This window comes from Amycolatopsis sp. NPDC050768 (assembly GCF_040654155.1).
Classification (GTDB): domain Bacteria; phylum Actinomycetota; class Actinomycetes; order Mycobacteriales; family Pseudonocardiaceae; genus Amycolatopsis.
In genome coordinates, this window is sequence record NZ_JBFAHL010000001.1 from 1,174,232 (window position 1) to 1,287,021 (window position 112,790).

General features: G+C 70.5%; 112 protein-coding genes and 1 tRNA gene (1 of these 113 cut by a window edge). 29 read left to right on the forward strand and 84 right to left on the reverse strand.

The window, feature by feature from the left end:
- Nucleotides 1-352 carry the start of a hypothetical protein gene (locus AB0H62_RS06000; protein WP_360584383.1) on the reverse strand. The gene continues 629 nt to the left of window position 1, outside the view, so the window shows 352 of its 981 coding nt (coding positions 1-352); its start codon is at nt 350-352; its stop codon lies off the left edge, out of view.
- A 9-nt stretch (nt 353-361) separates the two neighbouring features.
- Nucleotides 362-1,174, reverse strand: coding sequence for a hypothetical protein (locus AB0H62_RS06005; RefSeq protein ID WP_360584384.1), 813 nt, complete (start codon nt 1,172-1,174; stop codon nt 362-364).
- Between the two features lie 121 nt (nt 1,175-1,295).
- Here AB0H62_RS06005 and AB0H62_RS06010 point away from each other — a divergent pair, with 121 nt between their 5' ends.
- A complete protein-coding gene (locus AB0H62_RS06010; RefSeq protein ID WP_360584386.1) occupies nt 1,296-2,096 on the forward strand; it encodes a DUF2470 domain-containing protein in 801 nt (266 codons plus the stop codon).
- Nucleotides 2,097-2,340: 244 nt separating this feature from the next.
- On the opposite strand, the gene AB0H62_RS06015 is transcribed toward AB0H62_RS06010, so the two are convergent.
- Nucleotides 2,341-2,808, reverse strand: a complete 468-nt coding sequence (locus tag AB0H62_RS06015) for a PPOX class F420-dependent oxidoreductase (RefSeq protein WP_220245549.1) — start codon at nt 2,806-2,808, stop codon at nt 2,341-2,343.
- 22 nt (nt 2,809-2,830) lie between these two features.
- On the opposite strand from AB0H62_RS06015, the gene AB0H62_RS06020 reads away from it, so the two are divergent.
- The 3 genes from AB0H62_RS06020 to AB0H62_RS06030 all read left to right on the forward strand — a co-directional run bounded on the left by AB0H62_RS06020 (nt 2,831) and on the right by AB0H62_RS06030 (nt 5,594).
- Nucleotides 2,831-3,655 carry a CPBP family intramembrane glutamic endopeptidase gene (locus AB0H62_RS06020; protein WP_220245548.1) on the forward strand — a complete coding sequence of 275 codons (825 nt, stop codon included), beginning with the start codon at nt 2,831-2,833 and terminating at the stop codon, nt 3,653-3,655.
- A 51-nt stretch (nt 3,656-3,706) separates the two neighbouring features.
- Entirely contained in the window at nt 3,707-4,891 is a 1,185-nt protein-coding gene (locus AB0H62_RS06025) for an arginine deiminase (protein ID WP_220247281.1), read from the forward strand.
- Nucleotides 4,892-5,042: 151 nt separating this feature from the next.
- Complete coding sequence (locus AB0H62_RS06030) at nt 5,043-5,594, forward strand: ferritin (protein WP_360584389.1); 552 nt, start codon at nt 5,043-5,045, stop codon at nt 5,592-5,594.
- Nucleotides 5,595-6,006: 412 nt separating this feature from the next.
- Here AB0H62_RS06030 and AB0H62_RS06035 read toward each other — a convergent pair whose 3' ends face one another.
- The 4 genes from AB0H62_RS06035 to AB0H62_RS06050 form a co-directional block, all read right to left on the reverse strand.
- Nucleotides 6,007-6,834, reverse strand: a complete 828-nt coding sequence (locus tag AB0H62_RS06035; RefSeq protein WP_220245546.1) for a hypothetical protein — start codon at nt 6,832-6,834, stop codon at nt 6,007-6,009.
- Complete coding sequence (locus AB0H62_RS06040; protein ID WP_220245545.1) at nt 6,831-7,463, reverse strand: SigE family RNA polymerase sigma factor; 633 nt, start codon at nt 7,461-7,463, stop codon at nt 6,831-6,833. Before AB0H62_RS06040 ends, AB0H62_RS06035 begins: the two co-directional genes overlap by 4 nt.
- 58 nt (nt 7,464-7,521) lie before the next feature.
- Nucleotides 7,522-7,875, reverse strand: a complete 354-nt coding sequence (locus AB0H62_RS06045) for a DUF952 domain-containing protein (protein WP_220247280.1) — start codon at nt 7,873-7,875, stop codon at nt 7,522-7,524.
- A 122-nt stretch (nt 7,876-7,997) separates the two neighbouring features.
- Nucleotides 7,998-8,873 carry a DUF5926 family protein gene (locus tag AB0H62_RS06050; RefSeq protein ID WP_220245544.1) on the reverse strand — a complete coding sequence of 292 codons (876 nt, stop codon included), beginning with the start codon at nt 8,871-8,873 and terminating at the stop codon, nt 7,998-8,000.
- 178 nt (nt 8,874-9,051) lie between these two features.
- Here AB0H62_RS06050 and AB0H62_RS06055 point away from each other — a divergent pair, with 178 nt between their 5' ends.
- Complete coding sequence (locus AB0H62_RS06055; protein WP_220245543.1) at nt 9,052-10,206, forward strand: cytochrome P450; 1,155 nt, start codon at nt 9,052-9,054, stop codon at nt 10,204-10,206.
- 43 nt (nt 10,207-10,249) lie between these two features.
- Here AB0H62_RS06055 and mca read toward each other — a convergent pair whose 3' ends face one another.
- On the reverse strand, nt 10,250-11,047 hold the full coding sequence (gene mca / locus AB0H62_RS06060; RefSeq protein ID WP_360584392.1) for a mycothiol conjugate amidase Mca: 798 nt from the start codon (nt 11,045-11,047) through the stop codon (nt 10,250-10,252).
- Nucleotides 11,048-11,146: 99 nt separating this feature from the next.
- Between mca and AB0H62_RS06065 the strand changes: the two genes are divergently transcribed.
- Nucleotides 11,147-11,740 (forward strand): TetR/AcrR family transcriptional regulator, encoded by a 594-nt coding sequence (locus tag AB0H62_RS06065; RefSeq protein ID WP_360584394.1) that lies wholly within the window; start codon nt 11,147-11,149, stop codon nt 11,738-11,740.
- Between the two features lie 96 nt (nt 11,741-11,836).
- Here AB0H62_RS06065 and AB0H62_RS06070 read toward each other — a convergent pair whose 3' ends face one another.
- From AB0H62_RS06070 to AB0H62_RS06120, 11 genes are all read right to left on the reverse strand, one after another.
- A complete protein-coding gene (locus AB0H62_RS06070; RefSeq protein ID WP_360584396.1) occupies nt 11,837-12,934 on the reverse strand; it encodes a DUF4328 domain-containing protein in 1,098 nt (365 codons plus the stop codon).
- 285 nt (nt 12,935-13,219) lie between these two features.
- Nucleotides 13,220-13,570: a rhodanese-like domain-containing protein gene (locus tag AB0H62_RS06075; protein ID WP_360584398.1), complete on the reverse strand. Its 351-nt coding sequence runs from the start codon at nt 13,568-13,570 to the stop codon at nt 13,220-13,222.
- A gap of 50 nt (nt 13,571-13,620) precedes the next feature.
- Nucleotides 13,621-13,938 (reverse strand): DUF485 domain-containing protein, encoded by a 318-nt coding sequence (locus AB0H62_RS06080; protein WP_360584400.1) that lies wholly within the window; start codon nt 13,936-13,938, stop codon nt 13,621-13,623.
- A 119-nt stretch (nt 13,939-14,057) separates the two neighbouring features.
- Nucleotides 14,058-15,845, reverse strand: a complete 1,788-nt coding sequence (locus AB0H62_RS06085) for a cation acetate symporter (protein ID WP_220245538.1) — start codon at nt 15,843-15,845, stop codon at nt 14,058-14,060.
- Between the two features lie 69 nt (nt 15,846-15,914).
- Entirely contained in the window at nt 15,915-16,415 is a 501-nt protein-coding gene (locus AB0H62_RS06090) for a hypothetical protein (protein ID WP_220245537.1), read from the reverse strand.
- A 10-nt stretch (nt 16,416-16,425) separates the two neighbouring features.
- A complete protein-coding gene (locus tag AB0H62_RS06095) occupies nt 16,426-17,259 on the reverse strand; it encodes a LytTR family DNA-binding domain-containing protein (protein WP_220245536.1) in 834 nt (277 codons plus the stop codon).
- Between the two features lie 162 nt (nt 17,260-17,421).
- Complete coding sequence (locus AB0H62_RS06100; RefSeq protein ID WP_360584403.1) at nt 17,422-18,267, reverse strand: S49 family peptidase; 846 nt, start codon at nt 18,265-18,267, stop codon at nt 17,422-17,424.
- 18 nt (nt 18,268-18,285) lie between these two features.
- Nucleotides 18,286-19,587, reverse strand: coding sequence for a histidine kinase (locus tag AB0H62_RS06105; RefSeq protein ID WP_220245534.1), 1,302 nt, complete (start codon nt 19,585-19,587; stop codon nt 18,286-18,288).
- Between the two features lie 212 nt (nt 19,588-19,799).
- On the reverse strand, nt 19,800-20,660 hold the full coding sequence (locus tag AB0H62_RS06110; protein WP_220245533.1) for a DNA-formamidopyrimidine glycosylase family protein: 861 nt from the start codon (nt 20,658-20,660) through the stop codon (nt 19,800-19,802).
- Between the two features lie 68 nt (nt 20,661-20,728).
- Entirely contained in the window at nt 20,729-21,169 is a 441-nt protein-coding gene (locus tag AB0H62_RS06115) for a DUF983 domain-containing protein (protein ID WP_220245532.1), read from the reverse strand.
- 108 nt (nt 21,170-21,277) lie between these two features.
- On the reverse strand, nt 21,278-22,888 hold the full coding sequence (locus AB0H62_RS06120; protein WP_360584405.1) for a sigma-70 family RNA polymerase sigma factor: 1,611 nt from the start codon (nt 22,886-22,888) through the stop codon (nt 21,278-21,280).
- 219 nt (nt 22,889-23,107) lie between these two features.
- Here AB0H62_RS06120 and AB0H62_RS06125 point away from each other — a divergent pair.
- Nucleotides 23,108-23,180 (forward strand) — tRNA-Gly (locus tag AB0H62_RS06125).
- A 1,147-nt stretch (nt 23,181-24,327) separates the two neighbouring features.
- Nucleotides 24,328-25,800 carry a phosphocholine-specific phospholipase C gene (locus AB0H62_RS06130; protein ID WP_220245530.1) on the forward strand — a complete coding sequence of 491 codons (1,473 nt, stop codon included), beginning with the start codon at nt 24,328-24,330 and terminating at the stop codon, nt 25,798-25,800.
- An 89-nt stretch (nt 25,801-25,889) separates the two neighbouring features.
- Here the strand turns inward: AB0H62_RS06130 and AB0H62_RS06135 are convergent, their stop codons facing one another.
- The 4 genes from AB0H62_RS06135 to AB0H62_RS06150 form a co-directional block, all read right to left on the reverse strand.
- A complete protein-coding gene (locus AB0H62_RS06135) occupies nt 25,890-26,291 on the reverse strand; it encodes an immunity 7 family protein (RefSeq protein WP_220245529.1) in 402 nt (133 codons plus the stop codon).
- 85 nt (nt 26,292-26,376) lie between these two features.
- Complete coding sequence (locus AB0H62_RS06140; RefSeq protein WP_360584408.1) at nt 26,377-26,886, reverse strand: DUF2716 domain-containing protein; 510 nt, start codon at nt 26,884-26,886, stop codon at nt 26,377-26,379.
- 213 nt (nt 26,887-27,099) lie between these two features.
- Entirely contained in the window at nt 27,100-27,705 is a 606-nt protein-coding gene (locus AB0H62_RS06145) for a hypothetical protein (RefSeq protein ID WP_360584410.1), read from the reverse strand.
- Between the two features lie 111 nt (nt 27,706-27,816).
- Nucleotides 27,817-28,116, reverse strand: a complete 300-nt coding sequence (locus tag AB0H62_RS06150; protein ID WP_360584412.1) for a hypothetical protein — start codon at nt 28,114-28,116, stop codon at nt 27,817-27,819.
- 114 nt (nt 28,117-28,230) lie between these two features.
- Here AB0H62_RS06150 and AB0H62_RS06155 point away from each other — a divergent pair, with 114 nt between their 5' ends.
- The 3 genes from AB0H62_RS06155 to AB0H62_RS06165 all read left to right on the forward strand — a co-directional run bounded on the left by AB0H62_RS06155 (nt 28,231) and on the right by AB0H62_RS06165 (nt 34,570).
- Nucleotides 28,231-29,541, forward strand: a complete 1,311-nt coding sequence (locus tag AB0H62_RS06155; protein WP_360584414.1) for a hypothetical protein — start codon at nt 28,231-28,233, stop codon at nt 29,539-29,541.
- A 135-nt stretch (nt 29,542-29,676) separates the two neighbouring features.
- Nucleotides 29,677-30,879, forward strand: a complete 1,203-nt coding sequence (locus AB0H62_RS06160) for a hypothetical protein (RefSeq protein WP_360584416.1) — start codon at nt 29,677-29,679, stop codon at nt 30,877-30,879.
- Nucleotides 30,872-34,570, forward strand: coding sequence for an FkbM family methyltransferase (locus AB0H62_RS06165; protein WP_360584418.1), 3,699 nt, complete (start codon nt 30,872-30,874; stop codon nt 34,568-34,570). Before AB0H62_RS06160 ends, AB0H62_RS06165 begins: the two co-directional genes overlap by 8 nt.
- Nucleotides 34,571-34,577: 7 nt before the next feature.
- On the opposite strand, the gene AB0H62_RS06170 is transcribed toward AB0H62_RS06165, so the two are convergent.
- On the reverse strand, nt 34,578-35,729 hold the full coding sequence (locus tag AB0H62_RS06170) for a hypothetical protein (RefSeq protein ID WP_360584420.1): 1,152 nt from the start codon (nt 35,727-35,729) through the stop codon (nt 34,578-34,580).
- Between the two features lie 191 nt (nt 35,730-35,920).
- Between AB0H62_RS06170 and AB0H62_RS06175 the strand changes: the two genes are divergently transcribed.
- Nucleotides 35,921-37,498 (forward strand): acyltransferase, encoded by a 1,578-nt coding sequence (locus AB0H62_RS06175; RefSeq protein ID WP_360584422.1) that lies wholly within the window; start codon nt 35,921-35,923, stop codon nt 37,496-37,498.
- Nucleotides 37,499-37,575: 77 nt separating this feature from the next.
- On the opposite strand, the gene AB0H62_RS06180 is transcribed toward AB0H62_RS06175, so the two are convergent.
- The 3 genes from AB0H62_RS06180 to AB0H62_RS06190 all read right to left on the reverse strand — a co-directional run bounded on the left by AB0H62_RS06180 (nt 37,576) and on the right by AB0H62_RS06190 (nt 40,281).
- A complete protein-coding gene (locus AB0H62_RS06180) occupies nt 37,576-38,244 on the reverse strand; it encodes a response regulator transcription factor (RefSeq protein ID WP_220245520.1) in 669 nt (222 codons plus the stop codon).
- A complete protein-coding gene (locus AB0H62_RS06185) occupies nt 38,244-39,371 on the reverse strand; it encodes a sensor histidine kinase (protein WP_360584424.1) in 1,128 nt (375 codons plus the stop codon). Before AB0H62_RS06185 ends, AB0H62_RS06180 begins: the two co-directional genes overlap by 1 nt.
- Before the next feature lie 76 nt (nt 39,372-39,447).
- Complete coding sequence (locus tag AB0H62_RS06190; protein ID WP_220245518.1) at nt 39,448-40,281, reverse strand: helix-turn-helix transcriptional regulator; 834 nt, start codon at nt 40,279-40,281, stop codon at nt 39,448-39,450.
- Between the two features lie 102 nt (nt 40,282-40,383).
- On the opposite strand from AB0H62_RS06190, the gene AB0H62_RS06195 reads away from it, so the two are divergent.
- On the forward strand, nt 40,384-41,814 hold the full coding sequence (locus tag AB0H62_RS06195) for an MFS transporter (RefSeq protein WP_360584426.1): 1,431 nt from the start codon (nt 40,384-40,386) through the stop codon (nt 41,812-41,814).
- A gap of 4 nt (nt 41,815-41,818) precedes the next feature.
- Here AB0H62_RS06195 and AB0H62_RS06200 read toward each other — a convergent pair whose 3' ends face one another.
- Genes AB0H62_RS06200 through AB0H62_RS06210 form a run of 3 tightly spaced genes read right to left on the reverse strand, consistent with a single transcriptional unit; the run spans nt 41,819 to nt 43,665 of the window.
- Entirely contained in the window at nt 41,819-42,214 is a 396-nt protein-coding gene (locus tag AB0H62_RS06200) for a hypothetical protein (protein WP_360584428.1), read from the reverse strand.
- Between the two features lie 52 nt (nt 42,215-42,266).
- A complete protein-coding gene (locus tag AB0H62_RS06205) occupies nt 42,267-43,154 on the reverse strand; it encodes a VOC family protein (RefSeq protein ID WP_360584430.1) in 888 nt (295 codons plus the stop codon).
- A complete protein-coding gene (locus AB0H62_RS06210) occupies nt 43,147-43,665 on the reverse strand; it encodes a sigma-70 family RNA polymerase sigma factor (RefSeq protein WP_220245514.1) in 519 nt (172 codons plus the stop codon). The genes AB0H62_RS06205 and AB0H62_RS06210 overlap by 8 nt, the downstream gene beginning before the upstream one ends.
- Before the next feature lie 100 nt (nt 43,666-43,765).
- On the opposite strand from AB0H62_RS06210, the gene AB0H62_RS06215 reads away from it, so the two are divergent.
- On the forward strand, nt 43,766-44,707 hold the full coding sequence (locus tag AB0H62_RS06215) for an EamA family transporter (protein WP_360584432.1): 942 nt from the start codon (nt 43,766-43,768) through the stop codon (nt 44,705-44,707).
- On the opposite strand, the gene AB0H62_RS06220 is transcribed toward AB0H62_RS06215, so the two are convergent.
- Nucleotides 44,697-45,107 (reverse strand): VOC family protein, encoded by a 411-nt coding sequence (locus AB0H62_RS06220; protein WP_360584434.1) that lies wholly within the window; start codon nt 45,105-45,107, stop codon nt 44,697-44,699. The two genes, AB0H62_RS06215 and AB0H62_RS06220, sit on opposite strands and share 11 nt — an antisense overlap.
- A gap of 92 nt (nt 45,108-45,199) precedes the next feature.
- The gene (locus tag AB0H62_RS06225; protein WP_220245512.1) at nt 45,200-46,510 is read right to left on the reverse strand and encodes a UDP-glucose/GDP-mannose dehydrogenase family protein; all 1,311 of its coding nucleotides are present in this window, start codon (nt 46,508-46,510) and stop codon (nt 45,200-45,202) included.
- Between the two features lie 181 nt (nt 46,511-46,691).
- Here AB0H62_RS06225 and AB0H62_RS06230 point away from each other — a divergent pair, with 181 nt between their 5' ends.
- Entirely contained in the window at nt 46,692-47,450 is a 759-nt protein-coding gene (locus AB0H62_RS06230; protein ID WP_354865845.1) for an SDR family NAD(P)-dependent oxidoreductase, read from the forward strand.
- A gap of 45 nt (nt 47,451-47,495) precedes the next feature.
- On the opposite strand, the gene AB0H62_RS06235 is transcribed toward AB0H62_RS06230, so the two are convergent.
- The 6 genes from AB0H62_RS06235 to AB0H62_RS06260 form a co-directional block, all read right to left on the reverse strand.
- The gene (locus AB0H62_RS06235) at nt 47,496-48,173 is read right to left on the reverse strand and encodes a class I SAM-dependent methyltransferase (protein WP_360584436.1); all 678 of its coding nucleotides are present in this window, start codon (nt 48,171-48,173) and stop codon (nt 47,496-47,498) included.
- Nucleotides 48,174-48,334: 161 nt separating this feature from the next.
- The gene (locus AB0H62_RS06240; RefSeq protein ID WP_360584438.1) at nt 48,335-48,979 is read right to left on the reverse strand and encodes a PadR family transcriptional regulator; all 645 of its coding nucleotides are present in this window, start codon (nt 48,977-48,979) and stop codon (nt 48,335-48,337) included.
- Between the two features lie 63 nt (nt 48,980-49,042).
- Nucleotides 49,043-50,170 carry a hypothetical protein gene (locus AB0H62_RS06245; protein ID WP_360584440.1) on the reverse strand — a complete coding sequence of 376 codons (1,128 nt, stop codon included), beginning with the start codon at nt 50,168-50,170 and terminating at the stop codon, nt 49,043-49,045.
- Complete coding sequence (locus AB0H62_RS06250; protein ID WP_360584442.1) at nt 50,167-50,679, reverse strand: sigma-70 family RNA polymerase sigma factor; 513 nt, start codon at nt 50,677-50,679, stop codon at nt 50,167-50,169. Before AB0H62_RS06250 ends, AB0H62_RS06245 begins: the two co-directional genes overlap by 4 nt.
- 86 nt (nt 50,680-50,765) lie before the next feature.
- Nucleotides 50,766-51,611, reverse strand: coding sequence for a GNAT family N-acetyltransferase (locus AB0H62_RS06255; protein ID WP_360584444.1), 846 nt, complete (start codon nt 51,609-51,611; stop codon nt 50,766-50,768).
- A 31-nt stretch (nt 51,612-51,642) separates the two neighbouring features.
- Nucleotides 51,643-53,331 (reverse strand): TM0106 family RecB-like putative nuclease, encoded by a 1,689-nt coding sequence (locus tag AB0H62_RS06260; RefSeq protein ID WP_360584446.1) that lies wholly within the window; start codon nt 53,329-53,331, stop codon nt 51,643-51,645.
- Nucleotides 53,332-53,446: 115 nt separating this feature from the next.
- Here AB0H62_RS06260 and AB0H62_RS06265 point away from each other — a divergent pair, with 115 nt between their 5' ends.
- Nucleotides 53,447-53,911 carry a DUF6474 family protein gene (locus tag AB0H62_RS06265; RefSeq protein WP_220245505.1) on the forward strand — a complete coding sequence of 155 codons (465 nt, stop codon included), beginning with the start codon at nt 53,447-53,449 and terminating at the stop codon, nt 53,909-53,911.
- Between the two features lie 76 nt (nt 53,912-53,987).
- Here the strand turns inward: AB0H62_RS06265 and AB0H62_RS06270 are convergent, their stop codons facing one another.
- From AB0H62_RS06270 to AB0H62_RS06295, 6 genes are all read right to left on the reverse strand, one after another.
- Nucleotides 53,988-54,356, reverse strand: coding sequence for a helix-turn-helix domain-containing protein (locus AB0H62_RS06270; RefSeq protein ID WP_220245504.1), 369 nt, complete (start codon nt 54,354-54,356; stop codon nt 53,988-53,990).
- A 22-nt stretch (nt 54,357-54,378) separates the two neighbouring features.
- On the reverse strand, nt 54,379-54,948 hold the full coding sequence (locus AB0H62_RS06275; RefSeq protein ID WP_220245503.1) for an NAD(P)H-dependent oxidoreductase: 570 nt from the start codon (nt 54,946-54,948) through the stop codon (nt 54,379-54,381).
- Between the two features lie 98 nt (nt 54,949-55,046).
- Complete coding sequence (locus AB0H62_RS06280; protein ID WP_220245502.1) at nt 55,047-56,018, reverse strand: glycine betaine ABC transporter substrate-binding protein; 972 nt, start codon at nt 56,016-56,018, stop codon at nt 55,047-55,049.
- Nucleotides 56,018-56,797, reverse strand: coding sequence for an ABC transporter permease (locus AB0H62_RS06285; protein WP_220245501.1), 780 nt, complete (start codon nt 56,795-56,797; stop codon nt 56,018-56,020). The genes AB0H62_RS06280 and AB0H62_RS06285 overlap by 1 nt, the downstream gene beginning before the upstream one ends.
- A complete protein-coding gene (locus AB0H62_RS06290) occupies nt 56,794-57,981 on the reverse strand; it encodes an ABC transporter ATP-binding protein (RefSeq protein WP_360584449.1) in 1,188 nt (395 codons plus the stop codon). The genes AB0H62_RS06285 and AB0H62_RS06290 overlap by 4 nt, the downstream gene beginning before the upstream one ends.
- A complete protein-coding gene (locus AB0H62_RS06295) occupies nt 57,974-58,621 on the reverse strand; it encodes an ABC transporter permease (RefSeq protein ID WP_220245499.1) in 648 nt (215 codons plus the stop codon). The genes AB0H62_RS06290 and AB0H62_RS06295 overlap by 8 nt, the downstream gene beginning before the upstream one ends.
- 345 nt (nt 58,622-58,966) lie before the next feature.
- Here AB0H62_RS06295 and AB0H62_RS06300 point away from each other — a divergent pair, with 345 nt between their 5' ends.
- The 4 genes from AB0H62_RS06300 to AB0H62_RS06315 all read left to right on the forward strand — a co-directional run bounded on the left by AB0H62_RS06300 (nt 58,967) and on the right by AB0H62_RS06315 (nt 61,884).
- Complete coding sequence (locus AB0H62_RS06300; RefSeq protein WP_220247276.1) at nt 58,967-59,470, forward strand: hypothetical protein; 504 nt, start codon at nt 58,967-58,969, stop codon at nt 59,468-59,470.
- A gap of 78 nt (nt 59,471-59,548) precedes the next feature.
- Nucleotides 59,549-60,289, forward strand: coding sequence for a YcnI family protein (locus AB0H62_RS06305; RefSeq protein ID WP_220245498.1), 741 nt, complete (start codon nt 59,549-59,551; stop codon nt 60,287-60,289).
- Nucleotides 60,290-60,859, forward strand: a complete 570-nt coding sequence (locus AB0H62_RS06310) for a copper resistance CopC family protein (RefSeq protein WP_360584451.1) — start codon at nt 60,290-60,292, stop codon at nt 60,857-60,859.
- On the forward strand, nt 60,856-61,884 hold the full coding sequence (locus AB0H62_RS06315; RefSeq protein ID WP_220245496.1) for a CopD family protein: 1,029 nt from the start codon (nt 60,856-60,858) through the stop codon (nt 61,882-61,884). The genes AB0H62_RS06310 and AB0H62_RS06315 overlap by 4 nt, the downstream gene beginning before the upstream one ends.
- 238 nt (nt 61,885-62,122) lie before the next feature.
- On the opposite strand, the gene AB0H62_RS06320 is transcribed toward AB0H62_RS06315, so the two are convergent.
- Both AB0H62_RS06320 and AB0H62_RS06325 read right to left on the reverse strand, forming a co-directional pair.
- On the reverse strand, nt 62,123-63,052 hold the full coding sequence (locus tag AB0H62_RS06320; protein ID WP_220245495.1) for an aminoglycoside phosphotransferase family protein: 930 nt from the start codon (nt 63,050-63,052) through the stop codon (nt 62,123-62,125).
- Nucleotides 63,012-64,400 carry a helix-turn-helix transcriptional regulator gene (locus tag AB0H62_RS06325; RefSeq protein WP_220245494.1) on the reverse strand — a complete coding sequence of 463 codons (1,389 nt, stop codon included), beginning with the start codon at nt 64,398-64,400 and terminating at the stop codon, nt 63,012-63,014. The genes AB0H62_RS06320 and AB0H62_RS06325 overlap by 41 nt, the downstream gene beginning before the upstream one ends.
- 318 nt (nt 64,401-64,718) lie before the next feature.
- Between AB0H62_RS06325 and AB0H62_RS06330 the strand changes: the two genes are divergently transcribed.
- Together AB0H62_RS06330 and AB0H62_RS06335 are read left to right on the forward strand one after the other, a co-directional pair.
- Nucleotides 64,719-65,063 (forward strand): hypothetical protein, encoded by a 345-nt coding sequence (locus AB0H62_RS06330; RefSeq protein WP_360584454.1) that lies wholly within the window; start codon nt 64,719-64,721, stop codon nt 65,061-65,063.
- A gap of 13 nt (nt 65,064-65,076) precedes the next feature.
- Nucleotides 65,077-65,481 carry a hypothetical protein gene (locus tag AB0H62_RS06335; RefSeq protein WP_220245492.1) on the forward strand — a complete coding sequence of 135 codons (405 nt, stop codon included), beginning with the start codon at nt 65,077-65,079 and terminating at the stop codon, nt 65,479-65,481.
- 346 nt (nt 65,482-65,827) lie between these two features.
- Here AB0H62_RS06335 and AB0H62_RS06340 read toward each other — a convergent pair whose 3' ends face one another.
- Nucleotides 65,828-67,093 (reverse strand): MFS transporter, encoded by a 1,266-nt coding sequence (locus AB0H62_RS06340; RefSeq protein WP_360584456.1) that lies wholly within the window; start codon nt 67,091-67,093, stop codon nt 65,828-65,830.
- On the reverse strand, nt 67,086-68,408 hold the full coding sequence (locus tag AB0H62_RS06345) for a GH1 family beta-glucosidase (RefSeq protein WP_220245490.1): 1,323 nt from the start codon (nt 68,406-68,408) through the stop codon (nt 67,086-67,088). The genes AB0H62_RS06340 and AB0H62_RS06345 overlap by 8 nt, the downstream gene beginning before the upstream one ends.
- A gap of 186 nt (nt 68,409-68,594) precedes the next feature.
- On the opposite strand from AB0H62_RS06345, the gene AB0H62_RS06350 reads away from it, so the two are divergent.
- The gene (locus AB0H62_RS06350) at nt 68,595-69,221 is read left to right on the forward strand and encodes a TetR family transcriptional regulator (RefSeq protein ID WP_220245489.1); all 627 of its coding nucleotides are present in this window, start codon (nt 68,595-68,597) and stop codon (nt 69,219-69,221) included.
- On the opposite strand, the gene AB0H62_RS06355 is transcribed toward AB0H62_RS06350, so the two are convergent.
- Both AB0H62_RS06355 and AB0H62_RS06360 read right to left on the reverse strand, forming a co-directional pair.
- Nucleotides 69,194-70,063 carry a MerR family transcriptional regulator gene (locus AB0H62_RS06355; protein WP_360584459.1) on the reverse strand — a complete coding sequence of 290 codons (870 nt, stop codon included), beginning with the start codon at nt 70,061-70,063 and terminating at the stop codon, nt 69,194-69,196. The two genes, AB0H62_RS06350 and AB0H62_RS06355, sit on opposite strands and share 28 nt — an antisense overlap.
- A gap of 149 nt (nt 70,064-70,212) precedes the next feature.
- The gene (locus AB0H62_RS06360; protein WP_360584461.1) at nt 70,213-71,400 is read right to left on the reverse strand and encodes an amino acid deaminase/aldolase; all 1,188 of its coding nucleotides are present in this window, start codon (nt 71,398-71,400) and stop codon (nt 70,213-70,215) included.
- A gap of 102 nt (nt 71,401-71,502) precedes the next feature.
- Between AB0H62_RS06360 and AB0H62_RS06365 the strand changes: the two genes are divergently transcribed.
- Nucleotides 71,503-72,807 (forward strand): D-arabinono-1,4-lactone oxidase, encoded by a 1,305-nt coding sequence (locus AB0H62_RS06365; RefSeq protein ID WP_220245487.1) that lies wholly within the window; start codon nt 71,503-71,505, stop codon nt 72,805-72,807.
- Between the two features lie 29 nt (nt 72,808-72,836).
- Here the strand turns inward: AB0H62_RS06365 and AB0H62_RS06370 are convergent, their stop codons facing one another.
- Genes AB0H62_RS06370 through AB0H62_RS06380 form a run of 3 tightly spaced genes read right to left on the reverse strand, consistent with a single transcriptional unit; the run spans nt 72,837 to nt 75,185 of the window.
- Nucleotides 72,837-73,796, reverse strand: coding sequence for a ribose-phosphate pyrophosphokinase (locus AB0H62_RS06370; protein WP_220245486.1), 960 nt, complete (start codon nt 73,794-73,796; stop codon nt 72,837-72,839).
- A gap of 43 nt (nt 73,797-73,839) precedes the next feature.
- A complete protein-coding gene (locus AB0H62_RS06375; RefSeq protein WP_220245485.1) occupies nt 73,840-74,490 on the reverse strand; it encodes an NAD(P)H-binding protein in 651 nt (216 codons plus the stop codon).
- 41 nt (nt 74,491-74,531) lie between these two features.
- The gene (locus AB0H62_RS06380; RefSeq protein ID WP_220245484.1) at nt 74,532-75,185 is read right to left on the reverse strand and encodes a hypothetical protein; all 654 of its coding nucleotides are present in this window, start codon (nt 75,183-75,185) and stop codon (nt 74,532-74,534) included.
- A gap of 434 nt (nt 75,186-75,619) precedes the next feature.
- Here AB0H62_RS06380 and AB0H62_RS06385 point away from each other — a divergent pair, with 434 nt between their 5' ends.
- Nucleotides 75,620-76,477 (forward strand): CoA ester lyase, encoded by an 858-nt coding sequence (locus AB0H62_RS06385; protein WP_220245483.1) that lies wholly within the window; start codon nt 75,620-75,622, stop codon nt 76,475-76,477.
- 22 nt (nt 76,478-76,499) lie between these two features.
- Here AB0H62_RS06385 and AB0H62_RS06390 read toward each other — a convergent pair whose 3' ends face one another.
- The 8 genes from AB0H62_RS06390 to AB0H62_RS06425 are packed head-to-tail and all read right to left on the reverse strand — an operon-like array spanning nt 76,500 to nt 84,851.
- Entirely contained in the window at nt 76,500-77,882 is a 1,383-nt protein-coding gene (locus AB0H62_RS06390) for an amidase (protein WP_360584465.1), read from the reverse strand.
- 13 nt (nt 77,883-77,895) lie between these two features.
- Nucleotides 77,896-78,654, reverse strand: coding sequence for an SDR family NAD(P)-dependent oxidoreductase (locus AB0H62_RS06395; protein ID WP_220245481.1), 759 nt, complete (start codon nt 78,652-78,654; stop codon nt 77,896-77,898).
- Nucleotides 78,651-80,075 carry an aldehyde dehydrogenase family protein gene (locus AB0H62_RS06400; RefSeq protein WP_220245480.1) on the reverse strand — a complete coding sequence of 475 codons (1,425 nt, stop codon included), beginning with the start codon at nt 80,073-80,075 and terminating at the stop codon, nt 78,651-78,653. The genes AB0H62_RS06395 and AB0H62_RS06400 overlap by 4 nt, the downstream gene beginning before the upstream one ends.
- Nucleotides 80,068-80,853, reverse strand: coding sequence for an ATP-binding cassette domain-containing protein (locus tag AB0H62_RS06405; RefSeq protein ID WP_220245479.1), 786 nt, complete (start codon nt 80,851-80,853; stop codon nt 80,068-80,070). Before AB0H62_RS06405 ends, AB0H62_RS06400 begins: the two co-directional genes overlap by 8 nt.
- Nucleotides 80,854-80,858: 5 nt before the next feature.
- Entirely contained in the window at nt 80,859-81,593 is a 735-nt protein-coding gene (locus AB0H62_RS06410; RefSeq protein ID WP_360584468.1) for an ABC transporter ATP-binding protein, read from the reverse strand.
- Complete coding sequence (locus AB0H62_RS06415) at nt 81,590-82,402, reverse strand: ABC transporter permease (RefSeq protein ID WP_255638577.1); 813 nt, start codon at nt 82,400-82,402, stop codon at nt 81,590-81,592. Before AB0H62_RS06415 ends, AB0H62_RS06410 begins: the two co-directional genes overlap by 4 nt.
- Before the next feature lie 17 nt (nt 82,403-82,419).
- Complete coding sequence (locus AB0H62_RS06420) at nt 82,420-83,364, reverse strand: ABC transporter permease (protein ID WP_360584470.1); 945 nt, start codon at nt 83,362-83,364, stop codon at nt 82,420-82,422.
- The gene (locus tag AB0H62_RS06425) at nt 83,361-84,851 is read right to left on the reverse strand and encodes an ABC transporter substrate-binding protein (RefSeq protein WP_360584472.1); all 1,491 of its coding nucleotides are present in this window, start codon (nt 84,849-84,851) and stop codon (nt 83,361-83,363) included. The genes AB0H62_RS06420 and AB0H62_RS06425 overlap by 4 nt, the downstream gene beginning before the upstream one ends.
- Before the next feature lie 85 nt (nt 84,852-84,936).
- On the opposite strand from AB0H62_RS06425, the gene AB0H62_RS06430 reads away from it, so the two are divergent.
- Nucleotides 84,937-85,677, forward strand: coding sequence for a FadR/GntR family transcriptional regulator (locus AB0H62_RS06430; protein ID WP_220245474.1), 741 nt, complete (start codon nt 84,937-84,939; stop codon nt 85,675-85,677).
- 69 nt (nt 85,678-85,746) lie between these two features.
- On the opposite strand, the gene AB0H62_RS06435 is transcribed toward AB0H62_RS06430, so the two are convergent.
- From AB0H62_RS06435 to AB0H62_RS06450, 4 genes are all read right to left on the reverse strand, one after another.
- Complete coding sequence (locus AB0H62_RS06435) at nt 85,747-86,340, reverse strand: class F sortase (protein WP_220247274.1); 594 nt, start codon at nt 86,338-86,340, stop codon at nt 85,747-85,749.
- Nucleotides 86,341-86,444: 104 nt separating this feature from the next.
- A complete protein-coding gene (locus AB0H62_RS06440) occupies nt 86,445-87,185 on the reverse strand; it encodes a hypothetical protein (protein ID WP_360584474.1) in 741 nt (246 codons plus the stop codon).
- 248 nt (nt 87,186-87,433) lie between these two features.
- A complete protein-coding gene (locus AB0H62_RS06445) occupies nt 87,434-88,465 on the reverse strand; it encodes a PLP-dependent transferase (RefSeq protein WP_360584476.1) in 1,032 nt (343 codons plus the stop codon).
- 187 nt (nt 88,466-88,652) lie between these two features.
- Complete coding sequence (locus AB0H62_RS06450) at nt 88,653-91,874, reverse strand: penicillin acylase family protein (RefSeq protein ID WP_360584478.1); 3,222 nt, start codon at nt 91,872-91,874, stop codon at nt 88,653-88,655.
- A 149-nt stretch (nt 91,875-92,023) separates the two neighbouring features.
- On the opposite strand from AB0H62_RS06450, the gene AB0H62_RS06455 reads away from it, so the two are divergent.
- From AB0H62_RS06455 to AB0H62_RS06465, 3 genes are all read left to right on the forward strand, one after another.
- Nucleotides 92,024-92,398: an FKBP-type peptidyl-prolyl cis-trans isomerase gene (locus tag AB0H62_RS06455; protein ID WP_220245470.1), complete on the forward strand. Its 375-nt coding sequence runs from the start codon at nt 92,024-92,026 to the stop codon at nt 92,396-92,398.
- A gap of 129 nt (nt 92,399-92,527) precedes the next feature.
- Nucleotides 92,528-93,283 (forward strand): trypsin-like serine protease, encoded by a 756-nt coding sequence (locus tag AB0H62_RS06460; protein ID WP_220245469.1) that lies wholly within the window; start codon nt 92,528-92,530, stop codon nt 93,281-93,283.
- Nucleotides 93,284-93,430: 147 nt separating this feature from the next.
- Entirely contained in the window at nt 93,431-94,177 is a 747-nt protein-coding gene (locus AB0H62_RS06465) for a trypsin-like serine protease (protein WP_220245468.1), read from the forward strand.
- A gap of 138 nt (nt 94,178-94,315) precedes the next feature.
- On the opposite strand, the gene AB0H62_RS06470 is transcribed toward AB0H62_RS06465, so the two are convergent.
- The 19 genes from AB0H62_RS06470 to AB0H62_RS06560 form a co-directional block, all read right to left on the reverse strand.
- A complete protein-coding gene (locus tag AB0H62_RS06470) occupies nt 94,316-94,483 on the reverse strand; it encodes a hypothetical protein (RefSeq protein ID WP_220245467.1) in 168 nt (55 codons plus the stop codon).
- A gap of 39 nt (nt 94,484-94,522) precedes the next feature.
- Nucleotides 94,523-95,326, reverse strand: a complete 804-nt coding sequence (locus AB0H62_RS06475; RefSeq protein ID WP_360584481.1) for a thiopeptide-type bacteriocin biosynthesis protein — start codon at nt 95,324-95,326, stop codon at nt 94,523-94,525.
- Nucleotides 95,319-97,553: a hypothetical protein gene (locus AB0H62_RS06480; protein WP_220245465.1), complete on the reverse strand. Its 2,235-nt coding sequence runs from the start codon at nt 97,551-97,553 to the stop codon at nt 95,319-95,321. Before AB0H62_RS06480 ends, AB0H62_RS06475 begins: the two co-directional genes overlap by 8 nt.
- 4 nt (nt 97,554-97,557) lie before the next feature.
- Entirely contained in the window at nt 97,558-99,042 is a 1,485-nt protein-coding gene (locus AB0H62_RS06485) for a SagB family peptide dehydrogenase (RefSeq protein ID WP_360584483.1), read from the reverse strand.
- On the reverse strand, nt 99,039-101,372 hold the full coding sequence (locus AB0H62_RS06490) for a TOMM precursor leader peptide-binding protein (protein WP_360584486.1): 2,334 nt from the start codon (nt 101,370-101,372) through the stop codon (nt 99,039-99,041). Before AB0H62_RS06490 ends, AB0H62_RS06485 begins: the two co-directional genes overlap by 4 nt.
- A 10-nt stretch (nt 101,373-101,382) precedes the next feature.
- Complete coding sequence (locus tag AB0H62_RS06495; RefSeq protein WP_360584488.1) at nt 101,383-103,293, reverse strand: ATP-binding cassette domain-containing protein; 1,911 nt, start codon at nt 103,291-103,293, stop codon at nt 101,383-101,385.
- The gene (locus AB0H62_RS06500) at nt 103,290-105,413 is read right to left on the reverse strand and encodes an ATP-binding cassette domain-containing protein (RefSeq protein WP_360584490.1); all 2,124 of its coding nucleotides are present in this window, start codon (nt 105,411-105,413) and stop codon (nt 103,290-103,292) included. The genes AB0H62_RS06495 and AB0H62_RS06500 overlap by 4 nt, the downstream gene beginning before the upstream one ends.
- Entirely contained in the window at nt 105,410-106,651 is a 1,242-nt protein-coding gene (locus AB0H62_RS06505) for a cytochrome P450 (RefSeq protein WP_360584492.1), read from the reverse strand. The genes AB0H62_RS06500 and AB0H62_RS06505 overlap by 4 nt, the downstream gene beginning before the upstream one ends.
- Before the next feature lie 119 nt (nt 106,652-106,770).
- Entirely contained in the window at nt 106,771-106,914 is a 144-nt protein-coding gene (locus AB0H62_RS06510) for a hypothetical protein (RefSeq protein WP_220245460.1), read from the reverse strand.
- Between the two features lie 50 nt (nt 106,915-106,964).
- On the reverse strand, nt 106,965-107,114 hold the full coding sequence (locus AB0H62_RS06515) for a thiocillin family RiPP (protein ID WP_220245459.1): 150 nt from the start codon (nt 107,112-107,114) through the stop codon (nt 106,965-106,967).
- A gap of 29 nt (nt 107,115-107,143) precedes the next feature.
- Complete coding sequence (locus AB0H62_RS06520) at nt 107,144-107,293, reverse strand: thiocillin family RiPP (RefSeq protein ID WP_220245458.1); 150 nt, start codon at nt 107,291-107,293, stop codon at nt 107,144-107,146.
- A 12-nt stretch (nt 107,294-107,305) separates the two neighbouring features.
- Entirely contained in the window at nt 107,306-107,464 is a 159-nt protein-coding gene (locus tag AB0H62_RS06525) for a RiPP peptide (protein ID WP_360584495.1), read from the reverse strand.
- A 41-nt stretch (nt 107,465-107,505) separates the two neighbouring features.
- Nucleotides 107,506-107,649 (reverse strand): thiocillin family RiPP, encoded by a 144-nt coding sequence (locus AB0H62_RS06530; protein ID WP_220245456.1) that lies wholly within the window; start codon nt 107,647-107,649, stop codon nt 107,506-107,508.
- A 41-nt stretch (nt 107,650-107,690) separates the two neighbouring features.
- A complete protein-coding gene (locus AB0H62_RS06535; RefSeq protein ID WP_220245455.1) occupies nt 107,691-107,831 on the reverse strand; it encodes a hypothetical protein in 141 nt (46 codons plus the stop codon).
- Between the two features lie 296 nt (nt 107,832-108,127).
- Nucleotides 108,128-109,285 carry an amidohydrolase gene (locus tag AB0H62_RS06540; RefSeq protein ID WP_360584497.1) on the reverse strand — a complete coding sequence of 386 codons (1,158 nt, stop codon included), beginning with the start codon at nt 109,283-109,285 and terminating at the stop codon, nt 108,128-108,130.
- Nucleotides 109,276-109,884 (reverse strand): response regulator transcription factor, encoded by a 609-nt coding sequence (locus tag AB0H62_RS06545; protein WP_360584499.1) that lies wholly within the window; start codon nt 109,882-109,884, stop codon nt 109,276-109,278. Before AB0H62_RS06545 ends, AB0H62_RS06540 begins: the two co-directional genes overlap by 10 nt.
- Nucleotides 109,881-111,002 carry a histidine kinase gene (locus AB0H62_RS06550; RefSeq protein ID WP_360584501.1) on the reverse strand — a complete coding sequence of 374 codons (1,122 nt, stop codon included), beginning with the start codon at nt 111,000-111,002 and terminating at the stop codon, nt 109,881-109,883. Before AB0H62_RS06550 ends, AB0H62_RS06545 begins: the two co-directional genes overlap by 4 nt.
- Nucleotides 111,003-111,014: 12 nt before the next feature.
- On the reverse strand, nt 111,015-111,872 hold the full coding sequence (locus AB0H62_RS06555) for an ABC transporter permease (RefSeq protein ID WP_220245451.1): 858 nt from the start codon (nt 111,870-111,872) through the stop codon (nt 111,015-111,017).
- Nucleotides 111,872-112,789, reverse strand: a complete 918-nt coding sequence (locus tag AB0H62_RS06560; RefSeq protein ID WP_360584503.1) for an ABC transporter ATP-binding protein — start codon at nt 112,787-112,789, stop codon at nt 111,872-111,874. Before AB0H62_RS06560 ends, AB0H62_RS06555 begins: the two co-directional genes overlap by 1 nt.
- Nucleotide 112,790: the final 1 nt, after the last annotated feature.

A 112,790-nucleotide genomic window follows, 5' to 3' on the forward strand; every position in this document is an offset into this window, starting at 1 on the left:
GGATCAACCAGCGGCCGTCCGGCAGGCGGACACCGATCTCACGTCCTGCCACCTCGACACCGCCGGGCATGAGGTCGACTCGTTCGAAAGGCTTGGTGTACCTCGGCTTGGTGCGCTGGAGAACGATGAACTGCCCAGTCCGCAGAAGCAGGAAACCGCCGAAGAGGTAGGCCAGCAGCACGGCTCTTGCAGTGTTTTCGTGACCGGTCACGATGAGCGTGGCCGCGCCCACCACGAGCGCCACGGCCACGCCCAGGCCTCGCGCGACTCGGCGACGCGCGGCGGGCAAAGCCTCGCTGAAGAGCGGCAGTTGCTCGGCGGGGATGGTGGGATCGGGTTCCCAGCTCGGCATCGGAAACTCCTACTTGGCGTGGGTTTTGACGAGCTTGAGCCGGACGTTCCCGCTCCCGGGGAAGCCGGGCGTGCCGGCGCGGGGGACGCCGGGGCGGGCGTGGCCGTAGATCCAGAGGGTTTTCGAGGCGGCGGTGATGCGGGCCGTTGACGCACCGGCTTTGGCCCAGTCGATCCGGGCGGTGCGGCCGTCGGGCATTTCGACGAGGTCGTTCTGCGCCGGTAGCTCCGTCCAGCTGTCGCGGCGGAGCGTGCGGCGGATGCCGAGCACGGTGAGGCCTCGGAGGATCGCCACGAGCGGGGCGGCCGCACCGGCGCCGGCGGCAAGGGCCGCCGTCAGGACGGCGGGCCATCCGGCGGATCGGTGCTCGAAGACGCCGACGATCGTCCAGACGGCGAGGGCGGCCGCGACGGCGGAGAGTGCCAGATTCCGGAACACCGGCCGGAGCAACACGACCGGGAGCTCCGCGGCGCCGGCGATCGGCTCGTCGTTCAGGTGCCCGAAGCCGGCCGCGGGTGCGCCCGGCAGGGCGACGATCGCGCGATCACCGTTGCGGATCAGCCACAAGCGCCGCTGGCCGGCGAGTTGGGTGCGGCTTCCCGCGGACAGGGTGAAGTGGAGCCAGCGTCCGTCGGGCAGCCGTGCGGCGACGCCGATGCCGGCGAAGAACAGCGCGATCCCGCCGAGCGTCATCACCGTCGCGACGAGCGTGCGGCCCACGGCTCTGAGGACGAGCTTGCGGTCGGCGCCGCGTGGCAGGTTCACGGCCGGCGTCTTCGGATCCGGTTCCCAGACACGGATGGTGTCCGTTTTGTCGACCATGTTCTCCCCGGGTGGCGGTACTGATCACCGGCTATTCGCCACTCGCGCGGGGTGCGTTACGGATCGGGTCTTCCCTTCTTGACGGAATTCAGGTTAGGCTCACCTAAGTAGGAGGTGACCCGTGACCGAGGCCCCGACATCCGTCCGCCGCCCGCCCGCGCCGAACCCCGCCGAGCGGGCCAAGACGATCGCGACGCGCAACGGACCGGCGACGATCATGCCGACCGTCGAGCGCACCGATTGCGAGGCCGAGCGCGTGGTGCCTGTGCTGCACCACGTGCACCACAGCGGCAGCGTCAGCATCCTTCTGCCCGACGAGCACCCGATGGTGCGCACGTCGCGGCAGGCTCAGCGCGGCGAGCTCGCCGTCATGGTCGAGCTCGCCGACCACGCCCCGGTGGAGCTGCGGGAACCCATCCGCGGCCTGCTGTGGATAACCGGGTGGCTCCGGCCGCTCTCGGCGGTTTCGGCGCGCGCCCGCGCCGTGTCGATCGCCGAGCAGCGGCCGGACGAGCGGCTCCTGGACGTCGGCCACGGCCTGACGCTCCTGCGGCTCACCCCCGCGTCCCTCGTCCTGGCCGACGCGGAGGGCACGCACTCGCTGCGGCCGCACATGTTCAGCGCGGCGCCGCCGGATCCGTTCCACAGCTACGAGGCCGAGTGGCTGCGCCACCTGGAGAGCGACCACTCGGACGTCGTGGAGCAGCTCGCGCAGCACCTGCCGCCGGGCCTGCAGCACGGGCGCATCCGCCCGCTCGGCCTCGACCGCTACGGCCTGCGCCTGCGCGTCGAGTCCGACACCGGCGACCACGACGTGCGCCTGGCGTTCTCGGAGCCGATCGACAGCCCGCCCAAGCTGGCCGCCGAGCTCCGCCGGCTGGTCGGCTGCCCCTTTCTCCGCCAGCAGCACCGCTCCGACTGAGTCCCACCTCGTGGGGATGGTTCGTCGGCCATCCCCACGAGGACATGTCGAGTGATCCACCTGTGGACAACTCGCGTTCATCCCCATGAGGACAGCCCGGCACCTGTCCCCATGGGGATGAGTTGTGCCTGGGGACAACTCATCCCGCTGGCTGGGTCCGACCCAACCAGCAGAAACTGGCCACACACGACAAAGGCCGGCCCCACCTCAGTGGAGCCGGCCCGGTCGCGGCAAGCGCGAAACCTCAGTCGTCCGCCAGTTCCGGCGGGAAGCCGCCCGTGGCGATGGGGCCCCAGCGGTCGATGGTGATGCGGATGAGGCTCTTGCCCTGCTTGCGCATGGCTTCGCGGTACTCGTCCCAGTCGGGGTGTTCGCCGGAGATGCTGCGGAAGTAGTCGACGAGCGGTTCGACGGAGTCGGGCAGGTCGATGACCTCGGCGGTGCCGTCGACCTGGACCCAGGGGCCGTTCCACTCGTCCGACAGGACACAGACCGAAACGGCAGCCGAGCGCCGCAGGTTCGCGGCCTTCGCCCGCTTCGGGTAGGTCGCGATCACGATGCGGCCCTCCGCGTCGACGCCGCACGTGTTCGGGGAGAGCTGGGGCCGCCCGTCGGCGCGGGTGGTGACCAGGATCGCGTGGTGGCGGGGCTTCAGGAACTCGACCAGCGCGTCGCGGTCGACCTTCGTGTTGGTGGCGATAGTCCGAGGCATACCCCGAAGGTAGCGTGCGCTCATGAGCACGACAGAGCGATCGGGCATCAGGTCCTGGCTGCTGCCCCTTCCGCCCGATTCGCCCGCCCCGATCGTGGACGAGAAGGAGCGCCGGGCCGTCAAGTTCGAGCTGGTGCTCGTCTTCGGCATCACGCTCGGCCTCTCCGGCGCACGCAGCCTGCTGTCCCTTGTGGACTCACTGCTGCGCCCGGTCCCGCTGGCGCAGCAACAGGTGCAGCTCAACGTCCCGCAGGCCGCCGCCAGCCTCCTTGACCTGCTGCAGCAGGTGCTCAACGCGCTGCAACTCGTCAGCTGGGGCGTGCTCGGCCTGTACCTGCTGTGGCGCGCCGGCCTCAAGATCCGCGACATCGGCCTCGACCGCCGCTCCCCCGGGTCCGACGCACTGATCACCCTCGGCCTCGCCGCCGTGATCGGGATTCCCGGGCTGGGCCTGTACTTCCTCTCCTACCACCTCGGCTTCAGCCTCGCGGTGCAACCGTCCACATTGGGCGACACGTGGTGGCGCCCGATAGCACTCACGCTCTCGGCGTTCGGCAACGCGTTCGCCGAAGAAGTGCTCGTGATCGGTTACCTGCTCACGCGGCTGCGGCAACTCGGCGTGCGCGAGAACAATTCGCTCGTGGGCGCCGCGGCGCTGCGCGGCTCGTACCACTTGTACCAGGGGTTCGGCGGGTTCGTCGGCAACTTCGTCATGGGCCTGGTGTTCGGCCGCATCTGGCAGCGCACCAACCGGCTGTGGCCGCTGATCGCCGCGCACACCCTTTTCGACGTGGTGTCTTTCGTCGGTTATTCACTCCTGAAAGGCCATCTTTCCTGGCTCCCCTGACGCGCGCTCATTAGGCTCGACCTCGTGAACGACGTGACGGCACCGCCCAGGGTGGACAGCGAAGTCGGACCCCTTCGTGCAGTTCTCCTGCACCGGCCGGGAAACGAGCTCAAAAGGCTGACGCCCCGCAACAACGACCAGCTCCTCTTCGACTCCATCCCGTGGGTGGCCCGGGCCCAGCAAGAGCACGACGCGTTCGCGGAAGTGCTCCGCGGCCGCGGCGTCGAAGTGCTCCTGCTGGCGGACACCTTGCGCACGGCGCTGGAGGACAGCCGCGCGCACACCGCGGGCGTCCACGCGGCTGTGGATGAACTGCGCCTCGGCGCCGACCTCGCCGATTCGCTGCGCTCGCACCTGAGCGGCGTCGACGCGAACACGCTCGCCGAGGTCCTGATGGCGGGCATGACGTTCGAGGAGCTGCCGTCGTCGGAGGGCTCGTCGCTGGTGCGGATGATGCGCGACCCGCACGAGTTCGCGGTCGACCCGCTGCCGAACCTGCTGTTCACGCGCGACTCGTCGGCGTGGATCGGCGACCGCGTGGCAATCTCGTCGCTGACCATGCCCGCGCGGCGGCGCGAAACGGCTGTGCTGGACCTCGTCTACGCCTACCACCCGCGCTTCCGCCACGCGGCGCGCGCGTACGGCGCCCACTCCGCGCCCATCGAGGGCGGCGACGTGATGCTGCTGGCCCCGGGCGTGCTGGCCATCGGCGTCGGCGAGCGCACCACGCCGGCGGGCGCGGAGTCGCTCGCGCGCTCGGTGTTCGCCGACGGCCTCGCGCACACCGTGCTGGCCGTGCCGATCGAGCAGACCCGCGCGACGATGCACCTGGACACGGTATGCACGATGGTCGCGGCCGACGCCGTCGTGATGTACCCACTCGCGCGCGATTCACTCACCGCGTTCACTGTGCGTCCCACCGGCGACGGCGGGGTGAAAGTCGCGGGGCCGGCGCCGTTCTTGAGCGCCGCCGCCGAGGCGATGGGCATCGACCGCCTGCGCGTGATCGACACGGGCCTCGACCCCGTGACCGCCGAACGCGAGCAATGGGACGACGGCAACAACACCCTCGCGCTGGCCCCCGGAGTCGTCGTCGGGTACGAGCGCAACTTCGAGACCAACGAACGCCTGGCCGACGCCGGGATCGAGGTCCTCGCCATCGCCGGATCCGAACTGGGTTCAGGTCGCGGCGGCCCGCGCTGCATGTCGTGCCCAATCGTACGGGACACGATATAAAGCGAAGTTAGCCTTCCCTAAATGAGTGGAATCAATTAAGGGAAGGCTAACCAAAATAAGGGAGTATTTCTTTAGGAATGGTAACCCTAATAGGGTGGAGATCACCAGGTAAAAGTGGAAATTAATCGGGAGTTGTCGTACCGTCATTGGCATGGCCCTCACGAAGAAAGAACCGCGCTCGAAGTTCTACGAACTGCTGCAGGCGCAGATCCAAAACGAGTTCCACGCGTCCCAGCAGTACATCGCGCTGGCGGTCTGGTTCGACAACGAGGACCTGCCGCAGCTCGCGAAGCACTTCTACAAGCAGTCCGTGGAAGAGCGGAACCACGCGATGGCGCTGGTGCAGTACATGCTCGACCGCGACCACCACGTAGAGGTGCCGGGCGTCAAGGACGTCCGCAACGAATTCTCCGCCCCGCTTGAGCTCCTCGAGCTCGCGCTGGAGCAGGAGAAGGAGGTCGCCGCCGACGTCTCCGCGCTGGCGAAGGCCGCGCGGGCCGAAGAGGACTACATCAGCGAGCAGTTCACGCAGTGGTTCCTCAAGGAGCAGGTCGAGGAGATCTCCCAGATGTCCACGCTGGTCACCGTCGCGCGCCGCGCGGGTGACAACGTGTACGAGATCGAGAAGTTCCTCCACCGCGAGGCCGTCGGCACGGCCTCCGCGGACGCCGGCATGCCCCCCGTCGCGGGCGGCGCTCTGTAAGGCTGCCGTTCAACCGGCCAGTCAGCGGGCGCTGTCACCATCAGGCCAGCCATCGCGGAGCCCGGGTTGTCCCCTTGTGGACAACCCGGGCTTCGTCGTTTTGTCGGCACGTGAGACGCGCGGGGCACCGGGGTCATGCCGCTGGCAGTCGGCTTGCCGGTTCAGTCGCTAGGTCCGACCCACCCAGCCGTCCACAACGCCAGGCCAATCCCGAGCACCAGCAGCTCTGCGCGCATCCGGGCCGGGGTTCATTGGGTTCGACCTACCCACCTATCCACAACGGCGGCAGTCGCCGGCAGCTCGTTAGGTCAGGCCCATCGAGCCGTCGCCAGCTGTGCATAAAGGGCCCGGACAGAGAGGAACCCGGGCTCTCCCCCTGTGGATAGCCCGGGTTCCTCGGTCGGCGCCCGGCTCAGCCGGCGCAGGTCTGGTTGACGGAGCGGACGTCGAGGCTCGAGACGGAGCCGTCGTCGGCGAGGGTGAAGTGGTAGGCGCCCTCGTCGCCTGTCGGTGCTACCAACCCGTCGGAGGCCTGGGATGTTCCCGGGTACGCGGCGGTCACGTCCTCTTTCGCCGAGCCCTCGCCGACGCCCTCGGGCGTGTGGGCGGCGCCGTCCGGTTTCACGACCACCACGCCGGCGTCCGGCGAAACCACGGCGGTCGCGGCGGGGACGCCCTCGCCGGCGACGTCGTAGTAGGTGCAGCCGGCTGATTCCTTGACCTGCGTCAGCGTCAGGCCCGAGTCGGTCAGCTGCTCCTCGGTCATCCCGAGCTTCAAGACCCCGAGACCGTCCGCCGTCAGCAACGGTCCCTTCGTGACCTTGTCCGGCGCGTCACCCCGCGTCGCCGGCGGTGGTGAATGCCGGTTCGGCGGAGCCGACGAGACGTGCGACGGCGCGACCGGCGGGGCAACAGGCGGATCTTCGGCCGCCGGCGGTGAGGCCGCCGTAACCGGCGCGACCGGCGGCGGAGCGGACACGTTCGGCACCGTCAGCCGTGAAGCCGTGAGGTCGGCCGTGCCCGTCGTGGCCTGGAACTTGAACACCACGAGCCCACCCGACACCAGCGCGAGCGCGCACACCGCCCCGGACGCCGACATCAGCACCTTCCGCCGCTGCCGACGTCGTCGCGCACCGGCCATGATCGCCGGAGCCGCGTCGGCCGGCGGCGCGACGCCGAGCCGGTCGTCGGAAAAGAGCGTGCGCAGCCGCTGTTCGAGCTCGTCCTCGGAGACGTTCAACCCGCTTCGCTCCCTTCTCCGTGCTTCAGCTTCGTCCGCAACGAAGCGATGGCCTTGCTGGCCTGGCTCTTCACCGTCCCCTGGCTGACGCCGAGCGCTTCCGCGATCTCAGCCTCGGACAGTCCTTCGTAATAACGCAGCACCACCACCGCTCGTTGCCTCGGCGGCAGATTTCGCAGCGCCTGCCACAGCGGCTCGTGCTCGAACGGGTCGTTCGGCGCACACGGGCTCGTGTCTGGCAGGTCCGCGACGAGGTTCTCCCGACGCGTGCGTCTCCACCGGCTGACGTGCGCGTTGGCCATCGAGCGCCGCACGTACGCGAGCGGGTCGCCCGTCTTCTGCTGGACGTAGGACCAGCGTGAGCCGATCTTCTCGAGCACGGTCTGCACCAGGTCGGCGGCGTCGTGCGGGTTGCCGGTGAGCGCGTGGCCGTAGCGCAGCAAGCCGGGCAGGCTGGCTGTGACGAAGTCACCGAACTCGGCGAACACCCTGGGCTCGGCCGCCGCGCGCGCGTCCGGGATCCACGTCGGTTCTCCCCCCGAGATGACAGGTGCCGCTGCCGTCACCAAATCGCCCCCTCCCCGGATGAGATCGCCGCGCACCGCGTCCTCGTCATCCCCCACACGCATGGCAGCCCCCGCAGGTTGTCCAGCTCTCGCGACTACTTTCCGTGAACGTCCACGCGATTCAGCGCACGGAGAGCGACTCGGGCAGCTTCAACAAACCGTCCGCGCCTGATGGGAAATCGTGTACCGCGACCACAGCGTTTCGCGGGATCGGCCCGTAGATGTGCGGGAAGAGGATTCCGTCGGGGTGCGGCGGGGCGCCGGCCTCCCAGACCACACGCGCGTCGACCCGCGTGGGGTCGATCTCGAGCAGCAGGAGGTCGGTGCGGCCGCGATAGAGCGCGTTCGCGGGCAGGCTGACGGTGCCGGGGTCGGAGCAGTGGATGAACCCGATGTCGGCGAGCGAAGGCGCGGCGTAGTCGCCGGCCTCGGGCACGGCGGCCCACTCGTCGCGGGAGCAGATGTGCAGGATCACCCCGAAGATCGTGCCACCGCGGGGCACGTCGAGGTACGGGTTTACCCGGTGAGCGGGGTGTGACTTCACCGCTGCGGTCAACGCTGTGGAAGTTCGGTGTCGAACTTCCACAGCGTTGTCCACTAGCGAATGGTGAGCTGGCGGCCGATGAGGCCGTCGCGAGCGCGGCGCTCGGTGGCGTTGAGCGGCTCGGCGTCGAGCGACTTCAGCGACTCCTCGAGACGGGCGCCGAGCTGGTCCTTGGCTTCGGCCCATTCGCGCGCGTGCGCCTCGGGGTCGAGGTCCCACACCGGGACGAGCAAGCCGTGGGCGCGGAACGAACCCGCGTACCGCGTGCCCTCGCCGAGGCCCAAGGTACCGGCCGCGGACAGGCGCGCAAGCGCTTGCAACAGCAGGTTCTCCGACTCGGGACGGACCCAGCGCAGGTGCGCCTTCTCGCCGGCGAGCACCCAGTACGCACCGGCGCCGAGGCGCTCGGTGGGCATGATGGCGGCGTTGGCGCGCTCGAGGGACACCGCGACGTCTCCGCTCGCGTCCGCGTCCTCGGGCAGCCACCAGCCGAAGTCGCTGTGGAGCGTGAGCTCCAGCTCGGCGGCCGGCGCGAGCAGGTCCTGCAGGCGGTTGTGCTCGTCCGGGTCGGTCGGCGTGGTCGTGTCCGGCACGGACAGCACGTCGCCCGGCTTCGCGTCGAGCACCCAGCGCAGTGACCGGCCGAGGTCGCGGCTGATGTCCGACGACCGCGTCTGCACCTGCAGGCCGAGGTAGCGCTGCCCGTCGGAGCGGACGAACGCCGCGGCCGCCATGGGCAGCACGGTGCCGAGCGTGACGTCGCCGCCTTCGGCGAGCGTGAGCTTCGCCGTGGCCGACGGCACGAACTCGCGCAACGCGATCAGCTCCGGCTCCGCGGCCAGGCCGTCGAAGGGCTGGCCGACGAAAACGTCGCGCACCTTCGGTTTGCGGTCCGGCTTGGGACCCTTCTTCCGCGCGCCTTTACCCACTTCAGCCTCCTCAAAGCTCGACGCCAGACGCTATCGAAGCGGGAGCCACCCGAAGCGTCCGGGTTACTAATCCGGCCAAAAGTAGGCCGGCCCCCGCGCGGCACGTATCCGTTGCTACGAAGCCATTCGGCCGTGACTGTGGTCGGATTGGTAACGATCGGCACAGTAGAGTCGGCTCGTGTTCGACGCTTCCGATCCCGCCTTCCTCGCCGACCCGTACCCCGCGTTCGCCGCGTTGCGCGCCGAGGGCGAGGTGCACCACCACGATGGGCTCGACCTGGCGATCACGGTCTCGCACGCCGCGTCGGCCGCCGTGCTGCGCCACCGCGGGCTGGGCCGGATCTGGACGGACGCGCAGCCGCTCGAGCGGTTCGCATCGTTCAACCTGCTGCACCGCAACTCCTTGCTGGAGAACGAACCGCCGGCCCACACGCGGCTGCGGCGCGTGATCGCGGGCGAGTTCGGGCGCGGCCACGTGCAACGGCTGCAGCCGATGGTTGCGGCGCTCGCTTCGTCCATGGTGGACACACTGGCGGGCAAGATCGAGGCCGACGGCAGCGCTGACCTGCTGGAACACCTCGCGCAGCCGTTGCCGGTGGCCGTGATCGCGGAGCTGCTCGGCATCCCGGTGGAGGACGGGCCGCGGCTGGTGGCGTGGAGCAACGCCATCGTGAAGATGTACGAGTTCGGCCTGCCCGAAGCGGGCCGCGAGGCCGCCGAGCAGGCCGCGGCCGACTTCGTCTCGTACCTGCGCTCGGTGGTGAACGGGACGCCGGGCGGGATCGTGGCCGACCTGGTGGCCAGCGAGCTCACGCCGGACGAGGTCGTGGCCACCGCTGTGCTGCTGCTGATGGCAGGGCACGAGGCGACGGTGAACGTGATCGGCAACGGCGTGCTGGCGCTGCTGACCTATCGGTCAGAGTGGGAGCGACTTGGGTCGGACCCAAGTTTGCTCGACTCGGCTGTGGAGGAACTGATCCGGTTCGACGCGCCGCTGCAGCTGTTCGAGCGCACGGCGACTGAGGATGTGGAGATCGCCGGGTACCGGGTGGCGCGCGGCGCGAAGATCGGCGCGCTGCTGGGGGCGGCGGCGCGGGATCCTCGCGTGTTCGACGCGCCGGATGTGCTGGACATCGGACGCTCGCCGAACGCGCATCTCGGTTTCGGGATGGGGATCCACTACTGCGTGGGGGCCCCGTTGGCTCGGGTGGAGATCGCGGCGGCGTTGTCGGCGCTTTCCGCGCGACTGCCGGGGTTGCGGCTGGCGGCCGAGCCGGAGAGGCGGCCGGAGTTCGTGATCCGGGGGTTGAGGACGTTGCCGGTGACGGTTTGACCGGTTCTTGCTGATCAGGCTGGGTTCTTGCTGGCCGATCGGGTCAGCGGAGGCCGGCGAAGAGGTCGTCTTCGTGGGTGTCCGGGGTGGCGCCGACGAGGTGGTACTCCTCCCAGGGCCAGGCGGCGCGTTCGACGTCGCGGGAGTGGTGGAAGAACGGGTGGGCCGGGTCGGTCTGGGTGGCGTGGGCTTTGAGTGCGCGGTCGCGGGTGTCGAAGTACTGCTCGCAGCGGATCCTCGTGGTGGCGCGGAGGCGGTCGGGCGGGAGCTCGTCGAGGACCGGGCCCATCTGTGACTCGAGGCCGGCGGCGAGTGTGGCGTCGTGCATGGCCTGGAACCACGCGCGGCTGAGGGTGGCCTGGTAGTAGAGCTTGCGCGGGGCGCCGTCCTCGGTCGCGGCGAAGGCGGCGCGGGTGACTTCGTGGGTCCGGATGTGGTCGGGGTGTGGATAACCGCCGGTCTCGTCGTAGGTGATCACGACCTGTGGACGGAATTCGCGGAGCAGGTCCGCGAGGGGCTTGGCTGCGTCCTCAATGGACATTTTCGCGAAGCACCCTTCGGGTAACGGCTGGTCGAGGCCGGAGTCGACGTGACCCAGGAACCGTTGGCGCACACCGAGAATCTCCGCGGCGGCGGCCATCTCGCGTCTGCGGATGGCGGGGAGGTCCCTGTGGATGGCCGGGGTGTTCAGCGCTGGGTTGAGCACATCGCCGCGTTCGCCGCCGGTGCAGGTGGCCACGAGGACGTCGACGCCTTCCGCGGCGTAGCGGGCGAGGGTGGCGGCGCCCTTGCTGGATTCGTCGTCGGGATGGGCGTGGACGGCGAGCAGGCGCAGGGTCATCGGTGTCCCTTCGAGGTTGATTAGGTCGGACCTAAGATTAGGTCTCGTCGATTCACTGGGTCAAGCACACATTTAGGTCGGGCCTAGTATGCTGGCCGGGTGAGCCTCAGGGAACAGAAGAAGCTTGAGACCAGGCAGAACATCTCGCACGCGGCGACGCGGCTGTTCATCGCGCGAGGGTTCGAGGGGGTGACGATCGCCGAGGTCGCGGAGGCGGCGCGCGTCGCGAAGATGACCGTGACCAACCACTTCGGGCGCAAGGAGGACCTGGTCTTCGACATCCGCAACGACTTCGTCGACTGGCCGGCGAAGCTGGTGCAGCAGGCTCCGTCGAGCCCGCCGTTCGCAGCGGTGCGCGACGGGTACTTCGCGGCACTCGAGGAGCGGAGCGCGCTGCTGGGGTTCGCGGGGATCGAGTTCGTCGGGATGGTGCGGGCCAGCGTGACGCTCATGTCCGCGCTCCCGCAGATGCACCTCGACCGGGAGCAGCAGCTCGTCGCCGCCCTGCTGGAACACGAGGCCCCCGGCAGCGACATCCTCGCGCGCACGGCGGCGGCCCACCTGACTTCGGTGCTGCGGCTGCTCTTCGAGGAGGTCTGGGACCTCACCTACGCCGGCGACGAGGATCTGGTCGCCAAGGTGCGTGAGGCGGCGACGACGGCGTTCGGGCAGCTCGAACCGGCACTCGGCTGAAGCTCACCGGGCAGCGTCGGCGGTCGGACAACAAGCTCGGCGGTCGGACAACAAGCGCAGCAGCAAACCCGCGCGGGGGCTGATGCCCAGCGAGGCTCAGCGAGCAGCCCCGACCGGACGAGCGTTGCGCAGCTCCGGCTCGGGAGCGCCATCGACCTTGAGCACGCGCAGCGTGCGCAGTCGGCCGGGGGCGATGGGCATCAGGAGGTCCGAGAAGCGGCGGATGACGAGAGCCGTGGCGATCGCGAGGGCGGCGGCCGTGAGGTCGGTGAGGGCGACGAGGACGACGCTGTCCGCCATCGCCTGGACGCCCGGGCGCAGGCGCCAGATGATCGTGACCGCGAGGAGCACCCAGTTGGCCACCCAGGTGCCCCACCAGATGAGGACGAGGCGGGAGGGCTTGGGGCGTTGGTCGCGGGGGCGGCGGAGGACGGCGTGTTCCAGTTCGCCCACCACGGACAGCGCCATGGGCAGGTTCGCCACCGGCACGAGCACGCCGACGAGCACCTGCCACACGGGACGCGCGGGCTCGACGCCGGCCTCGTCGGCGGCGGCGTGGCGGGCGACGAGCAGCCACCAGACGGCCAGGCCCGCCGGGAGCAGCGAAAGAATCGTGGTGAGCAGGCCTGCGGTGACCACGAACGCGTCGGAGAACCCGACCACCGACGTGCTCAGCGCGGAGTCGCGGCTCTGCACCAGCAGGACGTAGCGCCAGATCTCCGACCCCGCCGCGGCGAGGGCGAGGAACACGAACGTCCACAGGATGGTGTTGAGGCTCTGCGCCAGGACCGGGATGCGGTCGATCGCGCGCACTGCGCTGGAAGCCGTGCCGGGCACGGTCGTCGGGCGGCGCCAGACGAGGTTCGGGAAGCCCCAGCGCGGCGGGACGGGGTAGGACGGGGGGCCGGTGTACGGCGTGGTCGCCACGGCGCGCCGCCGGATCACCGAACCGGGCGGGGGCGAGGCGACCCACTTCAGGCGTGGACGTTGCCGCGGAGTGGAGGGGTACTCCGGCGCGGTTCGCTGCACCTGGCCCTGCGAGGCGGCGGTGAACGGTCGGGCGGCGGCAGTGAACGGCGGGTACTGCGCTTGGGCACTGCCTTGCTGCGCAGGCGCGGCGAATCCCGGCTGCTGACCGGCCCCGGCTGGGTAGGCGCCGGGGTGTGGACCAGCCTCCGCCGGGTAGCTGCCCATCTGCGAGTACCCGCCGGCAGGAGCCGGGCCGGCCGCGTGAGAAGAAGCAGGACCAGCGCCACCTGGCGCGGAGTGAGGCACCCCGTTGTGCGAGCCGGCGTGCGGATCCGAGGCGCCCGCGGGTGAATCAGGACCACCAGCCGGCGGCGCACCAAAGCCCGGCACCCAGCCGTCGGGAGAAGACTCACCCTGCCAAGGCGGGTACTGGGGCCAGCCCGCGCCGCCCTGAGGACCCGCGGGGTGCGCGGATCCCGGGGGGACGGGGGGCTGGGCTGGGTGCATCCGTCAGATGACCTCGGGTTCGGCGCCCGCGTTTTCGCTCACCATGGGGCGGCCCTCGCGGGCCCAGGCGCCCATGCCGCCGGCGACGTTGACCGCGTCCCAGCCGCTGGCGTTGAGCCAGGCTGTGGCGCGGGCGGAGCGGCCGCCGCTGCGGCAGATGACGTAGACGGGCTGGTCTTCGGGGAGCTCGGCGAGCTCATCGACCCGCGCGGGCAGCTCGCCGAGGGGGATGTGCACGGCGCCGGGCGCGTGGCCGGCGGCCCACTCGTCGTCCTCGCGGACGTCCAGCAGGGGCACGCCGTCCTTCGGCAGGTCACGGACCTCGGCGGTCGGCAGTTCAGCGGGGCTCACCACAGTTCCATGCTCCCATGTCCAGGCGTTGTACGCGTGTGAGGAACCAGACGCTAGCCCCCGTACTCGGCGCGCAGCTCCGCGGCCAGGGGATCCAGCTTGCGGTTCGCGAAGCGCACATACAACGCCGTGATGACGAACGTCGTCAAGAACTGCGCCAGGCCCAGCACCAGACCCACGGTGATGTTGCCCCACAGGCGCGCGCTCATGAACGCGTGCGCGTAGTCGGCGAGGAGCACGTAGAGCAGGTACCAGGCCAGGAACGTCGCCGACATCGGGAACACGAACCCGCGCCGACGACGGCGCAGCTGCTGGAACTCGGGTGTCGCCTGCACGTGCTCCCAGTCGATGTCCGCTTCGGTGCGTTCCACGGCGCCCCTTCCCGACAACGACCTGAAAACACCGACACGACCAACACGAAGATCTTCCGCCCCGGAAAGGCTGATGCGACCTCGTCGAATCGGGTGAATAGGCGGTGACGCCGAGTGACCTACTTACGGTGCCGGCCTCGCCCCGCGCGGGCCTTGTCCTCCGCCTGGCCGAACCGCGCGACGGCCCGGTCGTTCATGAGGCCGAGCGGGTCGGGGGCGTGCAGCCGCAGCATGATGTCGTTGACCAGCTCCGGGCGCCCGTAGCGGGTCAGGCGGCTGACCACGTACGTCGTGAGGAACGCCGCCGGCACCGAGATCAGGCCCGGCTGGGTCGTGAACCAAGGCGCTTCGAAACTCGCGTAGCCCGCCGCGATGTCGACGCCCAGCGCCGCCAGCACCAGCCCGCCGCCGACGAGCATGCCCGCCAGCGCGCCCGGCCAGCTGAGCTTGCGCCACCAGATGCCGAGCAGCAGCAGCGGGCTGAACGTCGAGGCCGCCAAAGCGAACGTCAGCCCGATCGACAGCGAGATGTCCTCCGTGCGCAGCAGGAACGCCAGGCCGAGCGGACACAGCGCGACGATGGCCGTGCCCACCTTGAAATCCTTGACGCGCCCCGGAAGCAGGTCCGTGGACACCACCCCGGCCACGCTCACCAGCAGCCCCGACGAGCTCGACAGGAACGCCGCGAACGCGCCCGCCGCCACGATCGCCGCGAGGACCTGGCCCGCGATCCCCGGCACCATCGCCGTCGGCAACATCAGCACGGCCGCGTCGGTGTTGCCGGTAACGAGCAGCTGCGGCACGTACATTCGCGACAGCGCGCCCAGCATCGTCGGGAACAGGTAGAACAACCCGAGAAGCAACAGCACGTGGACGGTCGTGCGGCGCGCGGCCTTGCCGTCGGGGTTGGTGTAGAAGCGCACCAGCACGTGGGGCAGGCCCATGGTGCCGAGGAACAGCGCGAAGATCAGCGAGTACGTCTGCAGCAGGTCGGTGATCTTCCCGGACGCGGGGTGCAGCCACGCGTCGTTGGTCGCGGGCGCGTCGCTGATCACCGGCACCGGCGTGCCCGCGGCGAACTTGAGCGTGGTGCCCTTCTCGACCGTGTGCGGGATCAGCGGTGACCAGCGCGCCACGCCGCGCGCGGGGCCGTCGTCGATGCGGCCGTCGGCGTAGAAGTAGGTCTCGGTGGTGACGTTCACCGTCACGTCGGTCTGCACCGAAACCGTGGTGTCCTGCGGGAACACGGGCGGGGCGGGCGAGCCGAGCGCGCGCACGCCGCCGGGGCCGCCGCCGGAGAAGAACACCATGCACAGCAAGAAAGTCGGCACGGAGATCGCGAACAGCTTGAGCCAGTACTGGAAGGCCTGGACCACCGTGATCGCGCGCATGCCGCCGGCGATCACGTTGATCCCGACCAGCACCGTGACCACGACCGCGCCCACCCACGCGGGCACGGGCAGGATCGACGCGAGCGTGAGCCCCGCGCCCTGCAGCTGCGGGACCATGTAAAGGATCCCGATGAACACCACGAACGCCGTCGCGAAGCGGCGCAGCCCCAGCGAACCGAGGCGCATTTCCACGAAGTCCGGCAGCGTGTACGCGCCCGAGCGGCGCAGCGGCGCGGCGACGAACAGCATCAGCGCGAGGTAGCCGGCGGTGAAACCGATCGGGTACCAGGTGGCGTCGGCGCCTTCCTTGAGCACGATGCCCGCGACGCCCAGGAACGACGCCGCCGACAGGTACTCACCCGAGATGGCCGCGGCGTTGCGGCGCGAGCGGACCGTTCGCCTGGCGACGAGGAAGTCGTGTGTGCTGGTGGCCGAACGCGACGAGCGGTACCCGAGGTAGTAAGTCGCGAGGGCGACCAGCACGATGCCGGTCAACGCCCACGGGTTCAGCTGCACGGCTGGAATCCTCGCACGAGCCCGCGGCCAGGTGATGCCCCGCCACCGGGGCTTTCCCGTCCGAGGCGGTCAGTTTTCGATCATGTCCACGAAGTCGCGCTCGTGGCGCTCGGCGAGCCGGTTGTACCAAAGGCCCACCGCGAACAGGAACGGGAACGGCAGCAGCCCGAGCACGAGCCACGGGATCGGGATGCCGATCACCGTGAACCGCGCGACGGCGGGCAGCAGGTAGAACAACACGGGCATCGCGCCGAGCACCAGCAGCACGAGCAACGCCAGCAGCACGGCCGTGCGCAGCTGCACCTTCACCAGGTCGCGGACCAGCAGCTTTCCCCAGCTGGTCTGCTCCTCCAGCTCGACGCGCGCGCGCATCCGGCCCGCCGACTGGCGCGGGTCGGCCAGCACCACGCGCTGCCGCTTCGGCTTCTCGTGCGCGGGCTCGGCCGGGCGCAGCGGCTCGGGCGCCGGCGGCACCGGCTCCACGACCGCGCTGTCCTCGGGCACGCGACCCAGCGTCGGGTCCGGTTCGCGGACGCCGTTGGCCAGGCGGTGGTACGGATCGTCGGGCACGGACACGGGCTCAGCCGCCGCGACCGGAGCCGACGAGCCGGTCCTTCAGCGCCCGCGTGTGCCGGCGGCTGACCGGCAGCACCTTCTCCTCGTTGCCGATCACGACCTGGTAGCCGCCCTGGCCCATGCGCAGCTCCGTGATCAGCGGCAACGCGACCAGGAACGAGCGGTGGATGCGCACGAACCCGGCCTTCTCCCAGCGTTCCTCGAGCTGGGCCAGCGGGATGCGCACCAGGTGGCTGCCCTCGGTGGTGAACAGCCGGGCGTAGTCGCCTTGGGCCTCCACCCAGCGCACCGACGAGCGCGGGATGAGCTTGGTGGTACCGGCGAGCTCGACGGGGATCACCTCGTCGTCGTTCTTCACCGGCTCGCCCGTGCGCTGCCCGGGCGGCGGCGAGGCGGCCGCGGCCAGCTTCTCGCGCACGCGCGAGACGGACCGGTCGAGGCGGTCCTGCTGGAACGGCTTGAGCACGTAGTCGACGGCGCCGAGGTCGAACGCGTTCACGGCTTCCTCGGCGTGGCCCGTGACGAACACCAGGATCGGCGACGGGTTCATCGCCGCGATCACGCGCGACATCTCCATGCCGGACAGGCCGGGCATGTCGATGTCGGCGAACACGGCGTCGACCGTCGGCAGGCCCTGCGCGCGCCGGGCGATGAGCTCGGGGTCGTCGTGGGAGAACAACCGCAGCGCGTCGGAAGCGTCCGACGCCTTGAAGACGCGGTGGATGTGCGGGTTGTTCTTCAGGCCGTGGGTCAGTTCGTCAAGCCCGTTGAGCTCGTCGTCCACCGCCAAGACGATGAGCTTCCGGGTGTCTTCATGAGCACTCACAGTGAGACGCATCCTGCCCATTGCCGAGTGCAATGTCCAGCCCCGTCCCACTCATCCGCCCGTCGGGGAAAGCCGACGCCCCCTTTGCCCCATTCCTGGTCACGGGCGCGGCACGGTGCCGTACGACGGTGCGGCCAACCGGGCGAGTGCCGGACGCGCACGGGTGTCCGAAGGTCACAAACCGAAGCGGGCCCACGCGGCCTTGGTGGTCACCGCGTCGACCACCGCGCTCGCCGCCGCGGGGGCGCCGATGCCGAGCCGGGCGAGCAGCGGCCTCTTCGGCTCCGCCACGGAGATCTCGGCGTCCGGGTACCGCTCGGTGACGATCTTGCGCAGCGAGCCGAGGCCGTCGATCAGGCCGAGGTCGAGCGCCTTCTGTCCGAGCCAGACGTCGCCGGTGAACAGGTCCTCGGTGTCGGCGAGCCGGCTGCCGCGGCGTTCCTTGACCCAGTCGACGAACAGCTCGTGGAGCTGGCTGTGCATCTTCTTCAGCCACTCGACGTCCTCGGGCTTCTCCGGGCTGAACGGGTCGAGGCGCGACTTGTTCGCGCCCGCCGTGTGCAGCCGGCGCTCGATGCCGAAGCGCTCCAGCAGGCCCGTGAACCCGAAGCCGCCGCTGATCACGCCGATGGAGCCGACCATCGACGTGCGGTGGGCGAAGATCTCGTCGGCCGCGCACGCGAGCCAGTAGCCGCCGGACGCGGCGACGTCCTCGGCGAAGGCCAGCACGGGCACGTTCTTCTCGTCGGCCAGCTGGCGGATGCGCTCCGCGACCAGGCCCGACTGCGTCGGCGCGCCGCCCGGCGAGTTGATCAGCAGCGCCACCGCCTTGAGCCGATCGTGGCCGAACGCCCTGGTCAGCGCCGACTCGACGGCCGCCAGGTTGATCGAGCCGCGCGCCAGCGGCGAAGGCGAAGGCGTGATCACGCCGTGCAGCTTCACCACCGCGACGACGTCCTTGCGCTCGACGCGGTCGCCGAGCACGGGCAGGCGGGACGTCAGCTTCTCGGTAACGCTCATGCCGCCAGGCTAGCCATGTCAGTGGGCGGGCAGCATTCCCGAACGCGATCCGTTCACACCGTTGTGCTCGACCTCGGTGTCCTCGGGGCCGCCCTGCGACGGCACGTCGGCCGAGTAGTCGGGCATGTTCGGGCGCACGCCGAGCTTGAACTTCGGCACGCGCAGCGTCACCTTCATGCCGGCACCGGGCGCGGTGTCGACGGTGAGCGCGTAGTCCTCGCCGAAGACCTGGCGCATCCGCTGGTTGATGTTGCCGAGGCCGACGTGGGCGCCGGTGCGGTGCGCGTTCTTCAGGTCGGTGAGGGCGCGCGGGTCCATGCCGATGCCGTCGTCCTCGACGCTGATCAGGGCCTCGGTGCCGTAGTCCTGCGCGATCACCGTGACGCAGCCGCCGCTGGGCTTGCTCGCCAGGCCGTGTTTCACCGCGTTTTCCACCAGTGGCTGGATGATCAGGAACGGCACGACCACGCTCAGCACCTCGGGCGCGATCTTCATCCGCACCTCGAGCCGGCCGCCGAAGCGGGCGTTCTCGATCGTGAGGTAGCGATCGATGTTGCGCAGCTCCTCGGCGAGCGTGGTGTACATGCCGGAGGTGCGGAACGAGTAGCGCGTGAAGTCGGCGAAGTCCTGAAGCAGCTCGCGCGCCTCTTCGGGGTCCGTGCGGATCAGCGCGGAGATCGTGTTCAGCGCGTTGTAGACGAAATGCGGCGAGATCTGCGCACGCAGGGCCTTGATCTCGGCCTGGTTCAGCTGGTTGCGCGACTCCTCGAGGCGCGCCAGCTCGAACTGCGTGCACACGAACTGCGCCACCGCCTCGGCCATCTGCACGAGCTTGCCGCGCGTGCGCCCGACGACGATCAGCGTGGCCTCCGCCGTGCCCTCGACCAGGATCGGCACGATGGCGGCGGTTTTCATCTTGCAGGTGCCGCGGTGGTTGCACGGCATGCGGTTGTGATCGGCGACGGCGCGGCGGTGCTTGCGCAGCGCGGTGCCGATGTCGTCGACGAGGTCGAGGTAGTGGTCCGTGGCCTCGCCGGCCCAGGACAGGAGCGTTCCCTCACTGTCGGTGATTCCCACGGCGAGGCAGTCGAGCACTTCGAGCAGCTCGGCCGTCATCCGGTTGGCGGCCTCCTCGTCGAGGCCGGCGCGCAGGTTCGGCGTGGCCTTCGACATCCGGTGCACGGCCTGCAGCACGGCGTCCTGGATCACGCCTTTGGGCCGGCGCACCTTGAAGAGCAGCACGAGGACGATGACCGCGAGCACACCGGCCAGCGTCCACGGGACGACCTGCGCGAGGGGAAAGGCGGACACGACGTCCATGCTCTGCGCTCGACCGACCGGGTGCAAGGCTTGCTCCCCACTTTCTGTCCAGTTGTGACGACCGAGGGTGGTTGAACCCTACCGAGCGGCGTGCCAGGACCGCATGGTCACTCCCTGCGACGGCCGGCGGAGAGGTTTTTCCCGTTCGGCCCAGCGCTCTCACGGCGCGAACGGACCCGTCGTGCGGAGGTTCGCGGAGCCCGGGCCCGGCGTTACTTGAGCAGCCGCGACATCCGGCGGTCGGCCAGGGGTTTGCCGCCCGTCTGGCAGGTGGGGCAGTACTGGAAGGACTTGTCGGCGAACGAGATCTCGCGGATGGTGTCGCCGCAGACCGGGCAGGGCAGGCCGGTGCGGGCGTGCACGCGCAGGCCCGAGCGCTTCTCGCCCTTGAGCATCGCGGCCTTCTGGCCGACGGAGCGCTGCACGGCGTCGGACTCGATGTCGTGGATGGCGGCGGCCAACGTCTCCAGCGCACCCTCGTCGAGCTTGCCGACGGTGGCGTACGGGGAGAGCTTGGCCTTGTGCATGATCTCGTCGGAGTAGGCATTGCCGATGCCGGCGATGAGCGACTGGTCGGTGAGCGCCCACTTGAGCCGCGTGCCCTTGCCGGCGAAGAGCTCGCGCAGCTGCGACGCGTCGAGCGACAGCGCGTCGGGGCCGAGGCGCGCAACGCTGGGGATCTCGCTCGGGTCGTGGACGATCCAGACGGCGAGGCCCTTCTTCGTACCGGCCTCGGTGAGGTCGAAGCCCGGGCCGGCCGCCGCATTGAGGTGCACGCGCAGCGAGATCGGGCCCTTGCCCGGCTTCAACGGCGTGGGCGAAAGCTGGTCGGACCAGCGCAGCCAGCCGGCGCGCGCGAGGTGGACGACGAGGTGCAGGTCGCCGAGGACCACGTCGAGGTGCTTGCCGTGGCGGGTGGCGCCGGTGATTTCGCGCCCGTGCAGCTCGGTGTAGGGCGGCACGGCCGTCTTCAGGACGCTGAGCGAGGCGACGTCGAGGCGGAACACCGTGGCGCCCACGGCGTGTTCGCGCAGGTGGTGGGCGAGTGCTTCGACCTCGGGCAGCTCGGGCATGGCACCAGTCTTGCTCGCGTTGCCCGAATCGGCCAGGTGCCGTTATTCGACAGCCCTATTCGACAGCCCTATTCGACAGGGTGCAGGGGTCCGTCGAAATCAGGCAGCGAGTGCTTCTGGATCGTCTTCGTGATCCGCTTGACCTCGCCCGACACCGTGAACATGCCCCGGATCGTGCCGACCCAGCGCTCCGAGGGCCGGTCGCCCGCCACGTCGCCCTCGGTCTCGGCGACGACCGTCCACGGGCGGCGCAGGATCCAGCGCAACGGGAAGAACAGCAGCACCAGCAGGATCGCGAGGAACACCCACGCCGGCACGCGCACCTGGTCCGGCGTCCAGATCACCAGCACCACTGCCAAGAAAGCGGTGACCAAGAGCATGGCGATGCCCGGCGTGTAGCTGCCGGCCACGTCGTGTTCGAAATCGTCCGCGGTGGCGGGTGCACGCCACTCCATCTGGGCTCGGACCACCCAGTCGCGGCCGTCTTCGCCGCGTACCAGCCGGTTCATCCTGTTGCCTCCCGGGCGACGCTCGAGTCGGTCAACGTTACCGTGACGGCGCCCGTCAGCGCGAGGTGGTCACGGAGCGTGGCGCGAGGTTTGCCCGGTTTCCGCTGCTCAGGGAGCCGACGGAGAATCGGAATCGGCCGAACCGGTGACATCCGACGGGGTCACGTCTCCCGAGTCTTGGGAAGTCGGATCCGTTTCGGACCGGGTCTCGGACTGCGTGGACTTGGTCGGAGCGGACTTCGAGGACGATTCGGGCTTCTCCGGGACGGTGTCGCCCGGCGTCGGCGTGGTCGTGACCGTCGGCGGGAGGTAGGTCTCGGGCGGAGGCACGTACGTGAACGTCGGCGGCGGCACGAACGACGGCGGGTACGAGGTCCTCGTGGTGCTGAAGGGGCCGTCGATCGTCGGGTCGTCGCACGGGGCGCCCGACGTGAGGTCCGGGTCGGTGTCGGCGCGCGAGTCCGTGGAGGCGGTGGTGTCCGTGGAGTTCTGGCTCGACATCGGGGAATGCGACCGGCTGCCGACGGGGAGGTCGACGCGGGCCGAACCGTCGGACGACTGCCCGGCGCCAGGCCCGGCCGGGAGCTTGGGCACGTCGTTGGTACCCAGGTGCGAGCCGACGGTGTGGGCCGACGGGTGCTGCGGGCGCGCGGCACCGTGCAACTGCCCGGTCGCCACGCGCGGCCCGTGCTGCACCTGCGGAGGCGGCTGCTGAGCCGGCGGTGCGGGCGGCTGCAACGCCAACTCCGGCGCGCCACCCTGGAGGCCGACGTCCTGCACCGGGTGCGAACCCAACACGAGCGGACCGGTCGTGAACCCGGCGACGCCCGCGGCGGCCGTCGACGCGAGCGCGAGGCCCACCTTCACCTTCGAGCCGAACAGCACGCTCTTCACGGTGGTGACAACCCCCGTCACCCCGGCCGCCTTGCCGATGCCCACCAGCGCGGGCACCGCGACCACGATCACCTCGGCGTGCGCGCGCAGCGACGAACAGACGTCGCGCAGCTCGTCCTGGGTCGCGCGGCAGGAAGCGCACCCCAGCAGGTGCGCCTTGATCCGCTCCGCCTCGGCGCCCGTGACGCTGCCCGCTGTGAAGCCGCCCATCTTCTCGACGACCGAACGACACGTCCCCGGCCCGCGGTTCACCGAAAGGTGCGCCTGCAGGTACGCCGCCCGCAGCCCCTGGCGCGCGCGGCGGGCGAGCGCCGCCGTCGCGTTGGCCGAAAGCCCGAAGTGCGGCGCGACCATCGCGGGCTGCTCGCCCTCGACCTCGGTCTGCCACAACACCGTGCGCCAGCGCTCGGGCAGGCTCGTGAACGCCCTGGTGATCAGCGTGTGCTCGGCGGTGCGCGCGTTGGTGTCGGCGCCCGCGCCGGCGCGGAACGTCAGCTCGTCGTCGGTCACCGGCACGTCGCGGCGCGCCCCGTGCCACTCCCACGACACCCGGCGGGCGACGGTCAGGAGATACGCGCGGACATAGTCACGCGGGCCCGCGCCGCGCCGCAGCGCCTGCAGGACCCGGAAGAACGTCTCGGCCGTGATGTCCTCGGCCTCGGAACTGTCGGACGCAAGGCTCTGCGCCAATCTCCGCACGGCCGCCGCGTGGAGCTCGAACAGCTCCCCGAACGCGGCATCTTCCCCATTGCGGAGCCGCTGAAGAAGTGCCTTCTCGTCGGATTCCGAGGCCGCTGGTGGCGGCGCCGTGCCCAGCTCGGTCATCCGGCAAGGCACCTCCTCCCCCGAAGGACTCACCACTCGGTCGAATGGGGACACCATACGGAGCGAAAAGCCCGTCGTCACCCCTTGTACGCCCGATGTGACAACGAAGCACCGAGTCGAAGCACGTCACAGACCGGACTCGGACAAGGTGGACCCCCCGAAAGTGGCTCTCATCCCTCGGTATAGAGTTACGACAACACCGAGCAACAAGCGGTCAACGCGGATGTAGCGCAGCTGGTAGCGCATCACCTTGCCAAGGTGAGGGTCGCGGGTTCGAATCCCGTCATCCGCTCGGTCCAGGGGCCACTCTGCTCGCGGAAAGCGCGAGCCGGGTGGCCCTCGCCATATCTCCCGGGGGCCGAGCCCCCGGACCCCCACGGTGCCATCGGTGACCATTCCTGCATGGTTGAGGTGGGGGAGCTACTGCGCGGGGCGCAGTGCTCGTGGTGGGACAGATGCGTTGTTGAGTGGCGGGTGAGCCCGCGCTGCGCGGCCGAGTTGAGTGGTGAGGCAGCTGCGTTGGCGAGTGGCGGGTGAGCCGTTGTTCTCGGGTGAGTTGGTCGGTGAGAGAACCGCGGTGCTGAGGTGCGGGTGAGCCCGCGCTGCGCGGGCGAACCCTTCCGGTGAGAGAACCGCGGTGGTGCGGTGCCGGTGAGGCGTGCTGCGCGGCTGAGTTGAGCGGCGAGACAGCTGCGTTGATGTGGTGCGGGTGAGCCGGCGCTGCGCGGCCGCGGTGAGTGGTGAGACGAGATCAGCGGCCAGTTGCGGGGTGATCGTTGTTCGCGCGGCCGAGGTGGGTGGTCCGGCTAGCTGCGTTGGTGAGATGCGGGCGAGGCGCGCTGCGCGGCCGGGGTTTCCCGGTGAGAGAACCGCGTTGGTGAGGTAAGGGCGACGGCTTCTGGCGGAGTGGGCTCAGCGGGCGGCGGGCAGGCGCGCGGGCTGAGCGCAGTGGCCGAGCGATCTCCTGACCGGCGGCGACTGCCATCTCGCCAAGCGCAGGTGGCGGCGCTGCGGCGGGCGCACCCAGGCCCCTCCCTGCATCTCGATCCGCAGCTCCCACACGGGCTGGATCGGCTTGTCAAGGCACGCTTTCCCGCCTTGACAAGGTGAGCCAGACCGTCGTGACAATCGATGATCGGGGTGCGTCCAGCGGCACCCGCAAATCGCCCAGGCAGGTGAGCCGACTCCGGCAGGGCGAGGCCCGAGTGCGCAGCCGAGGAGCGCGCCGAAGGCAAGCGGAGGGTTAGGGGCGGGCTAGCGGGAGGCAAGGCAGCGCGGAGGGGCGAGGGGAACCGCCGGGTGGCCTAATGCGTTTACCAGCGGGAACGGGGCGGTTCGGGGGTTGTTGGGTAGTTCGGAAGTTGTTTTCATCATGTGTTAGTCACTCGTTCTGAGATAACCACCTTTTTGGGTGACGGCGTGGCTGCAGGGTGTCAGCCATGACCGAACTGACTCGTCGCCGTCTTCTCGGATCCACCGCCGGGGCTGCCGCCGCCGCTGCCGCGGCCACGCTCCTTCCGCCCAGCGTGCAGAAGGCGCTCGCGCAGGGAGCGCCCAAGCACGGCTCGATCAAGGACATCGAGCACGTCGTGCTGCTGATGCAGGAAAACCGGTCGTTCGACCACTACTTCGGCACCATGCGCGGCGTTCGCGGGTTCGGCGACCCGCACGCCCAGAAGCTGCCGAACGGCAAGTCCGTGTTCTACCAGCCCGACGCCGAGAACCCCGCCGGCTACGCGCTGCCGTTCCACCTCGACACGCACGCCACCAACGCCCAGAAGATCCCCTCCACCTCCCACGCCTGGCAGGTCCAGCACGACGCCCTCAACGGCGGCAAGATGGACAGCTGGCTCCCGGCGCACCGCAAGGCCGACGGCAAGAACGGCCCGTACGTGATGGGCTACCACACGCGCGCCGACCTGCCGTTCCAGTTCGCGCTCGCCGAGTCGTTCACCGTGTGCGACTCCTACTTCTGCTCGGTGCTCGGCCCGACGTGGCCCAACCGCATGATGTGGATGACCGGCACCGTCGACCCCGACGGCGTCAACGGCGGCCCCATCCTCGAAAACACCGCCCCCACCGGCGGCTACACCTGGACCACGTACGCGGAGCGCCTCCAGGCCGCGGGCGTGAGCTGGAAGGTCTACGAGCAGAGCGACACCTACGGCTGCAACATGCTCGAGAACTTCGCCAACTTCAAGAACGCGCCGGCCGACTCGCCGCTCGCCGTCAACGGCCTGACCCACCGCCCCGAGGGCCAGTTCGAGTACGACGCGCGCAACGACAAGCTGCCCACCGTCTCGTGGATCATCTGCACCTCGACAGCTTCGGAGCACCCGAACTACACGCCCGCCGAGGGCGCGGCGTTCGTCGCCTCGAAGATCGACGCCATCGCGTCCAACCCGGACGTGTGGGCCAAGACCGTGTTCATCCTCAACTACGACGAGAACGACGGCCTCTTCGACCACGTCGTCCCGCCGATCCCGCCCGCCGGCACCCCGCACGAGTTCGTGAACGGCACCTCCCACGGCGGCACCAAGGGCAACGGCCTCCCGGTCGGCGCGGGCTACCGCGTGCCGGCGATCGTGATCTCGCCCTGGACCGCGGGTGGCTGGGTGTGCAGCGAGCCGTTCGACCACACGTCGACGCTGCAGTTCCTCGAGCAGGTCACCGGCGTGAAGGAGACGAACATCTCCGACTGGCGCCGCAAGACCTTCGGTGACATGACCTCGGCGTTCCGCTTCAACGACCACAAGGCGCAGCCGCCGACGCTGCCCGACACCTCGGGCCCGCTCACGCTCTCACGCTATGAGGCAGCGAACCTGCCCGCCCCGGTGTTCCCGGGCACGGACCAGAAGCCGCCGCACCAGGAGCCGGGCAGCCGCCCGCAGACGCCGAACCACCACCACTGACGGCGTCCGACCAAGAACGCCCTCCCGCGGGCAGAAAAAGCGAACGGCCCCTTCGCGCCACAAGCGCGAAGGGGCCGTTCGTGCGTTTTCTACAGCTCGTACACGTCCAGCACGGTCGGGGCGACCGGCGTGAGGTGCTCGTCGCGGAACTCGGTCACGAGGCCGCGCGCCATACGGAACACGCGGAATTCGTTGTCGTGGTCGGGATCCTGGTCGTCCCAGACGTGCAGCAGCCCGTACGAGCCGGGCGCCAGCTCACCGACGCGCGTGAACGTCTCCAGCAGCTCGGGCGCGATCGCGCCGCCGTGCTTGTCGAGGCCGCCGAGGTGCAGCATCGGCATGCCCGCGCTCCAGCGGAGGTCGACGAGGTCCAGTGTGCCGGCGTCGCGCACGGCTCGGTGGACGCGATCGACCAGGCGCTCCAGCAGAGCAGCGTCGTCGTCGCCGCTCGTGGTCGCCGCGATGGTCACCCAGCCGTGGTATTCGTACACGTCGCGAACGGTAGCAGCGCCACAAGCTGCGCCGATGCGCCGGTCGGCCCGCCGCGACGGGCGGTTCCCCAGGCGGGACGGGCGGTCAGCGCGCCAAGGCGCTGGGGCGGCCGTCGCGGCGCAGGACCTTGGTCAGCACGCCCTGTCCGTACTTCTCCACGGCGGGCATCAGCCGATCACCGAACGCGCACAACGTGCGTTCCCACGGGTGCCCGAGCGTGCCGAAGCTGAAGTCCTCGGCGAGGAACAGGTGGTAGTCGCCGCGCGGGAACACGGGCACGGGCCACGCCGCGCCCTCGGGCATGCGGTGCGGCCAGAACTTGAACGACTGGTGCTGCCAGTGCAGCACCCACAACCACTCGTCCTCGCGCACGCTCTCCTTCAGCGCCGTCAGCACGATCCGCGCGACGTCGGGCTCTTCCACCGCGTACGGCCCGAGCCGGAACTCCGCCGACGCGCGGTCGAAATCACCCGCCGACAGATCCCACGTACGCGACGGCGCGGGCTCGCGGAAGCCGGGCCAGTCGTGCGCGAAGGTGCTCGGCCAGAAGCCGAGCTTGTTGTAGACCCAGTACCAAGCGGGCTCGTCGGCCACTCTTGAGAGTGGCTCCCAGGCTGCTGCGTTCACTTATCGACCTCGAAGTCATCGGCCGGCTCAAACTGTCGAAAGCTTCGTGTCCGGGGGCGAGATTGTCCAGTCCACGGCCGCCCAGTGCCAAATGCGTCACCCGAGTGGGTGTGTCCCGAGGCCGTGACCTGGGGAGCGGTGACCGAGCGCAGCAGGGCCGCCCGGTCACCGATCGTCACCTCACGCAGCGTCCCACAGGGTCATGAAGGCCGACGCCTCGCTGTGCGCCCACGGCCGCAGCCGCTCGCGGTCGCGCGCCGTGAGTGTGAACTCCTTCGCGCGCCGCACGTCGACGACCAGCGCCTCGCCGCCCGGCAGGATGTCGGACAGGCCTTGGGTGAGCAGCCACAGCGCGAGCTGCGCGGCGTCACGCGTGAGCGGTTCCTCCTTGAAGTAGAGCCAAGTCGCGTAGCGCTGACCGTTGCGCTTGCGCAGGCCGAGCTGCGGGCTCAGGCCCACTTCCAGCTCCCCCAGCGGCACGCGCGCCCGGCCGACCTCGATCAGCTTCGGGTCGCGCCGGCCCAGGTAGCGCAGCCACCCCTCGGCGATGGCCGAGTAGTGCGGGCGCGTGCGGTCGTCGGCGTGGTGGACCAGCGAACGCATCGCCACCTCGTCCTGCCGCGCCGCTCGCCCGGCCCGCACCGCGTTGGCCGCCCGCCGGTAGTAGTTGAACGCCGCCCGCGCCGGGTCCTCGTACAGCCGCCGCTGGCGCCGCACGAACGACGACCGCGTGGGACCCGTGCTCGCGCTGTAGCCGACGAACGTGGGCAGGGTGATGTAGGCCATGGGACAGCCGCCTTCCGGTCCGAACTCTTCGCCGATGCCGCCCCGTCACGCGAGCGGCATCTCCCCTGGACACGGCCAATTTTAGAACATGTGTACGACAGTTTTTGGCGCTCAACGGGTGACGGGTGGCCAGTTTCCGGAAAGAAGTTCACGGGCCTGTTGGAGGATCTGGTCCTCGCAGAAGCTGACGGGTGTGACGTCGGTGGGGATCCAGGAGTCGAGCATCGCGATCCACCGCTGGAGGTCACGCAAGGCCTCGGGCGAACCGAGCCGCTCCGACTGTTCACGCACGCTGCGGCTGGCGGCGCCGACCGTCGTCTCACCGCGCACCATCGCGCCCAGCGTTTCGCCGAGCCGTTCCCAACGCGCTGTCGCGGCGTCGGCGGGCACCTCACCGCGGTTCGAGGACATACACCGATCCTACGGACGGCCCTGGACCCTGGACGCCACGCGACTGGCGCGGAATGATCTCGCCGACGAATCGATCACGAGTCGACAAACCGGTACCCCCGCAGGTCCGGGTGCATGAAAAACTACGGCCCCGACCAGTGGCAGAGGATGGCGATGAGCTGGCAGGAAGAGCTTCGGCGGCTGGACTCCGACCTGGCCGCGGGCCGGATCGGGCACGCCGAGCACCGGCACAAGCGCGAGGAGCTGCTCGCGGAGGCCTCAGGCGGGGGCGCGGCCTCGCCGGTGGCGTCGCCGCTACGGGCGGGCGCGGGTGAGATCCCGGCCCAGGTCACGGAGCCGAGCCCGGCCGCGGGGACATGGAACGCCGAGCCGGTGTCGTGGGACCAGCCCCAGCAGGGCTGGGCGCCGACCACTCCGAATACGCCGAACACATGGGCCAGCGCCAACCCGGCGATCCAGCAGCAGCCCCAGCAGCAGCAACCCCAGCCCCAGCCGGTCTGGCACCCCGTCCCGCAGCAGGTCACCGAGCCCGTGCCCGCGGAGCCGCAGCCAGACAAGCAGGACAAGAAGAAGGCCAAGCCGCAGCGGCCGCCCCGGTCGTCGCTGACCCGGAAGCCGCGGTGGAGCCCGAAGGACGGCGAGCCGTCGTTCGCGACCGCGCCGAGCCCGGCCGACACGAACCCGACCGGCTACCTGCCCGTCACCGGCGACACGGCTGACCTGGGGCGGCAGCAGACGCCCGAGCTGCGCCGCCTCTGGGAGGAAGCGCCGCCGCGGAAGAAGAAGCCGACGTGGCTGTTCCTGTCGCTGGGGGTGCTGGTCGTGCTGGCGCTGGTCGTCGGCGGGATCTGGTACATCGGCAACCGGCCGAACCAGAGCGACAACGCGGACACCGTCTCGCCGCCACCGATCCCCTCGGCCACCGGCGGCCAGGACCCGTCGGCCTCGCTGGAGGACAAGCTGCCCGCGCTGGCGGGCACGCCGAACCCCGACAACTCGACGATGTCGCTCGACAAGGCCGTACAGCTGAAGGTCGTGTCGCAGGCCGACGCGGACCTGATGAAGACCGCCACCGCGACCGAGCTCGTCTACCACGCATACGCCGACACCACGCACACCGACAACGGCACGATCCTGCTCGCCGTGCCAACGCCGTCGCCCGCGCAGGCCGCGCAGCTCGTGAAGGGCCTGAAGCAGAACCTCACGGCCGGCGGCTTCGACAGCACACCGCTCGGACCCGCGCCGACGGACCTGCTCTACTCCGGCAGCAGCCCGGCCGGGCGCGTCCTCGCGTTCTGGTACACATCCGGTCCGGTGGCGATCGGCATCGGCGTGTCGCAGCCGCTCACCGACGACGCGGTGGTGCTCCGGTCGCGGATCGAACAGATCCGCACGAAGGTCGCGGCGGCCCTGCCCGCCCGCTGACGCGAGCCCCGGCCACGGAAGTCGACCCGCGGGGTCGCGCGGGGTCACAGCCGTGCACAATGTCCACGTCGTCACACACATCGGGTCGCGGTGGCGCACTGATCGTCGCCATGCCGACAGATAAGGGGGGCCCTGGTGTCCTGGCAGGAGGAGCTGCGGCGGCTGGACGAGGAGCTCGCGTCAGGGCGGCTGTCCGCGGACGACTACCGGATCCGGCGCGACCAGGTGCTGTCCTCGGCCGTCGGCCAGCAGGACCAACCGGCGCCGCAGCAGGCCGCGCCGAGCGCGGACTCGACGCAGATCATCACGCCGGTCAGCCCGCCGCAGGGCATGCCCCAGCAGCCCCAGCAACAGCCCCCGCAGCAGCAGCAACAGCCCCCGGCCGCGCCGCAGCAGCCCGCCGGTGACCCGAGCGCGGAGCGCACGCAGGCCGTGCAGTCCTGGCAGATGCAGCAGCACGCCGACCCCGCGCGCACCGAGTACGTGCAGCCCCAGCAGCAGCCGCCGCAGGCGCAGTACTCCCCGCCCGGTGGGTTCCAGCAGCCGGCCTCCCCGGCCGGCGGCTTCCCGCAGCAGCAGCCGTGGAACGCGCCTGAGGGCGACCAGAGCCCGCCGTGGGGCGGCGGCGAACTGCCTCCGCTCGGCCCGTCGGGCAATGACTCCTTCCGCCAGGGTCCCGAATTCTTCGCCGAGAAGCCCAAGTCGGGCAACGGCAAGAAGGTCGGCGCGATCGTCGGCGCCGTGGTCGTGCTGGCCGCGATCGCCTTCGGCGCCTACTGGCTCTGGGGCCGGGACAGCGGGGGCGGCAACGAGCAGCCCACCGCCCAGCCGACGCAGCAGGCGCCCTCCAGCGCGCCGAAGCCGCCGGACCCCCTGGCCGTCGCGAACATGCCGGGCAAGGCCGAGACCCACGACGACATCACGTCGTTCAGCGAGGTCAACAGCCTGTCCTACCTGAACCCCGACGAGCTCGAGGCCTACCAGGCCGCCGGCGCGAGCAAGGCGAAGTTCGTGGTCTACCACCTCGACAACGGTGACCAGATCACGCTGCTGCTGACCCAGGCATCGAGCCCGACCGCGGCGGCGACCGCGGCCGACAAGCTCATGCAGATCCAGGTCACCAACGGCGCCAAGCGCGACACCGCCGCGCCCGACGGCGTCTTCGCGACCACGATCGACAAGAAGGACGGCCAGTCCGCCCAGGAGCGCGGCCACTACGCGCACGGCAACGTGATCGTCCGCATCGACGTCTCCGGCAAGGGAGACCTGTCGACGGTGAAGGCGGACTTCTCCTCCGCACTGAACCAGCAGCTCACCACCCTGCCTGCCGATGCCTGAGCGCGGCAGCACCGGAGCCACGGCCTGCACGATCGTCGCGCGGAACTACGTTCCCGCGGCGCGCGTGCTGGCCCGGTCCTACCTCGCGCAGCACCCGGGCGGCCGCTTCGTGATCGCGGTGATCGACGCGCCGCGCGACGAGGTGACCGAGCTCGAAGACGGCACGCAGGTCGTCGGCCCCGCCGCGTTCGGCATCGACGAGGCCGACTACCTGCGGATGGCCACGGCGTACTCGGTCACCGAGCTCGCCACGTCGGCCAAGCCGTATCTGCTGCGCGAGCTGCTGAAGACGTCCGAGGTCGCGATGTACATCGACCCGGACATCGAGCTGTTCGCCCCCATCCCTGAGGTCACGGAGCTGGCCCGCGAGCACGACATCGTGCTCGCGCCGCACTTCCTGACCCCGCTGCCGCAGGACGGCCTCGAGCCGGACGACGCCGTGATCATGGGCACCGGCATGTTCAACCTCGGCTTCATCGGCGTCGGCCAGGGCGCGGGCGCGTTCCTTGACTTCTGGGCCGGGCGCCTGCGCCACGACGCGATCGTGGCGCCCGAGCAGCAGCTGTTCACCGACCAGCGGTGGGTGGACCAGGTGCCCTCGCTGTTCCGCAACCACGTGGTCACCGACCCGGGTTTCGACGTCGCCTACTGGAACCTCCACGAGCGCCCGATCGCGCGCGAGGCCAACGGCACGTACACCGCGGGCGGCGCGAAGCTGCGCTTCTTCCACTTCAGCGGCTACCGGCCGGAGAAGCCGTGGCTGCTGAGCTTCCACTGCGCGCGCAAGCCGCGCGTGCTGCTGTCGCACAGCGACGACCTGCGGGCCATCTGCGACTCGTACGGCGCGAAGCTGCGGGAAGCCGGCTACGCCGAGACGCTCGACTCGATCCCCTACGGCTTCAAGAACTTCCGCGACGGCACCGAGGTGCCGAAGCTCGCCCGCCGCGTGTTCCGCGAGGGCTGGATCAAGGCCGAGCGCAAGAACAAGCCCGCGCCGCCGCACGCGTACGGCGAGGACGGCGGCCAGGCGCTGCGCGAGTGGCTCGCCACGCCCGAGGACCAGGCGCAGGCCGCTGCCGGGCTGAACCGGCTGACGCACGCGATCTGGGCGTCGCGCATCGACCTGCAAATGGCGTTCCCGCACCCGTATGGCGCCGACGCCGACAACTTCCGCTTCTGGTGCGCCGGTTCCGGCGTGAGCGAGGCCGGGCTGCCCGAGTGGGCGCTGCCCGGCGAGCGGCTCGCGAGCCACCCGCCGGCCGACGAGTTCGGCGTGAACCTGCTCGGCTACCTCACGGCCGAGCTGGGCCTTGGCGAGATGGGCCGGATCGTGCTCGAGGCCATCGAGACCGGCGGTGTGCCCGTGGCGTCGGTGCTCGAGGAGAAGGCGGTGTCGAACCGCACGGGCATCGAGCGGCCGGCGACGGTCGGCGACCCGCGGTTCCCGCTGAGCGTGCTCGCGGTGAACGCGGACCAGACGCGCGTGATCCTCACCAACCACCCCGAGGTCGGCAACGGCCGCTACCGCATCGGGCTGTGGGCCTGGGAGCTCGAGGACTTCCCCGAGTGGCAGCACGAGGCGTTCGGGATGCTCGACGAGGTGTGGACGGTGAGCGAGTTCTGCCGCCGCGCCATCTCCGCGCACTCGCCGATCCCGGTGAAGACCATCCCGGTGCCGGTGCGCGACCCCGGTGAACCGTCGCCGCCCGCGCGTGAGCAGGGCGAACCGGTGCGGTTCTTGTTCGCGTTCGACTTCAACAGCGTGGCCGAGCGCAAGAACCCGTGGGGTGCCGTCGAGGCGTTCCGCCGCGCGTTCGAAGGCCGCGACGACGTGCGGCTCACCATCAAGGCGATCAACGCGAAGCTGCACCCGAACGCGGCCGAGCGCCTGCGTGCCGCTGTGGTCGGCGACGACCGCATCGAGCTGGTGGAGCGCTACCTGTCGGTGGCCGAGCTGCACGAGCTGTACGAGCGCAGCACCTGCTACGTCTCCCTGCACCGCAGCGAGGGCTTCGGCCTCACCGTCGCCGAAGCGATGGCGCGCGCGATGCCGGTGATCTCCACGAACTACTCCAGCACCACGGAGTTCCTCGACGCGTCGACGGGCTGGCCCGTGCCGTTCCGGCTGGTGCCGGTGGGCAAGGACAACTACCCGTACCACGCCGACGCCGTGTGGGCCGACCCCGATCTCGACGCCGCGGCCGCCGCGATGCGCGCGGTCGCGGACAACCCGGCCGAAGCCGCGAAGCGCGGCCAGGCGGCGCGCGCGTACATCCTGCGCGAGCGCTCGATGGCCACGGCGGCCAAGTGGATGCGCGAGCAGCTGCAGGACGCGTACGGCGTGTGGCAGTCGGGCCGCCACGCCGGCCAGCCGGCGCCGCCGCACCCGATCACGCCGCTGCACGACGCCGCGCAGGCCCTGCACTGGCGACCCGAGGCGGCCGCCCCGTCGCGGCTGCCGCTCGCGCCCGCGCTGCGCAAGGCCGTGCTGCGCGCGATCGACCACTACGACGTCCACCAGCGCAAGGTGATGGGCGCGCTGCTGGCCGGCGCGGAGGAGAGCAACCGGCGGCTGCTGGAGCGCATCGAGGCGCTTGAGCACGGCTTCGCCGACGCGGCCCGGGCCGCCGAAGGCGCGCGGAGCGACAGCCAGACGCTGGGCGAGCGCATGAAGACGCTCGACGACACCGTCGGTGAGCTGCGTCAGCGCGCCCCGGACACCGAGCTGGCGCTGCGCAACCTCGAAGCCGACGTGACGAAGCTGTCCGAGGGCTACGGCGGCTTCGGCGCCGACCTCGAGGCTTCCACGACGTCGGTGCACAAGATGTTCTCCCAGCGCGACGAGCGGCTGGACGCCGACGAGAAGGCCATCCAGCGCGTGACGCTCGACGTGAGCGCCATGCGCGACGCCGCCCGCCTGGCCCACGCCCCGGTGCCGCACGGCGCCGACGTGGTGCCGTGCGACGTCGGCGCGCTGCTCATGCCGGTCGACGAGGTCATGCTGCCGTGGATCGTCTTCCACCGGTCCTGGGAAGACGGCGAGGCCGACCTGATGGCGCGCCTGGCCGAGGGCGCGTTCCTCGACGTCGGCGCCCACGTCGGCTACCACACGCTGCGGCTGCTGCGGGCCACGCCGGACGTCACCGCCGTGGTCGCCGTTGAGGCCGACCCGGTCAACGCGGCTTACCTGCGCCGGAACGTCTCCGTCAACCTGCCCCCGGCGGCCGCCGAGCTGGTCACGGTCGTCGAGTCGGCGGCCTGGGACTCGGCCGGCACCGTGCGCCTCACGCAGGCCACCGAGGGCAACAGCGGCGACAACCGCGTGAGCGCCGAGGGCCCGGGCATCGAGGTGCCCGCCGTGCGGCTCGACTCGCTGCCGGAGGTGACGGCGCGGCGGATCGGCCTCGTGAAGGTCGACCTGCAGGGCCGCGACCACCGCGCGCTCGCCGGGCTCGACGAGGTGCTGCGGCGCGACCGTCCTCACGTGGTCTGCGAGTTCGACCCGGGCGCCATCCGGGAGCTCGGCGACGACCCGGCCGCGGTCCTCGCGGGCTACCGCTCGCTGGGCTACACACCGAAGATCGTCGGCGACTCCGGCCCGGACGAGCGCTCCCTCGACGACGCGGCGCTGATCGCCGCCGCCGAGGGCGACGCGAAGGCGTTCGTGACGTTGTGGCTCGCGCCTGTGTGACCCCCGCTCAGGGGGCCACGTGGGCGATCGCCATGAGGAACGAGCCGTACCACGCGCTGATCGCCGCGCCTGCCGGCAGCAGCACCACGAGGACTCTCGTCGGCAGGCGAGCGAGCACCAGCGCGAGCGGCACCATGAGCACGAACGCGGGCAGCAGGAACCGCGCGCGGGACTGGAAGTAGTTCGACGACCCGAGCGCGATGAGCACGGTCAGCGTGCCGTAGAGCTGCCACGGCAAAGGCAGCTTCGTGCACCACGTCCACACCAGCAGTGCCACGGCCGCGAGCACGATGATCGCTGTGACGCTGGTCCAGCTGGATCCGTTCGCAGTCAGCCCCTCGCGGACTTGGATCCACGTGAAACGACCGAAGTCGAAGTGCATCTGCCAGGCGTTCTGGAGCCAGAACCAACCGTCGGCGCGGCCGGTGCGAAACCCGACGTACGTGAGGTAAGCCAGCAGCCCCAACGGCGCGAGCAGACCTCCGACCCACGGCCGCCAGCCGTCCTGGCGCCGGAAGATCGCGACGATCGCCGCGACGCCCACCGCGGCCACGAGCGCGCCGGCGCTCGCCCGGGTAAGCCCCGCGAAGATGGCGAGCGCGCCCGCGAGCAGCCACTTCCGGCGTGACACGGCGACCAGCGTCCACGCGACGAGGGCCACGAGCAGCGCCTCGGAGTACGCCATGCGCAACGCCGTCGAACCCGGCCCGAGCGACCACAGCACCGCCAGCAGCATCCCCACGCGCGGGCCGGCGAACTCGCGTCCCAGCACGAACAGTCCCCACGCCGCGGCGCAGCCGGCCAGCAGCGACACCGCCAGGGCCGCGGGAAGGGCGGGGGTGCCGACGAACGTCAGCACCGCGATCAGCGCCGGGTACAGCGGGAAGAACACCAGGCTGTTCTCCCCCGGCATGCCGTTCGCCAGGATCGTCGGCACCTGGTCGTAGCCGTGCGTGGCCACCGAGATGAACCAGTTCGCGTCGAACGCGCCCACGAAGCGGCCCGGCGAGACGTCCGCCTTCCAGCTCATCAGCCACAGCACGCCGAAGGCGAGGAGCTGGAAGAGCAGATACAGGCCGACCGCGCTCACGACGGGCCGGGTCCTCGTCCGGAAGGCCGAACGGGACTCGAGATCCGCGTCGAGGGTGGTCGACTGCACTCGCGCGGGACTCCTGAACGGCTCGGGTGAAAAGGGACAAATTCCTACCCGATGGTACCTGCGCGTGGCATCTTCCGAGGCCAGAACGCCGCGGGTGGTTTTTCTCGAATCCCGGGCAATTCCGGGGACTGGTCCGCGGCCCAGGAGCAAGGCGCTACCCTGCTCGGGGGAATCAGCACGAGTAGACGGGGGTGGTCGCGCTGGTTGAGCAGCCACCTGCTGTGCAGAAGAAGACCCGCATCGTCTTCATCGACATCGGCCGTGGCCTCGGCGCCCTGCTCGTGTTCTACAGCCACATCGCCCACCCGTGGGTGATCGCGAAGAATGATTCCGCGCCTTACATCAGCTTCATCGAGGCGCTGACGAGCAATCCGATGCACATGTCCACCCAGGGCATCGGTGAGATCGCCGTGCCGTTCTTCTTCGTGGTCAGCGGTTTCGTCGTCACGCCCATCGCGCTGCGTCAGGGTCAGCGCCGGTTCGCCGTGAACCGGCTGATCCGCGTGTATGCGCCGATGCTGTTCGTGGTGCTGCTCACCGCGTTGATGCTGGTGGTGAGCCTGCACCCGCCGTCGACCGGGCAGTCGCAGGAACTCAACCCGCTCACGATCTTCACCAACACCTTCCTGGTGAACTACCTGATCTACCCGCAGGTGGTGCTGGTGCCGGTGGCGTGGTCGATGATCGTCGAGGTCGTCTTCTACGTGGTGCTGATGGCCGTGCTGCCGCTGCTGCGCCGCTCGGTGTGGCTGGCGATCGCGGTGGAACTCACGTTCATCTTCGTGGTGATGATGAGCCGGTCGCAGCTCGGACCGTCGTGGTCGCTGTTCGCGGTGAACGTGTCCTACCTGCCGGTGATGATCATCGGGCAGACGATCTGGGCCACCACGGCGAAGAAGATCCCGCTGTGGACGGGCGCGCTGTACGGCGCCTGCGCGTGGTCGCTGTACGTGCTGGCGGACATCATCGACGTCGGCCGCGTGGACACGTCCTACAACCTCTCCATGGCGTTCGCCGTGCTGCTGTTCATGCTGGGCATGATGGCGGAGCCGAAGCTCAAGCAGCGGAAGTTCTGGACCGCTGTATCCGAGCGCAGTTACTCGATCTACCTGCTGCACATGCTGGTGTCGTTCGTGCTGCTGCAGCTGCTGCGCCCGGCGGTGCCGCTGCCGATCGCGCTGCTGATCGTGATCCCGGCGGTGTTCGGCGTGGTCGAGGTGTGTTACCGGTGGGTCGAGCGGCCGAGCCACGCGCTGGCTCGCAAGCTCTCGTACCGGCGCGAAAAGCCGGTGCCGATCAAGGTCAACAGCGAGATCACGATCGAGATCCCGAAGGTCGGGGAACGGCCTCGGCACGCGGCTGGTTCGGCGAAGGGGTCGGTGTCCGGGTCGCTGAACGGCAACCTGCCTTCGACGCCGCCCAAGGGCACCCCGAAGCCGCCTCCTCCGAAGACGCCGCCCGGCCCGAAGCCGCCGCCCCCGCCGGCTGACGCGGAGAAGACGGTCATCACCCGGGCCGTCCCGCCTCGCCGGCCGCAGCCCCAACCGCAACCGCAACCGCAGCCGCAACCACAGCCCCGGCCCCCGCTCGCGCAGGAGACGGGCTCCGACCGCACGGCCGAGCCCCGCGCCCGCCACAGCACCCCGCGGCGGCGCCCGTCAGCCCCGCTTGAGCTGCAGCACCAGTCTGACCAGGAAGATCACGGCCAGCGCGGCGACCACGACGATCTCCCACGCCATGGGAGCTCCTTCCGCCGAACACATCGCTGAGTGAGGCGATGCTCTGCCGGTAAGGCGTCCGAACGTGGGACGACGTTCACCGACACGGCGTAACTCACACCTTCGGGCTAGTTGCGTCTCGGCGTCACGAGGCCCGATTCGTATGCCAGGACCACGAGCTGCGCGCGGTCGCGGGCGCCGATCTTCGTCATGATGCGGCTGACGTGGGTGCGCGCCGTGGCGGTGGAGATGACCAGGTGGGCGGCGATTTCGTCGTTGGACAGGCCGCCGGCGACAAGGCCGAGGACCTCGCGTTCGCGGTCGGTGATCTGCTTGACCGCGGCGGTGTCGATGCGGCGGTGCTCGGGGCGGCCGACGAACTCCGAGATCAGCCGGCGCGTCACGGTCGGGGCCAGCAGCGCCTCGCCCGCGGCGACGACGCGCAGCGCGCGCAGCAGCTCCACCGGCTCGGTGTCCTTGAGCAGGAAGCCGCTCGCGCCCGAGCGCAGGGCCTCGTAGACGTACTCATCGACGTCGAAAGTGGTCAGGACCAGCACCTTCACGTCGGCGAGCGCCGGGTCGGCGGTGATCCGGCGGGTGGCTTCGAGGCCGTCGGTGCCGGGCATGCGGACGTCCATCACCACGATGTCCGGCTTGTGCTCGGCCGCGAGCGCCACGGCTTGCGCGCCGTCGCCGGCCTCGCCGACGACGTCGAAGCCGTCTTCCGTCTCCAGCAGCACGCGGAAACCCGCGCGGACCAGGGCTTGGTCGTCGGCCAGTACCACGCTGATCGTCATCATTCCCCCTTCACGGGCAGCTCGGCCCGCACTTCGAAACCGCCCCCGGCGGCACTGACCAGGCCGGCCTGGACCGTGCCGCCGAGGGCGGCAGCGCGCTCGTTCATCCCGCGCAGGCCGTGGCCGGGCGTGGGCGCGGTGGTGGCGCGGCCGTCGTCGCGGACGGTGAGCGTGAGGGCGCCCGGGCGCCGGTCGAGGTGGACGTCCACGTGCTGCGCCCCGTCGGCGTGGCGGACGACGTTGGTGAGCGACTCCTGCAGGATCCGGTAGGTCGCGCCGGCCACGGGCGCGGGCACGTCGCCCGCGTCGCCGTGCAGCCGCACTTCGAGGCCCGCGGACCGCGCGTGGTCGAGCAGCTCGCCCAGCTGCGCAAGGCTCGGCGCGGGCGCCTTGTCCTCGCCCGAACGCAGGACCGCGAGCGTCGCACGCAGGTCGTTGAGCGCCGACGCGCTGGCCGCCTTGATGTTCAGCAGCGCCTCTTTCGCCTGCTCAGGCCGCCGGTCGGCGACGTGGGCGGCGACGCCGGCCTGCACGTTGATCATCGCGAGGCTGTGGGCCACGACGTCGTGCACCTCGCGCGCGATCTGCAGCCGCTCCTGCTCGGCCAGGCGGTGGCGGTGCTCCACGGCCTGCTCGCGCCGCGCCGCCAGCGCCGCGAACTGGTAGCGCACGGCGGTGCCGATGCCGATCACCGCCGCCGGCCACACCACGAACACCCCGGCCGAAGGGGCGATCGCGAACGACCGCGTGGCGATCACGTGCGCCGCGTACCCGGCTACGAGCACGCCGGCGCCGGTCCAGCCCGCGACCACCGGACCCCTTCGCCGGGTGAGCATGAACAACGCGATGGTCGGCACCAGGATGACCGGTCCGTTGGGCTCGCTGGAGGCGTAGAACGCGTACGCCGACGCGGCTGTGACCACGAAAACCGGCAGTGGGTAGCGGTGCACGACCAGCAGCGTCAGCACGGTCGCGACCAGCCACACGGCGCCCGCGGCGCTGAGCAGGTGGGCGCCCGGCTGCCAGCGGCCGGCCGCGCTCGTGGCGCCGAGTGTGAACACGAGCACCACGAAGGTCCGGAACACGCGTCCGAACCACGGGTTCCGCGCCCGCCACCAGTCCTGCATGGTGCAGAAAACTACCGCTCACGGCGCCTTCGCGCGTCCGTCCGGAAGCGGCAGGACGACTACGTCAGGCGTCGTATCAGTCGAACGAGCTCGGCAGCTTCGCGGCGGTCTGCTCGTCGGCCGGCGTGTAGGTGGACACGGTGATCTCGGAGCGGCGACCCGAGTACAGGTAGGTGAAGTTGAACTTCAGCAGCCCGACCTCGGGATGGTCGTAGCACTTGGTGCGGATCGGCTCGGGGTTCACGTCGTGCCGGTTCCACAGCTGCTCGAACAGCGGCGATTCCGCCTTCAGCCGCTTGACCAGCGCTTTCCACGACGGTTCGGCCACGTGCTCGGCCATCGCCGCGCGGAACGACGCGACCACGCGCGGGGTGTTCTGCTCCCAGTCGAGCATCCGGCTGCGCCAGTCCGGGTTGAGCAGGCATTGGACCAGCGTGTTGCGGTCCTCGAACGGGATGGAGTCGACGTCGCCCATCAGCCACGCGTACGCGCGGTTGTAGCCGAGCAGGTCGCAGCGCGCGTTGCGGACCGCGACGGGGAAGGGCTCGAGCTGGGTCATCATCTTGCGCATCGAGGGCGTGATGGCGTTGCACTCGTCGGCGGCCGGCGGTTCGGGCGCTCCGGCGAGGGTGAACAGGTGCGAGTGCTCGTGCGGGTCGAGGCGCAGCGTCCGCGAAATCGCGCCGAGCACCTGCTCTGACGCGTTGATGTCGCGGCCCTGCTCCAGCCACGTGTACCAGGTGACCCCGACTCCGGCGAGCTGCGCGACCTCTTCGCGCCTCAGGCCAGGCGTACGCCGGCGGCCGCCGAGCGGCAGGCCGACCTGCTCGGGCGTGATGCGGGCGCGGCGGCTGCGCAGGAACGCGCCGAGCTCGCCGCGGCGGAGGCGTTCTTCGACAGCGGTGGTCATGGGCCCAGTTCAGCACAGCGCGTTGCCTGGTACCAGGTAGTCCGACTACCAGGATAAGAGCGCACCTGGTACCAGGTTCAAATGCGTCGGAGCGTGGTAGTCATGACGACGACAACCACCGCGCCGGTGCACCCCACCGGCGTGACCGCCAGGCCGGCGCTCACCTCAGCCGGCCTGGTCACCGTGTTGCTGGGGGCGGCACTGCCGGTCATCGACTTCTTCATCGTCAACGTCGCCCTCCCCACCATCGATACCGATCTGCACGCGTCCACCGCGACGTTGGAGCTGGTGGTGGCCGCGTACGGCATCGCCTACGCCGTGCTGCTGGTCCTCGGCGGCCGGCTCGGCGACGCGTTCGGTCGCCGCCGGCTGTTCCTGCTGGGGCTCGCCCTGTTCACGCTGACCTCGTTGGTCTGCGGCCTCGCGCCCAACGCGTTGACGCTGGTGCTCGCCCGCGCCGCGCAAGGGGCAGCGGCGGCGATGCTGCTGCCGCAGGTGCTCTCGATCATCCAGGCCGGCACCACCGGCGAACACCGCTCGCGGGCGCTCGGCTCCTACGGCGCGATGGGCGGCATCGCGACCGTTGTCGGCCAGCTGCTGGGCGGCGCTCTGGTGGCCGCCGACCTGTGGGGCACGAGCTGGCGGCCGATTTTCCTGGTCAACGTGCCGATCGGCCTCATCGGGCTGCTCGTCGCGCGCCGCACGGTGCCCGACAGCCGCGCGGAGAACCCGCTCGGCGTCGACCGCTGGGGCACAGCGCTGCTCGCCGCTTCACTCCTGACGCTGCTCGTGCCGCTGATGGAAGGCTCTGCTCTGGGCTGGCCGTGGTGGACGATCGTGCTGCTGGTGCTGTTCCCGTTCGCGGTGCTGGCCTTCGCCCGCGTCGAGACCCGGCTGGAGGCCCGCGGCGGGATGCCGCTGCTGCCGCCGGCGCTGCTGCGCACGGCCAACGTGCGCCACGGCCTGGTTGTCGCGGTGCCGTTCTTCTGTGGCTTCGGGTCCTTCATGTTCATCTACGCCGTGACCCTGCAGGACGGCCTGCACCTCGGCCCGCTCAGCTCGGGGCTCGTGCTGACGCCGATGGCCGTGGCGTACTTCGTGACGTCGCTGGTCAGCAGCCACCTCGTCGCTCGCTTCGGCCAGAAGGTGGTGCTTGCCGGCGGCCTGATCGCGGCCCTCGGCCTGCTCGTGCTGGCCGGCTCGGCGCTGTGGGCGTGGCCGGACCTCACGCTGTGGGAGCTGGCGCCCGCCATGGTCCTCATCGGGATCGGCAACGGCCTGGCCATGACCACGCTGTTCCGCATCGTCCTGTCCCGGGTGCCCCACGACCTCGCCGGCATCGGCGGCGGCGTGATGACCACGACGCAGCAGACGTCGCTGGCCCTCGGGGTGGCCGTGTTCGGCAGCCTGTTCGCGGGCTTGAGCACGGGCTCGATGGGGTACGAGGGGGCGTTCGTGCTGGTCATGGGGCTGCTGGCCGCAGTGGCGCTGCTTGTGGTGGTGCTGGCGCGGAAGCTGCCGGACCCTCGGTGAAGGCTCAGCCCGGGAGCGACGACCAGCCGCCGCCCCGGGCGAGCAGGGTCCGGACGGCCTCGGCGTGTTCGGCGAAGCCCGCGAGGTCGCCGTGCAGCAACGCCGCGCGTTCGGCGTCCAGCGGTGCCGTGTCGTCGCGCCAGAGTTCGAGGGTCCAGTTGGCGGCGAGGAACATCGAGCGCACGAGGCCGATGATCCCGGCGCTGTCGGGGCCGCCACTGCGGCGGTAGGACTCGAGGATCTCGTTGCACGTCGAGAACAACCCCGTCAGACCGGTGACGGCCTCCGCGGGCGTGCCGTCCCAGTCCGGGCCTGGCCAGGTGCAGGAGCCCAGCTCCAGCCACAGCCGCCAGCCCGCGGTCAGCTCAGCTTCGTTGCACGGAGTCCAGTGCCCGGCCATGGTTCGAGTGTGCGCCCCGGCGGCGAGGGAGCCGCCGGGGTCATGGAGTTTCTCACTCGTGTGGCTGTTCCCAGAGCCAGAACTCGATGCCCTGGTCGTCGACGCAGTCGGCGGTCGTGCCGTACGGGTGGTGCTCGACCTCACCGGCCGTGCCGCCGTGGTCGCGGACGCGGGCGAGGGCCGCTTCGAGGTCGTCCACCGCGTACATCAGCTTCCAGCCGACCTGCCGGCCCGGTCCGCCCCACAGACCGCCCTGGAGGCCGGGGCCTTCGAAGCCCCAGGCGTCCGGCACGGAGCCCGGCGAGAACTGCCAGCCGACCACGCCGCCGTAGAAGGCCTTCGCCACCTCGCCGTCGGGCACCTGGAACGTGAAGTACATGGCTTCGCCGTGACGGGTGGGCTTCGTCGCGTGCTTCGCCGTCTGCCCGGCCTGCGCGACGAGCCAGCGCTGGCCGTACGGGTCCTTGATCGTGCCGCCGAGCCCGTACCCGCGGTCCTCGACCGGGCGCAGCACCTCGCCGCCCAGCTCCACGGCGCGGCGGGCCGACTCGTGGACGTCGGGCACCTCCACGCGGATCAGCGGCCCGCCCTCGGGCGCGACGACGTTGCCCAGCTCGGGGAACTCCTCCGCGAGCATCAGCACGCTGTCGCCGATGGCGAGCTCGGCGTGCCCGACGCGGCCGTCGTCCATCACGATCGGGTCGGATCGCCGCCGCGCGCCGAAGACCTCCACGTAGAAGTCCAGCGCGGCGCGGGCATCGGTGACGACGAGGTACGGCGCGAGCGCGCGCACGGCGGCGTCGGCGGGGGTTTCGGTGGTGGTCATCTCGGCTCCGTTCAGGATGAGGCGCCGCAGGTTGTCCCGCAGCTCCCTGGCGAACGCCGGGTCCGGGTCGACCGGCGTCGGGGGCAGTGCGAGCGCGTCGAACGGCTCAGTCATCGCGGCCCCCTTTCTCCTCGTAGCTGTGGCGGAACGCGGCCTTCGCGCGGGTCAGCAACGCCTCCGTGGCATGCACCGTGCGGCCGAGGCAAGCGGCGACGTCGCCGACCGGCAGGCCGTCGACGTACCGCAGCGTGAGCACGGCCCGGTGGTGCGCGCCGAGCGACTCGAGCACCTGGCGTGCGCGCAACGCGTCGAGCTCGGTGTCCCACGGGTCGTGGGCGTCGGGCTCGTGCACCAGCCGCAGCCCGCGTTCCTCCCGGGCCTTGCGGCGCCAGTGGTCGGCCAGCTTGTGCCGTGCCACCCCGATCAGCCACCCGGTGCTCACCGGCGGCGCACCCCCCTTGCGGCACGCGGCCACGGCCCCCAGGAATGTCTCCGACGTCAGTTCCTCGGCCAGCACGCGGTCGCCGCAGCGCGCGAGCAGGTACCCGTAGACCTCCGGCAGCGCGGACTCGTACAGCCCGAGCAGCGCGAAAGCCGGGTCCGGTCTCACCCGCGGTTCCGTCACACCCACATCGTCGTCCGGGGACCGCGTTTTCCGTCGGGTGAATTTCGGGCCGCGGGAAAATCGTTGGTCGGCGCCCGCGGTGGGCGGCGACACTGCGGTCATGGCCGGGCGAGGACGAGCGACGGGGTTGAGCCTCACGTCGTGGGTGCTGTTCGCCGGATCCGGGCCGGTGGCGAAGGCCGTGATGGGCACGGGCTGGTCGCCGGCCGCGGTGACGGCGGTCCGGATCGTGCTCGCGGCCGTGGTGCTGGTGCCCGGCGTCGCGCTGGTGCGGCCGTGGGCGTTGCGGTTCCGCGGGTCCGACGTGTGGCTGGTGCTCGGTTACGGCGTGCTCGGCGTGGCCGGGGTGCAGCTGTGCTTCTTCGTGGCCGTGGACCGCGTGCCGGTCGGAGTGGCGATGGTGCTGGTGAACCTGGCGCCCGCGTTGGTCGCGCTGTGGGTCCGTGTGGTGCGCCGCGAGCGGCTTCCGGCGCTGGTGTGGGTCGGGACGGCGCTCGGCGTGGCCGGGCTGGCGCTCGTCGCGCAGATCTGGCAGGGCGGACGGCTCGACGCGCTCGGCATCGCCGCCGGCGTGGGCGCGGCCGTGTGTTCGGCCGGCTACTTCCTGCTCGGCGAACGCGGTGCGGGCCGGCACGACTCGGTGGGGCTCACGGCCGCCGGGCTGGCGATCGGGGCTGTCGTGGTGGGCGCGGTCAGTCCACCGTGGACAGTGGCGCCGGCGTCGATCACCGCCACGGCAACGCTCGGGAGCCTGCACGTGCCCGTGTGGCTGGCCTTGCTGGTGCTGGCCGTGGCCGGCACGGTGCTGCCCTACCTGGCCGGGCTGCGCGCGTTGCGCGATCTGCCTTCGGCGCTGGCGAGCGTGCTGGCGCTGGTTGAACCACTGGTCGCCGCGGGGCTGGCGTGGTGGTGGCTCGGCGAAACACTCGGCGCGACGCAGCTTGTCGGCGCGGCCGTGTTGCTCGCGGGAGCGGTGCTGGTGCAGGTGGCCGGATCCCGCAGCCCAGAGGACGTACGGGATCCGGCGACGGTCACCAGCTAGCCGGCCGACTGCGGTCCGGCTCGTAAGGCTGCGTGATCACTTCCACGCCGTTGCCGCCCGGGTCGAGGAAGTAGACCCCGCGGCCGCCGTGGTTGTGGTTGACCTCGCCGACCTGCTTGCCGGCCGGATCGGCGTGGTAGGTCACGCCGGTTTCCTTCAGCCGCGCGAAAAACGCGTCGAAGTCGTCCTCGGGGATCAGGAAACAGTAGTGCTGCAGCCGAAGGTCCTGCGGCGGGATCGTCGCAAAGTCCAGCCGGACGCCGTTGCCGGTTTCGACGGGGATGAACGGCCCCCATTCCTCGCCCACTTCGAGACCCAGCAAGCGGGCGAGGAACTCGGCGGACTGCCGGTTGTCCCGGGACGGCACGATCAGATGGTTGAGCTCAACGGAAACGGACACGAACAATGCCTCCAGAAGGCATCCCGGCACCTCCATGTCTCACCCAGCCGGTGACCGACACGCGATGCCGCGTCCGTGATCGTAAGCCAGGACTAGGAAACCGTCACGCGCTTTCGCCCCGCCGCCCGCGGCCGCCCGACGCCCTGCCAGGAGAGGCCGGCGTCGATGACCGTGCGCGGGTCGAGGAGGTTGCGGGTGTCGACGACGTCGTCGCCCTCCATCGCGTCGGCCATCACCGTCCAGTCGAGGTGCTTGAACTCGGCCCACTCGGTGAGGACCACGATCGCATCGGCGTCCTTCGCGACCTGGTACGGGTCGTCGACCACGGTCATGCCGTCGATGCCGGTGTCCACCGCCGGGTCGTAGGCGGTGATCTCCGCGCCCAGCGCGCCGAGCACCGAGGAGACGGCGAGGGCGGGCGAGTCGCGCAGGTCGTTGGTGCCGGCCTTGAACGCCAGGCCCAGCACGCCGATCCGCGCGCCGGCGAGCGTGCCGCCGCAGGCGCCGGCGATCTTCGCGACGATGCGGTCGCGCTGGGCGATGTTCTCGTCGATGGCCGAGGTGAGCATGCGGAAGTCGTAGTTCACCGACTCCGCGACCTTCACCAGCGCGCTGGTGTCCTTGGGCAGGCACGAGCCGCCCCAGCCCGGGCCGGGCTTGAGGAACGTGCGGCCGATGCGCCGGTCGTAGCCCATGCCCTCGGTCACGAGGTCGATGTCGGCGCCGAGGCGCTCGCACAGCTCGGCGATCGAGTTCACATAGGACAGTTTCAGCGCGAGGAAGCAGTTGGCCGCGTACTTCACGAGCTCCGCGCTCGCCGCGTCCGCGACGACGACGGGTGCGCCGAGGTCCGCGTAGAGGTCACCGACCCAGCCGGCCGCGCCGGGGGTGTCGGACCCGACCACGATCCGGTCGGGATTGAGGAAGTCGGAAACCGCGGTGCCTTCCCGCAGGAACTCCGGGTTGGACACGATGGGCACGTCTTCGCGGCCGAGCATCGCGCGGATGCGCTTGGACGTGCCCACGGGCACGGTCGACTTGGTGATCAGCGCGCAGCCGGCGGGCAGCACGTCGCCGATCTCGGCCGTCACCGCCTCCACCGCGCGCAGGTCCGCTGAGCCGCCGGCGCCCATCGGCGTCGGCACGCACAGGAAGACACCGTCCGCCTCCTGCACGGCTTCGCGCGCGCCGACGACGAACGACAGCCGCCCACCCTTGATGCCACCGGTGACCAGTTCGGCCAGCCCCGGTTCGAGAATGTCCACTCTGCCGGCGGCGAGGCGAGAGACCTTCGCCTCGTCCACGTCCACGCAGGTGACGCGATGCCCCAGGCTCGCGAGACATGCCCCCGTGGTCAATCCGACGTACCCCGTCCCCACCACCACGATCCGAGCTGCGCTCATGATGCCGAAGGTGACATTCGGAGTTGAAGCGGGCGCTAACGGAAGTGGGCGACGCCGAATACTCCACGCGAGAAGTGAAGAACGGCCCTCGCGTGAGGCAGCACACCCGGCGCCGGTGCGAACGAACGTTAACCTGTCGTTACGGTGCAGGGCCGCACCACGAGCAGGAGAAGGGCTGAAGATGCAGATCACCGACACCGCAGCGCTCGTCACGGGTGGTGCTTCCGGCCTCGGCGGCGCCACCGCCAAGGCGCTGGCCGCCAAGGGCGCGCGCGTCTTCGCGCTCGACCTCGCCGCGTCGATCGAGAAGGCCGAGCAGGTCGACGGCATCACCTACGTCGAGGCCGACGTCACCGACCCCGACCAGGTCCAGGTCGCCGTGGACACCGCGGCCGGCTCCGGCGTGCCACTGCGCACGGTCGTGAACTGTGCCGGCATCGGGCCCTCGGCCCGCATCTTGTCGAAGAAGGGCCGCCACGACCTCGCGCTGTACGCGAAGGTCGTGCAGATCAACCTGATCGGCACCTTCAACGTGCTCACCATCGCGGCCGAGGCCATCGCCAAAACCGAGCCGCTGACCGACGACGCCCGCGGCGTCATCATCAACACCGCCTCCGTCGCGGCCTACGACGGCCAGATCGGCCAGGTGGCCTACTCGTCGTCCAAGGGCGGCGTCGTCGGCCTCACCCTGCCGGCCGCGCGCGACCTGGCGTCGCAGGGCATCCGCGTGCTGACCATCGCGCCGGGCATCGTCGACACCCCGATGCTCGCCACCGTGAGCGACGAGTTCCGCGCGGGCCTCGCCGCCGGCGTGCCGTTCCCGAAGCGCCTGGCGCGGCCGGACGAGTACGCGCAGCTCGCCCTCTCGCTGATCGACCACGACTACCTCAACGGCGAAGTCGTCCGCATGGACGGCGCGCTGCGCATGGCCCCGCGCTGAGGTTCCCGGGCGGTCTGGCCACGCGTGGTCCAGACCGCCCGTGCGTCACGCCTTCGTCAGCCGCGCTTCCAGCCCGATGCCGTCCGTGGTGATGTGGCAGGAACCGAAGCGGCTTTCGCGCGCCAACGTTTCGAACTGCTCCGGCGTGTACGCGCGCTTGCGCAGCTGCCCGAGTGTCCACTTCGTCGTGAACGCACTCACGGCCCCCAGCTTCATCCCGGCCACCTCGTTCGCGATGTCCTCCGGCGTGGCGGTCTTGCGCAGGTCCTGCACCAGCGCCACCCCGCCCGGCCGAAGCACGCGCCACATCTCGTCGAGCGCGTCGACCGGGTCGGCGAAGTTCTTGAACGCCGCCTGCGTGATCAGGAAATCGAAGGACGCGTCCGCGAAGGGCATCGCCGCGACGTCGCCGTGCACGAACTCCGCCGCGACACCTTGCTCCCGCGCGTACTGGCTCGCCAGGGACACGAACGTGCGGCTCACGTCCAGCCCCGTGACCGCGAAGCCGAGCCGCGCGAGCTCGACCGCGTGGAAGCCGGGTCCGGGCGCCACCTCCAGCACATCGGCGCCGCCGGGCAGCTGCTTGGCCAGCTCCGCCGCCGACGAGCGGTAGTACGCCAGCTGCGGCGCCGTCCCGCGACCGCGCGCGTAGGCCCGCGCGACCGGTCCCTCCATCTCCGGCACGAGCTTGGTCCGGTGCCGTTTGACCTCGGTGTTCGTCATGGTTGCACTCCAGTTCGGTGGGTCGGCCGAACCGCTCCGGCGAGTGCGGGCCCGTATCCTGTGATCGCAGCCTGAGGATCGGATCCGCGTCCGCGGAATCGGTTCGAGGGTTTCCCCGGTCCCGGTGGCGGTGTGCCAGCACTGCCTCCGGGGCCGGCTTTCTACTCCTGGCCGCCTTCGGTGAAAGCGGTCAAGTCTTCCGGCAGCTCGCCGGTCTCGCGGTAGTGCCGCCACTCGGCGACACCCGGCAACGCGTTCGTGGCCAGGTCGTCGCGCAGGCCGCGCACCCATTCGATCTCGGCGCGCAGCAGCACAAGTTCGAACTCGCTTTCCACGAGGAACAGCCGCGGCACCTCGGCGCGCGAGGCGTCCAGTGCCGAAACCCGTTCAGCGAGGCGCTTTTCCAGCGCCGTGAGGCGTTTTGTCAGCAGGTCTGCCACCTCGTCCGGGCCGAGCGAAGCCATGATCGACAGCCCGGCCTGGAACTTCGTCGGCTCGAGGTCCGGCTCGCCGAGCAACTCGGCCACCCAGTCCTCCAGCTCGGCGCGGCCGACGTCGGTGAGGCGGTAGATCGTGCGCTCGGGCCGCGCGCCGTCGCGGACGCTCTCCACGGTCGCGACGAAGCCGTGCTTCTCGAGGTTGCCGACGACCGTGTAGAGCGAGCCCCACTTGATCTTCATGTCGGCGTCCTTGCCGCGTTCGCGCAGCACGGAGGCCATTTCGTAGGGGTGCATCGGCCGCTCGACCAGGGCCGACAGCACCGCCAGCCCCAGCATGTTCCCGACCTTGCGCCGCTTCACGGTCACCACTTCCTCGTCTACGAGTATTCGCAGACGAGTATAGGCACAGCCGGCTGGTGATCGCCAGGGTCAGCGGTGGATGAGAAGCACCTCGGTGCCGTCCGGCGGTACGCGGACGGCACGCTGCAGTCGCCCCGCGTGGACGGTCCCGAGGGCGACCACGGCGGCCGAATGACCGAAGCCGGTCAGGACGATCCGGTCGCCGTCGTGCAGCTCGCCGGCGCCGGCGGGGGTGACGATCACCGGGCTGTCGACTGACGACCCGGTGTCGGTCAGGGTGACGGGCTCGCCGGTCGCCGTCGTCGCGCGCAGGCCCCACGGCTCGGACAGCGCACCCGGGTTGGACTTCACGGCCGCGAAATCGTCGCGGCCCTCGGTGATCACGCCGACGAACCCCGCCCGCGTCGCCACGACGTCGCCGGGCTTCGCATCGACCCCGGAGATGCCGAACTGGGCATCGTCGCGGGCGCGGACGACGGTGCCCGTCGAGATCGCCGGGTCGTGCGCCGAGGTGCTCAGCTCGCCGAACACGGGGTGCTGCGGGTTTCCCGTGGCGAGGGAGGTGTTCCACGCGGCCGCGGTGGGCGGGAGCTCCGCGGTCGCGAGGCCGTCGGCCACCTGGGTCTCGCCGGAGGTGAACGCCGCCGTGTCGACTTGCGGAGCGGTCACCGCGACGCCCGTGGCCGGGCCGCCGTTTGGCGCGGAGGCGACGAAGCCGTAGGCCGGAGCGGTGAGCCGACCGGCCGGGACCGTCAGCTGCGCCTGAACCGCCAGCTCCGGTCCGGTGAGAAACGCCAGCCGGACGCCGCCGTCGTGCTCCTGGCTGCGCAGCACGACGATCGTGCCCACCTCCGGCCGGCTCCCGGCGAACACCACCTGGGCCGCCTGCCCACCCCAGCCCCACCGCGCGCGCTCGATCAAGTCCACGTTGCCGGCCAGCGACCCCCGCGCGGGCCACTGCGTCACCGGCACGGCCTGGACCTGCGACGACGTGGTCTGAGTGGTGACGATCGTCGCCGCGCCCAGCGCGAGCACCACGGCTGCGGCCGCGGCCCCGGCCAGCGTCCGCTGCCGTCGACGGGTCCGCGTCCCCAGCACCCGCCGCGCCATCCGCGCCGCGTCCCCTGGCTCCGGAGGCGCCAGCGCGGTCTCGCCGAGCTCCCAGCGGACGGTGTCGGTGAACTCCTGCTGCCTCAACGCTGTCCCCTCCCGATCGCCGCCGGACTCGGCTCGTGCGTGGCCTCCCACAGCTCCCGCAGCCGGGCCAGCCCGCGCGCCGTCGACGACTTCACCGTCCCGACGCCGCAGCCCAGCAGCCGCGCGGTCTCCGCCTCGCCGAGGTCGAGGTAGAAGCGCGCCGCCAGCACCGCCCGCATCCGCGGGGGCAGCTGCCACAGCAGCGCGACCATCTCCGCCCGGCCCGCCGACACGGCGAACGCGTCTCCCCCGGCCTCGACGTCCGCCCCGGCGATCGGCATCAGCCGCTCCCGGCGGCGACGGTCGCGGCGAGCGAGGAAGACGCGGAACAACGCCTGGCGGGCGTAGGCACGCTCGTGCTCGATGTCCGCGCGGCCGACGTGCTTGACCAGCCGCAGCAGCGCGTCGTGCACCACGTCCTCGGCCTCGCCGCGGTCGCCGGTCAGCACGAGCGCGTAGCGGAACAGCTCGTCGTAGTGCTGCTCGACGAAGACCTCGAACCCGCGCACGCCCACCGCCCTCCGCTACCCGACGCCCCCTTGGATCGCGGAGAACACCGGAAAGTTGCCTGGGCGGCGGAACTCGAGCCGGCGAGTCACTCGGCGGATGACCACACCCAGTTCGGCCGCTCGTAGGCCACCTGAAAGCCCAGGTTGAGCATGTTGTGCAGCGACGAGTTGTGCTCGCCCTCGGTCTCGGCGCCGGTTTCGGCGACGAGCAGGTGACAGCCCAGCTCGGCCGCGAGCCTGTCGCGGGCGGCGAGGAGCTCCGTCTGCCCACCGCGGTTGCGGGCGTGCTCGGCGACCGCGCCGCCGAACATCTGGCCGATCTCGCCGTGCTGGTACATCATCGCGGTGCCGACCATCTCGTCGTCGAGCCAAACGGCGAACGGGTGGCAGTTCGGCTCGGCGGCCGACGCGGCGAACATCTCCGCGAAGTGCTCCTCGGGCATGCCGAAGACGTTCAGCATCAGCGCCGCCCACCGGTACAGGTCACCGGGTTCGACCGGCTCGACCCGGATCTCGTCGGCCGGCCTGCGCTCGTCGTCGTCGGCGCGAGCCACGACTTCTTCCACCGGGGCGACAAGCTTGGCCCACGACGACGTGGTCGTGAGCCCTTCGCGCTCGCAGATCTCGGCCCAGTCCTCCGGAATCACCGACGGCGCGAGCTGCAACGTGGCCCGGCGCGTGCCCGCCGCGCGGTAGAACGCGCACACCTCGGCGATCAGCTCCGCGGTGACCGGCTCCGTGCGGCCGAAGCCGAGCGCCTTGCTCCAGTAGTCCGTCGGGTCGTTGCGCACCGCCAGCACCACCGCACCGCCGAGGCGCGTGGCCGTCATGCCGAGCGCGGAACGCACCGGCTCGGGACCGCCGGTCTCGAGCCCGAACAGCGCTTCCGCCTCGCACTCCTCGATCGCCAGAGGCGGCTCGACCTTGATCATCGCGTCAACATACTGCGCACCGGCCCTCGGATCAGAGATCGAGCATGAAAGGCACCTCGACTTGTGCCCGATCGGACATCCACTCGCGCAAGGCCTTCGTGGCCAGCACGTCGTCCTCGTTGTACTGCAAGAGACGCTCGCGCTGGGTGTCGTCGGGAGTCTCGCCGTCCATGCCCACGGCATCGCGGTACCAGCGCATCGACGCTTCGCCGCCGGCCTCCGCGTCGCGCCACCGGAAGCCCGCGACGGGAGCGATCACCTTGAGGCCCTTGCCGCGCGAGCAGAGGAACTGGTCGGTGACACTGCGGAAGAGGTCCACCCACTCGTCGGAGTCCACAAAGGACTGCACGTCCTTCTTCGCCGGGATCCCCGGGTGGTCGCCGAAGCGCTCGACGGAGCCGAACAGCCAGCGGTTCTCCGCCAGTGCGTTGTAGCAGTAGGCGCGGAACGTGAGCCCGGCCGCGAGCGTGCGCTCGCGCACGTCGGTGAACCACGCCCAGAACTCGGCGAACGAGCGCGCCTCGTCCGTAGTCGGCAGTGGCTCCCACGTGGCGAACGCGCGGTAGCCCTGCTCGACGCCGATGTCCGCGCCCGAGAGCAGCGTGCCCCACAGGTACGCGCCGGCGTCGCCGAAGCTCTCCATGTCGACGTCGACCTCGACGTCGCCGCGCGGCACCTCGACCTGCGGCGTGCGGCGCACCACGGTGAGGCCGGCGAGCCACGCGCGCGCGAGCATGATCGCGTCGGCGAACGTGCCGCCGGTCCAGTTCATCGGCGGCGCCTCGGCGGCCGGGTCGAGTGCGGCCAGCTTGTCCACAGTGGACACGCCGGTGCGGCGCAGCTCGCCGGCGTCCTCGCCGCGCACCACGAGGCTGACGTCGCGGGTCTCGGTGAGCTGCACCTCGCACGTCGGCCAGAACGGGCAGCGCCGGCACTCCAGCACGCGCGAGGGCATGGCCAGCGGTTCGCCGCCGGTCGCGGCCGCGGTGGCCACGGCGAGGCGGTCGGCGAAGCGCGCGTCGTACTCCGCCAGCGCGCTGCGGCCGCCGGGCCAGGTGCCGGCGGTGAGGTCGTGCCAGACGACCACATCGGCGTCGAGCCCGATGACGCCGCCGACGGCGCGGCCGGTCTCGGCCCGCCCGTACGTCTGCAGCATCCGCCGCAGGTGCGCGAGCCGCAGCTGGTCGCGTGGCTGCGAACGCACCTTGCGCGCCTCGTCCGGCGTGCGGTGCGCCGGGTCGAGGTCGGTCAGCCCGGTGGTCGGCGCGCCCTGGCCGCGGTCGGTGATGCGGTGGCGCACCACGAGCACCGGCACGTACCCGGTCGCGGTGCGCACGAGCAGGTCGACGCCGCCGCGCCGGTGCCCGACCGGGTCGGCCTGCAGCAGCGGGCCCCAGATGAACCGCGTGCCCTCGGCGAAGGCTTCCTCCGTGAGCCGCACGCGATCTGCCGCGGGCAGGTCACGCGGGATGCGCGCCCAGGTCGCGTCGGCACTCGTCACATCACGGCCCATGGCATCCGAGCCCGCGGCATCGGTGGTCGCGTCGATGAGGCGCTGCAGGATCGCCTCGCGGTGCGCCGTCGCGTCGGCGATCCGCTGCTGCGCCGTGGGATCCGGCGGCGGCAGCGGGACGTCGCGCATCGCGGGGTCGTGCTCCAGATGCACACGACGACGGCAGCGACTGACCGCTCCGGCGTCGAGCAGCACCTCGTTACCCATGACGATCACCTTATCCGCCCCCACCGACAGAACTGCCTTTCCGTGCTGCGAGCCGACATGCCCGGCCCCACTCGGACCAGTAAGTTCGACCACGACGAGTAGCAGGAGGTGGGCCATGGCGCGCAAGGCCAAGCAGGACGCGGGTGAAGCTCGGATCACCCCGAAGAAGGCGAAGAACGCGATCGCGGTGGCCAAGGTGCTCGGGCCGGCCGTGATCCCGGTGGTCGCGCCGTACGCGGTGCGCGCGGCGGGCGCGGCCCGGGAGCTGTACGACCGCTACCAGGCGCGCAAGCTCGGCGTCGCCGTCGACCAGCTCGGCGAGTTCTCCGGCCGCGGTGCCGCGCTGCACGCGCGGATCGCCGGTCTCGTACAGGGCCTGGGCGAGCTCAGGAAGTCGAGCAAGGCCACCGAAGCCGACGCGAAGTTCGCGACCGACACCCAGGGCACGCTCGAACAGCTGTCGGCCACGGTCCGCGCGGCCGAGCGGATGCCCGCCACCCGGCGCAAGGCCGCGCACCGCGCGGTGTCGAGCGAGCTCGACTCCCTGGAGGAACAGCTGCTGCACCGGCTCGGCGTCTGAGCGCGAGCCGGGCCGCTCACCCGAAGTGGTGAGCGGCTCGATCGCCCCGAAGACAGCTCTGTTCAAGACAACCCGCTCAAGAAACCGAGGTTCCCGGCGGCAGCGGGATCCACTTGTGCGACCAGGTGATCACGGCGTCGACCACCGGCTCGAGGTCCAGGCCCTTCGCCGTGAGGCGGTACTCGACCTGCACGGGCGTGGTGGCGAGGACCTGCCGTTCCAGCAGGCCCTCCTCCTCCAGCGTCCGCAGCCGCTGTGCGAGCATCGTGTCGCTGACGCCCGGCACCGCGGCCCTGATCTGGGCGTAGCGGTGGCTGCCGGTGAACACCGCGCGCAGGATCGCGCCCGTCCAGCGCGTGCCGATCAGCTCGATCGCCGTGTGGAAGCGCGTGCAGACCTGGTGGACGTCGTCGCCGTCGTGCCGAGGTTCACTGTGCTCGACCATCGCCCGTTCCCCTCGCCAGGAGTCAGTCGCCCGAGCGCAGCGGCGCCAGCGACGCGGTGACCCGCACCAGCTCGTCGAACATGGCCTTGGCCGAGGTCTTCACGATCTCGTTGGGCACGAACTCGCCCTCGTCGCTGATGAACTGCTGCACGAACGGCACCGACACCGCGTCGAACACCGGGGTCATGCGCAGCGTCGTCACGACCTGCTTGATCTGCTGCACCGCGCGCGTGCCTGCCGCGACGCCGCCGTAGCTGACCAGGCCGACGGCCTTGTACTTCCACTCGTTGTGCAGGTAGTCGATGGCGTTCTTCAGCTCGGCGTTGTAGCCGTAGTTGTACTCGGGCATCACGAAGACGAACGCGTCCGCTTCGGACACCTTCGCACTCCAGTCCTTCGTGTGCTGGTGCTCGTACTGACCGAGGCGCGGGTGCTTCGGCTCGTTGAAGAACGGCAGGTTGACCTCGGCGAGGTCCACGAGCTCGACGTCGAAGCCGCCGTGCTCGATCGCCGCGGACTCCGTCCACTTCGCCACCGGCAGGCCCACCCGGCCCGGGCGCGTGCTCGCCAGGATGATCTCAAGCTTCGGCAACGCCTCCGCCTCCTCCCGGCCCGGCAAAACGCGGGCCGCTCGACTAAGGATTCCTGAGCAACTTAGCATTCCTTAGTGAACGGCCCGCGTCCGGCTGCTTACTTGATGAACCCCTTGTCGATCATCCACTGGTGCGCGACCACGCCGGCGTCCTGGCCATCGACGTCGACCTGCTTGCACAGCTGCACCATCTGCGCGTTGTCGATCGCCGCGGTCACCTTCTCCAGCGGGCCGCGCAGCGCGGGGTGCTGGTTCAGGAAGTCCGTGCGCATCGTCACCGCGGCGTTGTACTGCGGGAACGCCTTCTTGTCGTCCTCCAGCACGCGGAGGTTGAGCCCCGAGATGCGACCGTCGGTGGTGAACACCTCGCCGACCGGGCACGTGCCGTTGGCCACGGCGGAGTAGATCGTGCCGATGCCGAAATTCTCGATCTTCGGGTTCTGGAAGCCGTACGCCTTGACCGCCGCCGGGAAGCCGTCCTGGCGGCTGGTGAACTCCGTCTCCAAGCAGAACCGTGCCTGATCGGGCTTCTGCTTGAGGAAGTTCGCCAGGTCGGTGGTGGACTTGAGGTTGTTCTGCTTGGCGTAGGCGTCGGTTGTGGCGAAGGCGTACTGGTCGTTGAGCGGCGAGTACTTGAGCCACGTGACGCCGTTCTTCTCGGCGTCGGCCTTCGCGGTGGCGTCGTACTGCGCCTGCTCGCCGCCCGGCACCGGCAGCTCGTTGCCCTGGTAGTTGATCCAGCCGGTGCCGGTGTACTCCCAGGTGACGTCGGTCTGCCCGTTGAGCAGCGCCTGGCGCGACGAGTTGGACCCCTTGATGTCGGTGAGGTCCACGACGTCGGCGCCGGCGGCGCTCAGCGCCATCTCCGCCATGTAACCCAGGATGATGTTCTCGGTGAAGTCCTTCGAGCCCACCACCACGCGCACGCCCTGCACGCCGGGCGTCGGCTGGATGGAACCGGGCTGGATCGAGTACGGCACGGACGTGTTGAGGTCGAGCCCGCACGCCGAGAGCGTCCCGGCGAGCAGCGCCGCCCCCGCGAGAACGCCCGCCTTCTTGAGGACGTTCATCAGCGCAGCCCCTTCGGTCCGAAGAACTGTTCCGCCACCGCGCCCAGCCAGTCGACCAGCAGCGCCAGCGCGACGGCCAGCACGGAGCCGGTGATCAGCACCTTCGTGAGGTTGAGCTTGTAGCCGGTGTCGATCAGCAGGCCGAAACCGCCGGCGTTGACGAACATCCCGAACGTCGCCGTACCCACGGCCAGCACGAGCGACGTGCGCAGACCGGCCAGGATCAGCGGGATGGCCAGCGGAAACTCCACGCGCCACAGCACGGCCGACGAGGACATCCCGATGCCGCGCCCGGCGTCGATCAGCGCCGGGTCCACCTGCTGCAGGCCCACCATCGTGTTCCGCAGCACCGGCAGCAGCGAGTAGAACGCCAGCGGCAGCGCCGCGACCCACAGCCCGCCGACCGCGCCGGTGACGATGAACCACAGCACCAGCACACCCAGCGCGGGCGCGGCCTGGCCGATGTTGGCGATCGCGAGGAAGACGGGCGCGAGGAACCGCGCCCACCGCCGCGTGACCATGACCCCGAGCGGCACGGCCAGAAGCACCACGAGCACCACCACGACCAGCGTCATCGCGACGTGATCGCGCAACGCGGTCAGCAGCGAGGTCGCGTTGAGTGTCGTCTTCTCGGTGGCGGTCAGGCCGGTGCCGAACACCCAGCCGAGCGTGACCGCGACCAGCACGACCACGGCGATGGGCTGGGCGAACAGGCGGAAGCGTTCCGCACCACGGGAGCCGGATTCGGTGGAAAAGCCAGTGTCGACAACGGCTGTCACTGCGAAACACCTCCGACCGTCTCGTGGTCGTCGGCGTGGTCGTCGCGCAGCTGCTGGATCGTGTTGATCACGGTGTCCAGCTCGATCATGCCGGCGAACTCGCCGCGCGGACCGGTGACGGGCACGCCGCCGCCCTCGGCGAGCATGGCCTCCAGCGCGTCCTGCAGCGTCGACTGCAGACTCACGATGTCGCGCAACGGCTTGCCCGCGGTGGCCAGCGAGGTCGCCGCGGCAAGCTCACGCCGGTGCACCCAGCGCACCGGGCGGCGGCGGGCGTCGAGCACGAGGACGAACTGCCTGCTCTGCTCATCGAGTCGCTTGGCGACATCCGCCGGCGCCTCGTCGACGCCGGTGGTGAGCACATTCTGCTGGAGCTCGACGTCGCGTACGCGCAGCAAGGTCAGCTGCTTGAGCGAAGCGCCGGCACCGACGAAACCGGCGACGGTGTCGTCGGCCGGGTTGGCGAGAATCGCGTCCGGGGTGTCGTACTGCAGGATCTTCGACTCGTTGCCGAGGACCGCGATCTTGTCGCCGAGCTTCACAGCCTCGTCGAAGTCGTGCGTGACGAACACGATCGTCTTCTTGAGTTCGGTCTGCAGCCGCAGCAGTTCGTCCTGCAGGTTGCCGCGCGTGATGGGGTCCACCGCGCCGAACGGCTCGTCCATCAGCAGCACCGGCGGGTCGGCCGCGAGCGCGCGGGCCACGCCGACGCGCTGCTGCTGACCACCGGAGAGCTGGCGCGGGAAGCGGTCGCGGAAGTCGGCCGGGTCGAGCCCGACGAGGTCCATCATCTCCTCGACGCGGGCGGCCACCCTCTTCTTGTCCCAGCCGAGCAGCCCCGGCACCACGCCGATGTTCTGCGCCACCGTGAAGTGCGGGAACAGCCCGGCCTGCTGGATCGCGTAGCCGATGCGGCGGCGCAGGGTGTCGACGTCGAGCTTCAGCGCGTCTTCACCGCCGATGGTGATGCGCCCGGACGTCGGCTCGATCAGGCGATTGATCATCCGCATCGTCGTGGTCTTGCCACAGCCGGACGGGCCGACCAGGACCACGATCTTGCCCGCCGGCACGATCATGGAGAAGTCGTCGACGGCGGGTGCGCGCGTGCCCGGGTAGCGCTTGGTGACGTGTTCCAGCTCGATCTCGGCGCCGGAGACATGGTCGTCGGAAACGTGCTCAGCCACGGAGCCCCCTCGGTACGGTCAATCGCTTGATCAGGACGTAGATGGCGTCGAGCACGAGCGCGAGGATCACGACGCCGACGGTGCCCGTGAGGGCCTGGTTGAGCGAGTTGGCGCTCCCCGCGTTGGTGAGGCCCGAGAAGACCTCGGAACCCAGGCCGGGGCCCTTCGCGTAGGCCGCGATCACCGCGATGCCCATCAGCATCTGCGTCGCGACGCGCATGCCGGTGAGGATCGCGGGCCACGCCAGCCGCAGTTCGACGCGGGTGAGCACGGAGAACCGGCCCATCCCGATGCCGCGCGCCGCGTCGGTCACCGCCGGATCGACGCCGGCGAGGCCCACGATCGTGTTCCGCACGATCGGGAGCAGGCCGTAGAGCACCAGCGCGATGACCGCGGTGGTGGAGCCGAGGCCCGAGAGCGGGATCAGCAGCCCGAGGAGAGCGAAGGAGGGAACGGTCAGGATCGTGCTGGCCAGCGCCGTGGCGACAGCCGAGCCGATGGGACTGCGGTACACCGCGATGCCGATCGCGACACCCAGTACGGCGGCGAGGATCGTGCACTGCACGACCATGCTCGTGTGCAGGTACGCCTGCAGCCACAGCCGGTCCCACCGGTCCGAGATGTACTCGAAGAGGTTCATGCGTATTCGTTCTCCTGCCGCTAGTGAGGAGCCCCAGACGTCACCCGTTCGGAGTAGCTCATCAACCGGGTGGGTGACTACCCAGAACGAATGCGGACCAAACCTCCCGTCTCACCGTTGGTCAGGCCACCGTTTCGCATCCTGAGATGATCGGCAACCGAAGCGAGTGGCTGGGCCGGGCGGTCGTCACCTGATCGCAACGCCGCGACCAGCATCTACTTGAACGTTCACCGAGACACTGTTCACAGGCCGGGAGTGCTCGATCACCCGCCGGAGTGCCGATAAGCTGCCTCGGTGAGCACCCGGACCCGGCACCGCGGCGCGTTGGCCGCTGCGCGCGGCGGGCTGCTCGCGGCCAGTTCGGCGTCACTCGCGGTGACCGCCCACGGCGTCGCCGACGGCGGGCTGCCCGACCCGGCGCTCACGGTCCTGCTCACCGGCCTGCTCGGCTGGACGGCCACCGCGCTCGCGGGCAAGGCCCGCGGCCGCCTCGCGACCGTCGCCGTCCTCGGCGCCGGCCAGCTGGTGATGCACCTGGTGCTGACCACACTCGGCGACCACACCGCGCACGACGCCCACGCTGCCGCCGGCTGGGCGAGCGGCTGGACGATGACGGCTTCGCACGCCGTCGCCACCTTGCTCACGGCCCTGCTGCTGGCGCGCGCGGACGCGCTGCTGCTGACCGTGCTCCACGTAGTGCGAGCGGTCCTGCCGCTCCTCACGCCGCCACTGCCCGTGCCCGCCGGCGCGGCCGTGGCACTCCCGCCGCGGCCCGTGCGGTCCGTGGCGATCCTCGACGTCGAGCTGCGGCGAGTCCGCGGCCGGCGCGGGCCACCTGCGCTGCCCTGAACCCGATTTCCCTTTTCCCCTTACCGGTGGAGCCCCCGAAGGCTCTCCACCGGATCACCCCCCTGTTCAGGAGCAGTTGTGTCCCATCACGTCTTCAAGCGCGCCGGTGTCCTCGCCGCCACCGTCGGCATCACCGGCCTGCTCGGCGCCGGCATCGCGTCGGCCCACGTCACCGCCAACGTCTACGGCGACCAGCCGGCCAAGGGCGGCTACGGTGCGATCTTCTTCCGCGTTCCCAACGAGGACGCGAAGCTCGGCACCATCAAGCTCGAGGTGGACATCAAGCCGGAGTACGGCATCGGCAGCGTGCGCACCAAGCCCATCCCCGGCTGGAGCGCGCAGGTCACCGAGTCGCCGCTCCCGCAGCCGGTGACCACCGCGTCGGGCACGAAGATCACCGAGGCCGTGACCAAGGTGGTCTGGACCGCGCAGCCCGGCACCAAGATCGGGCAGAACGAGTTCGAGGAGTTCCAGATCAGCGCCGGGCCGCTGCCCGCGAACGTCGACCAGCTCGAGTTCCCCGCCATCCAGACGTACGAGGGTGGCAAGGTGGTGTCGTGGAACCAGCCGACGCCCGCCGGCGGCGAGGAGCCGGAACACCCGGCGCCGACCGTCAAGCTCGCCGCCGAGGCTGAGGGCGGCGACCACGCGAGCATGACGGCCTCCACCACCAACGCCGAAGCGGCGACGCCGGCTTCGGACACCACGGCGCGCTGGCTCGGCGGGGCCGGCCTCGTCGTGGGCGCGCTCGGGCTCGGCATCGGCGGCGGCGCGGTCCTGCGCTCCCGCCGCACCGGCAACACCGGAGGAAGCAAGTAAATGCGGAAAGCGCTCCTCGCGCTGGCGATCACCGGGGTGGCCCTGCTGGGCACGGCCACCCCGGCGCTGGCGCACAACGTGCTGATCAGCTCCGACCCGGCCGACAGCGCGTCGCTGGCCACCGGTCCGGCGAAGGTCACGCTCACGTTCGACCAGTACGTGCAGAACGCCGACGTGAACCAGATCGCGGTGACCGGACCCGACGGGAACCAGTGGGCCGAGGGCCCGGTGACGGTGGAGAACAATGTGATCAGCGCACCGCTGCGGCCACTCGGCCCGGCGGGCAAGTACACGGTCGGCTACCGGATCCTGTCGGCCGACGGGCACCCGGTGTCGGGCGAGATCCCGTTCACGCTGACCAAGGCGGGCACCGGTACGCCGGCGAAGGTCGACGCGGCCAAGGCGTCCGGGGCACCGGCCGCCGATGCGTCGGCGACGTCTTCGACCTCCGGCTCGACGGGCATTCCCATCTGGGTCTGGATCGCCGGCGCGGTGGTCCTGCTCGCGATCGGGCTCACCGTGGCGCTGCGCACCGGGCGTGAGCCAAGCCAGGAGAAGACGAAGCAGTGACACGAGCCGAGACCACCTCGACGGTCCGCTGGTCCACGCTGATCTGCGTGGTCACGGCGGGCCTGCTGGGCGCGCTGATCGGCGTCGCGCTCACGGCGGCCGCGCCCGTGCCGGGTGTGGTGGAGCCCAGCGAGGTGGTCTCGGCCGCCATCCCGATCGTGCGCGTGCTGATGGACCTGGCCGCGGTCGCCACGATCGGGCTGGGCCTGCTTTCGGTGATGGTCGGCTACGACCGGCCGAAGCTCACCGAGCCGATCATGCGGCGGGCGCGCCCGGCGGCCGTCGCCGCCGCGCTGATCTGGTCGGCAAGCTCGGTGGTCGCCCTGATCCTGCAGACGGCGGAGTACAAGCCGGGCAAGGACACGCTGACCGCGGGCGACATCGGCGCGTACATCGCCGAAGTCGGCGCGGGCAAGGCGCTCGTGATCGTCGCGGTGCTGGCGCTGCTGCACGCGGGGCTCGGGTTCCTCGCGCTGCGCCAGGGCGAGAAGGTGCCGGCCGAGGTGCGCGTGGGCGTCGGCATGTTCGCGCTCCTGCCGCTGCCGGTGACCGGCCACGCGTCGAACTCGTCGTGGCACGACTACACAATGATCTCGATGGAGCTGCACGTGATGAGCGCCGTCGCCTGGTGCGGTGGCCTCGGCGCGATGATCGTGCTGCTGGCGACTAACCGCACGCTGCTGGCCCACGCGCTGCCACGGTTCTCCAAGCTCGCGACGCTGTGCCTGGCCGTCTCCGCGGTGACCGGCGTGTTCAACGGCGCCGTCGAGATCCTGGCCAACCCCACCATCAGCTTCTGGGCGGGCGTGTTCACCACCCCGTACGGGCAGCTGGTGCTGCTGAAGATCGTGTGCACCGGGGCGATCGCCCTGCTCGCCGCCAACCTGCGCTGGCGGCTGATGCCGCAGATCGTGCGCCACAACCGCACGGCGATCGCGTCGTGGGCGACGCTCGAGCTCACGGTGATGGGGCTGGCGTTCGGCTTCGCGGTCGTGCTGACGCGGGCGCCGGTCGCCGTTTCCTGAAGCCGACTTGCTCGAAATCCGAGTGTTTCCGAGCGCGTTACCGGCTCGTTCTCACCGCAAGTAGCTGCAAGTTGCACCACGGGAGTAGCAGTCCTCCGTTAGAGGCGATCGGCCGGACCGAACTTCTACTCGCGCGAAGACTCCGCCAGCGATCTTCGGGGAAGCGACGAGTGGTCCCCTTCAGGCGTCGAATGCACGTGCAGCAGCTCATGAATGTGGCGCGGGCCACTCGTCCCGATCAGCGGTAGCGCGACCAGCCGGCGGCTGTGCGGCCGTGGCGGAGGTCGTCGAGACGGCGGCGCAGCTCGGCGCGCACCTGCGGGTGGCTGCGCAGGATCGGCAGCACACTGGTGGTGAGCTTCAGCTCGCGTACGGCCCGCAGCACGGCGAAGCCGGACCAGGCCGTGACGTCGAAGCCGTACGCGCGGGCAAACTCCTGGTAGCGGCCCGGCGGGTCCCCGAACCGCTCACGGCCGACGGCAAGCGGCGTGAGGTCCCACTCGGGCGGGCCGACGCAGGAGGAGTCGAAGTCGCACAGCACCGGGCCACCCGCGCCGGGGATCACGTTGCCCGGGTACGCGTCGCCGTGGACGAAGCCCCTGGCCAGCGGGAAGTCCAGCTCCGCCAGCTGCGCCTCGACCTCCGCGCAGCGATCCAGCAGGAACCGCCGGTCGTCGTCGGCGAGCTCCTCGGCGTCGGACACGCGGGCGCGCACCGCGTCGAACGGCGCCCACTCGGCGAGGCCTGCAGGTGGCGGCAACGCGTGGACGCGGCGCAACAGCCCGGCCAGGTCGGCGGGGGTCGGCGCCGGCCCGACGGACCGCACCTCGTGCCACACGGTGACCAGGTGCCGCCCGACGTGCAGCGGCTGCTCGACGCCTTCGATCAGCCGGATCGCGGGGATGCCGTGGCGGGCGAAATGCTCGGCGACCCGCACGACCGTGCCGACCCGGTGGCGCAGCCGCGTGGAGCCGACGATCCGCACCACGACGGGGGCCGTAGCCAGTGCGTACACGGCGTTGTTGGTGAAGCGCAGCAGCCGCGCGCCGGCCGGATCCAGGCCCAGCTGGGCGCAGGTGTCGGCCAGCGCCCCCCGTAGCTTCGCGGGCGTGAACCGGCCGCCTGCCTCAGGCGGCGTAGAAGATCTTGAGCCGGTCGGCGAGGTCACGGGCGTCACCGTTGTTGCGTCGACGCTCGGCCTCCACCTGCAGCGGGCGCAGGCGGTCCTTGATGCGCTCCGACTTGATGCTCTCGGCGTAGTCGAGGGCCTTGCCGCCCACCTTGGCGCCGTGGTCGAGGTCGCCGTCGAGCAGGTGGTTGGTGGCCAGCGCGCTGAGCATGAACGTCTTGCTGCGCGCCATGTCGTCGGTGTAGGAGTCGACGGCCCTGGTCAGGGCGGGAATCGCGTACTTGGTGTGCTCGGAGTTCTTCTGCGCCAGCACGGTGTGCACGGTGCCGGTCATCGCGTAGACGTCGGTCTCGTTGAAGAACTTCACCCACGACTCGGCGTTGACGAGGTCGGCGCGCGCGAACTCGTCCTTGCTGCGGCCGAGCAGCTTGGTGGCCTGGTCCTCGTTGCCCATCATCGCGTAGGCCCAGGCCTCGTTGGCGCAGAGCACCGCGACGGCGAGCTCGGAACCCGACTCCTGCGCGGCGATCTGGCCGAGCTGGAAGAGCTTCAGCGCGTCGTTCGGGGCGTCGTTGTGCAGGTAGACACGGCCCATGCGGTAGAGGACGTTGGCGACGAGCGGGTGGCTGTCACCCTGTTTGGCCAGGTCCAGCGCGTTGGCGAAGTGACCGCGGGCGGAGTCCATCAGGCCGGTGTCGAACGAGGTCCAGCCGGCGAGGCTGTGCAGGTCGGCGAGCGCCACGAACAGGCGCTGCTTCACCACCTCGGTCGCGGTGGACTCGAGCATCTGCTGGCCCCAGGACAGCTGCGCCACCACGGCGTCGCGGCAGAACCCGCCGCCGTACTGGTAGTCGAGCGCGCGCAGCGCCCTCGTCGCCGCCTCGACCTGGCGGACGTCGGTCGTCCCGATGCGCCCGGGAGCGGGCGTGCGCGCCGGCGCCGCCGACCACGTCCCGGATTCCGAACCGAACACCGCCGCACCCATCGTGACCTGGGCGGCGTGCGCGAGGAACCTCCGTCGCTTCACGGACTCGTCCTCCTCAGCCTGCCGGCCGTCGGACGAACCGACGACCCGTATCGCCGTGGTCTCGTCGTACGCGAGACCCATGTATCCACGGGGGACACCCAGGCCGTCGGCGATTCTCGTGAGCACGTCGTACGCCATGACCTGGCGTCCCTTGAGGATCTCCGACACCTCGGACTGCGACTGGCCGGTCATCGCGGCGATCTGGCGCTGCGAGACACCGTGCTTGCGCAACAGGCGATACACCGCGCTGATCTCCCGGGCCGCCAGCGCAGAGCGCATTTCCTGCTGTTCCCAGGCATCGGGCGGAACCGGGCTGCCGCCGGAACCACCGGAAACCTTGTCGCCAGCACTGGCGTCCATAACGACCCCTCACCGTCCGTTGGGCGTCGGAAGCAGACTAAGCACACCTCGAGAAGCATGTGAAACGAGCAGACAGTGTGTCTGATCGGCCCGGCCGAACTCCACTGACCGCTTACCGTGGAACCTCGCCCGGTCACCGCTATGACGCGGTTTCGACCTTCTATCGCACTCGGTTTCACTTCACTGTAGTTGTCAGATCTCCGTCACCGCCCGGACACCGGTAGCGATCACGGAGAGCGACGAAGACCGGGAGACCGGCGACGACGCGGATGTGCATCTCGCAAGGTGCACACGGGACGAGAGAGCGGTGGAGGGCCAGTGGAGTTCGTTGACTCGCTCGCAGGAGGACATGCCGGGACCGCGATGCGGCCCTTGCGGCCCGCCCCGGGCGCGCCGGGAATCGCGACCGCGACCCGGCCGGTCACCCCCTCCGCCGTGGCCGACCCCCGCACCGCAGGTGTCCGTCACTACGAAGGCGGACAGCTGGTGTGGCGCGTGCAGTGCGGCGACCTCATCAGCCGCGAGCGCGCGGTGACGGTGTTCGTGGAAAACGACCAGGTCGTCGTCGTTTCGCCTCCCGGCGAGACCGCTCGCCTGACATCCGGTCAGCTCGGCCAGCTCAGGGCCGCTCTCAACGAAGCCGCCAAAATGGCGGAAAGGTAACGGTGAGCTCTCCATGGATCAGGTACTCGGGCAGGTCCTCCGCAACGCGGTCTGGGAACGCCTCGACATGCTGTCCGACCTGGCGACGCGAGCCGACGCACAGTCGCTCGTCTCGGTGGCCCGCTCCGAACTGCCACGCCTGACCGAAGGCTGGCGGGCGATGCTGCAGGCCCACGAGCCCGACGAGCGCGGCGACTGCCCCACGTGCTCCACCCGGTGGCACCGCTGCAAGGCGCCGTGCTCGGTGTGGCAGGTGGCGCACGAGCACCTCGTCGCCGGCGGCCTCGCCCCGCAGGCCCGCACGCAGGACGAGGGCAGCGCGAGCCGTCGCCGCGTCCCGAACCAGGCGCGGCGCGCGACGCCCGCCGAAACCACCGGCCGCCACGCGCTGGTGAACCCCCGGGCCGTCACGGCCTGATCCCGAGCAGGCGAGCGAGCGCCGGACCCGACTGCCCCGGTCGGACCGGCACCGGCACTCTCGCCGTGGCCGTGGACTGGTTCGTCCGTCCCCCCGAGCGAGACGAACCAGCCCCGGTTGCCCCAGTCCTCACCGCGATTAATCGAAAATTATCACTGCAGGCTCTAGCGGACGGCGAAATCCGCCGCTAGGTTGAAGATCATCGCAGCCGGGCCAACTCCCTGGCTACGACCACAAACTCCGCGGGCCGGTGCCGTTGCACTCCCCTCCCCCGACCGGCACCGGCCCGCGGTTCCACTTCGGAGTTATCGGGTTTGCCCGATTACCACTCTGATCACCAGACTGATCACCGGACGGCTTTCACTCGCGTGACGAGCACACCCGCGAGGACCGTCGCCAGTGCCGCCGCCCCGAAAAGTGCCGGGTAGCCGCCGAGGAACTCGAGGATCAGCGTCGTCAGCAACGGTGCCACGACCTGAGGCAGCGAGCCGGCGATGTTCACCACGCCGAGGTCCTTCGCCCGGTTCTGCGCGACCGGCAGCACCTGCGTGAGCATCGCCAGCGCCACGGCCATGTACACGCCGAACCCGATGCCCAGCAATGGCGATGCGATCAGTGCCGCCGGCCACGTCTGCCACACCACCAGCAGCAGCGCGGCGATCGCCATCACGGCCGAGGACGCCAGGACGTACGGCTTGCGGCGGCCCGACTTGTCGGAGAAGTGCCCGGCCAGCACGGCGCCGATCACCAGCGCCACACCGTAGAGGCCCATCATGATCAGCAGGCCGTCTTCCGGGTCGGCGTAGTGCACTGAGTCCTTGAGGAAGAACAGCAGGAAAAGCGTGCCGAACGCGTTGCCAAGGTTGATCATGAAGTGACAGCCCCAGGCCCACGCGAAGTCCGGATGCTTGCGCGGCGACACCCAGAGGTCCTTGAGGAACCGCCGGAACCGCATGCTGGACCGGAACTCCAGGGGCAGGCGCGCGTCGGGCGTGCGGAACACGAACGCGCCGGCCCCGCCGAGCACGATCACCGCGCACACCGCGTACCCCAGCGGCAGGCCCGCCACGTCGAGCATCACCACGACAACCACAGCGCCGAGCACCGTGCCGAGCATCTGCGCGATGCCGATCAGGCCACCGACCTGCGCACGCTGACCGACCGGCACGCGATCGGCGACGCCGCAGATGAGCGTGGCGCCGAGCATGCCGTTGAGCCCGGCCTGCACCAGGCACCAGCCGATGGTCATCACGACGACGTTGGGTGCCTCGGCCAGCACCAGCAGCCCGGCCGCGCCGAGGACCGCACCCAGGACGGTCCACGGGTGGCGGCGGCCGAAGCGCGAGACCGTGCGGTCGGACAAGAGGCCGACCAGCGGGTTCGCGACGAGCGCCACCGCCGCGCCGACGCCCGTGACCACGCCGAACACGGTCTCCTTGTTCGCGGCGTCGAGCAGCTCGGCCTGCTGCGGCAGGAGGACCTGGATCGGCGCGTAGATGCCGAGCCACATCGCGATGTTCGCGAAGAACAGCAGGCTCATCCAGCCCCGCCGCACCCGTGTGAGCGGTTCGGCGAGCGCTTCCGGAAGCCGGTTGGTGGTCGTGTCACTCATGGCGGACCAGCTTTCGGTACCAGGCGAAGGAGTCCTTCGGTGTGCGGCGCTGAGTCTCGTAGTCCACGTGCACGAGCCCGAAGCGGGGTGCGTAGCCCTTCGACCATTCGAAGTTGTCGAGCAGGGACCAGACGAAATAGCCGCGCACATCGACGCCGGCGTTCATCGCCTCGCGCACGGCCTGGAGGTGGCCGTCGAGGAAGTCGATGCGTTCAGGGTCGTGGACCTGGCCGTGTTCATCGGGTGCGTCGGCGAAGCTGCAACCGTTTTCCGTGATGTACACGGGTGGGAGGTGCTCGCGGTAGCGGTCCTGGAACGACACCAGCAACTCGCGCAGGCCCTGGGGCACGATCGGCGAGTCGTTGGTGGTCACCGGGTAACCCTCGACCGGGCGCAGCTCGAACGGAAGGGGATTCCCCTCGCCGGGTGCCGCGACGCCTTGGGGCTCGTAGTAGTTGACGCCGTAGAAGTCGAGCGACTGGTGGATGGTGGGCAGGTCTTTTTCAAAGCCGTCGGGCAGGTGCGGGTGGATCTGCTCGGGGTAGGTGCCGAGCAGGACCGGATCGGCAAAGGTGCGGTTGAGGAGGGCGTCGAGCCAGGTTTTGGCGGCTTCGGTCTCCTCGTCTTCGTCGGCGGGCCAGATGGGTGAGTGGTTGTTGGCCGTGCCGATGCTCTCGGCGCCCGCGGCCCGCAGCGCCTGGGTGGCGAGACCGTGGGCGAGGTTCTGGTGGTGGGCCGTCGGGAGCGCGTCGAGCAGGAGGAACTGGCCGGGCGCGTACTCGCCGATGCCGTAGCCGTAGATCGACATGACCATCGGCTCGTTGAGCGGGATCCACAGCTTCACCCGGTCGGCGAAGCGCTCGCCGAGGATGGCGGCGTACTCGGCGAAGTGGTGCGCAGTGTCGCGGTTGAGCCAGCCGCCGTCGTCTTCGAGCGCTTGGGGCGTGTCCCAGTGGTACAGCGTGACGGCGGGCGCGATGCCGGCGGCGCACACGTCGTCGATGAGCTTGTCGTAGAAGGCGAGACCTTCGGCGTTCGGCTTGCCGGTGCCGGTCGGCTGGATGCGCGGCCAGGCGATGGACATCCGGTACGCGCCCACACCGAGTTCCGCCATCAGGGCGATGTCTTCGGAGTAGCGGTGGTAGTGGTCCGCCGCTACCTTGGCGTCCTCACCGCGGGCGATCTTGCCGTCGGTCGCGGTGAAGGTGTCCCAGATGGACGGTCCGCGGCCGGCTTCGGCCGTGGCGCCTTCGATCTGGAACGCCGAGGTCGAGACACCCCACAGGAATTCGGGCGGGAAGGTCGGATAGTCCACCGGCGGAACACACCTTTCTCATCCGGCCACCCGGTCGGGTGAACGTGAAAAGTTCTCATATGCTAGGTCGTCACTCGTCCAGGGGGAAGCCCGCAAGGGCGCTAAAGTCCCAGATCAGACGAGTGGTTCCGCCGCTGCCGGCGGGACGGGGAGCGCAAGAACAGCGAGAAAGACCGAGGAACGACAGTGTCGGAGACCCAGGCGGAGACCACTCCGCTGCGGCGCAAGCCCGTGCAGCAGCGCAGCGCCAAGCGCGTCGAGCAGATGCTCGACGCCAGCGCTCAGCTCATCGACGAGCTCGGCTACGACGCGCTGACGACCACGCTGATCGCCAAACGCGCGAACGTCGCGGTGGGCTCGCTGTACCAGTTCTTCCCCGACAAGCGAGCCGTCGTCCAGGCGCTGACGCAGCGCAACCTCGAGCGCTTCGTGGCCGCCGTGAACGAACGGCTGAAGGAGCTCAACCCCGAGCACTGGTGGAACATCGTCGACTCCGTGCTCGACATCTACCTGCGGATGCACCGCGAGGTCCCGGGCTTCTCCAAGGTCCACTTCGGTGACGTCATCGACGTCCAGCTCCTCGACGAGGAGCGCGACAACAACTCCGTGATCGTCGACTCGCTGGTGGACATCCTGCGGGTGCAGGTCGACCGGCCGGCGGATGAGCTCCGGTTCGCCATCGCCATTGCCAACGAGACCGCGGACGCGCTGCTGAAGCTCGCGTTCCGGCGGGACCCGCAGGGCGACGAGCGGATCGTCGCGGAGGCGAAGCACGTGGTGAAGGGTTACCTGGCGAGCAAGTTCGGCGAGTGATGGCGGGTGGCTTTTTCAAACCACTCGAGGGCTGGGCTGAGTGGAGTTGGTGCGGCCCAGCCGTTGATGGTGGCCAGTAGCCGGAGATAGCGGTCTCGGCGGGGGTCTTGGGCTTGGCGGATGCGGGCCAAGTCTGCCGGGGTCGGGTTGATGTGGTGGAGGGCTTCGGCGCCGTCTGGCCCGTGGGGGTCTGCTTCGAGGTTGATTCCGGCGACCTTGGCGATGACGTCTCGGACCGGCGTTGGAGTGCGGGGCTGGGCGGCGGCCAGGTCGCGGAGTGCGGTGCGGAACTCCGCGTCTTGGGTGAGCTCGGCGAGCTCGACCCAGGCGTCGACCTGTTCGGGGGTGGGATCGTCGGGGAGCTCGGGGGTGAGGGTGCGTTCGATGCCCGCCAGCCACGCGTCCAACCCGCCGAAGACCTCGTAGAGGAACTTCTTGATCAGGTTCCGCCGCTCTTGTGCCGACATCGCGGCCAGCTCGTGCACCATCTCGATCTCCTCCCAGCCAACCCCGTTGCGCGCGACGGCCAGCAGAACCGCGCGCCGCGCCTGGAGCACCTTGATCCACGCTTCGATCGCCTCAGCCTCGCCGGCCGCGACGTCACTCAACTCAGCTTCTCGTCCGACGACGGCTCGAATGGTCTTCAGCCCAACCCCGAGCGCTCTCAAGGTCCGGACCACCCCGAGCCGCGCCACGGCATCCGCGCTGTACCGCCGACGGCCGGCCGAATCCCGGCCGGCCGTGGGAACCAGCCCGAGGTCGGAGTAGTAGCGGACCGCCTTGACCGACAACCTGGACCGCCGGGCCAGCTCGCCGATCGAGAGAACTTCGTCGTCATCCACAGAGACCAGCCTGCCTGCTCCCCCTGTGGGAGGCGCAAGCTTTCGGTTTGTCCACAGGAGTTGTCCACAACTCGTGTCCGCTGTGGACAACTCGGCCGCTGAGGTCTCCGGGTTGTGTGCGGGGACGAGTTCCAGGTCGTGGTGGTGCCTCAGCCGAAGTTCTTGTGTTCCCCGCGGTAAGTCGGCACGGTGCGGTCCAGTTGGTCGCCGCGGAGGAGGTGGTAGGCGTCGAAGCGTTCGGCGAGTTCGCCGGCCTTGGCGTGGCGCAGCCAAACGCGGTCGCCTAGCCGCAAGTCACAGGCGGCGGGGCCGGTGACGGGGGTTTGGACCTCGCCGGCGCCTTCGAAGCCGAGGAGTTTCAGACCGGCCGGGAAGTAGGGAGAGGGGACGCGCGAGGCGCCCGCGGGGCCCGAGGCGATGTAGCCGCCGGCGAACAGGGTGGCGACATCGCGGGCCGGGCGGCGGACGACGGGCAGCGCGAAGAGCGCGGCGGGGCGCGGGTGGAAGCGGGAGTAGCCGTCGAAGAGCGTAGGGGCGACGAGGCCTGAGCCGGCGGCGATTTCGGTGACGGCGGGTTCCGCGCCGGTCGTTTCGATGCTGCCGGTGCCGCCGCCGTTGACGAACTCGAGGTCGGCGATGTCGCGCACGGCGCGGACGACGGCGCCGCGGCGGCGCGAGATCTCGGCGGCTGAGCGGCGCTGCATCCAGCCGATCACGGAGTTGGACACGCCGCTGCCGGCCGCGTCGCCGAGGCCGGCGATCTGGCCTTCGTACGCCATCAGGCCCTTCAGCACGAAGCCCGGCCGCGCGGCGATTTCGCGGGCGAAGGACACGGCTTGTTTCACGGTGAACACCGGCGAGCGCCGCGTGCCGACGTGGACGCCGGGCAGCGGGCGCCACGACGCATCCAACTCGAGGCACACGCGGATGTCCGGGTGGCCGTGGCCGAGGGCGGCGTCGACGAGGTCCAGGTGCTCGGTGGAATCCACCATGATCGTGATGGCCGCGCGCGCTTCGTCCGACGCGGCGAGGCGGCGCAGGGCCTCGTAGTCGGCTGTCGGGTAGGCCACGACGATGTCGCGCGTCGTGCTCTGCTCCACGTGCCACACGGCCTCGGCGAGCGAGTAGCACATCAGGCCCTCGAAGCCGTCACGCCCGAGCACGCGTTCCAGCAGGTAGCGGCACCGGACCGACTTGCTGACCACCCGGATCGGCTTGCCGGCGGCACGACGCACGAGGTCGTCGGCGTTCGCGTCGAACGCGTCCAGGTCGACGATCGCGAAGGGCGGATCGAGGTCCTTCGTCGCGAGGTCGTAGCCGTTCGGAGAGGTGGTCACGGACTTACGGTACGACAACAACGCTTGAAACGCGAATCTCATTCACTTACTGTTCCAGCAACTACCGTAAGGACACTCAGCTCAGCGACGACAAGGTGCGCGATGACTCCGTGGAGCAACTGGGCCGGCACCGCCAAGGCCTCCCCGCAACGGGTGCACCGGCCCCGCAGCACGGCGGAGGTCGCCGATGTTGTGAGCGGTATCGCCGACGCCGGCCGCCGCGTGCGGCCGTGGGGCAGCGGCCACTCCTTCACGGCCATCGCCGTCGCCGAAAGCGACGCGCTCGACCTCACGCGCTGGACCGGCATCGAGACGGCCGACCTCGAAACCCATCGCGTGACCGTGCGCGCCGGAACCACGATCAAGCAGCTCAACGCCGAACTCGACGGCCTCGGCCTGGCCATGACGAACCTCGGCGACATCGACGCACAGACCATCGCCGGCGCGATTTCCACCGGCACCCACGGCACCGGCGCGCGCTTCGGCGGCATCTCGGCTCAGATCGTCGGGCTGCAGCTCGTGCTCGCCGACGGCTCCGTCGTCACCTGCTCCGCCGACGAGCGCCCGGACCTGTTCAACGCCGCCCGCGTCGGCCTCGGGGCTCTCGGCGTGATCACCACCGTCACCCTGCAGTGTGAACCCTCGTTCGTGTTGACCGCACAGGAACGGCCTGAGCCGCTGGAGCAGGTGCTCGAAGGCTTCGACGAGTTCGCCGCCGCGTGCGACCACTTCGAGTTCTACTGGTTCCCCTACGGCAAGAACGCCCTGGTCAAGCGCAACAACCGGCAGCCACTGGGCACCGAGCGCAAGCCGCTGTCGAAGCTGCGCCAGTTCGTGGACTACGAGCTCACGGAGAACGTCGCGTTCGGCGGCATCTGCCGGCTCGGCCGCGCGGTGCCGAAGCTCGTGCAGCCGCTCGGCGGGTTCGCCGCGCAGGTGCTTTCGGCGCGCGAGTACAGCGACCTCTCGCACCGCGTGTTCGTGACGCACCGCGGCGTGCGGTTCGTGGAGTCGGAATACGCGGTTCCACGTGAATCACTGCTCGACGTGCTTGCCGAGCTGCGCGCGCTCGTGCCGCGGCTCGAGAACCCGGTGATGTTCCCCGTCGAGGTGCGCGTGGCCGCGGCCGACGACATCTGGCTGTCCACGGCGAACGGCCGCGACTCGGCCTACATCGCCATCCACCAGTTCGTCGGCATGCCCTACCGCGAGTACTTCGCGGGCTTCGAGGCGATCGTCGCGCAGTTCGGCGGCCGCCCGCACTGGGGCAAAATGCACGACCTCGACGCCCACACCCTGCGCACGCGCTACCCGCACTTCGACGATTTCCTGAGCGTGCGCAAGGAGTGTGACCCGGCCGGCACGTTCACCAACACTTACCTGGACCGGGTGCTCGGCTCGATCTGATCAAAACCGGCCTGATCAAACCGGTCTGATCAGATCGGCTCGAACAGCGAGCTGACCGACTCGCCATTGTGGATCCGCCGCATCGCCTCGGCCATCGCCGGCGCGATCGACAGGATCTTCAGCTTCTCGCTGCGCTCCTCGACCGCGACCGGCACCGTGTTCGTGCAGACGATCTCCAGCACGTCTTCCTGGCTGCCGATCCGGTCGATCGCCTTGTCGGCGAACAACCCGTGGGTACAGGCGACGCGGATCGTGCGCGGCTTCAGCTCTCGCAGGCGGTCGAGCAGCTCCAGCACGGTGCTGCCGCGAGCGATCTCGTCGTCGAGCACGATCACGTCGCGGCCGGTGATGTCGCCGATCACCGAGGTGATCTCCACGCGGTCGTCGGCGTAGCGCTGCTTCGTGCCCGACGCGACGCGCGCGCCGAGCAGCCGCGCGAAATGCGCGGCTTCCTTCGCGTTGCCCAGGTCGGGCGAGACGACGGTGGCGTTGGACAGGTCGTACTGCCGGAAGTGCCGGGCCAGCTCGTGCAGCGCGTGCAGGTGGTCGACGGGCACCGAGAAGAAGCCGTGGACCTGCGGCGAGTGCAGCGTCATCGCGAGCACGCGGTCGGCGCCGGCGGTGACCATGAGGTCGGCCACGAGCCGGCCGCCGATGGAGATGCGCGGCGCGTCCTTCTTGTCCGAGCGCGCGTACGCGTAGTGCGGCATCACCACGGAGATGCGGGCCGCCGACGCGCCGCGCGCCGCGTCGAGCATCAGCAGCAGCTCCACCAGGTGCTCTTGCACCGGCTTCACCAGCGGCTGGATGATGAAGACGTCGCGCTCGCGGCAGTTGGCCTGCAGCTGCACCTGGAGGCAGTCGTTGGCGAAGCGTTCGACTTGCACCGGGAGCAGCGGCACCCCGAGGTGGGTGCAGATCTCCGCCGCCAGTTCGGGATGAGCGCTACCGCTGAAAACCGCGATGTCCCGCAAGGAAGGATTCCCCATCTCTGTGGTCCGGTGGGTACGGATCCAATCCTAGAGGTGCAGGTCAGAGCGCCGAGATCGCGTCCGCGATCGTGTCCTCACCGGAGATCAGCTCCAGCGTGCGGCGCGCGGTGGCCGGTGCGTCGAGCAGGGCGACGACCACGGCGGCGACGTCCTCCCGCGGCACGGCGGCGCGCCCGGTTTTGGGGGCGATCTTGACGTTGCCGGTGCCGGACTCGTTGGTCAGCGCGCCGGGACGCAGGATCGTCCAGTCGAGGTCGCGGGCCTTCAGGTCTTCCTCCGCGGCGGCCTTCGCGTGCAGGTAGGCGCGGAATACCGGGTCGAGGCCCGGCGCGTCGGGAGTGTCGGCGCCCATGGAACCGATCTGGATGAACCGGCGGACGCCCGCACTCTGCGCCGCCTCGGCGAACAGCGCGGCGGCCGCGCGATCGACGGTGTCCTTGCGCGCCTCGCCACTACCCGGCCCGGCGCCCGCGGCGAACACCGCCGCGTCGGCCCCGCGGAGCACCTCGACGACGGCGTCCACATCGGACTGCTCCAGGTCGAGCACCACGGTCACCGCTCCGGCGGCCAGCAGGTCGCCTTCGTGATCGGGGTTGCGCACGATCCCGACGGGCTGATCACCCCGCTCGGACAGGAGCTTCTCGAGACGAAGGGCGATCTGACCGTGTCCACCGGCAATGACGACTCGCATGATTCCGACGTTAGTCCGGTCGCGAAGCCCGCGCAGGTCGGTCAGTCGACGTCGGCGGGGACTTCGGCGGTGCGCAGCAGCAGGTCGTAGGCCATTTCGTTGACCCAGCGCGACACGGGGTCCTCGGCGAGGAGGATGCGCTCGGTGCGGCCCTCGAGGTCGAGGTCGACCTGGGCGTGGGGGTCGGCTGCGGCGATGGCGAGCCCATACGCGCGAGCGCGCGGCAGGCAGTTCGCCACGTAGTCTTCCGTCAGTACGGCAGGCGATGGGAGAACCATCGCGGCCTCGCCGTAACGTGCGAACGGAACCGCGGAGGCCATCGCGGTCCGCCAGTGCCGTGCGACCGCGAGGACGCCGATGATCTCGGCGGCCGGCGCGGGTGCGGTCGCAGCCAGCTCTGGCCAGGTCCAGGTGTCGACGGTGGCGCGATCGGCGACGGGACCGACACCCATCGCGATCCGCTCCGCGTGCACGTCGGTGCGAAGCCGGGCGACGATGCTGACCTTGCGGCCGAGCAGGGTCGCCTCGGGCAGCACAATGCCGTTCCAGCCCAGAAGGGCCGCGGCCTTGCGCGCCAGCTCGTCGACGCTCGCGGGGAGCTCGATCGGCGGCACCACCCGGCTCGGCATCGACCGGCTGCGCTTCGCGCCACCGGCGACCGTCGAGCGCTCGGTGTTCTGAGGTGTAGCCGCCACGAGTTCCGCCTCCTTCAACAACCTGTACCCCTGTGTGCCTTGTGAAACGGGCACATGACTTGAGTACCAGTGCGGCGGCACGGGGTCTTCACGTTGCACGAGTGGCTGCGATCGGCGGCGCTCAGCGGTCGGTGACCGGTCGGTAGGCGGTCGTCGGACTTCAGCCCGACCGTGCGGCCAACCGAGTGAGCCGGAGGTGAGTGGCGTTACGGACCGCCTATGAACGGCTACCCGCGGCCCGGAACTCCACCGTGGCAAAGAGTCCAGCGCGTTACGCCGTTCGGCGCAACCGTGCCGTGTTCCACTGTGGACGTCGCAGGTGGGAGGGGGTCACCCGGTTGGCGGTGACCTTCGCCGCAGCGGTGTCACACCGGCCCGGATTAGGGTTTGGCGACCGTCGATTTCCGTCGAGTTCTGTCGCGTGAGGAGCGAGCATGACGCAGATCCGGCCCCGCCGATCGGTGCTCTACATGCCGGGCGCCAACGAACGCGCGCTCGAGAAGGCCAAGACCCTGCCGGCCGACGCGCTCGTCCTCGACCTCGAGGACGCCGTCGCGCCGGACGCGAAGGAAGCCGCGCGCGAGCGGGTGTGCGCCGCGCTGGGGAGCTACGGAACGCGCGAGGTCGCCATCCGCGTCAACGGCCTCGACACCGAATGGCACGACGCCGACCTGCGGGCCGCCGCGTCCGCCGGCCCCGCCGCCGTGGTCGTGCCGAAGGTGAACTCGGCGGGCGAGGTGCACAACATCGAGCGCGCCCTGGAGCTCGGCGGCGCGCCCGAGGAGACGAAGATCTGGGCGATGCTCGAGACGCCCGTCGCGATCCTGCACGCCGAGGAGATCGCCGCCGCGTCGTCGCGGCTGACGGTGCTGGTGATGGGCACGAACGACCTGGCGAAGGAGTTGCACGCCGCCTTCATCCCGGGCCGCTGGCCGCTGCTTTCCGCGTTGTCGACCGCCGTCCTCGCCGCCCGCGCCACGGGCAAGGTCATCCTCGACGGCGTCTACAACGATGTGAAGGACACTTCGGGTTTCGAGGTCGAATGCCGCCAGGGCCGTGACTTCGGCTTCGACGGCAAGACGCTGATCCACCCGTCGCAGCTGGAGCCGTGCAACCGGATCTTCGCCCCGTCCCCCGCGGAGATCGACCACGCGCGCCGCGTGATCGCGGCCTTCGACGAGGCCCGCGCGGCCGGGCGGGGTGTGGTGACGGTGGACGGGCGGATGATCGAGAACCTCCACGTGGAGGAAGCGCAGCGGGTGCTGGCGCTGGCAGCGGCGGTCAGCGCCTGAATCCCAGGTGGACGGTCGGTCCTCAGCTGACCGGCCAGGGGTGCTGCTCGGGGCGCAGCCTTTCGTACGCGGCAGCAGCACGCAGGACGGCCAAGTCGGCGAAGCGGGGGCCCGCGATCTGCAGGCCGATCGGGATGCCGTCGGTGGTGTAGCCGCAGTTGAGGGCGATCGCGGGCTGGCCGGACATGTTGTAGGGCACCGTGAAGGGGATGTGTTCGAAGGGGCGCGCGGGGTCGTTGGTGGGGGACGCGGCGTCGAAGGCGGGGGCGGAGACGGCGCAGACCGGGGAGAGGACGACGTCGTAGGCGGCGGTGGCCTCCAGCGCCGCGGTGCTGATGCGGTCGATGCAGGCGAAGCCGCGGTAGGTGTCGAGGGCCGAAACCGAACCGGCGGCCTCGGCCCAGGTGGCGATGTAGGGCAGGACGCGGGCGCGGCGGTCGTCGGGAAGGGCGAGCAGGTCGGACCAGGCGCGGACGCGCCAGAAGACGTCGAGGCCGTCGAGGAGTTCGCGGGTGAGGAAGGGGTCGACCGGGGAGACGTCGGCGCCCGCGGATTCGAAGAGGGCTGCGGCGGCGGTGACGGCGGCGGTGATCTGCGGGTCGACGGGAAGGCCGACGCCGGGGTCGAGGTGGAGGCCGACGCGGAGGCCGCGCAACGAAGACTCCAGCGCGGTCCAGTCGAGGGCGGCCGGTGGGAGGCTGAGGTGGTCGCGGGCGTCAGGGGCGGACAGGACGCCCATCAGCAGCGCGGTGTCGGCGACGGTCCTGGTCAGCGGGCCCGCGGCGCGGCCGAGGAACGGCGGATCCACCGGCACTCGGCCGAAGCTCGGCTTCAGGCCGACGAGGCCGCACCAGCCGGCGGGGAGGCGGATGGAGCCGCCGATGTCGGTGCCGACGTGGAGGGGTCCGTAGCCCGCGGCGGCGGCCGCGGCGGCGCCGGCGCTGGAGCCGCCGGGGGTGCGCGAGAGGTCCCACGGGTTGCGGGTCGCGGTGTGGAAGCTGGAAAGGCCGGAGGTGAGCATGCCGTAGTCGGGCATGGTCGTCTTGGCGAGCAGCACGGCGCCGGACTCGCGGACGCGCGCGGCGGCGGGGGCGTCGGCGGCGGCCGGGGTGAGGGCGGTGGCGGCGGTGCCGAGCGGGACGGGCGTGCCGCGGGTGGCGATGTTTTCCTTCAGCGTCAAGGGAACGCCGTCGATCGGGCCCAGCGGTTCGCCGGCGTGCCAGCGAGCTTCGGACTGCTTCGCCGCGGACCGCGCTGAAGCTGCGTCGTACGCGTACAAGGCGTGCAGCTGCGGCTCCCGCGCCTCGATGCGGGTGAGAACGGCTTCGGTCGCCTCGACGGGCGACACCGTGCCTGCGCGGTAGCCCGCGACCAGGTCCACCGCGGTCAGGTCGGCCAGCTCCATCGTTACCTCCGATTCACGAAGCGGGTGGTTCGAAACGTCCGTCGACGGCGGTCCAGCCTCCGTCGACGGCGAGCACGGAACCCGTGACGAACGTCGAAGCGTCCGAAGCGAGGTACACCACGGCGCCGGCCAGCTCATCGGCGCGCGCCCAGCGGCCGAGGGCGCCCTTGGTGGCGTAGGCGTCGTACCAGCCGGGATTCTGCTTGATCTGCGCGGTGAGCGGGGTCTCGACGACGCCCGGCGCGATGGCGTTCACGCGGACGCCCGACGGCCCGAACTCCGCGGCGGCGGTGCGGAAGAGCTGCACGAGGCCGGCTTTCGTTGCGGAGTAAGGGCCTTGGCCCGGCTCGACGGTGGTGCCGCGAATCGAGGAGAACCCGATGATGCTGCCCCGCCCGCGCGCGACCATCGGCCCGCCGAACGCCCGCACCACCTCGAACGCGACGCCGAGGTTCAGCTCGACGACGCGGTCGAACTCCTCGCGGGTGTAGTCCAGCAGCCGCTTGCGAACGTTGACGCCGGCGGTGAGCACGACCGCGTCGAGCTCGCCCAGTTCCTCGGCCGCGCGCTCGACCGCACCCGGTTGAAGAAGATCGATCCCGTACACCTCGGCCACGCGGGTCTCCCGTGCGGCAGGAACGTCGCGGTCCGCGCAGATCACGTGCGCACCGTGCGCGGCCAGCGCCCGCGCGGCTTCGCGGCCGATGCCGCTTCCGCCGCCGAGCACCACGATACGGCGGCCGTCCAGGCGGAAGAGGTTTTCGTAGTTCACGGGCGTAGCACCGCCATCCTCGTCACGGTCAGTTCTTCCACGGCGAAACGGGGGCCTTCACGGCCGATGCCGGAGTCCTTGACGCCGCCGTAGGGCATGGTGTCGGAGCGGAAGCCGGGGACTTCGTTCACGACCACGCCGCCGACGTCGAGCTCGTCGAGGGCGCGGAAGGCAGTGCTGAGGGAGCGGCTGTAGACGCTGGCGTGGAGGCCGTAACGCGAGGCGTTGACGGCCTCGAAGGCGGAGTCCACATCGGACACCGTACGGAGGCAGACGACGGGGCCGAAGATTTCTTCGTCCCAGCATTCGACGCCGTCGGGGACGTCGGCCAAGACCGTCGGTTCCAGGACGCCGTCACGCAGAGAGCCGCCGGCCAGCAGCCGCGCTCCGGCGGCGGTCCCTTTGTCGACCCACTCGACGACACGGTCGGTGGAGCGGGGGTCGATCAGCTTGGACACGCGGGTGGCCTCCGAGCGCGGGTCGCCGACGACGACTTCGGACAGGCGAGCGAGTACCCGAGCCGTGAATTCCGTGGCCACCGAAGAGACGACCAGAACTCGCTGAACCGAGATGCAGGCCTGGCCGGAGGCGTAGAAGCCGCCCCTCAACACAGCGTCAGCCGCCGCGTCGAGGTCTGCGTCTTCAGCGACGACCAGAGCAGCGTTCGAGCCCAACTCCAGCAGAGTCTTGGTCGGGGCGGCGTCACGGGCGATCTGGTGGCCGACAGCGGCCGAGCCCGTGAACGACACCGCGCCGACGCGGCGGTCGGTGACCAGGGCGGAACCGACCGAAGCGTCACCCGTGACCAGTTGCACCATGGCCGGGATGGGCGCCAGCGAGCGGACGAGGTGGACCAGCCACAACGTGGCCAAGGGCGTCTGCGGCGCGGGCTTCACGACCACCGGACAGCCGGCCGCGATGGCCGGCGCGATTTTGTGCGACGCCAGCAGCACCGGGTAGTTGAAGCCCGCGATCCCGACGACAACGCCGATCGGCTTGCGTTTCCAGAAGCCGACGAGGCCGTCGCCCGACGGGAGCAGGTCCAGGGGGACCGTCTCACCGTGCAGGCGGGACACCTCTTCGGCCGCGGCTTCCCAGGTGACGATCGTGCGCGCGACCTCGACCCGGCAGTCGACCAGCGGTTTTCCGGTTTCCCGGACCAGCAATGCTTCGAACTCGGCACTGCGCGAGCGCAAAGCAGCGGCCACGTCGTTCAGCAGCTGCCGACGCGTCCGCGAAGGCAGAGCCTCGACCTCCCGCGCGACAGCCACCGCCTCGTCGATCGCGCGCGTCGCCAACGCCGGCGTGCCGACCGGAGCCGAGCCGATCACACTGCCGTCATAGGGGAAAACCACGTCCGAAGTGTCCGAAGTAGACACCCAACCGGCGCCGATCGGCAGTCCCTCGGGGTAGTCAGGCATCCTCCGCGCTCCCTCCACTCGGCCCTCCAATCAGCCGGGCCAGCTCGGCGCGCAGGTTGGGCGCGGCGGCCAGCAGTTCCCGGGTGTACTCGTGCTGCGGCGTTTCGTAAACCTCCTCGACGTCGCCGATCTCCACGATCTCCCCGCGCCGCATCACGGCGACGCGGTCGCACACGTGCCGCACCACGCCGAGGTCGTGCGAGACGAAAACGAGCGTCAGCGAGAACTCCGCCACCAGGCGCGCCAGCAGGTCGAGGATCTGGCCGCGCACGGAGACGTCGAGGGCGCTCACCGGCTCGTCGGCCAGCAGCACGCTCGGGTTCGGCGCCAGCGCGCGGGCGATGGAGATGCGCTGGCGCTGGCCGCCGGAGAACTGGTGCGGGTAGCGCGAAGCGGCGTCGGCGGGCAGGCCGACGGCAGCCAGCAACGAGGCCACCCGCTCCGGCGACCGGCGGCCCAACGGCTCGGAAATGATGTCCCGCACCCGCATCCTCGGGTCGAGCGAACCCATCGGGTCCTGGAAGACGATCTGCATCGACGACCGCAGGAACCCCAGCTTCCGCTCCGGCAGGTTGTCGATCCGCCGCCCGGCAAAGGAAACCGTGCCCGACGTCGGCCGATCCAGTGCGGCGAGCAACCGCACCAAAGTCGACTTTCCGGATCCCGACTCGCCGACGATGCCGAACCGCTGACCGGCCTCGACGTCGAAACTCACGCCGCGCAACGCCTGAACATCCCGGCGCTTGTAGAACCGCGTCAGATCTCGAACCTCGATCATCGGACTCATCGGGAAGCCTCCAGATCAGAAGCCGCCAACAGAGCCTTCGTGTACGCATGCTGCGGTGCCGTCAGCACCGACCGCGCCGACCCGCGCTCCACGATCTCCCCGTCCAGCATCACCAGCACCCGCTCGCACACCGACGCCACCACCGCCAGGTCGTGCGTGATGAACAGCAACGCGGCCTCAGCGGACAACGAACTCTTGATCAACGACAGGATCTGCGCCTGCACCGTCACGTCGAGGGCCGTCGTCGGCTCGTCGCAGATCAGCAGCGACGGCTCGTTGGCCAGCGCCATCGCCAGCACCACCCGCTGCCGCTGCCCGCCCGAAAGCTGGTGCGGGTACGCCCGTGCGGTGCCCGGCAGCCCGACCGCCGCCAGCAGTTCCTCCGCCGAACGCCCCCGCCGGCCGTGCACGCGGAACGGCTCCGTCACCTGCCGGCCCACGCGCATCGCCGGGTTCAGGGCCGTCATCGGCTCCTGGAACACCATCGACAACCCGTCGCCGCGCAACCGCGACAGCTCGCGTTCGGACGCGCCCAGCAGCTCGCGATCGTTCAGCCGCACCGAACCCGTCGCCCTCAGCTCGTCCGGCAGCAGCCCCATGATCGACAGCGCCGTGAGCGACTTCCCCGACCCCGACTCGCCGATCAGCCCGACGCGTTCGCCCGCGCCGATCGAGAACGACACGTCGCGCACCAGGTCGGCGACCCGCAGGCCTTCCACCGTGAGAGTCATGCCCGGGCCGCCAATCGCGGGTCGAGCCGGTCGCGCAGCCCGTCGCCCAGCAGGTTGAACCCGAGCACCGCCACCGCGATCGCGACGCCCGGCACCAGCGCGAGCCGCGGGTGGACGGTCAGCAGCTCCTGCGATTCCTGCAGCATCCGGCCCCACGACGGCGTCGGCGGCCGCGTGCCGAAGCCGAGGAACGACAGCGCCGCCTCGGCCAACACGGCGATCGCGAACGACACCGAAGACTGCACGATCAGCAGGCCCGAGATGTTCGGCAGCACGTGGCGCGCGGCGATGTTCACGCGCGAGCGCCCGGCCGCGCGCGCCGCCAGCACGAACTCGCTGCTGCCCACCTGCAACGTCCCCGACCGCGCGATCCGCGCGAACGACGGGATGGTCGCGATGCCGATGGCGATCATCGCGGTGAGCGTGTCGGCGCCGAACACCGCGCCGAACATGATCGCCATCAGCAGCGCGGGAAACGCGAGCACGAGGTCGTTCCCGCGCATCACGAACTCGCCCAGCCACCGCGGCGCCAGGCCTGCCAGCACACCGAGCGGCGTGCCGATCACCGCGGCGATGCCGACCGCCACCACACCGACATACAGCGTGGTGCGGGCGCCGACCATGATCTGGCTGAACACGTCGCGGCCGAACTTGTCGGTGCCGAACAGGTGCTCGGCCGAAAAGCCCAGCAGCTTGTCGGGTGCGTTGACCTGCACCGGGTCGTACGGCGTCCACACGAACGACACCAGCGCGGCCAGCACCACGAGCGCCACCAGCACAGCGCCGAGCACGAGGCTGCGGTTTCGCACAGGAGTGAGCGTGGTCATCACGAGCCCCGCAATCTCGGGTCGAGCACCGTGTAGAGCACGTCCACGACGAAGTTCACCAGCAGCACCCCCGCCACGAGCACCAGCACGATTCCCTGCACCGTCAGCAGATCGCGCGACGATACGGCGTCGAGCAGCATGCTGCCCAGGCCCGGCAGCACGAACACGCGCTCCACCACCACCGCGCCGATCAGCAGCGTCGCGAGCTGCAGGCCGAGCACCGTCACGACGGGCACCGACGCGTTGCGCAACCCGTGGCGCCGCAACGCCTGCGCCGGCAACAGGCCCTTCGACCGTGCCGTGCGCAGGTAGTCCTGGCCCAGTGTGTCGAGCACGGCCGAGCGGACGTAACGCGTGAGCACCGCGCCCTGCACCAACCCGAGTGACAACGCCGGCAGGATCAGCCCGCGCACGAACTGCCCCGCGTCCTGGTCCGGCGGCGTCCATCCGCCGCTCGGCAGCCAGCGCAGCTGCACCGCGAAGATCTGCACCAGGATGATCCCGGCGAGGAAGGCGGGGATCGCCACGCCGATCTGCGACAGCCCGGAAACCGTGACCCCACTGGGCTTGCGGTGCCGCACGGCCGCGAACATCCCCACCGGCACCGCGATCACCAGCGCCACCACCATGCCCGCGCCGACCAGCCACAACGTCACGCCGAGCCGGTCGAGCAGCTGCGGCCCGATGGCTTCACGCGTGACGTACGAGCGGCCGAAGTCGCCGTGCAGCACGCCGCCGATCCAGCTGAAGTACTGCGTGACGAGCGAGCGGTCGATGCCGAACTCCGCGCGTGTCTTCGCCAGCAGCGCCGGCGTCGCGTTGACGCCGAGCGCGACCTGTGCCGGATCACCCGGCAGCACGGCCATGAACAGGAACACCACGATCGACGCGACGAAGAGACTCGCCACGAGGATCGCCACCCGCCGAAGCACCTTCACCGTCATGCGGGCCTCAGTCCGGTGAGGTCGAACGACTCGCTGACCTGGTTCTTCGCGAACCCAGTGACCTTGTTCTTCGCCACGATCACGTTGGGGTACAGGAACAACCAGTCGGCGGCCGCGTCCGTGTTCAGCTGGCGCGCGACCTGCTTCATGTCGGCGACCTGCTGCTGCGACGTGCCGCTGTCGGCCTCGGCCAGCAGCTGCTGCACCCGTTTGCTGTCGTACCCCCAGTAATACGTGGGTTTCCCGAACGTCGTGATGTCGCGGGCTTCCACGTGCTGGATGATCGACAGGTCGTAGTCGTGGTCGGTGAACACCTGCTTGAGCCACACCGCCGGGAAGTCGAGCGGTTCGATCGTGGTCCGCACGCCGACGTCGGCCAACTGCGACTGCACCACCTGCGCGGCCGACACGGCATACGGCAGGTTCGGGATCCGCAGCCGCAGGTTGAGGTTCTTCACGCCGGCTTCCGCGAGCAGCTGCTTCGCCTTCGCCGGGTCGTATGGGTAGGCGCCGGAAAGGTCCTCGTACCACGGGTCCGTGGGCGGGACCATGCTGCCGATCAGCGTGCCGCGGCCGTTGAACACGAGGTCCAGCACGGCTTTGCGGTCGATCGCGTACGTCAGGGCCTGGCGCACGCGCGGGTCGTTCAGCGGCGCGCGCTGGTTGTTGAACGCGAGCGTGACCTCGCTGTTGGTGGTGCCCTGCAGCACGGTGAACCGGTCGTCGCCCTGGAACTGCGGGATCGAGTCGGCCGAGGTGAGTGAGGAGATCACGTCGATGCCGTTGCTGAGCAGCGCGTTGTTGAGCGCGGTCGGGTCGGCGATGTACTTGAGCACCACCGTGGAGTACGCCGGTTTGCGGCCCCAGTACGCCGGGTTCTCCTTGAGCACGATGGAATCCCCGCGCCGACGCGACGCGACCTCGTACGGCCCGGTGCCCACCGGCTTGTTCGCCAGGTCGGCCACGCCGGTCGGGCTGAACATCGCGCCGAGGCGGCTGGTGAGGCTGAACAGCCAGCCGTTGCTGGGTTTCGAGAGCACCACGCGCGCGTGGTCGGGCGAGACGACGTCCACGTGGTCGACCACGTCCATGGCCGACTTGATCGAGATCGTCCAGTCGGTCTTCACGCGCAGCAGCGAGAATTTCACGTCCGACGCGGTGAACGGCGCGCCGTTGCTGAACTTCACGCCCGGCTGCAGCTGGAAGTCGTACGTCTTGCGGTCGGGGCTCACGGTCCACGACTTGGCGAGCAGCGGCACGATCCGGCCCTGCGCGTCGAGCTTCACCAGGCCCTCGTAGACGTTGTACAGCAAGGCCTGCGGGATGGCGGCGCCGTCGGCGTGGGTGAAGTCGAAGTTCGCCGGCTCGGCCGTGAAGCCCACCGACAGCGTGTCGGGACCGCTCGACACGCTCGCGCTGGAGCCGGCCGAGCAGGCGGACGCCGCGAGCAGCACCGCGAGCGCCGCGAGGTGGAGCCGGGCTCTCATTCAGCCTCCTGAACCGGCCTTCAAGCAAGTACACTGGTCTGACCAGTAGCCTGAGGTTGGCACCAGACGACGCCGAGGTCAAGGGATGAAGTTCGAGCCGGTGGCCCCGGTCCGCGCCTACGAGCGGATCGTGGAGCAGATCGAGGAGGCCGTGGTCAGCGGCCGCCTCAAACCCGGCGAGCGCCTGCCCGGCGAACGCGAGCTCATGACGCAGTTCGGCGTCGGCCGCTCGACGGTGCGGGAAGCATTGCGCGTGCTGCAGGCCGCCGAGCTGATCCGGTCGCGGCCCGGCGACCCGCGTGGCCCCGAGGTGCTGGCCGCGTCACCGGCGGCGTTGCACCGCTCGATGCACCGGCTCGCCCGCGCCGACCACGTGGGGCTGGCGGAGCTGCTGCAGTTCCGGATGGTGCTCGACGGTTCGGCCCACCTGCTGGCCGCGCAACTGCGCACCGAAGCCGATCTGTCCGCTTTGGACACCGCGCTCGCGGCCATGCGCGCCGGCGCGCAGGAGGGGTTCGCGCAGTTCAGCCGGGCCGACGTGGCGTTCCACGAGACGATCGCCCGCGCGTCCCGAAACCCGCTGCTGGTAGTGAGCGCCGAGGTCGTGCGCGGAGTGGTGCTGGAGCTGATCGAGGACAAACTCTCGCATGCCCGCGACCGTTCGGCGTTGATGCAGTCGTGGCTGGGCCACCACGCCGAGGTGCTGGAAGCCGTGCGCGCGGCCGACGGCGAACTGGCGGCGCGGCTGGCGCGGCGAGCGCTTTATGACAACTACGCGGAGTATGTGCCGGAAGAGCAGCGCGGGCTGCTCACGCCGTTGCTCTGAACCGGCCTGGAAAACGACCGCAGCCCGGCCGCTGGTGGCACCGGGCTGCGTGATCGCGTTCGGGAACGGTCAGGAGACGAGGTTCGCGTACACGACGATGTTGTCCTTGTAGCTGTGCTCGGCGTGGTCGAACACGCCACCGCACGTGATCAGCCGCAGCTGCGGCTTGTCGGTGTTGCCGAAGACCGCCTGCGTGGGGAAGGTGTCCTTGGGGACCTCGTCCTTGTGGTCCACCACGAACTTCAGCTTCTTGCCGTCGCTGCGCTCGATGTCGACCTCGTCGCCGGGGTTGACGTCCTTGAGCTTGTAGAAGATGCCCGGCTGGTGGTTGCCGTCGACGTGCCCCAGCACGATCGCCGGGCCGACCTCACCCGGCACGGGCGAGAGGCGGTACCACGCGGCCTGCATCGGCGTCTTCACCGACGGCACCGAGATCTGCCCGTCCTTGTTGGGCAGCACGGTGATCAGTGACGACTTCGCGCCGATCTTCGGGATCTCCACCGACGTCGGCCTCAGCCCGGTGAACGGTTTGGTCACCGGCACCGGCTTGCTCACCGGCGCGGGCTTCGCGGCGGTTGCCGGGGCATCCGAACCGCAGCCGCTCAGCGTCAGGGAAAGGAGCAGGGCGCCCGCGATCGCGACGCCCTGCCCGCACTTACCAATCCGGCCAAAAGTAGGCCGGCCCCCGCGCGGCACGTAACCGTTACTGCGAAGCCATCCGGCCGTGGCTGTGGTCGGATTGGTAACGATCGGCGCAGTATTCGCCATCAAGCGGCCATGCCGCCGAAGCCGGTCTCGACGCCGCCCTTGGGCGCGTATTTGACCTGCGAGTTGCCGTCACCGTTGGTCGTGCCCGCGGAGCCCGCGCCCGCGCCGCCCGCCGGCGGAACCGGCTGGTCGCCGGTCTGGTCGCCGCCGCAGGTCCAGGTCGCGGTCACGTTGCCGGCGTCGAAGGACACGCCGTCGTGGCGCTGCACGAGCCAGCCCCAGTAGCGGCCGTCGGTCTCGTCCTGGTGCGGGCCTTCGATCAGGTCGAAGTCGGTCGAGGACACGTTGGTCGGCTCGCCCGCGGCGCAGGCGATCACGAACAGGCCCTGGCCACCGTCGAAGTCGACGCCGTAAGCGATGTCGTCCTCGTACGGCGGCTCCTCCGGCGTGGAGGTCTCTTCGGAGCCCGACGTGGTCGGGGTCGACGAGTCGCTCGGCTCACCGGTGTTGCCCGGGTTGCCCGGCTGGCTGGTGTCGGTCGGCTGCCCGCCGGTGGTGGGCGGGGTGTCCGAAGAGGACGGCGCCTCGGAAGTCGGGGCGTCCGAGCTCGGCGTGTCCGAAGTGGGCGCGTCGGACGTCGGTGCGTCCGTAACCGGCGCGTCGGTGGTCGCCGGGGCGGTCTCCGACGTCGCCGGAGTGCTGCCGTTTTCGTCCTGCGCGAAGGCGGAGGGCGTGACGGCGAGGCTGATCAGGGCGCCTGCGAGCACAGCGCCCGCGAGTCTGCCCAGGGTCTTCTTCACGTGTTGTTCTCCCTGGAAGAAAGCGCGGTGACCCCCACCGCGTCCGCTGATCCTGCCGGAGAAATGGGGGGAACACGAAACGTTTTCGACGGTGATTAAAAGCACCGTAAATGGAGGTAACGAACCCGCGGACCCTGGCGATGAAGTGGCTCAACACCGCGCTCACACACACGAAAGCCGGCGGAACCGTGCCTTTACTGTAACAGTTTCCGGCCCGCCGGCGAAGCTCCGTGAATTGTTGACCGAGTTCAGCCCAATGCGGTAACGAGGTCGCGCCAGAGGTCTTCCGGGTCCTCCAGGCCGACACTGAAGCGCAGCAAACCGGCGGGCACGCGCTCCTCACCCGGCAGCCACGCACGCCGCTCCACCAGGCTTTCCACGCCGCCGAGGCTCGTCGCCGCGCGGATCAGCCGGACGGTGGAACACACCTTGTCGGCGGCTTCGGCCGTGGCCAGCTCGAACGACACCATCATCCCGAACCCGGGGTAACGCACCTTCGTGACGGCCGGGTGTTCCGCCAAGCGGGAAGCCAGCAGTGCCGCCGTTTTCGTCTGCTCCGCAAGCCGCACCGGCATCGTGCGCAGGCCGCGCAAGGCGAGCCACGCTTCGAGCGCGCCGGGCGTCGAGCCGATGCGCGTACGCGCGCCGCGCAGCTCGGCCGCGATGGACTCATCGGCCGCGACGGTGATGCCCAGCAACAGGTCGCTGTGACCGCCGATGAGCTTCGTCGCGCTGTGCACCACGATGTCCGCGCCCAGCTTCAGCGGCTGCTGGTGCAGCGGCGTCGCGAAGGTGTTGTCCACGACGACCCGGCCGCGGGTGCCGCGCGCGATGGTCTCGATCTCCATCACTTCGAGCGTCGGGTTCGTCGGCGACTCGAGCCACAGCAGGTCGGCATCGCAGTCGAGCCACGCCTGCGTGTCGGTGGGTTCGAGCTCGGTGACGGTGATGCGGCCCATTTTCTCCGCGTGGTGCATCGCGCCGCGCGTCACCGCGTAGCTGAACGTCGGGACCGCCACGGACGAGCCGACCGGCAGCGTGTCCAGCACGGCCGACAGGGTCGCGACACCGGAGCCGAAGCTGGTGGCGTGGCCGCCTTCCAGCGCACCGACGGCCTCTTCGAGCGCGTGCCAGGTCTCGGTGCCGTCGGAGCGCGCGTAGACGGAGTCACCGCCGGCTTCGAACGTGCTCGTGGCCACGATCGGAGTGTTCAGGGGCTCGCCGGGGCCGTGCGGCCGCCCGGCCGCGATCGCGATCGTGCGCGGTGTCCAATCGTCCATGAAAGACACCGTAGCTGTATCACCGTTGCCGATCCGGCCACAGCCACGGCGCTATGACCTGCGTCGCAGGCTTCCGGTATGCCCGGGGGGGCGCGCCTACTTTTGGCCGGATCGGCAATGGCGCCCACGGCCTCGCAGCCGTGATGTGGCGGTCGGCTCACCCGCGCCGGCGAGCCGACCACGTCTTTCAGTGCGCGTACACCTCGAACTCGTACAGCGAGTAGCCGTAACCGGTCCCCCGCTGCACGCCCTGCATCCGGACGAACCGGGCGTCCGACGGGGTGAACGACACGTTGTCCGCGCCGCCGTTGCCGTCGGTCACCACGGCCGCGTCGCGCCAGTTCTCGCCGTCGGCCGAGAGCTGCACCTTGTAGCCCTTCGCGTACGCCGCTTCCCACGACAGCACCACGCGCGCGACCTGCTGCACCGAACCGAGGTCGACGGTGATCGACTGGTTGTCGCTCCAGTCGCTTGCCCACCGCGTGTTCGCGTTTGCGTCCACGGCGTTCGACGCGGGCGAGTTGTAGAAGCCGGTCTCGGCGCTCGTGGCGCTCACCGGCTTGCCCGCGGCGAGGTTGCTGACGTTGTCGCCGCGGTGGGCCGGGTACTCCACGACCTGCTGGAACGTCGGCCGGTTCTGTGTGCTGATCTTGTCGTGCGTGATGCCGCCGAGCGGCCGCTGGATCACGGTGTCGGCGCACCACTGGTCACCGGCCGAGCAGTCGGCGTCACCCGGGTACACGGTGGTGGCGGGCTGCGCCGTGGCCGCCGTCAGCGAGTCGACCAGCGCGGTGCGGCAGGTGGTGAGGTCGCCGCCGCCGCAGAACGTGCTGCCCAGCGGACCGGCGACGGGCTGCCCCAGCACCGTGCGGATGTCCTTGCTGACGTAACCCCACCAGCCGTGCTGGTACGACGAACCCTGGTGTGGCTGGCCGACGTGCTTGCCCGGCAGCTCGTTCTGGAAACCGGACGGGCTTTCGTTGACCTGCAGCACGTTCGTCATCGCGGTGAACGCGTCGTCGCCCAGTGCGGGCTTGAACTCCGCGGTGACGAGCAGCGGCCACCACGCGTCCATGATCCGGATCGCGTCGGCGTCGTTGTACGCCTTGCTGCCCGGCGCCGATTCCACGCGCTGGTGACCGTGCTGCAGCCACGTCTTCAGCTTCGCCTCGGCGTCGGCCGCCGCGCCGGTGAGCGGCGTCTTGTCGAGCACCTGCAGCAGAAGCGGCAAGACCTCCTCGGCCCGCAAGTCGGCGAGCGCCGCGTCCTCCATGGCCTGCGCGAGGTTCACGCGCGTCACCTTGGTGCCGCTGTTGATGAGCGCCTTCACACGCGTGTCGAGCAGGTCGGCTCGGTGCACGGCCGACTTGTCGGCGCCGCCCGAGGCGTAGCCCTTGGCCTGCGCGTTGTTCCAGCTGACGTAGTAGTCCTGGTTGACCGACTGCGGGTGCTGCGAGGCCGGCGTGTAGTTCGCCTTGTTGCCGTCGGGGTTCCAGCCCTGCCAGTCGTAGCCCTTGTCGCCCCACACCGGCATCATCGGGTCCACAGTGGAATTGCGGACGGGGTTGGCGCCGGAGTTGAAGTAGGCGACGTCCTTGGAGTCGGCGTAGAACCAGTTGAAGGTGAAGTTCACGTCGCTCGCGGCCCGCTGGAAGTCGGCCGCGGAGTGGATGAAGTCGGGGTCGTTGAACTCCTGGAAGCCGATGAGCGAATCGACCTCGTGGAAGTACGAGGACCGCAGCGACGCGTACGCCACCGGCTTGCCGCCGATCGTCGCGCGGCTGACGACCGGGCCGTACTTCGTGCGGTAGCTGCGCAGCGTGTACGAACCGGCGGCGGTGCCGTCGGCCACCGTCGGAGACCAGGAGTTCTTGCGCTCCACGGTGTCCATCGGCAGGCACTGGCCCTGGTACAGGTAGTAGTTCGAGTCCTTCGTGGCCGCCTTGCCGCTCGGGTCGCACAGCGGGAGCGCGAACGTGTCGATGATGTCCTGCGCCGACGTCGTGGCGCTCCACGAGTAGTCCTGGCCGCGGCCGAGCAGGACGTACATCGAGATGCCGGCGAACGACGCGCCGCGCGCGCTGATGCCCGGGCCCTGAAGTTCCTGCAGTAGGAGCAGCTGCGGCGCGAAGTACCCGGTCTGCGGGCCGAACACGGCGACCGGGTGGCCGCTGGCGGTCTTCGAACCCGAGACGACGAGCGCGTTGGACATGCCGTGCTTGTCGCTCAGCATGTCGCCGGGCAGCACGCCGTTGTCGAACATGCCTTTCGCCGCCTGCTGGTCCGCCGGCGCCTTGACGTCGACCTTCGCGGGCGAGTTGGTAGTCGCGGAGCCGGACTGGTCATAGACGAGCTGCTGCGGCGTGACGGAACCCTTGTCCGGCAAGGCCAAGCCCTGCGGATTGGCCGGGGTCATGCCGTAGTCGAAGGTCTGGCCGTCGTGCAGCGTCTTCACGGCTTCGGGGTCGTCGGCCGAGCGCAGGCTCTGCCAGACCTGCTCGCCCTTGGCGACGCCGTACTTCTCCTGCAACGCGAGCTTCGCGATCGCGTTCTGCACCTCACCACCGCCGCCTGCGCCGAACTGCGCGCCGACCACGGACGCGAGCACCACGAGGTCGGTGAGCTTGAACGGCTCGATAGTGCCGGCGTTGGTGATCGCGTCGACGTGACCGGTGAGCACGTACTCGCCCGGGAAGTAGCGGCCGTTGTGGGAATCGGTGATGTACTTGTTGATCCCGTCGACGTAGGCCTGGGAGTCGGCGAGGCCCTGCCTGCCGCGCGGGCCGCTGGCGGCCGTCGCTTCGATCTGCTGCTGCAGCTCGTCCTCGGTGTAGGGCGCGGCGGCGAAGAACGACTGCTCGAGCTCGCGGTTCGCGGGCGCGCCACCTGCGTACGAGGTCAGCTGACCGCGGCCGACGCGGCGCATGATGTCCATGAGCCACAAGCGGTCCTGCGCGGCCGCGTAGCCGGCGCCGAACTCGGTGCCCGAGCGCGTGGTGCCCTGGATGTGCGGGACGCCGGTGGCCTTGTCGCGGGTGATCGTGACGTCGGAGCGGGGCTGGAGCGTGCTCGCGACCTGGTCGGCGGGGACGCCGAAGGAGGAGTCGTTGAAGAACTTGCCGATGGTGTCGGTGGTCAGCGTTTTGTAGCCGCCGGCGAGGTCGGCGTACTTGCCGAGCTGGTCGTCGGCGTGCGCGGGCTGCGTGCCGAACGCCTTGTTGCCGAGAATCTCCGCCAGCGTCGCGCCGCCGTTCTCCCCCGGCGGGAGGATGTCGTTGCACTGGCCGGCGCAGTAGTCGTTGCCGGGCAAGGCTGCCGAGGCGGGTGGCGCGCCGCCGACCGCTGTCACGAGTCCCGCCGCGACAACGGCCAGGGCCGAAACAGCCAGGGTGCGGATGCGTCGTCGCATGCCGGAGCTCCCGTCCACGAGGTTCCCCCAGGGGTGACCCAGCGCACGCTACCGACGGGTAGATGAAGTGTGAAGACTATTCGCGTTTAACCCCTCTTTGGGCCTAGTCCGATCGGCGCAGCGCGACGCCGCTGGGTACGGTGAGCGCCATGACCTTGGAAAAGCCCGAAATCGACCGCCCGGACGGACCCCCTCCCGCCGAACTGGAGATCACCGACCTCACCGTCGGTGACGGCGCGGAGGCCCAGCCGGGCAATGCAGTGACGGTCCACTACGTCGGCGTCTCGCACTCCACCGGTGCGGAGTTCGACGCGTCCTGGAACCGCGGCGAGCCGCTGCGCTTCGCGCTCGGCGCCGGCCAGGTCATCCCCGGCTGGGACCAGGGAGTGGCCGGCATGAAGATCGGCGGCCGTCGCCAGCTGGTGATCCCGCCGCACCTCGCGTACGGCGAGCGTGGCGCGGGCGGCGTGATCAAGCCGAACGAGACGCTGATCTTCGTCGTCGACCTCGTCGGCGTGAACTGAACCTCCGGGCAACCGGGCCGGCTCCACGGGCAGCCCGGTTGCCCGAACTCTTTCGAGTGAACCCCGGTCATCGCTAAGCTGCGCCGATCACCGGCCGGGACCGGTGCCACTGACCAGGGGGAAAGTGACATGCGCGTTCGCGCGATTGTTTCCGCGGCTCTGCTCACGCTCGGGGCCGCGCTCGCCACCGTCGCACCCGCTTCGGCCGTCGCCAACGGATCCGACGTGCCGCAGGGCCGGTTCGAGTTCGCCGCGAAGCTCACGATGACGAACATCCCGCGGCCCGACGGCACGCACTACGACAGCGGTTGCTCGGGCGCGCTCGTCGCGCCGCAGTGGATCCTCACCGCCGGCCACTGCTTCCACGACGTGAACCGCAACCCGATCTCCGGCCCGGTGCCGTACCCGACTTCGGTGCTGCTCGGCACCACCGTGCAGCGCGGCAAGCTCGGCGTGACGCGCCAGGTCACCGACGTGGTCCAGGCCGGCGCAGGCGACATCGCGCTCGCGAAGCTCGACAAGCCGGTTCGCGGGATCACGCCGCTCAAGGTGAGCCGCTCCGAGCCGACGGTCGGGCAGAAGCTCACCCTCGCCGGCTGGGGAGCACTGAGCTCAGTGGACGCGGCTCCGTCGATGAAGCTGCAGCAGGGCACCGTGGCAGTCGGCGAGGTCGCGGCCACCACCCTCGGCGTGCACGGCGTCGCGCCGGCCGCGGACACCAGCGCCTGCCTCTACGACTCGGGCGCACCTTACTTCGTGGCTTCGGGCCACGGTGGCCGGATCGTGGCGGTCGAGTCGGAAGGCCCCGACTGCCCACACGACCAGCTGGAGACGACCTCACGCGTCGACGTGGTGGCCGACTGGGTGCTGTCGCAGACCCACTGACACCCAGATACCAGAAGACGGGCTCCGCGCACAGGTCGCGGGGCCCGTTTTCTTTCGCCCGACAAGGGAATTCCTGACCCGGAAGTAGCTGGATAGCGTTGAGGGTCGATCATCGGCGCGCCGCCGGTGGCCCGACGAAGGGAAAGAATGCGCGTCCGCGCCGCTCTCACCGCAGCAGCCCTCCTGCCCCTCCTCACCGCCGGCCCGGCCCTGGCCGTCGCCGACGGGACCGACGTGGCCCCGGGCCAGTACGGCTTCACGGCCAAGCTGACCATGGCGAGCATCCCGCGCCCGGACGGGAGCACGTACACGAGCTTCTGCTCGGGCTCCCTCGTCGCGCCCACGTGGATCCTCACGACCGGCCACTGCTTCCACGACGCGCAGCGCAACCGCGTGTCCGGCCCGGTGCCGTACCCGACCACCGTCACGCTCGGCCTGGTCGACGAAGCGAAGGAGGCGGGCGTCACCCGCAAGGCCACGCAGGTGCTGCAATCCGCGGAGAACGACGTCGCCCTCGTGCAGCTCGACAGCGCGGTCCCGAACATCACGCCGCTGACCGTGAACCGCCTGATCCCGGCCGCCGGCCAGCGTCTCACCCTCGCGGGCTGGGGCAGCCACACGGCGAAGAACCCCGTGCCGTCCTCGAAGCTGCAGCAGGGCACCGTGCAGATCGCCTCCGTGGGCAGCACCACCGTCGGCGTCCGCGGCGTCGCGCCCTCGCCCACCACCAGCGCATGCGTCTACGACTCGGGCGCGCCCTACTTCGTCCCGTCCGGCAGCGGCGGCCAGCTCATCTCCGTGGAGACGACTGGCCCGGACTGCCCTCACGCGACCGTCGAAACGACGTCGCGAGTGGACGTTATCGCGGATTGGATCGCGGCTCGCACGAAATAGCCGGCCGACCGGCGCGGAGAGCGACAGTCAGGATCGCTCTCCGCGCCCCTGCCGGTTGGCGGGTCAGTGCGTGACCGCATTGTTCACGCGTATTTCCCCTCGCGGCGCGCGGGCACGTTCGCCGGAATAATCGCGGCTTTACTTGTCCTTTTTCTTCGGCAGCTGGTCGGCGGCTTTTTTGCCCGCCGGGCCGAGTTTGTCGAGGACGGAGCGCACGCCGCTGACCACGGCGTCGCCGACGGGGTTCGGGTGGTCGTCGTCCGGGTCGCCGATACCGCCGGCAACGCCGCTGGAGCCTGAGTCCATGGTATTTCTCCCCAACTGTTGTTTTATCGGATTACCCGATCAATTACCGATGCTACGCAATCGCCGCACCCACAACAACCGCGCGATTTGGGCCTCCTCTCCGGGAACTGCGCCGAGCCGGTTGTTCATGAGGTGGACGTGCTGGAATGCCGCACGGTAAGGCGAAACTCGCCGTGCCGATTCGCGGTACTCCGTCCAAAAGCGCTCGGCGTAGCGGCGCAGGGGCTTGCCGACGCGGTCGGTGGCCAGTTCGCGCGTCACGTTCTCGAACAGCCGGCCCGCCTGGCGCACCGCGGCCGGGTCGTCCGGGCGGGCGGTGGCCGCGGCCGGGCGCCAGGCGACCGTGCGCGCGCCGCGGCCCGACCAGTACCAGGCGTACTGGTGCAGGAAGCTCACCTGCTGGTCGGCGGGCAGGCCCTCGACGATCGCGGCGGTGTGGGCCGCGGCCTGCGTGATGCGGTGGGCGGAGGCGCGGCCGGGGAGCAACTCCAGCGCGGTGTCGCTGCCCAGGTGGGCCACGCGCTCGGCGAACTCGACGCCGTCGGGGCCGCGGAACTTCGCCAGCTCCGGCTCGTACCAGCGCTTCACGACCTCCGTGCCGCGTTCGGCGAAGCGGCGGTCCAAGTCGGCTTCGACCACGGCACCGGCATCCGGCTGCGCCTGAACCCGAACGCGCAGCTGGAGGCCCGACATGTCCATGTACTGCAGGAAAAACCAACGGCGCAACGGGTGTTCAGTGACCACCGGCCGCACCACCTCGTTCAGCAGCCGCGTGACGGACGGGAGGTCCGGGACGTACACGCGCCAGTAACGCCAGTCGGGCCGCAGCAAGGTCTCAAGCATGGGTCACCACCGTCAGGAACTCGGTCACGCGCCCGACGCTCGCCCCGGCCGCGGGCAGCGCCTCCGTGAGTTCGAGCTCCCCCGCGCCGGCCAGGCCTTTCAACGCCGTCCACGCCGCAAGGGGGTGGGCGAAGCTGAGCCACTGCGGTTTCCCCTGCGGCACCCCGCCCGCGGCCAGACCACGGACGAACACCTGCTCGGGCAAACCGTGCTCGGCCAGGAACATCCGGCCGGCGCGGAGGAAGTCCACATCGGGTCCGCCGGCGACGGCGGGCAGCGCCGACGCCGGCAGCGCCCAGCGAGCACGGCGCAGCACCAGCCGCCCGTCGGTCACGCGCTCGCGGAAACCCGCGCCCGGCACCGGAGCCCACGGGCCCAGCGACAGCCACGGATCCGACAGCAGCTGCAGCACCCGCGGTACCCCGCGCAGCAGGTGCGCGGGCACGGCGCCGAGGTAGCTCAACGCGGCCGGCCGCCCGGCCGGGTCGAGCACCTCCAACGTGCCCGTGGCCAGGTCGTGGCGCACGCGGAACCCGTCGATCGACACGCCACCTGGCCCGGCCGACGGACGTTCGGCACCCCACGACAGCCACGGCGCCGAACGCACGGCCGGCCGCTGCGTGTCCGTCCAGTCGGCGTGCGCGGTCACCTGGTACACCGCGCAACCCGGGAAACGCTTCTCGTGCAACGAAGCCACCGCCGCTTCGACACGGGCTGCCAGGCCGGGCACGCCGGCCCAGCGCGAGACGGCGCCGAGGTAACCCGGGTGCACCTGGTTGACCACCAGCGAATCACCCGCGACCTGCCAGAACACCGAGTGCGCCGGACGGCCGATGCTCGGGCCGACGATGTCGCGTACGTCGGGTTCGGGCACGGCGCAGCGCGAAAGCCACAGCATCGGGTCCAGGTCCCGCACCGCGCGGAACGCGAACTCGGCCAGGTCGGCAACGCCGCCAAGCTCGAAGTGGTGCAGGAAAAACCGGACCAGGTCGTAGTACCCCGCGCGCGGCCGCGCGGTGGCGCCCAGCAGGCCGTCGAGCCGGTCGAGCTCCCCCGCCACCCACGCGGGCGGCGCGGTCTCCGGCTCCGGGCCGTGCGCGACGGTTTCGTGCACCAGACCCAGCCCGTCGAGCCAGCCGGCACGCGCCGGATCGCGTTCCGCCAGCACGGTTCGCAGCCGGCCGCGCAACGCGAGCACGGCGTCTGCCCGGCGCCGGCCGTCCGCGCTGCCGGCCACGACCTTCTCGGCTTCGGCCAGCGAAGGACGTCCCCAGGCGGTGAAGTGCCGGGGTTCGTCGAGCCGCCACGGCGGGCTCACCAGCAGTAACCCCTGGTCCACGAGCCGGCGCACGTCGTCGACGGCGCAGCCCAGCTCCGCGGCCAGCTCACGCAACCGCCGCGGCCGCGCGTCGAGCGGCACCGGCCCGGCCAGCGCGGTGACCTCGTCCTCGCGGAAGTACACGCCGTGGCGCATCAGGTGCACGGGCAGTGCGGCCAGCCACTCCGCGCCGACCAGACGAGTGTCCACATTGGGCACCACGATCGGGTCGTCCTCCAGCGCCGCATACGCGAGCCGCGCGGCGACACGCGAGGAACTCACCAGCCGGCACCCCGCGCCAGGGTCGACTGCGCCGCCGAAGTCCCCGACGCCGACGGTCGTCAACGCACCGAACGGGCTCGGCTTCAACGTGGTCCGCACCAGGTACGACACCGCGCTGCGGCTCAGCCGGCCACCGGGTTTGCCCAGCTCAGCGCGTTCGGTGAACGCCGTGACGAACTCGGGGCTCGCCAGCGCCAGCCCGGCCAGCACGGGCCGGCTGCGCAGGGCCGAAGCCACGGCGTGCTGCGCCGAAGCCAGCTCCGCGCCGAGCGCCCGCGTCGCCTTCTCCAGTAGCTCACGCTCGCGCACCAGCAGTTGGTGCCACTCGCCGAGCCGGTCCGCCTCCTCGGCGGCCAGTACTTCCCGCGCGAGCCTGACGCCGGCTTCGTCGGAGCGCTCGTTGAACACGCTCCGACGAAGCCGGATCAGACCGCGCCGCTGCTCGCGCGACAGCTCGTCGCGGCCGATCACGGCGTGCAACGCATCGCAAACCGGTTCCGCCAGCGCGGTTTTGCGCGCGGCGGCGGACTCGGCCTCCTCCAGCAGGGCGACGGTCTCCGGGGCACGCAGACCGTCGAGCACGCCGGCGGGCAGGCCGCAGATCCGGGAGACGAGCAGCTCGGACACGACGTCACCGCCTCCGCGCGGCGAGTGCCTCGGCCTGCCAGCCCGGGTCGTTGCCGGCCCGCCAGTCGAGCGCGCCGTCGCCGCTCACCGGGGCGGGCAGCTGGGGCGGGGCACTGCCCAGGATGAACTCGCCGACCGAGGACTCCTTCAGGTAGTCCAGGCCGAACGCGCGCGCCGCCGCGTCGGCGTCGCCGCTCCCCAGCCCGCAGCCGGCCAGGCCCATCGCGGTCGCCACCAGGTACATGGTCTGGTACAGCGCGCCGGCGTGCTTGAGCGTCACCGCGTACGCGATCGACTGGTACTTCCACGCGAGTCGCTGAAAGCGCGACGTCATGGTGACCAGCACGTCGGGCACAGCCTGGCCGCCGGTCGACAGCGTCGCCACGCGAAGCAGCTCGTCGCGCGCTTCGGCCTCGGTGTTGATCAGCCGGAGCACGTGATCGCCGGCGTCGTAGTGGTAGATGCCGGGCTCCAGCCCCTTGCACCGGCGGACGGTGACGTACAGCTCGAGCTCGTACCCCGCGCCACCGCAGGGATACGGGCGGCTCGAACCCTCGTACGGCATCCGCGCCTCGGGCCGCGGGCCGTAGGTGCCGCGCACGCGCGCCGTGCGGTAGAGGAACTCGCCCAGCTGCTCGGCGGTGATGGGCTCCTCGCCGTAGGCGCGGATGGACTGGCGGGCCTCGATCGTTTCCTGCAGCCCCTGGTCAGCGGCACGCACGGAGTCGAAGGACGGGCGGAACAGCTCCGTGCGCGGTCCGTCCGGCGCGGGCGCCACCGCGGGCAGGGGCTCGATCTCGCCGACGTAGGGGAACCGGCCGCCGAACGCCTCGTCGGTGCGACCGATGCGGCTGCGGCTGTGGAAGTACAGGTCGTGCACATCCCACTGGCGCAGCACGTCGTCGGAGTCCACGGGGAACTCGCCGTCGGCTCCGACGTCGAGGAAGCCCGCGCCCGCCAGCGCGGCCACCACGGGCCACCACTCGGTGTCCACTTCCGACGAAGGCTGCGCCACGGCGAGCGCGGCCACGGCTCCGGCCAATGCCGCGTCGAGCAGCACCGCGCGGTACTTGCTCAGCGGCGACTCCACCACCAGCTCCCCGCCGCGACGGCGCAGAAGGCTGAACTTACCCAGCCGCAGCCACGCGCCGGCCAGCTCCGGCAGCTCGGGCCGCAGCCCGGTCACGCCGGTGCGCTCCAGCACGGCCACGCGCTCGCCGCGCAGGCGGAAACCCGTGGCCAGGAAGGGTTCCACCTTCGTCAGCACGGTCGCGACCGGCGACTGCGGGTGCTCGGCGGCCAGCTCGTCCTCGGTGTGCAGCCCGGCGCGGACCTGCTCCAGGGCCGCCAGCATCGGGGCGCCGACGCCGCGCAGGCGGTAACCCGCACGGTCGGCCAGGCCGAGCAGGACCTGGTCGTCCTTGGTCAGCACGGACACGTCGCGGCGGAAGGTGACGGTGTGTTCGGCGGTGCGTTCGAGCGTGGTCATAGGAACATCGCAATCGGGTTGAGGTCGGCTTCGGACGGCGTTTCATCGATCCAGCCCAGTTCGCGCGGCACGTCGAAGAGCCGGCCGGGCGCGAAGCGGGGCCAGAAATGCCGCATTCCCGGCACCAGCACGCGCACCACGGGCAGGCCGATGTCCACCCGCGTCTGGTCCAGCACCAGCATTTCCATCCCGCGCTCGGCCACGGCCCGCTCGGCGCGCAGCACGTCTTCGCGCACGTCGGCGCTTTCGTAGCGCTCGAAGTCGGCCCGGGTGCGCAACGCGCCTTCGGCCGGGAGCACGTACGGCTGGTTCTCCACGGTCGCGTTGCGCCACCAGTGCAGCTGGTCCGGGTCGTTGTAGGCGTAGGAACCCGAACCGTCGGCCTTCATCCCGATCACGGCGGGCAGGAACTGGTTCATCTCCGACAGCGCCCGCCCGATCGCGACCTCCACGTCGAAGTGCGCGCCGAGGGCGAACAGGATGTCCTGCGCGGGCTTGTCGCGGCGCACGGAAACCGCGGCCACGGAAGGAATGCCCAGGTCGTTGGTCAGATCCAGCACCCAGGTGTCGCGCTCCAGCTCGTCGTAGCGCTGCTGCCACTGCGCGAAGTACGGCACGTCGAACGTCGACAGGTCGATCGCCGGGCGGCGCAGGCGGTGGTACCACCACATCGCCACGGTGTCGCGCTCCACCAGCTCCATGAAGCCCTGCAGGATCGCGTCCTCGAGGCTCGTGCCCGCCGCGCAGCCGTTGGAGTTCGCGCCGGCCTGGAACGGGGTTTTCGGGTTGTGGTAAGCGAAATACAAGCCTGAGGTCGGGAACAGCTTGGTGCGCTGCTCGGTCAGCGACCACACCGGTGACCACTCGATCTCGGCCTGCGGGTCGAGGTCGTCGGCGACCCAGTGGAAGTGCGACGGGCGCGAGTTCCACTCCTTGCGGTCGCGGAACTGGTCGTCGCTGTAGAGGTGCAGCGCGTTGGGGTGGACGACCTCGGCCGGGTCGAGGTCGGCCAGCCGCGCGGTGCGGCGGGCCTCGTCGCCGTGGAACAGCCCCGAGTAGCGCTCGATCGCCTCGCCGACGGCCGACGCCTTGGCCTGCGCGTCGCTCATCCCCTTGCCCGCGCTGCAGCTGCGCAGGCCGGCACGCAGGTCGTTGGCGTTGGCCATGGGGATCGCGAAGTTCTGGCCCGCGGTGTAGGTGTGCAGGCCCTCGACCTCCAGCGGCACCTTCACGAGGTTGCTGATGGGGCCTGTGACGGGGCTGATCAGGTGCTCGTAGCGCGCCACGAACTGTTCCGGCGGGCTAGAGCGGTAACCACCGTCGCTGCTCGCCATGCGCGGGCGCGGCTCGAGCCGCACCGGCGCCGCCATGCGGTCGGCCTGCAGGTCTGGCTCCCCGCACAGCGGGCACTGCGGCCGGCGCTGGAACGGGTGGTGCTCCTGCGTGAGGCTGACCGTGTCGAGCGTGATGACCTCGGACTGCCACGGCGTGCCGTACTGCGCGGCCACTCCGCCCGGCGGCGCCGGCATCGCGGCCCGGCCCGCGGCGAACGCGCCGGTGAGCCACTTGCCCACGTGCAGCGCGGCGAGGCGGTGCGCCAGGTCCCGCGTGACGCCGGTGCCGGTCACGGAGTTGACCAGCGCCGGGCTGTCGAGCACGCCGCGCTGGCGCAGGTAGCTGGCCAGCACGTTCTTGTTGGACAGCCGCACGCGCAGGCATTCGTAGCAGCCGGTCACGCCGGGTTCGAAGACCGGGCCGACCCAGATCATGCTGCCGACCGGCTTCACCGGCAGCCACGGCGTGCCGGCCGCGTGGAACTTCGTGCCCCACTCGGCGAGCTCGGGGCGCAGGTAGTCGTCGGTGAGGACGACGGTGAACCCGGCCGGCGCCTCGGGATCCGTCGTGACGCCGGTGCCGAGCGCCGTGAGGGCCTCGGTGAACCCGGCCGCGTCGACGTCGCCGGCGGTCAGCACCCGCACGTCCGCACCGGACAGTCGGCGCACGGCGTCGTCACCGTCCACACCGGACGCTTCCCAGTAGCCGCCGACGCGCGGGTCGACCTCGGGGTCCACCTCCACGACGTACCCGCTGCGGCGCAAGCGGTCCAGCGCCACGTCGATGCGCGCCGGGTCGGCTTCCGCCAGCGCCTGCTTGATGCTTTCGCGGCTGTGCTGCCCGTCGACCAGCAGCGGTGCCAGCTGCTCGACGAGCGCACCGGCCAGCCGGGTCTGCGTCGTGCGCTCGCTCGTGAGGTACACGGCGTCGCCGGGCACGGTCAGCACGCGCAGCGACCGGTTGAACCTCGTAATCCGATTGATGCTCTTCGTCATGGTTGTCCCCTCAGTCGAGCCGGCGGGCGCTGCCCACCAGCCGGGCGAAAGCCGTCGAGTGGCCGGACAGCTCGGCGAAGGTGCCGAGGTCGGCGATGCGGCCGTGCTCCAGCACGGCGATCCGGTCGGCCGAGCGGATGGTGGAGAGCCGGTGGGCCACCACCACCCGGGTCAGCCGCAGGTCGTCGACCGCGCGCCGCACCCGCTCCTGCGCGGCGGCGTCGAGTGCGCTCGTGGCCTCGTCGAGCAGCAGCACGGCGGGCCGTTTGGCGAGGGCGCGGGCCAGCAGCAGGCGTTGCACCTGGCCGCCGGACAGGCCGCTTTCCCCGTCGGTGACCTGCGTGTGCAGGCCCATCGGCAGGGCCGCGACGACGTCCCAGAGCTGCGCTTGCTCGGCCGCCCGCTGCGCGAGGTCGAGATCCACCTCGGCCGCCGCACCGCAGATGACCTCAGCGAGCGTGCCGCGCATGAGCGTCGCGTCCTGTGCGACGTAACCGATCCGCGTGCGCAACTCGTCGACGTCGCACGTGTTCACGTCCACGCCGTCGACCAGCACGCTGCCGCGCTCGGTCCGGTCGAGGCCGAGCATGAGGCGCAGCAGCGTCGACTTGCCCGCGCCCGACGCTCCGATCAACGCCACGAACTCCCCCGGCTCGATGCGCAGGGAGATGTCCGTGAGCAGGTCACGGGTCTGGCCGGGGTAGCGGAAGCTCACGTCGCACAGCTCCACCGCACCGCGCGCGGCCGGCAGCGGGGTCGGGCGCGCCGGCGTCTCGGGCCGCGTGGTCAGCACCGGCGCGAGGCGGGCGTGCACCGGCCCGATGGCGAACAGGCCGACGAGCGCGCTCTGCAGCCGGGTGGCGGTGAGGTTGAGCGTCATCGCGACCATCACCACGGTCCACTGCCCGGTGAACCCCAGGCCCGACGCCATCGGCAACAGCACCGCGAGCAGCGCCGGATAGCAGGCCACGGCCAGCGCACTGGCGATTTCCGCGTACCGCAGGCCGACGTCGTCGGACCGCTTCTGCGAGCGGAACGCCTTGCTCCACCGACCGACCACATAGGACTGCGCGCCGAACGCCCGCACGTCGTCGATGCCGAGCATCGCCGGGTACACGGCCGCCTGCACGTCGTCCACGGCGGACAGCACCTCGGTGTCGTGCCGCTGCTGGCGCACGGAAAGCCACAGCATCGCCCCGAGCACGAGCCCGAAGATCCCGACCGCCGCGACGGCCAGCCACGGGTCCAGCAACGCCAGCAACGCGATCGCCACCAGCGCGAACACCGCGTGCAGCGCCGCCGTGAGGCCGCCGCTGCCGAGCAGCCCGCGCAGCTGGCCGACCCCGCCGGAGAAGCCCATGAGGCGACGCAGCGGATAGTCGCGGAAGAACGTCGCGGGCAGGCTCAGCAGACGCTGCCAGATCGCCGACTCGAGGCGGTCCTGCGCCCCGTCGGTCAAGGTCAGCAGCCCGCGCTCCACGACCGCGGTGGTCAGCAGCTGCAACGCGAGCAGCCCGACCAACGCGCCGGCCAGGTACGGCACGGCGGCGCGGTTGTCCGCGGCGATCGCGATCGCCAGCACCATCCCGGCCAGCGGCACGACGAACCCGAACACGGTCGCCAGCAACCCGACCACGGCACTCACCACGAGCCGGGTCCGCTGGCCGCGAACGGCGAAGGACAGCAGGTGGCGGCCGGTGCTGCCTTCGTGGGGCAGGACGGCGGTGGCCTTGCGAGGCAAGGCGGGCTCCGGCTCAGCCTGCCGGACGGCGGCCGGTGCGGGAGCACTGTCGTCGAGCCGTTGCGGCCCGTCCGTCTCCGGCTTGGTCTTCCCGGCCACGGCCTGTCGCAGCGACGCCGCCGTCGCGCCGGTTTCCTCGAACCACGAGCGGGTTTTCTCAGTGGGCAAGGTGGTGGTCATCCGGCCACCTCCGCGATGTCGCGGTAGCCACGGGAGTGGGCGAGCAGGTCGTCGTGGGTGCCGTAGACGCGCACGGCGCCGTGGTCGAGCAACACGACCGTGTCGTCGCCGCGGACTTCGGAGAGGCGGTGGGCCACGACGACCGTGGTGGTGCCGCGGGTGCGCAGGGCGGCGTCGATGCGGGCGGCCAGCGCGGTTTCGACGGCGCTGGTCGCCTCGTCGAGCACGAGGACGCGTGGGTTGCGGGCGAGCGCACGGGCCAGGGCGAGCCGCTGGCGTTCGCCACCGGAGAAGTTGCGGGCCTGCTGGCTGACCTGCGCCGCGTCGATGCCGCCGCGCAGCTCGATCATCTCGGTGAGCTGGGCGTCGTCGAGCGCGGCGGCGATGGCGTCGTCCGGCAGCGTGGTGCCGAGCTCCAGGTTCTCGCGCACGGTGCCCTCGAAGAACGCCGGCCGCTGCGGCACGTACCCGACCAGGAACGGCCGCACCGACGGCGGCAGGTCCGCGCTGCGCCGCCCGTCGACCAGTGCGACGCCCGACCACGGCCGCACGAGCCCGGCCAGCAGCTTCGCCAGCGTCGACTTGCCGCAGCCACTCGGGCCGACCAGCGTCATCCGGCCGCCGGGCGGCACGTCGAGGTCGAGCGAAACGAGCAGCGGCTCGGTGTTGGTGTCGTAGCCGTAGCGCAGGCCGCGCACGGTGAGCCGACCCGGCCCGACGGCGACGGGTTCGTCCACATCGGACGGATCGGGCTCGGCGCCGGCCACGTCGTCGTACGCCGCGAAGCTGCTGCGCAGGCCGCCGATCCGGTGCAGCCCCGTGACGAGCCCACCCGCGTGCAGCTGCCACACGCCGGCCAGCACGGCCACGGTGATCACCTCGCCGGGCGCGACCAGCGCGGTCAGCGCGAGACAGGCGGCGTACCCGAGCGCGTGCAACGCCGTGACGCCCAGCCCGATCCCGTGCTCGCCCAGCGCCGCCCGCCGTTGCGCGGCCAGCACCTTGCGCTGCGCCGAAGACCAGCGGCCGAACGCCTGGCGCCCGCTGCCCTCGGCCTTCACCGTGTCGATGGCCGACAGCACGTTGAGCGAAAGCCCGTCCCGCGCCGACTGCTCGACCATCAGCGCCGACTGCCGCTCGGTCCCGGACCGCCGGCCGAACCGCACGAACAACGCGGTCAGCACCGTGCTCCCGGCCAGCAGCGCGGCGGCCGGTGGAGCGAGCACGGCCAGCACCGTGAGCAGCCCGGCGACGGCCGCCAGGCTCACCGCGACCGGCAGCACCACCGTGGTCAGCTGCTGCGCGATCGTGTCGGCGATCTGCACCCGCGCCGCGACGCCGCCCGTGAAACGGCGGTGGAAGTAGCTGCCGGGCAACCGAAGCAGGTGCCCGACCAGTTCGGTGGAGCGCTTCAGCGAGGTGCGCAGCAACGCGGCCGAAACCAGCCGCTGCTGCGCCCAGCCCGCGAGCGCGACACCCGCGGCCACCGCGGCCAGCCACCACGTCGCCCCGGGCCCGGCGGTCGCCGTGACCAGCGATCGGGCCAGCAACGCGGCCACCACGGTCAGCCCGGCCGTGACCACCCCGGCCACCACCGCGCCGAGGACCACCGGCAGCCCGGCACCCAGCCAACGCAGCGCGCGCGGCAGCACCCGCTGCGGCGCACCACTCGGCTCGAACCCGGCACCCGGCCGGAAACCCAGGTACAGCCCCGAAAACCGCTCGCGGAACTCGTCGATCGACAGCGTGTGCCGCCCTGCCGCGGGGTCGTGCAGCCGCACTTTGCCCCCGCGACCGACGCGTTCCAGCACCGCGAAATGCCGGTTGTCCACGAAGACCACGCCGGGCGCGGCCAGCCCGCGCAGCGTGGCGACGTCGGCCTCAGCCCCGGACAGCCGCACGCGCTTGGCGCTCACCGTCAGCCCGAACTGCTGGCCGCGCCGGGCGAGTGTCGCGGCGCTGATGCCGTCGCGGCCACCGCCGCAGGCCTGCGAGAGGACCGGCCACGACAGGTACTTGCCGAATCCGGCGAGCAGGATGCCGAGGCAGGCCGCACCGCAGTCGGACTCCTCGACTTGGCGGAACTCGGCTCCGGCACGAGACCGGTAGCGCGTGCTCACCGCGCACCGCTTTCCGCCAGCGCGGGCGCGAAAGTCACCGGCAGCACGCGCGGGGTCGGAAAAGCCAGCGACGCGCGCCAGGGCAGCTCGGCCAGCGGACGGCTCGGGGTCGGCAGCCGGTCGTGCACCGCCGTCAGCAGCGACTGCGCGGTCATCGCGGCGAGCGCGCTGCCGAGGCAGTAGTAACTGCCGTGGCCGAACGCGACGTTGCCGGTCATCGGCCGGTCCCAGCGGAACTCGAGCGGCGCGTCGAACTTGCGGGGGTCGAGGTTGGCCGCGGCGAAGGCGAGGATCACGGTGTCGCCGGCTTTGAAGTCGAGCTTGCCGACGGACAGGTCGTGCGCGACCTGGCGCGAGCCGAACGCGACCGGCGTGCGCAGGCGGATGGCCTCGGCGAACACGCGGTCGCCGCACCCCGGGTCGGCGGCCAGGGCCGCGGCGACGTCGGGCTGCTCGGACAGCACGACGAGCGTGTTGGCCAGCGCGGCCGTGACGGTGTCGAGCCCGGTCATGAACAGCAGCAGCACCATGTCCACGGCTTCGTCGGCGGTGAGCTTGCCCGCCGCCTGCGCCTGGGCGAGGAGCCCGATCAGGTCTTCGGCCGGCTCGGCGCGGCGCCGGGCCAGCAGCCCGGCGACGTAGTCGCGCAGCTCGGCGAACTCGGCGGCGGTGATCGGGGTCCCCGCGTCGGGGTGTGACTCGGTGAGGAAACCGGCGGCGAGCTGGCTCATCATCCCCGTGGCCCGCGCCGTGACGAAGTCGCGGTCGGCGGGCGGCACGCCCAGCAGCACGGCGGTGACGGCGGCCGGCAGCGGCGTCGCCAGCTCGGAGACGAACTCCGCCTCGCCGCGACGCAGGGGTTCGGCCAGCAGATCGGCGACGACGTCGTCGATGCGGTCGCGCAGACCGGCCAGCCGGCGGCCGGAAAACGCCCCGGTGAGCACACCGCGTAGCCGCGTGTGCTCCTCGGCGGCCCGCACCGACATGGTGCTGCCGAAGAAGCGAACAAACTGTGGGTTATCTCGGTGGACCACGTCGGTGAAGACGGGGGCCGCCATGGGGAAGCCGGGGTGGGTGCACAGGCGGGTCACCAACTCGTATCCGGAAATGACCCACATTCCATCGAAGCGCACCACCGGCGCCTGTTCCACCAGCTCCGCGAAGAAATCCGGAGCCTGCATTCCGAACGGCTCCAGGCGTGCGAAGTGCCGCCACAACCGCTGGACGATTTCCGACATCCCCCAGTCCTTTCAGAGCACGTGTTTTCCCGCACCGCGTGGTCGCCGCTCATTCATGAATCATTTTTCGACGGCGACCACGCGGTGTGGGTGGAATAGCTGACCTAACACACCTGGGATCAGGTGGCGCAGCCGTAGGTGCCGAAGCACACCGGGCAGCCGATGCTGCCCGCCGTTCCGAAGCAGTTGCCGGCACCGGCCTCGGCGAGCTCCTCGATCACGAGCTCCTCGACCTGTGGGGCCTGCGTGGTAACGTTCTCCATGACAACCTCCCTTCAGAGGTTCGTTTCGCCGCGGATGTCCTGGGGGATTGTCAGCTCGAGCTCGCGGTGCCGACCGTGCCCGCCGAGCTCGGGCACCCCGCGGTGCCCACGCTGCCGAGGCAGAAGCTGCCGGCCTGCGCGTCGGAAAGCTGCTCGATGGTGAGCTCGGTCGTGGCCGGCTCGAAGATTTCCTCGTTCATTTCTTTTCCTCCCTGCTCAGTTCAGTGCGTCAGTGCGAGCTGACGGTGCCGTAGCTGCCGGCGCTGGAGGGGCAGCCGAACGTGCCGGCCGACCCGACGCACCAGCCGGCGCCGGTGGCGTCGGACAGCTCTTCGACGGTCAGTTCCTCGGTGAAGTCCTGCGTTTCCTGCGTTTCCATGACCGTTTCCTCTCAGGACCAGCTGAAGGCGGTGCCGATGCACGCCGGGCAGGTGGTGGAGCTGATGGTGCCGCCGGTGTTGGTGGTACCGGCGCCGGCGACCGCGCCGAGCTCCTCCACCGTGATGTCGTCGGCGAACGCCTGCTCGACCTGGTTGTCGAACTCGTTCATCTCGATCTCCTCGGGTTTGTGGATCAGTGGTGTGGGACTGCTCAGCCGAAGCTGGACGCCGTGCCGGCGCTGGACGGGCAGCCCGCGCTGCCGATGCAGAAGGCGGTGCCGGCCGCGGTGGTTTCCACCAGCTCCTCGACCTGCAGCTCCTCCACCGCGTCCACGGCGGTCGTGTTTTCCTGCATTCCCTTCACCTCCCTTCAGAGGTGTAGAAAGCGAATGGAATTCACGCCTTGGGTTTGCAGGTGACAGTGCCCTGATTCCAGCCGTTGAAGCTGTACCGATACCGGTATTCCCCGCCGTCGACACCGACGTAATCCCATTTCGCCAGCTCGAAGCCGACGTACGCGTACTGCGTGCTGGGCACGCATCTCAGGGGCGCCGGGACACTGGCTTCAGCAGCGGAAATACCAGATAAAACGGACACAACTACGATAGCGGCAACCATGACAGTTCTCATCACGCAAGCCCCCCCAGGCTTTTGATTCCCCAGTTTTGTGCAATTCGCGCTGAGCGATTCGCACGGCTGTGACGCTAAACCCAATCCGGCCGTAGGTGGAGTAAAAATCACCGATGTCACCCAGGTGGAGTAGTTAGCTGACAGCTATCTTAGGCTTCTCCTAGGGTTCCCTTAAGGTAGATCAACTATGGGTGCCGGAGCGACTACTCCTCGGCTACAGCGAGTACCGCCCGCGCGGCGAGGACAAGAGCCCGCCACCCGTCCGTGAGCGCCGCCGGCTCCGGAGCGAAGTCAGGTGAGTGGTTGGTGCCGCGGGTGCCGACGCCGAGCGTCCAGTAACACAGCGGCACAGTCCCGCCGTCCGGCAGCGCGGCCAGGTGGCCGAAGTCCTCGGCCGCGGCCACGGGCGGCGTCCAGCCGACGCGGTCCGCCCCCAGCCCCGACAGGTGCGCCGCGCGCACGGCCAGCACGAGCTGCCGGTCGTTCATGGTCGCCGGCGCCGAGCGCACCGTCACGACCTCGGGCTCCAGCGGCGCGCCGGACGCAGCGGCCTCGGCCCGGCACACGCGCTCGATCGCGGCCAGCGCCCGGGCCAGCGCCCCGTCGCTCGCCGCGCGCACGCTCACCCCTAGCTCCACGCGGTCCGGGATCACGTTCGCCGCGTCGCCCGCGTGCACCGAGCCGACGGTGACCACGACCGGATCGGCCGGATTCGTCTCCCGCGCCACCACCGACTGAAGGCGCACCACGAGGTGCGCGGCCAGCACGACGGGGTCCACGGCGAGGTGCGGCACGGCCGCGTGGCCACCCCGGCCATGCACGGTGATCGCCAGCTCGGCACACGGCGCGGTGATCTGCCCCGGCGAATGGCCCACCCGACCGACCGGGCCGGGCACCGCGTGCTGCGCCAGCAACGCATCGGGCGCGCCGAACACGTCGTGCACCCCGTCGGCCACCATCGCCAGCGCGCCTTCGAGCGTCTCCTCGGCCGGCTGCCCGAGCACCACGACCCGGCCGCGCCACTCCGCGCGCGTCGCCACGAGCTCGCGAGCGGCGCCGACCACGGCGGTCAAGTGCAGGTCGTGCCCGCAGGCGTGCATGGCGGAACCGTCGGCCGCGTACGGCAACCCGGTGCGCTCGGCGAGCGGCAACGCGTCCAGCTCGGTCCGCATCGCGACCGTCGGTCCGGCGCCGTTTTCGAACGCCGCGACCACACCGTTGCCGCCGATTCCGCTACGCACGGTGAACCCCAGCGCGGTCAGCTCGCGCGCGAGCACGTCCGCCGTCCGCTTCTCCGCGCCGGCCAGCTCGGGGTGCGCGTGCAGGTCCCGGTACAGCTCCAGCAGGTCGGTCACAGCCATCCCGCTTCCTCGGCGACGCGGTACGCGGCCACGCGGTTGTCCACCTGCAGCTTCGTCAGCGCGCTCGACAGGTAGTTACGCACTGTGCCCTCGGCCAGCGACAGCCGCGCGCCGATTTCGGCGGGCCGCAGCCCCGCGCCGGACAGGCGCAGCACGTCCAGCTCCCGCTCGGTCAGCGGCGTCTCCCCGACGGCCAGCGCGTCCGCGGCGATCTCCGGGTCCACGTGCCGGCCGCCCGTGCAGACCTTGCGCACGGCGGTGATCAGGTCGTCCGGCGAGATGTTCTTGGTGACGAACCCGCGCACCCCGGCCCGCATCGCGCGGTGCAGGTAGCCGGGTTTGCCGTAGCTGGTGACCACGAGCAGCCCACAGTCCAGCCCCTCGGCACGCACGGCCTCGGCCACCTCGAGCCCGGACATCCGCGGCATGTCGATGTCCACCATGGCGCCGTCGGGGCGCTCGCGGCGGATGGCCTCCAGCGCGTCGGCGCCGTTGTCCACGGCTTCCACGACGTCGATGTCCTCGGCGAGGCTGAACACCGTGCGCAGCGATTCGCGCAGCAGGGCGTGGTCCTCGGCCAGCACGATCCGCAAGGTCATGAGCTCTTCCTCGGCAGGTCAAGGGGCACGCGGGCGGTGAGCACGAAATCGCCGTCGACCTCGCCGTGCTCCAGCGTGCCGCGCACGGCGGCCAGCCGCTCGGCCAGGCCGGTGAGGCCGTGGCCGGCCCGGGTGCCGCCGGCGTGCGGACGGTCGTTGCGGATCCGCAGGAGGACGCACGAGGGGTCCCGCGCGAACTCGACGCGGCAGTTCTCGGCGGCGCTGTGCCGCAGGATGTTGGTGCCGCCTTCGCGGATGGCCGAGCCGATCGCCTCCGCGACGGGCCCGGGCAGTCCCTCGGGCACCGGATCGGCGACCACGCGGACACCGGCGAGGCTGAGGATCGACGACGTGCCGCGCAGCTCCTCGGCCAGGCTCGGCTGACGGTAGCCGGCGATCACCTTGCGCAGCTCGGTCACGGACCCGCCGGCCAGCTCCGCGATCTGCACCAGCTGCGCGCGGGCGGCCTCGTGGTCGGTGTCGATCAGCCGCACACCCAGCTCGGCCTTCAATCGCACCACCGACAGGCCACGGCCGAGCACGTCGTGCAGGTCACGGGCGAACCGCAGCCGCTCCTCGACCACCGCCATGCGGGCCAGCTCGTCGCGGTTGGCGTGGACTTCGGCCGCGTAGGTCACGAGCAGCCCCATCCCCGCCAGCACCACGATCGTCACCAGCGACCGCAGCAGCACCTCGGCCACCGCGTACGCCGGCACCTGCATCAAGAGGGCGAGAGCGGCCGTGACGACGAGCACGACCAGCGGGAAGATCCAGCGCTTGAGCCCCGTGAGGCTGATCGCGGAGACACCGGCGACCAGGGAAGGCAGCGCCAGCCACGCCGGCCCGAAGGCCAGCAGCAGCGCGAACGCCAGGCTCGTGGCGATCGCCACGTCCACCAGGTGCTCGCCGCGGGCGGCGGAGCGGCGCACGACCGCCCAGACGATGCGTCCGGTGCCGGCCAGCACACCCGCGCCGGCCAGCACCGCGAAGAGCACGTCGAGCACTGGGGGGTGGGTGCTCAGCCACAGGAAGAACGCCTCGACGGTGAACGCGGCGGTGGTCCCGAGGATCAGCAGCGCGACGACGCGGCCCAGTGTCCCGGGGTTCCACCGGTCCACGTCTCCTCCTGCTCAGCCCGACCGCTTCGGGTCCCACTTGAAGAAGCGCTTGCCCAGGCCGAGGGAAACGCCGATCCAGGCACACAGTAGTCCCAGGGGCATAACGCACGCCCTGAACGACTCCAGGAATCCGACCTGGTGCGGCAACTGTGCCGTCGCCGGATTCGAGGCGAAGTCGCGGCCGAGATACGCGGTGCGCAGGATTTCCACGACCGAACTCGACGGCAGGTACTGCACCGGCACCTGAAGGAAGTGCGGCATTTCGGACAGCGGGAAAACGATCCCGGACGCGAACATCATGAGGAACAGGAATGGCGTCACGATCCACGTGGACACCTCGCTGGTCGGCAGCAGACCCGACACCCCGATCGCCAGCAACGCGAACGTGAACGCCCCCAGCACCACGCCGACCAGCAGCAACAGCGGGTTTGCCGGAGCCGGCGCACCCAGGTACGTCAGCCCGAAAACGAGCAGGACGACCACCTGCGCGATGCTCGTGACCGATCCGCTCATCGCTTCGCCGGTCATGATGGCGGTGTCCGGCAATGGCGTGCCGCGAAGGCGTTTGTAAATCAGTTTTCCGCGTCGGCTGGTCGCCGAGTTCACCACGTTGTAGACGATCCAGACGAGGACGAATCCCATCATCCCGGGCAGCAGGTAGACCCCGCCGTCGACGCCGGCGATGGCGCCCTTGCCGTGCTGGCTCGCCGGCAATCCGATGCCGAGCCCGAGCGGAATGAGCACACCGGTGAGCGCGAATCCGAGATCGCGCCAGTGCACCTTCTGCGACAACAGGAATTGCGACCAGGTGTAGCGCCAGAAGCCGAGTGAACGACGAGGTCCGGCGTACGCGGGGGCGATGGCGGTCATCAGCGCTCCTTCGCGGTGGTGGCGAGGGCGGCCTCGTCGGCCACCTTGAGGAAAACGTCTTCGAGCGAGTTGCGCCGGACCTCGAGGTCCGAGATCCGCGCTCCGGCGCGGCCGGCCCAGTCGAGCAGCCGGTGCAGGTCCGCCTGTGGATCTGTGCTGCTCAGCTCGTAGTGGCGGCCGTCCTCCGACACCCCCGCCAGCTCGACCGGCACCGCCACCTCACTGACGAACGTGACCGTCGACCCGTGGTCCGCGCCGATCACCTCGTCCACGGACCCGTGCCGCATGATCCGCCCGCGGTCCATGATCGCCACGCGGTTCGCGAGGTACTGCGCCTCTTCCATGTAGTGCGTGGTCAGCAGGATCGCCATGCCGCCCGCGACCATGTTCTCCAGCACGTGCCACGTCCGCCGCCGCGCCTGCGGATCCAACCCCGTCGTGGGCTCATCCAGGAACAACAACTCCGGCCGCCCCAACACCGCCAACGCCAGATCCAGCCGCCGCCGCTCCCCACCCGACAACTTCCCGACCCGCGTACCCGCGACCTTCCCCAGATCCACCAGTTCGACAGCCTCGTCCACCGTCATCGCATCCGCCGTGAACCTCCGCCACGCCCGAATGGACTCGACCACCGTCAGATCGTCGAAGAACCCCGCCTCCTGCAACATGATCCCCACCCGCGGCGCCACCTTCTCGCGCTCACTGGCCGGATCCACCCCGAACACCCGCACGCTCCCGGCGCTCGGCCTCCGGTACCCCTCCAACACATCCATCGTCGACGTCTTGCCCGCACCGTTCGTCCCCAGCAACCCGAAGACCTCACCGGCCCGCACCGTGAAACTCAACCCGTGAATCGCGACAAAGGACCCGTACTCGACCCTCAGCCCATCCACCTCGACAACCGCTTCCCTACCCATG

Coding starts and splice junctions, on each gene's coding strand:
- AB0H62_RS06370 (WP_220245486.1), bottom strand. CDS start 73,796: ATGGGGAATCCTTCCTTGCGGGACATCGCGGTTTTCAGCGGTAGCGCT.
- AB0H62_RS06335 (WP_220245492.1), top strand. CDS start 65,077: ATGGATCAGGTACTCGGGCAGGTCCTCCGCAACGCGGTCTGGGAACGC.
- AB0H62_RS06385 (WP_220245483.1), top strand. CDS start 75,620: ATGACGCAGATCCGGCCCCGCCGATCGGTGCTCTACATGCCGGGCGCC.
- AB0H62_RS06460 (WP_220245469.1), top strand. CDS start 92,528: ATGCGCGTTCGCGCGATTGTTTCCGCGGCTCTGCTCACGCTCGGGGCC.
- AB0H62_RS06520 (WP_220245458.1), bottom strand. CDS start 107,293: ATGGAAACGCAGGAAACGCAGGACTTCACCGAGGAACTGACCGTCGAA.
- AB0H62_RS06070 (WP_360584396.1), bottom strand. CDS start 12,934: ATGGGCAGCTACCCGGCGGAGGCTGGTCCACACCCCGGCGCCTACCCA.
- AB0H62_RS06165 (WP_360584418.1), top strand. CDS start 30,872: ATGCCTGAGCGCGGCAGCACCGGAGCCACGGCCTGCACGATCGTCGCG.
- AB0H62_RS06325 (WP_220245494.1), bottom strand. CDS start 64,400: ATGGACGCCAGTGCTGGCGACAAGGTTTCCGGTGGTTCCGGCGGCAGC.
- AB0H62_RS06295 (WP_220245499.1), bottom strand. CDS start 58,621: ATGAACCTCTTCGAGTACATCTCGGACCGGTGGGACCGGCTGTGGCTG.
- AB0H62_RS06225 (WP_220245512.1), bottom strand. CDS start 46,510: ATGAGCGCAGCTCGGATCGTGGTGGTGGGGACGGGGTACGTCGGATTG.
- AB0H62_RS06505 (WP_360584492.1), bottom strand. CDS start 106,651: ATGTCGGAAATCGTCCAGCGGTTGTGGCGGCACTTCGCACGCCTGGAG.
- AB0H62_RS06545 (WP_360584499.1), bottom strand. CDS start 109,884: ATGACCTTGCGGATCGTGCTGGCCGAGGACCACGCCCTGCTGCGCGAA.
- AB0H62_RS06410 (WP_360584468.1), bottom strand. CDS start 81,593: ATGACTCTCACGGTGGAAGGCCTGCGGGTCGCCGACCTGGTGCGCGAC.
- AB0H62_RS06255 (WP_360584444.1), bottom strand. CDS start 51,611: ATGATCAAGGTCGAGCCGCCTCTGGCGATCGAGGAGTGCGAGGCGGAA.
- AB0H62_RS06030 (WP_360584389.1), top strand. CDS start 5,043: ATGGCCCTCACGAAGAAAGAACCGCGCTCGAAGTTCTACGAACTGCTG.
- AB0H62_RS06185 (WP_360584424.1), bottom strand. CDS start 39,371: ATGCAGGACTGGTGGCGGGCGCGGAACCCGTGGTTCGGACGCGTGTTC.
- AB0H62_RS06485 (WP_360584483.1), bottom strand. CDS start 99,042: ATGACCACGCTCGAACGCACCGCCGAACACACCGTCACCTTCCGCCGC.
- AB0H62_RS06465 (WP_220245468.1), top strand. CDS start 93,431: ATGCGCGTCCGCGCCGCTCTCACCGCAGCAGCCCTCCTGCCCCTCCTC.
- AB0H62_RS06455 (WP_220245470.1), top strand. CDS start 92,024: ATGACCTTGGAAAAGCCCGAAATCGACCGCCCGGACGGACCCCCTCCC.
- AB0H62_RS06265 (WP_220245505.1), top strand. CDS start 53,447: ATGGCGCGCAAGGCCAAGCAGGACGCGGGTGAAGCTCGGATCACCCCG.
- AB0H62_RS06115 (WP_220245532.1), bottom strand. CDS start 21,169: ATGAACCGGCTGGTACGCGGCGAAGACGGCCGCGACTGGGTGGTCCGA.
- AB0H62_RS06340 (WP_360584456.1), bottom strand. CDS start 67,093: ATGAGTGACACGACCACCAACCGGCTTCCGGAAGCGCTCGCCGAACCG.
- AB0H62_RS06470 (WP_220245467.1), bottom strand. CDS start 94,483: ATGGACTCAGGCTCCAGCGGCGTTGCCGGCGGTATCGGCGACCCGGAC.
- AB0H62_RS06145 (WP_360584410.1), bottom strand. CDS start 27,705: ATGGCCTACATCACCCTGCCCACGTTCGTCGGCTACAGCGCGAGCACG.
- AB0H62_RS06405 (WP_220245479.1), bottom strand. CDS start 80,853: ATGATCGAGGTTCGAGATCTGACGCGGTTCTACAAGCGCCGGGATGTT.
- AB0H62_RS06525 (WP_360584495.1), bottom strand. CDS start 107,464: ATGAACGAGTTCGACAACCAGGTCGAGCAGGCGTTCGCCGACGACATC.
- AB0H62_RS06430 (WP_220245474.1), top strand. CDS start 84,937: ATGAAGTTCGAGCCGGTGGCCCCGGTCCGCGCCTACGAGCGGATCGTG.
- AB0H62_RS06005 (WP_360584384.1), bottom strand. CDS start 1,174: ATGGTCGACAAAACGGACACCATCCGTGTCTGGGAACCGGATCCGAAG.
- AB0H62_RS06215 (WP_360584432.1), top strand. CDS start 43,766: ATGGCCGGGCGAGGACGAGCGACGGGGTTGAGCCTCACGTCGTGGGTG.
- AB0H62_RS06195 (WP_360584426.1), top strand. CDS start 40,384: ATGACGACGACAACCACCGCGCCGGTGCACCCCACCGGCGTGACCGCC.
- AB0H62_RS06100 (WP_360584403.1), bottom strand. CDS start 18,267: ATGAGCGTTACCGAGAAGCTGACGTCCCGCCTGCCCGTGCTCGGCGAC.
- AB0H62_RS06130 (WP_220245530.1), top strand. CDS start 24,328: ATGACCGAACTGACTCGTCGCCGTCTTCTCGGATCCACCGCCGGGGCT.
- AB0H62_RS06475 (WP_360584481.1), bottom strand. CDS start 95,326: ATGCTTGAGACCTTGCTGCGGCCCGACTGGCGTTACTGGCGCGTGTAC.
- AB0H62_RS06120 (WP_360584405.1), bottom strand. CDS start 22,888: ATGACCGAGCTGGGCACGGCGCCGCCACCAGCGGCCTCGGAATCCGAC.
- AB0H62_RS06020 (WP_220245548.1), top strand. CDS start 2,831: ATGAGCACGACAGAGCGATCGGGCATCAGGTCCTGGCTGCTGCCCCTT.
- AB0H62_RS06560 (WP_360584503.1), bottom strand. CDS start 112,789: ATGGGTAGGGAAGCGGTTGTCGAGGTGGATGGGCTGAGGGTCGAGTAC.
- AB0H62_RS06150 (WP_360584412.1), bottom strand. CDS start 28,116: ATGTCCTCGAACCGCGGTGAGGTGCCCGCCGACGCCGCGACAGCGCGT.
- AB0H62_RS06270 (WP_220245504.1), bottom strand. CDS start 54,356: ATGGTCGAGCACAGTGAACCTCGGCACGACGGCGACGACGTCCACCAG.
- AB0H62_RS06180 (WP_220245520.1), bottom strand. CDS start 38,244: ATGACGATCAGCGTGGTACTGGCCGACGACCAAGCCCTGGTCCGCGCG.
- AB0H62_RS06495 (WP_360584488.1), bottom strand. CDS start 103,293: ATGACCACCACCTTGCCCACTGAGAAAACCCGCTCGTGGTTCGAGGAA.
- AB0H62_RS06425 (WP_360584472.1), bottom strand. CDS start 84,851: ATGAGAGCCCGGCTCCACCTCGCGGCGCTCGCGGTGCTGCTCGCGGCG.
- AB0H62_RS06510 (WP_220245460.1), bottom strand. CDS start 106,914: ATGGAGAACGTTACCACGCAGGCCCCACAGGTCGAGGAGCTCGTGATC.
- AB0H62_RS06310 (WP_360584451.1), top strand. CDS start 60,290: ATGCGGAAAGCGCTCCTCGCGCTGGCGATCACCGGGGTGGCCCTGCTG.
- AB0H62_RS06110 (WP_220245533.1), bottom strand. CDS start 20,660: ATGCCCGAGCTGCCCGAGGTCGAAGCACTCGCCCACCACCTGCGCGAA.
- AB0H62_RS06400 (WP_220245480.1), bottom strand. CDS start 80,075: ATGCCTGACTACCCCGAGGGACTGCCGATCGGCGCCGGTTGGGTGTCT.
- AB0H62_RS06490 (WP_360584486.1), bottom strand. CDS start 101,372: ATGACGAAGAGCATCAATCGGATTACGAGGTTCAACCGGTCGCTGCGC.
- AB0H62_RS06015 (WP_220245549.1), bottom strand. CDS start 2,808: ATGCCTCGGACTATCGCCACCAACACGAAGGTCGACCGCGACGCGCTG.
- AB0H62_RS06155 (WP_360584414.1), top strand. CDS start 28,231: ATGAAAAACTACGGCCCCGACCAGTGGCAGAGGATGGCGATGAGCTGG.
- AB0H62_RS06095 (WP_220245536.1), bottom strand. CDS start 17,259: ATGCGTCTCACTGTGAGTGCTCATGAAGACACCCGGAAGCTCATCGTC.
- AB0H62_RS06390 (WP_360584465.1), bottom strand. CDS start 77,882: ATGGAGCTGGCCGACCTGACCGCGGTGGACCTGGTCGCGGGCTACCGC.
- AB0H62_RS06205 (WP_360584430.1), bottom strand. CDS start 43,154: ATGACTGAGCCGTTCGACGCGCTCGCACTGCCCCCGACGCCGGTCGAC.
- AB0H62_RS06200 (WP_360584428.1), bottom strand. CDS start 42,214: ATGGCCGGGCACTGGACTCCGTGCAACGAAGCTGAGCTGACCGCGGGC.
- AB0H62_RS06280 (WP_220245502.1), bottom strand. CDS start 56,018: ATGAACGTCCTCAAGAAGGCGGGCGTTCTCGCGGGGGCGGCGCTGCTC.
- AB0H62_RS06530 (WP_220245456.1), bottom strand. CDS start 107,649: ATGCAGGAAAACACGACCGCCGTGGACGCGGTGGAGGAGCTGCAGGTC.
- AB0H62_RS06445 (WP_360584476.1), bottom strand. CDS start 88,465: ATGGACGATTGGACACCGCGCACGATCGCGATCGCGGCCGGGCGGCCG.
- AB0H62_RS06190 (WP_220245518.1), bottom strand. CDS start 40,281: ATGACCACCGCTGTCGAAGAACGCCTCCGCCGCGGCGAGCTCGGCGCG.
- mca (WP_360584392.1), bottom strand. CDS start 11,047: ATGACCCTGCGCCTGCTCGCCGTCCACGCCCATCCCGACGACGAATCC.
- AB0H62_RS06555 (WP_220245451.1), bottom strand. CDS start 111,872: ATGACCGCCATCGCCCCCGCGTACGCCGGACCTCGTCGTTCACTCGGC.
- AB0H62_RS06235 (WP_360584436.1), bottom strand. CDS start 48,173: ATGACGAACACCGAGGTCAAACGGCACCGGACCAAGCTCGTGCCGGAG.
- AB0H62_RS06260 (WP_360584446.1), bottom strand. CDS start 53,331: ATGGGTAACGAGGTGCTGCTCGACGCCGGAGCGGTCAGTCGCTGCCGT.
- AB0H62_RS06040 (WP_220245545.1), bottom strand. CDS start 7,463: ATGCGTGTGGGGGATGACGAGGACGCGGTGCGCGGCGATCTCATCCGG.
- AB0H62_RS06540 (WP_360584497.1), bottom strand. CDS start 109,285: ATGGCTGTGACCGACCTGCTGGAGCTGTACCGGGACCTGCACGCGCAC.
- AB0H62_RS06105 (WP_220245534.1), bottom strand. CDS start 19,587: ATGGACGTCGTGTCCGCCTTTCCCCTCGCGCAGGTCGTCCCGTGGACG.
- AB0H62_RS06230 (WP_354865845.1), top strand. CDS start 46,692: ATGCAGATCACCGACACCGCAGCGCTCGTCACGGGTGGTGCTTCCGGC.
- AB0H62_RS06365 (WP_220245487.1), top strand. CDS start 71,503: ATGACTCCGTGGAGCAACTGGGCCGGCACCGCCAAGGCCTCCCCGCAA.
- AB0H62_RS06375 (WP_220245485.1), bottom strand. CDS start 74,490: ATGCGAGTCGTCATTGCCGGTGGACACGGTCAGATCGCCCTTCGTCTC.
- AB0H62_RS06515 (WP_220245459.1), bottom strand. CDS start 107,114: ATGAACGAGGAAATCTTCGAGCCGGCCACGACCGAGCTCACCATCGAG.
- AB0H62_RS06420 (WP_360584470.1), bottom strand. CDS start 83,364: ATGACGGTGAAGGTGCTTCGGCGGGTGGCGATCCTCGTGGCGAGTCTC.
- AB0H62_RS06450 (WP_360584478.1), bottom strand. CDS start 91,874: ATGCGACGACGCATCCGCACCCTGGCTGTTTCGGCCCTGGCCGTTGTC.